General features: G+C 71.4%; 95 protein-coding genes, 2 pseudogenes and 1 riboswitch (2 of these 98 cut by a window edge). Of the genes and pseudogenes, 33 read left to right on the top strand and 64 right to left on the bottom strand.

The features are described 5' to 3' along the window. The 4 genes from V4Y03_RS26300 to V4Y03_RS26290 form a co-directional block, all read left to right on the top strand. Window positions 1-685: the 3' portion of an SDR family NAD(P)-dependent oxidoreductase gene (locus tag V4Y03_RS26300; RefSeq protein ID WP_332436477.1), read on the top strand. Its footprint begins 131 nt before the window's first position; the window shows 685 of its 816 coding nt (coding positions 132-816); the start codon falls outside the window, past its left edge; its stop codon occupies window positions 683-685. A 48-nt stretch (window positions 686-733) separates the two neighbouring features. After that, window positions 734-811: a 50S ribosomal protein bL37 gene (locus V4Y03_RS33945; RefSeq protein ID WP_442809455.1), complete on the top strand. Its 78-nt coding sequence runs from the start codon at window positions 734-736 to the stop codon at window positions 809-811. Between the two features lie 202 nt (window positions 812-1,013). Further along, on the top strand, window positions 1,014-1,793 hold the full coding sequence (locus V4Y03_RS26295) for a GNAT family N-acetyltransferase (RefSeq protein ID WP_332436476.1): 780 nt from the start codon (window positions 1,014-1,016) through the stop codon (window positions 1,791-1,793). Window positions 1,794-1,847: 54 nt separating this feature from the next. Continuing rightward, entirely contained in the window at window positions 1,848-2,399 is a 552-nt protein-coding gene (locus V4Y03_RS26290) for a hypothetical protein (protein WP_332436475.1), read from the top strand. Here the strand turns inward: V4Y03_RS26290 and V4Y03_RS26285 are convergent. Together V4Y03_RS26285 and V4Y03_RS26280 are read right to left on the bottom strand one after the other, a co-directional pair. Continuing rightward, complete coding sequence (locus V4Y03_RS26285; RefSeq protein ID WP_332436474.1) at window positions 2,377-3,132, bottom strand: DUF4118 domain-containing protein; 756 nt, start codon at window positions 3,130-3,132, stop codon at window positions 2,377-2,379. The two genes, V4Y03_RS26290 and V4Y03_RS26285, sit on opposite strands and share 23 nt — an antisense overlap. A gap of 241 nt (window positions 3,133-3,373) precedes the next feature. Beyond that, window positions 3,374-5,203, bottom strand: coding sequence for an APC family permease (locus tag V4Y03_RS26280; RefSeq protein ID WP_332436473.1), 1,830 nt, complete (start codon window positions 5,201-5,203; stop codon window positions 3,374-3,376). Window positions 5,204-5,502: 299 nt separating this feature from the next. On the opposite strand from V4Y03_RS26280, the gene V4Y03_RS26275 reads away from it, so the two are divergent. Continuing rightward, complete coding sequence (locus V4Y03_RS26275; protein ID WP_332436472.1) at window positions 5,503-7,458, top strand: amino acid transporter; 1,956 nt, start codon at window positions 5,503-5,505, stop codon at window positions 7,456-7,458. 34 nt (window positions 7,459-7,492) lie between these two features. Here V4Y03_RS26275 and V4Y03_RS26270 read toward each other — a convergent pair whose 3' ends face one another. Then, a complete protein-coding gene (locus V4Y03_RS26270) occupies window positions 7,493-7,999 on the bottom strand; it encodes a hypothetical protein (protein ID WP_332436471.1) in 507 nt (168 codons plus the stop codon). 312 nt (window positions 8,000-8,311) lie between these two features. Here V4Y03_RS26270 and V4Y03_RS26265 point away from each other — a divergent pair, with 312 nt between their 5' ends. The 4 genes from V4Y03_RS26265 to V4Y03_RS26250 all read left to right on the top strand — a co-directional run bounded on the left by V4Y03_RS26265 (window position 8,312) and on the right by V4Y03_RS26250 (window position 12,048). Continuing rightward, window positions 8,312-9,379: an RNA polymerase subunit sigma-70 gene (locus V4Y03_RS26265; RefSeq protein ID WP_332436470.1), complete on the top strand. Its 1,068-nt coding sequence runs from the start codon at window positions 8,312-8,314 to the stop codon at window positions 9,377-9,379. A 204-nt stretch (window positions 9,380-9,583) separates the two neighbouring features. Then, entirely contained in the window at window positions 9,584-10,072 is a 489-nt protein-coding gene (locus tag V4Y03_RS26260; protein WP_332436469.1) for a DUF1269 domain-containing protein, read from the top strand. Between the two features lie 98 nt (window positions 10,073-10,170). Continuing rightward, a complete protein-coding gene (locus V4Y03_RS26255; protein WP_332436468.1) occupies window positions 10,171-11,265 on the top strand; it encodes a baeRF3 domain-containing protein in 1,095 nt (364 codons plus the stop codon). Between the two features lie 282 nt (window positions 11,266-11,547). Continuing rightward, window positions 11,548-12,048 (top strand): DUF1269 domain-containing protein, encoded by a 501-nt coding sequence (locus tag V4Y03_RS26250; protein ID WP_332436467.1) that lies wholly within the window; start codon window positions 11,548-11,550, stop codon window positions 12,046-12,048. A 79-nt stretch (window positions 12,049-12,127) separates the two neighbouring features. Here the strand turns inward: V4Y03_RS26250 and V4Y03_RS26245 are convergent. Both V4Y03_RS26245 and V4Y03_RS26240 read right to left on the bottom strand, forming a co-directional pair. After that, a pseudogene (locus tag V4Y03_RS26245) lies at window positions 12,128-12,361 on the bottom strand (arginine deiminase family protein); the annotation flags it as partial. Further along, window positions 12,338-12,532: pseudogene (locus V4Y03_RS26240) on the bottom strand (arginine-ornithine antiporter); the annotation flags it as partial. The pseudogenes V4Y03_RS26240 and V4Y03_RS26245, both read right to left, overlap by 24 nt. A 466-nt stretch (window positions 12,533-12,998) precedes the next feature. On the opposite strand from V4Y03_RS26240, the gene V4Y03_RS26235 reads away from it, so the two are divergent. After that, window positions 12,999-14,870 (top strand): DUF2075 domain-containing protein, encoded by a 1,872-nt coding sequence (locus tag V4Y03_RS26235; protein WP_332436466.1) that lies wholly within the window; start codon window positions 12,999-13,001, stop codon window positions 14,868-14,870. Window positions 14,871-15,128: 258 nt separating this feature from the next. Continuing rightward, on the top strand, window positions 15,129-15,257 hold the full coding sequence (locus V4Y03_RS26230) for a DUF6408 family protein (RefSeq protein ID WP_332436465.1): 129 nt from the start codon (window positions 15,129-15,131) through the stop codon (window positions 15,255-15,257). A gap of 56 nt (window positions 15,258-15,313) precedes the next feature. On the opposite strand, the gene V4Y03_RS26225 is transcribed toward V4Y03_RS26230, so the two are convergent. The 3 genes from V4Y03_RS26225 to V4Y03_RS26215 form a co-directional block, all read right to left on the bottom strand. Beyond that, on the bottom strand, window positions 15,314-17,443 hold the full coding sequence (locus V4Y03_RS26225) for a DUF2075 domain-containing protein (protein WP_332437267.1): 2,130 nt from the start codon (window positions 17,441-17,443) through the stop codon (window positions 15,314-15,316). Window positions 17,444-17,957: 514 nt separating this feature from the next. After that, a complete protein-coding gene (locus V4Y03_RS26220; protein WP_332436464.1) occupies window positions 17,958-19,112 on the bottom strand; it encodes a hypothetical protein in 1,155 nt (384 codons plus the stop codon). A 93-nt stretch (window positions 19,113-19,205) separates the two neighbouring features. Beyond that, window positions 19,206-19,559: a DUF2399 domain-containing protein gene (locus V4Y03_RS26215; protein WP_332436463.1), complete on the bottom strand. Its 354-nt coding sequence runs from the start codon at window positions 19,557-19,559 to the stop codon at window positions 19,206-19,208. Window positions 19,560-19,989: 430 nt separating this feature from the next. Here V4Y03_RS26215 and V4Y03_RS26210 point away from each other — a divergent pair, with 430 nt between their 5' ends. Then, entirely contained in the window at window positions 19,990-20,874 is an 885-nt protein-coding gene (locus V4Y03_RS26210) for a hypothetical protein (protein ID WP_332436462.1), read from the top strand. Between the two features lie 458 nt (window positions 20,875-21,332). On the opposite strand, the gene V4Y03_RS26205 is transcribed toward V4Y03_RS26210, so the two are convergent. Continuing rightward, complete coding sequence (locus V4Y03_RS26205; protein WP_317872762.1) at window positions 21,333-22,661, bottom strand: class I SAM-dependent RNA methyltransferase; 1,329 nt, start codon at window positions 22,659-22,661, stop codon at window positions 21,333-21,335. A gap of 59 nt (window positions 22,662-22,720) precedes the next feature. Next, window positions 22,721-24,772 carry an APC family permease gene (locus V4Y03_RS26200; protein ID WP_317872763.1) on the bottom strand — a complete coding sequence of 684 codons (2,052 nt, stop codon included), beginning with the start codon at window positions 24,770-24,772 and terminating at the stop codon, window positions 22,721-22,723. 234 nt (window positions 24,773-25,006) lie between these two features. On the opposite strand from V4Y03_RS26200, the gene V4Y03_RS26195 reads away from it, so the two are divergent. Together V4Y03_RS26195 and V4Y03_RS26190 are read left to right on the top strand one after the other, a co-directional pair. Further along, on the top strand, window positions 25,007-25,675 hold the full coding sequence (locus tag V4Y03_RS26195) for a potassium channel family protein (RefSeq protein ID WP_030321520.1): 669 nt from the start codon (window positions 25,007-25,009) through the stop codon (window positions 25,673-25,675). After that, window positions 25,675-26,352 carry a potassium channel family protein gene (locus V4Y03_RS26190; RefSeq protein WP_317872764.1) on the top strand — a complete coding sequence of 226 codons (678 nt, stop codon included), beginning with the start codon at window positions 25,675-25,677 and terminating at the stop codon, window positions 26,350-26,352. The genes V4Y03_RS26195 and V4Y03_RS26190 overlap by 1 nt, the downstream gene beginning before the upstream one ends. Before the next feature lie 73 nt (window positions 26,353-26,425). Here V4Y03_RS26190 and V4Y03_RS26185 read toward each other — a convergent pair whose 3' ends face one another. The 8 genes from V4Y03_RS26185 to V4Y03_RS26150 all read right to left on the bottom strand — a co-directional run bounded on the left by V4Y03_RS26185 (window position 26,426) and on the right by V4Y03_RS26150 (window position 33,934). After that, window positions 26,426-27,175: a DUF3159 domain-containing protein gene (locus V4Y03_RS26185; RefSeq protein WP_317872765.1), complete on the bottom strand. Its 750-nt coding sequence runs from the start codon at window positions 27,173-27,175 to the stop codon at window positions 26,426-26,428. A gap of 3 nt (window positions 27,176-27,178) precedes the next feature. Beyond that, window positions 27,179-27,577 carry an OB-fold nucleic acid binding domain-containing protein gene (locus V4Y03_RS26180; RefSeq protein ID WP_073906407.1) on the bottom strand — a complete coding sequence of 133 codons (399 nt, stop codon included), beginning with the start codon at window positions 27,575-27,577 and terminating at the stop codon, window positions 27,179-27,181. Between the two features lie 56 nt (window positions 27,578-27,633). Next, window positions 27,634-28,320, bottom strand: a complete 687-nt coding sequence (locus tag V4Y03_RS26175) for a response regulator (protein ID WP_056557590.1) — start codon at window positions 28,318-28,320, stop codon at window positions 27,634-27,636. Between the two features lie 187 nt (window positions 28,321-28,507). After that, window positions 28,508-31,054, bottom strand: a complete 2,547-nt coding sequence (locus V4Y03_RS26170) for a sensor histidine kinase KdpD (RefSeq protein WP_332436461.1) — start codon at window positions 31,052-31,054, stop codon at window positions 28,508-28,510. Window positions 31,055-31,160: 106 nt separating this feature from the next. Further along, on the bottom strand, window positions 31,161-31,829 hold the full coding sequence (locus V4Y03_RS26165) for an ABC transporter ATP-binding protein (protein WP_442809456.1): 669 nt from the start codon (window positions 31,827-31,829) through the stop codon (window positions 31,161-31,163). A 245-nt stretch (window positions 31,830-32,074) separates the two neighbouring features. Beyond that, window positions 32,075-32,836 (bottom strand): DUF3710 domain-containing protein, encoded by a 762-nt coding sequence (locus tag V4Y03_RS26160; RefSeq protein ID WP_317872768.1) that lies wholly within the window; start codon window positions 32,834-32,836, stop codon window positions 32,075-32,077. Window position 32,837: 1 nt separating this feature from the next. Continuing rightward, window positions 32,838-33,350 carry a dUTP diphosphatase gene (gene dut, locus V4Y03_RS26155; protein WP_056557596.1) on the bottom strand — a complete coding sequence of 171 codons (513 nt, stop codon included), beginning with the start codon at window positions 33,348-33,350 and terminating at the stop codon, window positions 32,838-32,840. Continuing rightward, window positions 33,350-33,934: a PaaI family thioesterase gene (locus V4Y03_RS26150; RefSeq protein ID WP_317872769.1), complete on the bottom strand. Its 585-nt coding sequence runs from the start codon at window positions 33,932-33,934 to the stop codon at window positions 33,350-33,352. Before V4Y03_RS26150 ends, dut begins: the two co-directional genes overlap by 1 nt. A gap of 58 nt (window positions 33,935-33,992) precedes the next feature. Here V4Y03_RS26150 and V4Y03_RS26145 point away from each other — a divergent pair, with 58 nt between their 5' ends. Next, entirely contained in the window at window positions 33,993-34,496 is a 504-nt protein-coding gene (locus V4Y03_RS26145) for a DUF3093 domain-containing protein (protein WP_317872770.1), read from the top strand. Between the two features lie 54 nt (window positions 34,497-34,550). Here the strand turns inward: V4Y03_RS26145 and V4Y03_RS26140 are convergent, their stop codons facing one another. From V4Y03_RS26140 to V4Y03_RS26125, 4 genes are all read right to left on the bottom strand, one after another. Next, window positions 34,551-35,612 carry a hypothetical protein gene (locus V4Y03_RS26140; protein WP_332436460.1) on the bottom strand — a complete coding sequence of 354 codons (1,062 nt, stop codon included), beginning with the start codon at window positions 35,610-35,612 and terminating at the stop codon, window positions 34,551-34,553. Window positions 35,613-35,624: 12 nt separating this feature from the next. Further along, complete coding sequence (locus V4Y03_RS26135; RefSeq protein WP_003955561.1) at window positions 35,625-35,921, bottom strand: DUF4193 domain-containing protein; 297 nt, start codon at window positions 35,919-35,921, stop codon at window positions 35,625-35,627. 395 nt (window positions 35,922-36,316) lie between these two features. Next, the gene (locus V4Y03_RS26130) at window positions 36,317-37,555 is read right to left on the bottom strand and encodes a sensor histidine kinase (protein WP_317872772.1); all 1,239 of its coding nucleotides are present in this window, start codon (window positions 37,553-37,555) and stop codon (window positions 36,317-36,319) included. Window positions 37,556-37,559: 4 nt separating this feature from the next. Then, the gene (locus tag V4Y03_RS26125) at window positions 37,560-38,213 is read right to left on the bottom strand and encodes a response regulator transcription factor (protein WP_030146958.1); all 654 of its coding nucleotides are present in this window, start codon (window positions 38,211-38,213) and stop codon (window positions 37,560-37,562) included. A gap of 374 nt (window positions 38,214-38,587) precedes the next feature. On the opposite strand from V4Y03_RS26125, the gene V4Y03_RS26120 reads away from it, so the two are divergent. Further along, window positions 38,588-38,761 (top strand): hypothetical protein, encoded by a 174-nt coding sequence (locus V4Y03_RS26120; protein ID WP_317872773.1) that lies wholly within the window; start codon window positions 38,588-38,590, stop codon window positions 38,759-38,761. 203 nt (window positions 38,762-38,964) lie between these two features. Here the strand turns inward: V4Y03_RS26120 and V4Y03_RS26115 are convergent, their stop codons facing one another. Then, complete coding sequence (locus tag V4Y03_RS26115; protein WP_317872775.1) at window positions 38,965-39,753, bottom strand: inositol monophosphatase family protein; 789 nt, start codon at window positions 39,751-39,753, stop codon at window positions 38,965-38,967. Between the two features lie 81 nt (window positions 39,754-39,834). Beyond that, window positions 39,835-40,962, bottom strand: coding sequence for a ferrochelatase (locus V4Y03_RS26110; protein WP_332436459.1), 1,128 nt, complete (start codon window positions 40,960-40,962; stop codon window positions 39,835-39,837). A gap of 184 nt (window positions 40,963-41,146) precedes the next feature. Here V4Y03_RS26110 and V4Y03_RS26105 point away from each other — a divergent pair, with 184 nt between their 5' ends. Next, window positions 41,147-42,409, top strand: coding sequence for an MFS transporter (locus V4Y03_RS26105; RefSeq protein ID WP_317878564.1), 1,263 nt, complete (start codon window positions 41,147-41,149; stop codon window positions 42,407-42,409). Then, the gene (locus V4Y03_RS26100) at window positions 42,348-43,688 is read left to right on the top strand and encodes a D-arabinono-1,4-lactone oxidase (protein WP_317878563.1); all 1,341 of its coding nucleotides are present in this window, start codon (window positions 42,348-42,350) and stop codon (window positions 43,686-43,688) included. The genes V4Y03_RS26105 and V4Y03_RS26100 overlap by 62 nt, the downstream gene beginning before the upstream one ends. Window positions 43,689-43,701: 13 nt before the next feature. Here V4Y03_RS26100 and V4Y03_RS26095 read toward each other — a convergent pair whose 3' ends face one another. Next, window positions 43,702-44,649: a hypothetical protein gene (locus V4Y03_RS26095; RefSeq protein WP_443079890.1), complete on the bottom strand. Its 948-nt coding sequence runs from the start codon at window positions 44,647-44,649 to the stop codon at window positions 43,702-43,704. A gap of 447 nt (window positions 44,650-45,096) precedes the next feature. Here V4Y03_RS26095 and sepH point away from each other — a divergent pair, with 447 nt between their 5' ends. After that, on the top strand, window positions 45,097-46,170 hold the full coding sequence (gene sepH, locus V4Y03_RS26090) for a septation protein SepH (protein WP_317874262.1): 1,074 nt from the start codon (window positions 45,097-45,099) through the stop codon (window positions 46,168-46,170). A gap of 87 nt (window positions 46,171-46,257) precedes the next feature. Here the strand turns inward: sepH and V4Y03_RS26085 are convergent, their stop codons facing one another. After that, entirely contained in the window at window positions 46,258-47,085 is an 828-nt protein-coding gene (locus tag V4Y03_RS26085; RefSeq protein ID WP_332436457.1) for a sulfurtransferase, read from the bottom strand. A gap of 173 nt (window positions 47,086-47,258) precedes the next feature. Here V4Y03_RS26085 and V4Y03_RS26080 point away from each other — a divergent pair, with 173 nt between their 5' ends. Then, window positions 47,259-48,032 (top strand): VOC family protein, encoded by a 774-nt coding sequence (locus V4Y03_RS26080; protein WP_332436456.1) that lies wholly within the window; start codon window positions 47,259-47,261, stop codon window positions 48,030-48,032. A 123-nt stretch (window positions 48,033-48,155) separates the two neighbouring features. Here V4Y03_RS26080 and V4Y03_RS26075 read toward each other — a convergent pair whose 3' ends face one another. The 4 genes from V4Y03_RS26075 to V4Y03_RS26060 all read right to left on the bottom strand — a co-directional run bounded on the left by V4Y03_RS26075 (window position 48,156) and on the right by V4Y03_RS26060 (window position 54,138). Beyond that, window positions 48,156-49,577, bottom strand: a complete 1,422-nt coding sequence (locus V4Y03_RS26075; RefSeq protein WP_317874265.1) for a polysialyltransferase family glycosyltransferase — start codon at window positions 49,575-49,577, stop codon at window positions 48,156-48,158. A gap of 3 nt (window positions 49,578-49,580) precedes the next feature. Continuing rightward, a complete protein-coding gene (locus V4Y03_RS26070; RefSeq protein WP_332436455.1) occupies window positions 49,581-50,546 on the bottom strand; it encodes a glycosyltransferase family 2 protein in 966 nt (321 codons plus the stop codon). Window positions 50,547-50,723: 177 nt separating this feature from the next. Further along, the gene (locus tag V4Y03_RS26065; RefSeq protein WP_332436454.1) at window positions 50,724-53,360 is read right to left on the bottom strand and encodes a YfhO family protein; all 2,637 of its coding nucleotides are present in this window, start codon (window positions 53,358-53,360) and stop codon (window positions 50,724-50,726) included. 160 nt (window positions 53,361-53,520) lie between these two features. Beyond that, the gene (locus V4Y03_RS26060; protein ID WP_332436453.1) at window positions 53,521-54,138 is read right to left on the bottom strand and encodes an isochorismatase family protein; all 618 of its coding nucleotides are present in this window, start codon (window positions 54,136-54,138) and stop codon (window positions 53,521-53,523) included. 148 nt (window positions 54,139-54,286) lie between these two features. On the opposite strand from V4Y03_RS26060, the gene V4Y03_RS26055 reads away from it, so the two are divergent. After that, a complete protein-coding gene (locus tag V4Y03_RS26055; RefSeq protein ID WP_332436452.1) occupies window positions 54,287-54,976 on the top strand; it encodes a TetR/AcrR family transcriptional regulator in 690 nt (229 codons plus the stop codon). 49 nt (window positions 54,977-55,025) lie between these two features. Here V4Y03_RS26055 and V4Y03_RS26050 read toward each other — a convergent pair whose 3' ends face one another. Then, window positions 55,026-56,177, bottom strand: a complete 1,152-nt coding sequence (locus V4Y03_RS26050) for a hypothetical protein (RefSeq protein WP_332436451.1) — start codon at window positions 56,175-56,177, stop codon at window positions 55,026-55,028. A gap of 161 nt (window positions 56,178-56,338) precedes the next feature. After that, window positions 56,339-57,748, bottom strand: a complete 1,410-nt coding sequence (locus V4Y03_RS26045) for an MFS transporter (protein ID WP_332436450.1) — start codon at window positions 57,746-57,748, stop codon at window positions 56,339-56,341. A gap of 225 nt (window positions 57,749-57,973) precedes the next feature. Here V4Y03_RS26045 and V4Y03_RS26040 point away from each other — a divergent pair, with 225 nt between their 5' ends. Next, a complete protein-coding gene (locus V4Y03_RS26040) occupies window positions 57,974-58,849 on the top strand; it encodes a LysR family transcriptional regulator (RefSeq protein ID WP_332436449.1) in 876 nt (291 codons plus the stop codon). A 213-nt stretch (window positions 58,850-59,062) separates the two neighbouring features. On the opposite strand, the gene V4Y03_RS26035 is transcribed toward V4Y03_RS26040, so the two are convergent. The 4 genes from V4Y03_RS26035 to V4Y03_RS26020 form a co-directional block, all read right to left on the bottom strand. After that, the gene (locus V4Y03_RS26035) at window positions 59,063-59,710 is read right to left on the bottom strand and encodes a thymidine kinase (protein ID WP_317877857.1); all 648 of its coding nucleotides are present in this window, start codon (window positions 59,708-59,710) and stop codon (window positions 59,063-59,065) included. Window positions 59,711-59,766: 56 nt separating this feature from the next. After that, window positions 59,767-60,972, bottom strand: coding sequence for an alkaline phosphatase family protein (locus V4Y03_RS26030; RefSeq protein ID WP_317877856.1), 1,206 nt, complete (start codon window positions 60,970-60,972; stop codon window positions 59,767-59,769). Further along, window positions 60,972-61,568 (bottom strand): DUF5998 family protein, encoded by a 597-nt coding sequence (locus tag V4Y03_RS26025; RefSeq protein ID WP_317877855.1) that lies wholly within the window; start codon window positions 61,566-61,568, stop codon window positions 60,972-60,974. Before V4Y03_RS26025 ends, V4Y03_RS26030 begins: the two co-directional genes overlap by 1 nt. A 238-nt stretch (window positions 61,569-61,806) precedes the next feature. Continuing rightward, a complete protein-coding gene (locus tag V4Y03_RS26020; RefSeq protein WP_332436448.1) occupies window positions 61,807-64,863 on the bottom strand; it encodes a GNAT family N-acetyltransferase in 3,057 nt (1,018 codons plus the stop codon). A 266-nt stretch (window positions 64,864-65,129) separates the two neighbouring features. Here V4Y03_RS26020 and V4Y03_RS26015 point away from each other — a divergent pair, with 266 nt between their 5' ends. Continuing rightward, window positions 65,130-65,411, top strand: coding sequence for an HPr family phosphocarrier protein (locus V4Y03_RS26015; protein WP_024754966.1), 282 nt, complete (start codon window positions 65,130-65,132; stop codon window positions 65,409-65,411). A gap of 219 nt (window positions 65,412-65,630) precedes the next feature. Here V4Y03_RS26015 and V4Y03_RS26010 read toward each other — a convergent pair whose 3' ends face one another. The 4 genes from V4Y03_RS26010 to V4Y03_RS25995 all read right to left on the bottom strand — a co-directional run bounded on the left by V4Y03_RS26010 (window position 65,631) and on the right by V4Y03_RS25995 (window position 70,389). Beyond that, window positions 65,631-66,314 (bottom strand): GntR family transcriptional regulator, encoded by a 684-nt coding sequence (locus V4Y03_RS26010; protein WP_332436447.1) that lies wholly within the window; start codon window positions 66,312-66,314, stop codon window positions 65,631-65,633. Window positions 66,315-66,493: 179 nt separating this feature from the next. Further along, window positions 66,494-67,264 carry a M23 family metallopeptidase gene (locus V4Y03_RS26005; protein ID WP_317876643.1) on the bottom strand — a complete coding sequence of 257 codons (771 nt, stop codon included), beginning with the start codon at window positions 67,262-67,264 and terminating at the stop codon, window positions 66,494-66,496. Window positions 67,265-67,276: 12 nt separating this feature from the next. After that, a riboswitch (cyclic di-AMP (ydaO/yuaA leader) is annotated at window positions 67,277-67,442 on the bottom strand. Between the two features lie 200 nt (window positions 67,443-67,642). Then, window positions 67,643-69,010 (bottom strand): M16 family metallopeptidase, encoded by a 1,368-nt coding sequence (locus tag V4Y03_RS26000; RefSeq protein WP_317876646.1) that lies wholly within the window; start codon window positions 69,008-69,010, stop codon window positions 67,643-67,645. Between the two features lie 26 nt (window positions 69,011-69,036). Continuing rightward, window positions 69,037-70,389, bottom strand: coding sequence for a M16 family metallopeptidase (locus V4Y03_RS25995; RefSeq protein WP_317876642.1), 1,353 nt, complete (start codon window positions 70,387-70,389; stop codon window positions 69,037-69,039). Between the two features lie 182 nt (window positions 70,390-70,571). On the opposite strand from V4Y03_RS25995, the gene V4Y03_RS25990 reads away from it, so the two are divergent. Continuing rightward, window positions 70,572-73,031 carry a DNA gyrase/topoisomerase IV subunit A gene (locus V4Y03_RS25990; protein WP_332436446.1) on the top strand — a complete coding sequence of 820 codons (2,460 nt, stop codon included), beginning with the start codon at window positions 70,572-70,574 and terminating at the stop codon, window positions 73,029-73,031. A 31-nt stretch (window positions 73,032-73,062) separates the two neighbouring features. On the opposite strand, the gene V4Y03_RS25985 is transcribed toward V4Y03_RS25990, so the two are convergent. Continuing rightward, window positions 73,063-74,115, bottom strand: a complete 1,053-nt coding sequence (locus V4Y03_RS25985) for a CobW family GTP-binding protein (RefSeq protein WP_317876640.1) — start codon at window positions 74,113-74,115, stop codon at window positions 73,063-73,065. Window positions 74,116-74,456: 341 nt separating this feature from the next. Between V4Y03_RS25985 and V4Y03_RS25980 the strand changes: the two genes are divergently transcribed. Then, window positions 74,457-76,172: a sensor histidine kinase gene (locus V4Y03_RS25980; protein WP_317875833.1), complete on the top strand. Its 1,716-nt coding sequence runs from the start codon at window positions 74,457-74,459 to the stop codon at window positions 76,170-76,172. After that, on the top strand, window positions 76,169-76,861 hold the full coding sequence (locus V4Y03_RS25975; RefSeq protein WP_317875832.1) for a DUF7342 family protein: 693 nt from the start codon (window positions 76,169-76,171) through the stop codon (window positions 76,859-76,861). Before V4Y03_RS25980 ends, V4Y03_RS25975 begins: the two co-directional genes overlap by 4 nt. Window positions 76,862-76,898: 37 nt before the next feature. On the opposite strand, the gene V4Y03_RS25970 is transcribed toward V4Y03_RS25975, so the two are convergent. The 5 genes from V4Y03_RS25970 to V4Y03_RS25950 all read right to left on the bottom strand — a co-directional run bounded on the left by V4Y03_RS25970 (window position 76,899) and on the right by V4Y03_RS25950 (window position 83,475). Then, a complete protein-coding gene (locus V4Y03_RS25970; protein WP_332436445.1) occupies window positions 76,899-78,491 on the bottom strand; it encodes a solute symporter family protein in 1,593 nt (530 codons plus the stop codon). Further along, window positions 78,488-78,958, bottom strand: coding sequence for a DUF485 domain-containing protein (locus V4Y03_RS25965; protein ID WP_443079889.1), 471 nt, complete (start codon window positions 78,956-78,958; stop codon window positions 78,488-78,490). The genes V4Y03_RS25970 and V4Y03_RS25965 overlap by 4 nt, the downstream gene beginning before the upstream one ends. 140 nt (window positions 78,959-79,098) lie before the next feature. Further along, window positions 79,099-79,938, bottom strand: a complete 840-nt coding sequence (locus V4Y03_RS25960) for a response regulator transcription factor (RefSeq protein WP_332437266.1) — start codon at window positions 79,936-79,938, stop codon at window positions 79,099-79,101. Window positions 79,939-80,045: 107 nt separating this feature from the next. Next, a complete protein-coding gene (locus V4Y03_RS25955; protein ID WP_443079825.1) occupies window positions 80,046-81,260 on the bottom strand; it encodes a sensor histidine kinase in 1,215 nt (404 codons plus the stop codon). A gap of 97 nt (window positions 81,261-81,357) precedes the next feature. After that, on the bottom strand, window positions 81,358-83,475 hold the full coding sequence (locus V4Y03_RS25950) for a DNA gyrase/topoisomerase IV subunit B (RefSeq protein WP_332436442.1): 2,118 nt from the start codon (window positions 83,473-83,475) through the stop codon (window positions 81,358-81,360). A 432-nt stretch (window positions 83,476-83,907) separates the two neighbouring features. On the opposite strand from V4Y03_RS25950, the gene V4Y03_RS25945 reads away from it, so the two are divergent. Then, window positions 83,908-84,138: a DUF7455 domain-containing protein gene (locus V4Y03_RS25945; protein WP_030211728.1), complete on the top strand. Its 231-nt coding sequence runs from the start codon at window positions 83,908-83,910 to the stop codon at window positions 84,136-84,138. A gap of 126 nt (window positions 84,139-84,264) precedes the next feature. Here V4Y03_RS25945 and V4Y03_RS25940 read toward each other — a convergent pair whose 3' ends face one another. The 7 genes from V4Y03_RS25940 to V4Y03_RS25910 all read right to left on the bottom strand — a co-directional run bounded on the left by V4Y03_RS25940 (window position 84,265) and on the right by V4Y03_RS25910 (window position 94,734). Continuing rightward, entirely contained in the window at window positions 84,265-85,083 is an 819-nt protein-coding gene (locus tag V4Y03_RS25940; RefSeq protein WP_332436441.1) for a S1 family serine peptidase, read from the bottom strand. A gap of 155 nt (window positions 85,084-85,238) precedes the next feature. Next, window positions 85,239-86,786: an RNA polymerase sigma factor gene (locus tag V4Y03_RS25935; RefSeq protein ID WP_332436440.1), complete on the bottom strand. Its 1,548-nt coding sequence runs from the start codon at window positions 86,784-86,786 to the stop codon at window positions 85,239-85,241. Between the two features lie 377 nt (window positions 86,787-87,163). Further along, window positions 87,164-88,051 (bottom strand): FadR/GntR family transcriptional regulator, encoded by an 888-nt coding sequence (locus V4Y03_RS25930; protein WP_317875825.1) that lies wholly within the window; start codon window positions 88,049-88,051, stop codon window positions 87,164-87,166. A 160-nt stretch (window positions 88,052-88,211) separates the two neighbouring features. Next, window positions 88,212-90,038, bottom strand: a complete 1,827-nt coding sequence (locus V4Y03_RS25925) for an ATP-binding cassette domain-containing protein (protein WP_332436439.1) — start codon at window positions 90,036-90,038, stop codon at window positions 88,212-88,214. 122 nt (window positions 90,039-90,160) lie between these two features. Then, window positions 90,161-91,012 carry an NUDIX hydrolase gene (locus tag V4Y03_RS25920; protein WP_332436438.1) on the bottom strand — a complete coding sequence of 284 codons (852 nt, stop codon included), beginning with the start codon at window positions 91,010-91,012 and terminating at the stop codon, window positions 90,161-90,163. A 109-nt stretch (window positions 91,013-91,121) separates the two neighbouring features. After that, a complete protein-coding gene (locus V4Y03_RS25915) occupies window positions 91,122-93,194 on the bottom strand; it encodes a glycogen debranching N-terminal domain-containing protein (protein ID WP_332436437.1) in 2,073 nt (690 codons plus the stop codon). A gap of 115 nt (window positions 93,195-93,309) precedes the next feature. Then, window positions 93,310-94,734 carry a DUF4192 domain-containing protein gene (locus V4Y03_RS25910; RefSeq protein ID WP_332436436.1) on the bottom strand — a complete coding sequence of 475 codons (1,425 nt, stop codon included), beginning with the start codon at window positions 94,732-94,734 and terminating at the stop codon, window positions 93,310-93,312. A 142-nt stretch (window positions 94,735-94,876) separates the two neighbouring features. Here V4Y03_RS25910 and V4Y03_RS25905 point away from each other — a divergent pair, with 142 nt between their 5' ends. Both V4Y03_RS25905 and V4Y03_RS25900 read left to right on the top strand, forming a co-directional pair. Next, window positions 94,877-97,060, top strand: coding sequence for a RecQ family ATP-dependent DNA helicase (locus tag V4Y03_RS25905; protein ID WP_332436435.1), 2,184 nt, complete (start codon window positions 94,877-94,879; stop codon window positions 97,058-97,060). Window positions 97,061-97,288: 228 nt separating this feature from the next. Then, window positions 97,289-97,918 (top strand): hypothetical protein, encoded by a 630-nt coding sequence (locus tag V4Y03_RS25900; protein ID WP_317873558.1) that lies wholly within the window; start codon window positions 97,289-97,291, stop codon window positions 97,916-97,918. A 60-nt stretch (window positions 97,919-97,978) separates the two neighbouring features. On the opposite strand, the gene V4Y03_RS25895 is transcribed toward V4Y03_RS25900, so the two are convergent. From V4Y03_RS25895 to V4Y03_RS25885, 3 genes are all read right to left on the bottom strand, one after another. Further along, a complete protein-coding gene (locus V4Y03_RS25895) occupies window positions 97,979-98,599 on the bottom strand; it encodes a hypothetical protein (RefSeq protein WP_332436434.1) in 621 nt (206 codons plus the stop codon). A 107-nt stretch (window positions 98,600-98,706) separates the two neighbouring features. Beyond that, window positions 98,707-99,417: a ribonuclease HII gene (locus V4Y03_RS25890; protein ID WP_317873556.1), complete on the bottom strand. Its 711-nt coding sequence runs from the start codon at window positions 99,415-99,417 to the stop codon at window positions 98,707-98,709. A 127-nt stretch (window positions 99,418-99,544) separates the two neighbouring features. After that, window positions 99,545-100,162, bottom strand: coding sequence for a TetR/AcrR family transcriptional regulator (locus tag V4Y03_RS25885; protein WP_332436433.1), 618 nt, complete (start codon window positions 100,160-100,162; stop codon window positions 99,545-99,547). Between the two features lie 132 nt (window positions 100,163-100,294). On the opposite strand from V4Y03_RS25885, the gene V4Y03_RS25880 reads away from it, so the two are divergent. Beyond that, entirely contained in the window at window positions 100,295-101,848 is a 1,554-nt protein-coding gene (locus tag V4Y03_RS25880) for an MFS transporter (RefSeq protein ID WP_332436432.1), read from the top strand. A 119-nt stretch (window positions 101,849-101,967) separates the two neighbouring features. On the opposite strand, the gene V4Y03_RS25875 is transcribed toward V4Y03_RS25880, so the two are convergent. The 3 genes from V4Y03_RS25875 to abc-f are packed head-to-tail and all read right to left on the bottom strand — an operon-like array spanning window position 101,968 to window position 105,192. Beyond that, window positions 101,968-102,876, bottom strand: coding sequence for an ADP-ribosylglycohydrolase family protein (locus V4Y03_RS25875; RefSeq protein WP_332436431.1), 909 nt, complete (start codon window positions 102,874-102,876; stop codon window positions 101,968-101,970). A 12-nt stretch (window positions 102,877-102,888) separates the two neighbouring features. Beyond that, window positions 102,889-103,548, bottom strand: coding sequence for a histidine phosphatase family protein (locus V4Y03_RS25870; RefSeq protein WP_317873552.1), 660 nt, complete (start codon window positions 103,546-103,548; stop codon window positions 102,889-102,891). A 33-nt stretch (window positions 103,549-103,581) separates the two neighbouring features. Then, window positions 103,582-105,192, bottom strand: coding sequence for a ribosomal protection-like ABC-F family protein (gene abc-f / locus V4Y03_RS25865; protein WP_443079824.1), 1,611 nt, complete (start codon window positions 105,190-105,192; stop codon window positions 103,582-103,584). A 96-nt stretch (window positions 105,193-105,288) separates the two neighbouring features. Between abc-f and V4Y03_RS25860 the strand changes: the two genes are divergently transcribed. Beyond that, window positions 105,289-105,918 (top strand): TetR/AcrR family transcriptional regulator, encoded by a 630-nt coding sequence (locus V4Y03_RS25860; protein ID WP_332436429.1) that lies wholly within the window; start codon window positions 105,289-105,291, stop codon window positions 105,916-105,918. 6 nt (window positions 105,919-105,924) lie between these two features. On the opposite strand, the gene V4Y03_RS25855 is transcribed toward V4Y03_RS25860, so the two are convergent. Both V4Y03_RS25855 and V4Y03_RS25850 read right to left on the bottom strand, forming a co-directional pair. Further along, the gene (locus V4Y03_RS25855) at window positions 105,925-106,530 is read right to left on the bottom strand and encodes a YdbC family protein (RefSeq protein ID WP_332436428.1); all 606 of its coding nucleotides are present in this window, start codon (window positions 106,528-106,530) and stop codon (window positions 105,925-105,927) included. Between the two features lie 52 nt (window positions 106,531-106,582). Beyond that, window positions 106,583-107,317: an arylamine N-acetyltransferase family protein gene (locus V4Y03_RS25850; protein WP_332436427.1), complete on the bottom strand. Its 735-nt coding sequence runs from the start codon at window positions 107,315-107,317 to the stop codon at window positions 106,583-106,585. Between the two features lie 238 nt (window positions 107,318-107,555). Here V4Y03_RS25850 and V4Y03_RS25845 point away from each other — a divergent pair, with 238 nt between their 5' ends. Then, on the top strand, window positions 107,556-108,086 hold the full coding sequence (locus V4Y03_RS25845) for a TerD family protein (RefSeq protein ID WP_317873547.1): 531 nt from the start codon (window positions 107,556-107,558) through the stop codon (window positions 108,084-108,086). A gap of 146 nt (window positions 108,087-108,232) precedes the next feature. On the opposite strand, the gene V4Y03_RS25840 is transcribed toward V4Y03_RS25845, so the two are convergent. Together V4Y03_RS25840 and nrdR are read right to left on the bottom strand one after the other, a co-directional pair. Then, window positions 108,233-111,127, bottom strand: coding sequence for a vitamin B12-dependent ribonucleotide reductase (locus V4Y03_RS25840; RefSeq protein ID WP_317873546.1), 2,895 nt, complete (start codon window positions 111,125-111,127; stop codon window positions 108,233-108,235). A gap of 173 nt (window positions 111,128-111,300) precedes the next feature. Further along, window positions 111,301-111,810: a transcriptional regulator NrdR gene (gene nrdR / locus V4Y03_RS25835; protein WP_317873545.1), complete on the bottom strand. Its 510-nt coding sequence runs from the start codon at window positions 111,808-111,810 to the stop codon at window positions 111,301-111,303. 437 nt (window positions 111,811-112,247) lie between these two features. Between nrdR and lexA the strand changes: the two genes are divergently transcribed. Beyond that, window positions 112,248-113,036 (top strand): transcriptional repressor LexA, encoded by a 789-nt coding sequence (gene lexA / locus V4Y03_RS25830; RefSeq protein ID WP_317873544.1) that lies wholly within the window; start codon window positions 112,248-112,250, stop codon window positions 113,034-113,036. A gap of 153 nt (window positions 113,037-113,189) precedes the next feature. On the opposite strand, the gene V4Y03_RS25825 is transcribed toward lexA, so the two are convergent. Beyond that, window positions 113,190-114,308: the 3' portion of an ATP-dependent DNA helicase gene (locus V4Y03_RS25825; protein WP_332436426.1), read on the bottom strand. It continues 846 nt past the right edge of the window; 1,119 of the gene's 1,965 nt are visible here — the last part of the coding sequence; its start codon lies off the right edge, out of view; it ends in the stop codon at window positions 113,190-113,192.

Below are 114,308 nucleotides of genomic sequence, written 5' to 3'. Positions count from 1 at the left end.
CGAGGAGGCGCTCGCCGCCACCGACCGGCTCGTCACCCTCGCCGGGGTCGACGCCGCCCGGCTGTGCGCGTTCGGCGCGGACTTCACCCGCCTGGAGGAGGTCGAACACCTCGCCGCCCGGGTCCTGGCCGAGCACCCGCTGCTCGACGTGCTCGTCAACAACGCCGGCATGGCCGCCCCGGAGCGTCACACGGTCACGACCGACGGCAACGAGATCGCCTTCCAGGTCAACTTCCTCGCCCACTACCTGCTCACGCACCTGCTCGAACCCGCGCTGACCAGCGACCCCGGCGGCCGGGTCGTCAACGTCTCCTCGGCGCTCCACCGCACCGGCTCCATCCAGTGGAACGACCCGAACCGGGTCCGCCGTTACTCCCGTCTCGCCGCCTACGCCCAGTCGCAGCTGGCCCTGACCGTCTTCGCCGCCGATCCGCGCGTGACGGCCGTCTCCGTCCACCCCGGCATCTGCACCACCAGCCTCCTCCCCCTCTACGCACACGAGGGGGTCGCCCCGGCCGAGGGCGCCGCCCACGTCGTACGGCTCTGCGACCCGGCCGTCGAGATCGTCAACGGCGCCTACTACGACCGCGATCGGCGCGTCGCCCCTGCGGCCGTCGCCTCCGAGACGCGCACGGTCAAGCGCCTCAGCAAGCTCGCCGACCTCCTCGTCGGACAGAGCTCCTGAGGCACCGGACCGCCTGAAGAACCGGAACGCCCGCAGGAGGCACCCGACATGTCCAAGCGCGCACGCAAGAAAAGGGCCCGCCGCAAGAAGGCGGCGAACCACGGCCGCAGGGCCGGCCAGCACTGACCCACGGGGCGGCCCGCTCCACGGCGGGCCGCCCCGTCCCCCTCCGCCCGTCCCCACCTTCCCGCCCGTCCCCACCTTCCCGCCCGTCCCCACCTTCCCGCCCGGCCCGTCTTCCCCGCCCGGCCCCGCCCGTCCCATGCCCCCCAACCACCTCCCCCGTCCGCCTCGATCCACCGCCGTCCTTCCGCGCCAGGAGGCCCCCGTGATCCCCCACGCGTCCCACCAACCCCCCGCCCCCGCCCGCGTGTTCCTCTCCGGCGCGCCCGGCACCGGGGCCCTCGCCGAGCACGTCCTCACCACCGGCCACGGCCGGTGGTGGACCGACCGCGTCAAGGAGCCGCGCGTGGTGGCCGTGACGTGCGGCGGACACGCCCTCCTGGCCGGCGACCCCAGCGCCGTGTCACCGGACCAGCTCGCCCCGCTCGCCGGGCACCACGTCGAATCCCCGGGCCGCTTCGTGCCCGTGCTCGGCGCGGCCTTCGACCACCTCCACCCGTGGGAGCGGATGCTCTACGTCCACAGCGCCGCCGCGGTCACTCCCCGCGTACCCCGTGGGGTGACCGTGCGCCGTCTCTCCCTCGCGGACGCCCCCGCGCTCGCCGCGCTCGACCCGTCCACGGCCCGGATCCACGACACCTGGGGCGGCCCCGCCGCCCTCTCGGCGTCCGGACTGGCCTGGGCCGCCTTCCGCCGGAACCGTGTGCTCGCCGTGGCCTGCACCCGCTTCCTCGGCAACCGCTACGAGGACGTCGCCTGCGTCACCGCCCCCGACGAGCGCCGCGACCACCTCGCCCTGGCCTGCCTCACCGGACTGACCTCGGACATCGCGACACGCGGACACCGCGCCAGCTGGACCTGTTCCCGCGACGACCGCCCCAGCCGGCTCCTCGCCTGGACGGCGGGCTTCCGGCTTGCCCACGAGTACGTCCATCATGTGGCCGGACCCGTCAGCCAGGCGTCAAAGTTGGCCGAGGCCGCATAGGGACCCCGTCAAGGCGGACCGGCACCGGCCGCCCGCGGTTCTAGCGTCCGTGCCATGGACCCACGAGCCTCGGAGCCGCGCTCCGTCCCGCCGTCCGACCCCGCGCACCGCGCCGTCCACGACGCCCGGTGGGCCGGCGAGGCGCGGACCGCCGCCGGTTGCGCCGGGCTGCTGCTCGTCCTGTCGCTGACCGTGGACGCCGGGGGCGACGGCCTGACGCTGCCGAGCACACTGCGCTGGATCGCCCTGTCCGTCACGCTCTTCGTGGTCCTGCTGCCCGCCAGGGTCTCCGCCGCACCGGGCCTGATCACCGTCCGGACCTTGTGGGCCCGGCGGACCGTACGTACCGACCGGCTCGCCGCCCTCCGCTGGCCCACCGGGATCGAACAGTGCGTCGACCTGGTCGACATGGCCGGCGGCCGGGCCCGGGTCGAACTCCGGGTCCTCCTCGCGAACCCGTCCCTCTGGCTCCTTCTGGAAGCCGACGCGCGGTTCTCCGCCGCCAACAGCACCCTGCCGACCGGGTCCGACGACCTCGACCGGCTCGCCCGTCGGATCGAAGGGGACACGGCCCGCTCGGTGTTCACGGTCTCCGGTCTGCGCTGACCACGTCGTCGTCCAGCGCGGCGGCGGCCTGCGCCGCCAGATCGACGGCGACGAGGCGCGACTCCAGCGGCGGCGGTACGGCGCCCGCCGCGGGCGTCAGCATGAAGCGGCCCTGATACCGCCCGTGGACGACGGCGCGCAGCTCGATCTCGCCGTCCGGCCAGCCCTGCCGCTCCAGGTCCCAGATCCAGCCGGGCACCGTCACGCTCCCGTCCGCCTCCAGCCGCGGCGGACGCCCGGTGAGCACGCCGTACTCGAAACGACACGCCCGCAGTTCCAGCGCCTCGGTCAGCTCCTGCCGGACCTGCTGGACCACGTCGTCGGAGGACGTACTGGCCCGGGCCACGCGGGTCGTGCCGTGCAGGCGCTCCAGGTGGGAGGCGTCCATGACCGCGACCCGCTTCAGGGTCCGGCCGCGAGCGGCCAGCTGGGACACGATCAGGCCGACGACCAGGAGCAGGACGGCGGTCTCGGCATCGGCCCGGTCCTGGATGTGGAAGCTCTGGTAGGGCTCGGTGTGGAAGAAGTCGAACCACACGGCCGCCGAGACGGCGGCGAGGGCTCCGGCAAGCCGGTTGCCGAGCGCCGACACGGCCACGACGACGACCACGAGCAGCAGCGCGAGGTTCGTGTGCGTGACGCTCGCGCGCAGGGGCAACAGGGCCGCGGCCGTCGCGAACGGGACGAGGGCACCGGCGACGATCGCAACCGTGTCGCGGACGGAGAACCTCATGACCCACCTCACAGGACCGGGCGGCAACCCTCCTTGACTCCAGCCTCCGTCCGGTACGACACGGGAGGCACCGGACGGAGGCCTCTTTGACGAATCCCTGATGAGCCCCACCGGGAAGAGGGATCCGACGAGCCCGGCCAGTCAGCAGCAGCCGTACCCGTACCAGCACCAGCACCAGCACCAGCACCAGCACCAGCACCAGCACCAGCACCAGCACCAGCGGACCCCACCACCCCGACCATCAGCACCGAAAGCGAAGCCTGCACACCACCGCGTTCGTGTCGCGCCGGACCGCATGGGCGACCACCGCGCCCCGCTGGTTCTGCAGCGCACGCTGCCACAGGCGCTCCGGTTCGGCCTCCGGGACGAGGACCGTGACCCGGAGATCCGGACGGGCGGCGGCCAGCTCCCGTACGTACGCGCTGATCGGCCGGCCGAGGGAGCGGCGCTCGGAGGTGAGCCGGACGAGGGGGACGCCCGGGTTCCACAGGGCCCAGTCGCGTTCCAGGGCCTCGGTCCGGTCGCGGTCCTCCGGGTCGTGGTGGCAGACGGTGACCGCGCGGACCTCGTCGCCGAGGGAGACGGCGGCGGTCAGGGCCTCGCTGGTGACCCGGGTCAGGGAGGAGACGGGAACGAGGACGAGGGAGTGCTCGCGGTGCGGGGGCTCCGGAATCCTGCCGACGCCGAGGCGCTCTCCGATCCTCCCGTACGCCCGGTGCACGGTCTCGAAGAGGACGACGAGAAGCGGCAGGGCGACGACGATCAGCCAGGCCCCGTCGTGGAACTTGGTCGCGGTGACGACGACCGCGGAGACGCCGGTGAGCAGCGCGCCGAGGCCGTTGAGGACGGCCTTGCCCCACTGCCGGGTGGCCCGCCAGTGGAGGACCATGCCGGTCTGGGCGAGAGTGAAGCCGACGAAGACGCCGATCGCGAAGAGCGGGACGAGGGTGTTGGTGTCGCCGCCGGAGAGGACGAGCAGTCCTGCCGAGACGACGGCCAGCCACATGACGCCGTGCCGGTGCACCTGGCGGTCGGCCTTGAGGCCGAAGACGTGCGGCACGTAGTTGTCGCGGGCCAGCAGCTTCAGCAGCACGGGCAGACCGCCGAAGGAGGTGTTCGCGGAGAGCGCGAGCAGCACCATGGTGGCGAACTGGACGACGTAGAAGATCGCGTTGTGCCCGAAGGAGGCGTCGGCGAGCTGGGCGAGGACGGTGACGCCCTCGACCGGCTGGAGCCCGAAGCGGGAGATCAGGACGGAGAGTCCGATCAGCATCACGCCGAGCAGCGCGCCGAGCGCGACCTCCGCCCGCATCGCCCGGCGGGCGGCCGGGGCGCGGAAGGACGGGACGGCGTTGGCGATGGCCTCCACGCCGGTGAGGGCGGAGCAGCCTGAGGCGAAGGCCTTGAGGAGGAGGAGCGCGCCGACGGTGGTGGCGTTGTCGGCGAGTACGGAGGCGTGCCCGGCGGAGGTCTCGGTGGAGACGGGCGCGTCGCGGAAGAGGCCGACGGCCACCATGGCGAGGATCGCTCCGACGAACACGGCGGTCGGGACGATGAAGACGCGGGCCGATTCGACGATGCCCCGCAGGTTCACCCCGGTGATCAGGACGAGGACGGCGAGGCAGATCCAGAGCCGGTCCCCGTAGAGGCCGGGGAAGGCGGAGGTGAGGGCGGCGACTCCGGCGGTGACGGCGACGGCCACGTTCAGGAGGTAGTCCAGGACCAGGGAGCCGGCGGCCACCAGGCTGGTCCGGCGCCCGAGGTACGCCTTGGCGACGGCGTACGAACCGCCGCCGTCCGGGAAGGCCGCGATGACCTGGCGGTACGAGGCGACGAGGACCGCGAGCAGCCCGGCGATGGCGAGCGTGACCGGCAGGGTGAAGCCGAGCCCGTGGGCGCCGGCCGCCGTGAGGACCAGGACGATGGCCTCGGGGCCGTACGCCACAGAGGCCATGGCGTCGAGCGAGAGCGCGGCGAGCCCGGTGACGGCGGTCAGTTTGTGGCGCGCGCCGGTATCCGGAGGCTCCTCTGCGGTCGCGGTGGTGCTGTTCTCAGTGGTCGGAGCGGACATGCTGGTGAACTCCCTCGCGGTCAGGTCCGCCCAGAGTGGGCCCGACCGGGCCGGCCGTCGGCGGTCTCTGGCGGGTTCTTGTCGCCGGACGCCGCCGTCTTCACTCGTCCTTGACGCGGGCCGCACGGCTCGGTGCCTGAACACAGGCGTGTACGCATGTGAGGCACACAACGCCCAAGCGAGGGATCTTGACGCTTCCCATACGCCCATGGCCGGATCCGGGCGTCCCTGGCTGCTTAGGCTGACTCGGCTGTCCCTCCGATGGCCGAATCCCTCTCCCCACGCCCAGGAGCAGCCCGATGGCCGGCACGAACGAGACGCGCACCAGCAGGCTGCGGGCGTGGATGCTGGAAGGGCTGTCCGACATGGGCAAGGGCAAGCCCTCCCGCCCCAAGGAACCGGCCCCGGACGCCGGGCACAGGGGTCAGCGCTGGTGGCGGGTGATGTGTCTGACGGGTGTCGACTACTTCTCCACCCTCGGCTACCAGCCGGGCATCGCGGCCCTTGCCGCCGGGCTGCTCTCCCCCGTGGCCACGATCGTGCTGGTGATCGTCACCCTGGCCGGCGCCCTGCCGGTCTACCGTCGGGTGGCCGAGGAGAGCCCTCACGGCGAGGGCTCGATCTCGATGCTGTCGCGGCTGCTGTCCTTCTGGAAGGGCAAGCTCTTCGTCCTCACCCTGCTGGGCTTCGCGGCGACCGACTTCCTCATCACCATCACCCTGTCGGCCGCCGACGCCTCCACCCACCTCGTCGAGAACCCCCACCTCGCGGAAGCTCTCCACAACAAGCAGATGATCATCACTCTGGTGCTGATCGCCCTGCTCGGCGCGGTGTTCCTCAAGGGCTTCCTGGAAGCCATCGGTGTCGCCGTCGCACTCGTCGGCCTGTATCTGACGCTCAACGTGGTCGTCGTGATCACCGGCCTCTGGCACGTCCTCACCGAGGGCCATGTCGTCACGGACTGGGCCTCGGCCCTGACCGCCGAGCACGGCAACGTCTTCGCGATGGTCGGCGTCGCCCTGCTCGTCTTCCCCAAGCTCGCGCTCGGTCTGTCCGGCTTCGAGACCGGCGTCGCCGTCATGCCGCACGTCAAGGGCGACCCCGACGACACCGAGGAACGGCCCACCGGCCGTATCCGGGACACGAAGAAGCTCCTCACCACGGCCGCTGTGATCATGAGCGTCTTCCTGATCTGCACCAGCTTCATCACCACCGTGCTCATCCCGGCGAAGGAGTTCGAGTCCGGCGGCAAGGCCAACGGCCGCGCGCTCGCCTACCTGGCCCACGAGTACCTGGGCAACACCTTCGGCACGGTCTACGACGTCTCGACCATCGCCATCCTGTGGTTCGCGGGCGCGTCGGCGATGGCCGGCCTGCTCAACCTGATGCCGCGCTACCTGCCCAAGTACGGCATGGCCCCGCACTGGGCGCGCGCCGTGCGCCCGATGGTCATCGTCTTCACCCTGGTCGCCTTCCTGGTGACGTGGATCTTCGACGCCGACGTCGACGCCCAGGGCGGCGCGTACGCCACCGGTGTCCTCGTCCTGATCTCCTCGGCGGCCATCGCGGTGACGATCGCGGCGCGCAAGGCCGGCCAGCGCGGCTGGACGATCGGCTTCGGCATCATCTCGGCCGTCTTCCTCTACACGACGGTCGTCAACGTCATCGAGCGTCCGGACGGCGTGAAGATCGGTGCCTGCTTCATCGCCGGCATCATCCTGATCTCCCTTCTCTCCCGCCTGGGCCGCGCCTTCGAACTACGCGTCACCCATGTCGAGCTCGATGAGATGGCGGAACGCTTCATCCAGGACATCTCGCGCCGGACGGCCCGGTTCATCGCCAACGAACCCGGCAGCCGTGACATCGCCGAGTACCGCGAGAAGATCGAGCAGATCCGCTCCGACAACGACATCCCCGGCACCGAGGACTTCGTCTTCGTCGAGGTGACGATCACCGACCCCTCCGAGTTCGAAGCCGGACTCACGGTGAAGGGCGAGGTCCTCCACGACCGCTACCGCGTCCTCACCGTCGAGGGCTCCTCCGTCCCCAACGCCCTCGCGGCCCTGCTCCTCCACGCCCGCGACCTCACCGGCACCCGCCCGCACATCTACTTCGAGTGGACCGAGGGCAACCCCTTCGCCAACTTCCTCCGCTTCTTCCTCCTGGGCCAGGGCGAGGTCGCGCCGGTCACCCGGGAGGTGCTGCGCGAGGCGGAACCCGACCGCGCCCGCCGCCCCCGCGTCCACGTCGGCTGAGGGGCGGCGAAGCCCGGTCGCGGTACCGGCGGGATCAGCGAGCGGTCTCGTCCCGGGTGCCGGCCGGCATCAGGGCCAGCAGCTGCCGGGTGTGGCCGGGCAGCTCCCCCTCGGCGAGGCCGGAGATCAGGTCCCCGAGCGGTACGAGCTGATCGACGAGGGCCGTGTCGTGGGAGAGGAGCAGGGTGGGAACCCGTGTGTCGAGTTCGGTCTTGCTCAGCGTCGCCCCGGCGAGGGCGCACAGGGCGTCCGCCTGGACGTGGACACGTTCCCGGAGGCCCGCGCCTCCGCCGGCGAGCCGGATGACACGATCGATGGTCCAGGTGTCCAGCGCGACGCGGTTGTCGTAGGTGGTGTTCGCGCCGGCGGTGATCGCCGACACGGCGGCAAGCGTGGTGGCGGTGACGAGGGAGACGTGCCCCAGGATCTGGTCCGCGTCCCATTCGCCGGGCGGCGGTTCGACGGGGACGGGCGACTCGGCCACGGTCACGGCGGCGTCGAGCAGGGTGCGGTAGGCGTCTCGCAGTTGTGCGGTGTCCATCGGTTCGTCCATTCCTGGTGTCGGGCACGGCAGGTCAGACCCACGAGCAGGGCGGCTCCGGCGGTGAGCCGGAGCACCCGGGCGGGTCTCGCCCTGTCGGGCGGCATGCGGGGACCCTCAGGTCGGGGATGTGCTGTCATCCGTTACGACACCGGTGGCGCACGGATCGGAACGCGGCTCGGGATCGGCCTGTTCGGGGACCGCGTTCCGATCCGGGTCCGGGCGGTGTCGTAACGGAAGGTGGCGGAACGCAAAGCCCCCCGATGCCCGCAGACGCACAGCCCCGAAGACCTCAGTCCCAAGGAGCCGAGCATGACGACCGATCCCGACCTGCAGCAGGCACTGGCGGGGGACGCCGAGGCGTTCCGCCGCCTCACCGAGCCCTACCGCAGGGAGCTCCAGCTGCACTGCTACCGCATCACCGGCTCGGTGGCCGACGCGGAGGACCTGGTGCAGGAGACCCTGCTGGCGGCGTGGCTCGGCCTGGCCGGCTTCGAGGGACGTTCGTCGGTGCGCGGCTGGCTCTACCGGATCGCGACCAACCGCAGCCTCAACGCGCTGCGTGCCACGTCGCGCCGCCCGCGATCGGCCGCTGCTGTCAGCACCGCGTCGACTCTGCCGGAACCGACCCGGTTCGGCGAGCCGGTCTGGCTCCAGCCCTACCCCGACCATCTCCTGGACGACCTGCTCGACGCCCTCCCGGACCGGCAGCCGGGCCCCGAGGCCCGGTACGAGCTGCGCGAGTCGGTGAGCCTGGCCTTCGTCACGGCGCTCCAGCACCTGACACCACCGCAGCGCGCGGCCGTCGCCCTCTGCGACGCCCTCGGCTTCTCCGTGGCGGAGGCCGCGGGAATCCTCGGCAGCGGTGCGACGGCGGTCAAGGGCATGCTCCAGCGCGGCCGGGCAGTGCTGCGCGAACACCGGGCGGAGCCCGGCCACCGGCCCGCCGCGGCCGCGGGCTCGGCCCGCGAGCGGGAGCTGGCCGGCCTGTTCGCCAGGGCCCTGGAGGCGGGCGACACCGACGCCGTGGTCGCCCTGCTCGCGGAGGACTCGTGGCTGACCATGCCGCCCGAGCCGCAGCAGTACCACGGCCGCGAGTCGGTCCGCGTCTTCCTGGCCGACCGCGAGCAGGCCCGAGGAGTACCGCTGCGCGCCATTCCCGTACGGGCCAACGGCCAGCACGCGCTGGGCTGTTACCTGCCCACTCCGCCCGCCGCCATCGCCCGCCCGTACGGACTGGTCGTCCTCACCACGGACCGGGACGCGATCACCGCGATCACCTGGTTCCGCGACACGAGCGTCTACCCGGCCTTCGGCCTCCCCCACTCCCTCCCCGACGACCGCCCCGGCAAGCGCGTGCACGACACGACGGCCTCCTGAGGAGGACCTCGCGTGCCTGCCGGTCGGGCCTGTCCCTCCAATGGAGCACGGGGGCCGGAGGCGAGGGTCCTGCGTGCGCGAGGTCCTCACCGGATCGAGTAGCGCCCTCCCGAATATCGGGTCAAGCTCATCCTTGCGTGTCTTTTCAGGCGGAATCGCTCAGTAGCGGACCGCCAGGAGGGGCGTCGGACCGAGGAGGCGGAAGTGGGCGAGCTCATCGTCATCGGCTACGACGACACCGACGTGGCAGACATGGCGTTCGACACCGTGCGGGAACTCCAACGGGACTACGTCGTACACCTCAACGGTCTGGCGGTCGTCGAGGTCGACGAGGACGGACAGACCCACGTCGACTCGGACAGCCGCGTCGTGGGCTCCACCACGGCCACCGGAGCCGTGTGGGGCGCGATCTTCGGCATGCTGTTCCTCGTCCCCGGGCTCGGTCTCCTGACCGGGGCCGCGCTCGGTGGCCTCGTGGGCAGGCTGAGCAGGTCCGGCATCGACGATCAGTTCCGTCAGCAGGTGGGGAATCTGCTGAAACCCGGATCCGCCGCGGTCGTGATCATGGCTTCCAAGGTCACCGACGACAAGTTCACGGCGGCGATGCGACAGCACGGCGGCACCCTCCTCAAGACCTCACTCAGCGACGAGGACGAGAGGGAACTCTCCGAACAGCTCGCCGGGCCGCAATAGCGCGGCCCGACCGCGACGGGCCCCCGCCTGCTCCACGGATGCCCCCCGAATCCGTCTCGCACTCGCCCCGCGCACCCCCACCACCAGAAAGGCATCCGATGGACCCCCTGCTCACCTCGGACCAGCTCGCCGAGCTGCGCCGGCCCCGGCCATATCCCGCCCTCTCCTTGCTGATGCCGACCCACCGACGCGAGCCGGGGAACGCGCAGGATCCCGTGCGTCTGCGCAACCTCGTGGCCCAGGCGGAGAAGGCACTGGAGAACGATCCCGACGTCCCGCGCGAGCGGCGCGGGGAGATCGTCGACCGGCTGAGGCGAGCCGTCGCAGAGATCGATCCGGCCCACGCGCAGGACGGTCTGGTGATCTTCGTGGCCCAGGGCGAGCACCACGTGTGGTCGGTCGCTCGCGCCGTACCCGAACGCCTGGTGTTCGCCGACACCTTCCTCACCCGCAACCTCGTAGCGGCGCAGGCAGCCGAGCAGCCGTACTGGGCGCTCGCGGTGGCCGCCGACCGGGTCTCCCTGTGGGACGGCAGCCCCGAGCGGGCCACCGAGCGTTCCGGGGACGGATTCCCGCTCGCGCGGAGTCTTGAGGACCCGGACGCGGAGCGCAAGCAACGCATCGGGGACCTGCCCAGCACGTTCCAGGACGAGGCCACCCGCCAGTTCCTGCGCGAGGCGCACGACAAGCTGCGTGCCGTCCTCGCCCGCACGCCCCGCCCGCTGTACGTGATCGGCTCGGCCGCCGCACTCGCACTCCTGGAGGAGCTCGGCCCGCTGGGCGCGGGCGCGGTCGCGATCCAGCACGGAGGGCTCGCCGACGGGCCGGCCGGTGCTGTCGCCAAGGCTGTGGAGCCGGTTCGCACCGCGCGGGAGGCGGCGTCGACGGCCACGATCGCCGCTGAGCTGGAAGCCGCACGCGGCCGAAGGGAGTTCGCGGGCGGACTCGACGAGGTGTGGCGGGCCGTGCAGGAGGGGCGAGTGCGGTTGCTGGCCGTCGAGGAGCACTACCGGACAGTCGTACGGGAGGAGGGGGGCCATCTGGAACCCGCGGACGCCGACCAGCCCGGAGCGCGGGACGACATGGTCGACGAGATCGTCGAGCAGGCCTTGGAGAGGGGGGCCGAGATCCGCTTCGTACCCGACGACGCGCTGGCCGGCCAAGGGCACATCGCCGGAGTGCTGCGGTACTGACCGACCGCTGGAGAACAGCGCAGCCGTCCCGAGACGACCGGACCGGGCGCGGCTGCCCGTGACACCCCTCACCGAGAAGGCACGGCCGTGAATCCCTCACCCGAGCGGCTCAGCCACCCGGTGCGTTCGCGCCGCGACGGCGACGGCGATACGAGCGGACCGGGCGTCAGCGAACGACCGACCCTCGTACGCCGTCCAGCCGGCAGCTACCCGATCCCGTCCTCACAGCGAGGCCGGCCAGGCCCAGCGATACCGACAAGCCCCCTCACAAGGAGATTGCGCATGTCCGAACTCATCGTCCTCGGCTACGAGGACCGTGCCGTCGCCGACAAGGCGTTCGCCGAGGTACAACGGCTGGCCAAGGATCACGTGGTCGAACTGTCCGGACTCGCCGTCGTATCGGTCGACGAGGACGGCAAGACCCATGTGGACACACCGGCCAGAACCGAGGAGATCGCCAAGTCGGCGACCGCAGGCGCTCTGTGGGGCATGGTCTTCGGCATCCTCATCCTCACCCCGGCGATCGGCGTCGTGGGCGCGGCCGCCGGAGGCCTGATCGGCAAGCTCCAGCAGATGGGGGTCGACAACAAGTTCCGTGAGAACGTCCAGGAGTTGCTCGGCCCTGGCTCGGCCGCCGTCGTCATCATGGCCACGAAGGTCACGGAGGACCGGTTCGCCGCCGCCATGGGCTCCTTCGGCGGAGAGGTACTCAAGACCTCGCTCTCCGAGCAGGCCGAGCGGGAGCTCGCGGAGCAGCTGGCCGGCCCCGAAACCACTGCCTGACGCGCACGAAGCGGCCGGATCCCGTCGGCCGGATCCACTCGGAGCCGGCAGCCGACGGGACCCGGCCGCTTCGTGCGCGTCAGAACGCGACCGGGTCGCGGACCAGGGGGCAGGTCATGCAGTGGCCGCCGCCACGGCCGCGCCCCAGCTCGGCACCGACGATCGTGATGACCTCGACGCCCGCCGCACGCAGCAGTGTGTTCGTCTGGGTGTCGCGGTCGCAGGTAAAGACGACGCCAGGCTCCAGGGCGACGGCTTTGTTGCCGCTGTCCCACTGCTGCCGCTCCGAGGCGTAGAAGAAGCCCACGCACTCCCCGAAGCCGGCCTTGGCGTACGCGTAGGCGCCCGCGTCCAGGTCCGGCCGGCGCACGGCAAGGGTCTGGAAGACGAAGGCGAGCATCAGCATGCCCAGACCCGCCACCGACCAGGCGATCAGCGCGCCGGCAACGCCGGTCTCCTGCGCGAAGCGCCGTGGGGACACTCCGAAGCCCGCCTCGACCCGCCGGGTACACCGCCCCCGGCAGCCCGACCTTCCCGAGCCACAAGCGCCAAACGTGAGTCACGCGCGTCGGATACCGCACCCGGCACACGCGACACCCTTCACGCACACCCGAAGAAACCCCAGCTCAGGCGTCCTTCTTCACCGGCTCCAGAATCGCCACGCACTCCACGTGGTGCGTCCCTGAGAAAACATTGCGAAACAAGCGGCGGGGCAGAGCCACAGGTCAGAGTCTCCGTTTCGTCGACGCAAGGAGCTGTGTGCGTCAGAGGAGCGTCACCAGCTCCCCCACATACGAGGTTGTCGACCAACTCAGGCGCCTGATTCACAGCCTGTTCTAGGATGGCTAAGACCATCTCAGCGGCCCGACGGGCTTCCGCTCCACTTCCGTGGAACCGAAGGACATGCCCCCACCCGCACGAGCTAATTCGTGCTGCCTGGGGGCACTTCCTTGCTGTTCCGTGAGTCCGCGGCGTCGCTGGCCAACCGCACCCACCTTGAAGGACGGCTGGCCGAGCTCCTGACCGAGAACTTCCTGCACAAACACCGCCATCGGCCCCAGCCGTCGGAGGTGCGCTCCTGGGAGCGAAGCATCCCGGCGCTCACCAACGCACTCGTCGAAGCCGGGCTCGGTGAAGTCGAGATGATGTTGGAGTACGCGCTGCCCCTGACCAGCAAGCGCGCGGACGTGATACTTGCCGGTGTTCATCCGAGTACCGGAGAGCCCTCGTACGTGGTGGTCGAGCTGAAGCAGTGGAGCGAGGCCTACCCGGAGGAGGACGATCCGCTGCTGTGCCGCATCGACGCCTACCCGGATCCGGTCCTCAACCCGATCGAGCAGGTGCGCGGCTACTGCGACTACCTCATCTCGTTCAACGGAGCGTTGGAGCGGACCCCCGACTCGGTCGCGGGGGTCGCCTACCTGCACAACGCGACGGACTTCGGGGTGGCGGGGCTCCGCGCCGTCACCGAGGACGATCGGGGCCGGATGTTCACCGGCGACCAGCGTGGTGCCTTCCTCGGCTACCTCCGCTCCAGGCTGGCGGCGAAGCCGGGTGCCGAGGCCGCCGACGCCCTGCTGCAGGGCAAGGTGCGGCCGTCGAGGCAGCTGATGGCCGTTGCCGCCGAAGAGGTGCGCAACCGGGAGCAGTTCGTGTTGCTGGACGAACAGCGGCTCGCCTACGAAACGGTCATGTCAGCAGTCCGACAGGCCCGGCGGTCCAACCGCAAGCAGGTCGTCGTCGTGGCCGGCGGGCCAGGCTCCGGCAAGAGCGTGATCGCCCTCTCCCTGTTGGGCGACCTCTACCGGCGCGGGGTACCGGCCCTGCACGCCACCGGTTCGCAGTCCTTCACGAAGACGATGCGCAAGGTCGCCGGTGCCCGCAAGCCTGAGGTCCAACGACTCTTCCGCTACTTCAACAGCTTCATGGAGGCTGAGCCGAACGACCTCGACGTGCTGGTCTGCGACGAGGCGCACCGGCTGCGCAAGACCTCCGCCAACCGCTACACAAAGGCGACTCTGCGGACCGGCCGACCGCAGGTGGCGGAGCTGATGGACGCCGCGCGGGTTCCGGTGTTCCTGCTGGACCAGCACCAAGTGGTGCGTCCGGGCGAGATGGGAACCGTGGAACAGATCCAGGAAGCCGCGGCCGAACAGGGGCTGGACTGCACGGTGGTGAAACTCGACAGCCAGTTCCGGTGCGGTGGCAGCGACGCCTACCTGCGCTGGGTGGTCGACCTGCTGGGGCTCGAAGGAAACGCGCCCACCGTGTGGGAGTCGGACGACAAGGTACAGCTCCTGACCGCGGACACCCCCCAGGAGCTGGAGGACTTCCTGGCTGCCCGACGGGCCCGGGACTACGGTGCGCGCATGTCCGCGGGCTACTGCTGGAAGTGGACGACAAAGATCACTTCCAGCATGCACACCCTGCCCACCGACGTGGTCATTGGCAACTGGGCCAGGCCGTGGAACCTCTTTGGCGACCGCGCCCTGCTCGGCGCCCCGCCAGCACCCCTCTGGGCCACCGACCCGGCAGGGTTCGGACAGGTCGGGTGCGTCTACACCGCGCAGGGCTTCGAGTACGACTGGTCCGGCGTGATCATGGGTCCGGACCTCGTCTGGCGTACGGACCGATGGGTGGTGGACCGAAGCACCTCCAAGGACCCGTCCTTCACCAAGGCCACCGCAGACGAGGACGTCGACCGTCTCGTCCGCAACACGTACAAAGTGTTGCTGACCCGGGGCATGATCGGCACGATCATTTACTCGACGGACCCGGAAACCCGTGAAAAGCTCCGCTCACTGATCCCCCCGACGCTCTGACCGTCGCAAGCACCCGGGTCGTGCCTAGTCCGCGCATGCGACTGCGACTGCCGAATCCACACCCCCACATCGACTCACGAGATAGCATGATCGCGCTGCGCACCTTCCCGGAGGGTACGAGGCTGCGGTTCCAGAGCCCACCCCAATGAGCTGCGGGTGAGGAATGGTTGTGCCCGTCGTGTGGTGACATGCGACGCGAGCGTGGATGCCCGGTAGGGCGTCCCCCTGCCATTCCGATCTCACTGCTTTGGAGTGGCCATGACCTCAGTCGAGTGCAAGCCTGCGCGTCGTGAACGGATCCGCGAGATCCTGATCGAGATTGCCGCCGCAGTCGTCTCCAATCTTGTGGTGACGACCCTGGTGGCGATTGCAGGTCTGCTCTTCTAGTGCAGGCCGGTGGCGGGCCCGGTGAGTCCGCCACCTCACTCATGCGACAGCTCTTGTCAGAACAGCCTCATCTCAGAGGCCTGCGACCCCCCACTCTTCTGACGTTTCCCTTTGCTCTTGCCCCGCCCCCGCCCTCGGCCAGGCCTGGGCAGATGCGGTGTACGCGCCTCCACCGGCAGGTTCTCCCAAGTGGGACGCAGCCCGTGAATCTCGACTTTACCGACGAGATTCTTGAGATAGTCCCGGGTCTCCTGGTCCGTGGAATAGAGCACCGTGGCACGACTGGCCCGGGTCATCAACACGTGGTATGCGTGCCGGACGAGACGCGCGAACCCGTCGTCATCGACACTGCCGGCCTTCACCTTGGGATCGAACGAACCGGGTTCTGCGACCCGCTTGATGCCCGGCTCCGCTGTCTTGAGTTCCTTGCCCCGCCGGAAGACCCACCGGTCACCGCGGCGCACCATGTCGTCACCCATGATCACCCCGCACCAGTCCCATTCGAGTCCCTGCGCGGTGTAGACACAGCCGATCTGGCCCAGGCCGTTCTCGTGCACGGACCAGATTCTCGACGGCGGCGCCTCGTCCTCGCAGAAGCTTTCGCTGTCCGCGTTCCACGGCCGGTGCCACTCACCGATACGGACGTCAGCCTCCAGTCGTCGCTCCTTGCCGAGCGGCTTCGTCCACGGCCAGCAGTAGCCGGCGACCATGCGCCCGGACGCACCGGCCAGTGCTTCTGCCCGAATGATCTGCTCAAGTTCTTCCGGGGTGTCCGCCACCTCGATGTGCATCAGTCCGTCGGGGCGCCACTTGCCGGGCTCCTCACCCGTAACGCCGAGCAACGCCTTCACCCAACGGACGTAGGCGTCGCTGCCCCCGCATCGGAACTGTTCCCTCAACTTGTAAGGAATGACGAGAGCGTTGTGCCGTTCGGCTGCGTCCTTGATCAGACCGACGGTTCCGACCTCGTTCGGTCTCACGGACTGTCCCTCGTCCAGAAAGAACACCGTCAAGCGGGACGCAGCCAGGAGCTCATCGACCTGCGGACCCGTGCCCTGCTCTTCGGGTTTCCAGAATCGGCTGGTCGACCGATCCCGGAGCCGGTGTGCCTCGTCGCAGATCATTACGTCCAGGAGCGGGTCGGGTGGAGTGACGAAGCTGCTGAAGTAGGTGAACGTCTCCCTGAACTGCCGATCCCCGTAGCCGACGTGTTCTTGAAGGGCCCCGTTGAAAGCCCGGCTGCCGCTGGCGTATTTGACCGTACGGCCCTGAGCCTCCAGCTCTGCCTTGATCTGCAGGCCGATCGCGCTCTTCCCGGTTCCCGCCCCACCCGTCACGAGGAAGACCACACGCCGCTCGTCAGGTACCAAAGCGGGACGCCGAGGATCCGGTAGGACCCTCGAAGCAGTCTCGAAGACTTGATCCGCGACCTCCTTCTGTCGTCCTCGCAGAGTGAAGACAGTGTCGGCTCCGCGGGACCAGATCATGGCATCGAGCAGCGGAGTATTACGCAGGCCCATGCTCTGCAGCATCCTCTCCGCCGTGGAGGCCGCGCCGTCCTCGGCGAAGTTCATCCTGAGGTCGGACAACAACTGCTCGCGTCGGTCACTCGTGTAGACGCGGGCATAGGCCCCTGTCGGCGCGTCCACGTCGATCAGGGTTCTTACGGATTCGTCGGTGGCGTTGTGCAGGTAGGCGAAACCGCCGCATTCGAAGTCGGCGCCCTGAAATGGACCTCGAGGGCTCGTGAACGCCTCATAGTTCGCGCCCAGTTGCAGCGCCGGATGCTTCTTCTTCTCTTTGATTCCCGGCACATGCAACAGGTCCGCGGTCGCCCGTTCTACCCGGCTCACCGTCGACCAACGTTTCAACTCGACCAGCTGTACGGAGGGCACGTGGCGCTCTGGATGGCGCCCCACCAGAACGACGTCGATAAGGCGGGGATCGCCGGGGCAGACCGCCTCGTCGAGGGTGGCCGCACACTCGACGATCATCTCCACGTTCCCCCGTCCCGCCGCGACCAGGTCGCTCGCGAGGCTCACGAGGCTCTCCGCCCAGGCGGAACGCTCCGACTCCGAGGCGTCCGCTCCCCGGAAATACCGCCACCGGGCGGCAAGATGCGGCACCATCCGGTCGCGCGAGTCGAGAGTGAGCAGATCCTGAGCCGACAGTCTCAGAAGGAGCATGGACACGAGGTGGTTCCCCCAGGGCACGAGTGACTCGTGCGGGTGGGGGCATGTCCTGGCCAGGAAGCCCGTCGGGCCGCAATTCGGTTGTGGTGATCTTAGGTAAGGCCTGGCCTGCCGAAGACATCACCATGGCTGTCGTCCGGAACTGTGGCGATCGTGGCTGAATCACGCGGTGCGGGTCACTGGGTACCCCTTGAGGCCCGGCAACACGGAAATTGACGTCCCGTCCCAGGCGCTCTCAGTACCCAGCGATCGAGACGAATCGCACAGGTTCGGACAACACGGCAACCGCAGACCCCAAGCCGGCCAGACGCGCGGAAAGCGTCGCTTCCGCCAGTCTCGGCGGCAGCGCCTCTGCGAACTTCAGACCGCGTACGGCCCGCTCATCGACTGCGGGAAGACAAAGCCGGTCGGCCGCACCGGCGGTGTGACTCTTCCAGGACGTCGGCGTCACATCCTCACGCAGCCGGATCCAGTGACGGTGTGCATGGTCATGCGCAGATCGCTGCGATCAGGTGCTGTCATCGCTCATCAGCTGCTCGATGGCCGCCAGCACCTGGCCCAGCGCCTCCGGCTGAGTGGACAGTGCCGCAATCGAAACCGACGGCCAGCCCTTGAAGCCCTTCGCCCGTTGCGCCGCGAGCTTCTGCTCAAGTCCGTCCACGGCGGGCAGGGCGTCCGCGAAGGCCGAAGTCGCGTCGCTTCCCAGGTGGTGGGTGATCGACCCGAAGCTGAAGGCGAGATCGTCCTTGTCCGGATCCTCGCGCAGTGACAGCGTCCAGACGGGGACCTCCCTGCCCGAGGCCGGAAAGTAGACGGAGAAACTGGGGTACCCCGCTCTATTGCCGACGAGACGCCCTGCCGACTCCGCGTGCTCAAGTAGCGCGAAGGCGACCTGCCGTTTCTCCGGGCTACGGCTCTCCAGTGCCACGTCCATGTCGGCCAGCGTCCACTTCCGGCCCGCCTGGCCGGACCTCGATTGTGTCTTGTTGGCTGTGGCCACCTCGCCGTGGACCCTCGGGACGAGCACACGGTGATCACCGCTGCCCCGGTACTGGGTCAGCTCGACGGCATAGACATCCGTCTGGCGCAGCTGACGGTTCAGAAACTCGACGATGGCCCTCAGTTCCAGAGGTATCCGGTCCGCCACGAAGAGCAGCCGCATCCGTCCGGCCGCGAGCCGCTCCTCGACCGTCGCCCAGAACTCCTCGGGCGACTGGCCGCCCAACAGCTCCTGGTAGGCGTCCTCGAGAGGCCGCCCGTCCACCGCACAGGTTTCCTCGAAGGTCCGCCGGAGCAGCGCGGCAGGCCAGTAACGCGCCCCGTTGGCGGCGTAGTCGAGCATCTGGCCCACGACTTCCCGTCGTATGCGGGTGTCGGCCGCCCGCTTGACCTCCACCAGGGTCGGCACACCGTCCGCGTCCACGAACAGGTGGTCCAGCCAGTACGCAGAGCCGCTCTCGTTACTGGTGGGGACTCTCATCTCGCGCGCCACGAGAACGAGCCGAAGGGGTCGGCCGTCAGCGAGCGAACCGAAGTCCAGGATCCGCGGATGGCGTGCGAGCAGCGCCTGGAACTCGGCCTCGGTATCGAAAGGGGCAGGCTCCAAAGCGTTCAGTCCCTCGCCCAGCAGAAACACCGGTTGTTCGGCCACTTCCATCCCCATCCCCCTGAACGTCGATCACCACTGCCGACAGGCTTATCAAACTGCACTGACAACCGAGCAGGGATCGGTCGTGGCCGCAGGTCGGTACCGTCGTCACGCAAGGTCGGACAGCAGCACGTCGAGAACCGTCTCTTCCTCGACTCGGACAGCGAGTTCCAAGAGAGCCTGCTGTAGATCCGGGTCCCAGAGAGCCTCGGCCGGCTGCCCTGCGAGTGGCGGGCCGTCAGGCCTCGCGAGCGCCGCAGCGCGGTAGTGGGCTGCCGCGTAGCGCCAGGGCCGCCAGGGAACGCGGCGCAGCAGTGCGGATGCGATGCGGAGCCCGCCCCAGTCGAAGTCTCCGTGGTAGAGCAGTGCTGCCCCACGCTCGTGCAGATGGCGTAGGAGGCAGCGCCGACCAGCCGGGCCGCGAAGGCGGGAAGCGAGACGAGCGGCTCTGCGGAGAGGCATCCCAGCCGTCTCGTTCGAGCAAATACATGTGGAAGTACCCGCCATCGACGGCCGAAGCTGACAGCTTCTAGGCGCCGAACGTCCAAGGTGAGTTGGAGGCGGGCCATTGGAGCGGCAGCTCAATGAGCGTCAGCTTGCGGTACTGGAGTGGGTGGGAACCGGGTGCCATGCTGGTGTTTGGGAGACCACCTCCTACAAGACCACGTGCCAGGCACTGCAGAACCGGGGCTTGGTCACGGTCTCCCGGAAGGGTGGGCAGTGGAGCGTCGTCCTGACGAGCGCCGGCCGACACTATCTGGCGCACGGCACATACCCTCCCCGTGGGTCGCGCCCGCGAAACGCCCAAGCCGCAGCTCCGTAACCCCAGGCCCCCGAGCACAAGAAGCCCCGGCCTCCGCGCGAAAGGCCACGTCCTTCCCCACAGCCTCGCATGACGTTCTCGAAGCAGCTGCGGCAAGAGCTCACGGAGGCGGGCGGCCGGATCGTTAAGAGTGGCAGCGGTCCGGAGTTGGAGAAGTGGCCCTCCCGCGTCGCCGCGGTGCGCAGGTCCGGAAGGGTCCCGGAGACGAAGGAGCTGTACGGGGGCTGGTGCCGTGGCGGCTACGAGATCGAGCTCGTCGACATCGCCGCCTGGCGTCTGGCCGCCCTCGAACCCGTCCCTGTGCCCTCGCGGTTCGCGTGGCCGCACAGCGTGGTCCGAGCCATGCAGAACGAACCCCAGCCGCTGGGCCTCACCAAGTCCGTCCAAGGACGCGCCCTCAGGCTTATCCAGGCGCTGATCATCGCCACCGAGAACGCAGGACACTCCAGTGCGGCAGGGCAGACCGGCTTCGCGCCCCCGTCCCATCGCCGCCGCAGGGCGTCTCCCCACTTCACCATCACCGCGCAGGGCCAGACCCTGGGGTTCCTCGTCCTCCAGGAACAGGACCGGACTGAGCACGTCGCCACCGAGAAGGAACTCGACGAAGCCAAAAAGAACTCCTGGATCAGGATCCCCCGTTTCGACTGCACCCCGCCCGAACGGCTCCGCTTCGTCCTCAGCGGCGGCCAGGTGCACCGGGCAAGCGAATGGGCCGACACCCCGAACCATCCCCTCGAAGACCAGCTCGCCGAGATCGCGCAGGAGGTCACGCTTCGGGGCGAAGCCGCCGAACCCAGACGTCTCGGCGAGATCGAAGCGGCCCGCCAGAAGCGCATCCTCTGGGAAGCCGCCATGGAAGAAGCCGTATCCAGTACGCCGAGGCGTATCGCGTCAGGCGCTTCGAGGCGCAGGAAGCCGCATGGCACCACGCCACCCGACTCGCGGAGTACGTGAGCGCCGTACGCACGCGGGTCGAGACCATGCCGCCGGGGCGAACCCGAACCGATCCGAGGCATGGATCGACTGGGCGGCAGCCGCCGTCGAGCGCCTCGATCCGCTGAGCACGCCACCCCGACTGCCCGACATCCCCGAACCGCGAGCCGACGACCTGAAGCCCTTCCTCGGGCACTGGAGCCGCTACGCTCCGTGAGACGACATCCGCCCGACACCCGACTCAGCATCACGGAACGTCACGACCGAGAAGCGAAAGGGCGGGACCGGCCAACCGCACAGCAGTTGGCCTCACCACCCCACCGCGGGGACCACTCCACACGGGCGAGTGCCCCGACCAGCAGCCTCGAACCGCACATGACGACCCATCAGACAATGCGCCGTTCGTGCGTCGAATATGCGTCGAGATATCGCGTCTAACGCATGTAACGCCCATAACGCACACTCAGAGAAACCCCAGCTCAAGCGTCCTTCTTCACCGGCTCCAGAATCGCCACGCACTCCACATGATGCGTCATCGGGAAAAGGTCGAACGCCCTCAGCGTCCTGACCTTGTAGCCGCCCTCCGCGAAGTACGCGATGTCTCGGGCCAGGGCTGCCGGGTCGCAGGCCACGTAGGCGATTCGGCGGGCGCCCAGGCCTGCGAGGTGGGCGACCGTCTGCTTGCCCGCGCCCGCGCGCGGGGGGTCCAGGACGATGAGGTCGACGTCCGTGATGCCCGTGCGCGGGAGGACCGATTCGACCTTGCCCTGTTCGATGCGGACGCGCGGGAAGGCGGCCAGGTTGTGGCGGGCGTCCTCCACCGCGCGCTTGCCGGACTCGATGCCGAGGACCGCGCCCTGCTCGCCGACGCGGTCGGCGAGGGCGCCGGCGAAGAGGCCGACGCCGCAGTAGAGGTCGAGGGCCGTCTCGCCCTTGCGGGGGGTCAGGCCCTGCATCACGGCGAGCATCAGGGTCTGCGCGGCCTTCGGGTGGACCTGCCAGAAGCCGCCGCTGCCGACGCGGTAGGTGCGCTCGTCGGCGCGCTCGCGGACGAAGGCGCGGCCGTGGACGCGGTGGACCCCGCCGTCCTTCTCGTCGACGCGCATGACCGAGACCGGCTTGTCCAGCTCCACCAGCGGGAGGCGGGCGCCGGGGCGCGGGGTCAGGATGACCTGGCGGTCGTTCGAGCCGGAGGCGGCGATGGCCTCGACCGAGGCCATGCCCTCCCAGGTGCGCTTCTCGATGCCCAGCTCCGAGACGCCCGCGGCGGCGATCATGCAGTGGTCGACGACCTCGACCTCGTGCGAGCGGTGCTTGCGCAGGCCCGCGTGGCCCTCGGCGTCGATCGTGTACTGGACGCGGGTGCGCCACTGCGGGACCTCGCCCGAGGGGAGCTTGTCGCCCTCGGCCGGCATGACGGTGCCGTCCCAGCCGGCGTCCTCCGGGGTGAGCCCGGCCAGCCGCTGGAGCTGTTCCGCGATGACCTCGCCCTTGAGGCGGCGCTGGGCGCCGGGCTTGGCGTGCTGCCAGTCGCAGCCGCCGCACTTGCCGGGGCCCGCGAAGGGGCAGGGGGCCTCGACCCGGTCCTTGGAGGCGTCCAGGATCTCGATCGCGTCGGCGCGCAGGAAGCGCGAGGTCTCCTCGCCCTCGGTGACCCGCACCCGGACCCGCTCGCCGGGCAACGCGTGCCGGACGAAGAGCACCCGCCCCGCCTCCGTACGGGCGATGCAGTGGCCGCCGTGGGCGACCGGACCGACCTCGACCTCGTACTCCGCCCCGACCAGCGACGTAACAGGGGTGTTCTGCATGACCGGGGACTCCAGAGGAAGAAGAGAGTGGGCTGCCGTTTGCACGGCAGCCCACCAGTCTAGTTGCTCTTTCCGGCCGGTTCCTTCTGACCCTTCTCGACCGGGCCGCGGCGGACCGAGCCCGGCGCGTTCCACTCCTGGCGCTTCCTGGCCCGCTTCTTGGCGACCTCGGAGGACTGGAGCTGGTACGGCACCGAGGTCACCATGACGCCCGGTGTGAAGAGGAGGCGGCCCTTGAGCCGCAGGGCGCTCTGGTTGTGGAGCAGGTGCTCGTACCAGTGGCCGACGACGTACTCCGGGATGTAGACGGAGACGGCGTCGCGGGGGCTCTCGCGGCGGATGCTCTTCACGTACTCGATCACCGGGCGGGTGATCTCGCGGTACGGCGAGTCGAGGATCTTGAGGGGCACGTTGATGCCGCGCCGCTCCCACTCCTCCTTGAGCGCCTTCGTCTCGGCCGGGTCGACGTTGACGGTGAGCGCCTCCAGCTCGTTCGCGTGCATGAGCTTGGCGTAGGCCAGGGCGCGGAGGGTGGGCTTGTGGAGCTTGGAGACGAGGACTATGGAGCGGACCCGGGAGGGGCGTACGTACTCGTCGGGGCGTTCCTCGGCGGCGGCGATCTCGGCGGCCACCGAGTCGTAGTGCCGGCGGATCGCGGTCATCGTGCCGTAGAAGATCACCATGCCGAGCAGGGCGACCCAGGCGCCGTGGGTGAACTTGGTGGCGAGGACGACGACGAGGACCAGGCCGGTGAAGAAGGCGCCGAAGGCGTTGATCGCGCGGGAGCGGATCATGTGGCGGCGCTTGGCCGGGTCCCGCTCGGCCCTCAGGTGCCGGTTCCAGTGCCGGACCATGCCGATCTGGCTGAGCGTGAAGGAGACGAAGACGCCGACGATGTACAGCTGGATCAGCCGGGTCGAGTCGGCTCCGTAGATCCAGACGAGGAGGGCGGCGGCGCCGGCCAGGAGCACGATGCCGTTGGAGAAGGTGAGGCGGTCGCCGCGGGTGTGCAGCTGGCGCGGCAGGTAGCGGTCCTGGGCGAGGATCGAGCCGAGGAGCGGGAAGCCGTTGTACGCGGTGTTGGCGGCCAGGAAGAGGACGAGCGCGGTGGCGGCGGCGAGGATGACGAAGAAGAACGTTCCGTCGCCGAAGACGGCGGCCGCGACCTGGGAGATGACCGGGTCCTGGACGTAGCTCTCGCCGAGCGGGACGCCGTTGTGCAGCAGGTCCTCGGCGGGCTTCTCGGCCATCCGGACGTCGGTGGCCATGGCCAGGAAGATGATGCCGCAGAACATGGTGACGGCCAGGCCGCCCATGAGGGCGAGCGTGGTGGCGGCGTTCTTCGACTTCGGCTTGCGGAAGGCGGGGACGCCGTTGGAGATGGCCTCGACGCCGGTGAGGGCGGCGCAGCCGGAGGAGAAGGCGCGCAGCAGCAGGAAGACCAGCGCGAAGCCGGCCAGACCCTCGTGCTCGGCCTTGATCTCGAAGCCCGCGGTGGGCGCCTTCATGGTCTCGTCGAGGACGATCCCCCGGTACGCGCCCCAGATGATCATGATGAAGACGCCGACGACGAAGACATACGTCGGGATCGCGAAGAGCGAGCCCGACTCCTTCACTCCGCGCAGGTTCATCACGGTGAGCAGCACGATCACACCGACCGCGCAGGCCACCTTGTGCTCGACGACGAAGGGGATCGCCGAGCCGAGGTTCTCGATGCCCGAGGAGATCGACACCGCGACGGTCAGGACGTAGTCGACGAGCAGGGCGCTCGCGACGGTGAGTCCGGCCTTCGGCCCGAGGTTGGTGGTGGCGACCTCGTAGTCGCCGCCGCCGCTCGGGTACGCGTGGACGTTCTGCCGGTAGGACGCGACCACCGTGAACATCAGGACGACGACCGCGAGGGCGATCCACGGGCTGAAGTGGTAGGCCGACAGACCGGCGACGGAGAGGACGAGCAGCACCTCGCCGGGTGCGTACGCCACCGAGGACAGCGGGTCGGAGGCGAAGACGGGGAGGGCGATGCGCTTGGAGAGAAGGGTCTCTCCGAGCTTGTCGCTGCGCAGGGCCCGCCCGATCAGGATCCGTTTGGGCACGTCGGTCAGTTTGGACACGGAGAGGATCGTAAGCGTTCGAAAAGAGCCACGTGTACCAGCACCCCCGATCGGCACGGAATCTCCCTGAGTACCACCTCGGATGCTGTCCCGGCCAGCGTTGCCGCTTAAGCTCGGACCGGGTGACCCGGCAGGGTGTTGCCCGCCGCGACCCGGGCGGATCGGGTGAGGAAAGTTGTGAGCAGGGTGTTTTCGCAGGTCAGCAGGGCGATCAGGAGTGCGGGGTAAGGGGACGTGCACATCGTCATCATGGGCTGCGGGCGAGTGGGAGCCGCTCTCGCGCAGACCCTGGAGCAGCAGGGGCACACCGTCGCGGTCGTCGACCAGGACCCGACGGCCTTCCGTCGTCTGGGGTCGGGTTTCGGCGGTCGGCGCGTCACGGGCGTGGGCTTCGACCAGGACACGCTGCGCGAGGCCGGCATCGAGGACGCCGGTGCCTTCGCCGCGGTGAGCAGCGGCGACAACTCGAACATCATCGCGGCGCGGGTCGCGCGCGAGATGTTCGGCATCGAGAACGTGGCGGCGCGGATCTACGACCCGCGGCGCGCCGAGGTGTACCAGCGCCTCGGCATCCCGACGGTCGCGACGGTCCGCTGGACCGCCGACCAGATGCTGCGCCGGCTGCTGCCCTCCGGCGCCGAGCCGCTGTGGCGTGACCCGAGCGGCGGCGTGCAGCTCGCCGAGGTGCACACCTCCCCCGCGTGGATCGGCCACAAGGTGAGCCGGCTCCAGGAGGAGACCGGCGTCCGCGTCGCCTTCCTCACCCGGCTGGGCGAAGCGATTCTGCCGACCTCGCAGACGGTGCTCCAGGAAGGCGATCTGGTGCACGTGATGATGCGTACGGACGAGATCGCGAAGGTCGAGGAGGCCTTCGCCGAGGGTCCCGAGGAGGGTGGTCACTGATGCGTGTCGCTATTGCGGGCGCGGGCGCGGTGGGCCGTTCCATCGCGGGCGAGCTGCTGGAGAACGGGCACGAGGTCCTGCTCATCGACAAGGCGCCGACCGCCATCTCGGTGGAGCGGGTGCCGCAGGCGGAGTGGCTGCTGGCCGACGCCTGTGAGATCACCTCGCTCGACGAGGCGGCGCTCCAGCGCTGCAACGTGGTGATCGCGGCGACCGGTGACGACAAGGTCAACCTGGTCGTCTCGCTGCTCGCCAAGACCGAGTACGGCGTGCCGCGGGTCGTCGCCCGGGTGAACAACCCGAAGAACGAGTGGCTGTTCAACGAGGCCTGGGGCGTGGACGTGGCCGTCTCGACGCCGCGCCTCATGTCGGCGCTCGTGGAGGAGGCGGTGAGCGTCGGCGACCTCGTCCGGCTGCTCCGCTTCAGCCACGGCGACGCGAACCTGGTCGAGCTGACGCTGCCGCCGGAGTCGGCGCTCGCCGGCACCTCGGTCGGGGACGTGGACTGGCCGCAGGACACCTCGCTGGTGACGATCATCCGCGGTTCGCGGGTGCTGACGCCGAGCACCGAGGAGACCCTGGAGGCCGGCGACGAGCTGCTGTTCGTGGCCGCGCAGGCCCGCGAGGAGCAGCTGGAGGACCTGCTCCAGGTCCGCCGCGAGCCGACGGAGTCCTGAGGCTCCGCAAGCGGGTGTACGGGGAAGGGCCCGGACCTGTTCGTCAGGTCCGGGCCCTTTCGCGTGGCGCGGCTCAGGCCTCCGGGGGCGTCTGCGCGGCGGCGGCCGCCTTGCGCTCCTTCTCGGCGAGCTCCTCGGCCTCCATCTCGGCGAAGACGTCGATCGGCGGCGGAGCCTTCGCGAGGAAGACCCAGGTGAGGTAGACCGCGAGCAGGAACGGCGGGATCTTGAGGGCGACCGACACCCAGCCGAACTTGGTCGGGTCGGCCCACCAGTACAGCGGGAAGAGGACCGCGCACTTGCCGAGCAGGATCAGGCCCCAGGCCCAGCTGGCCTTCGCGTACGCCTTCTTGCGGCCGGGGTTGCGGGTCCGCCAGGAGAGGTTCTCCTTGAAGACCGGGCCGAGGATCAGGCCGATCAGCGGGACCCCGGCGAGCGCCGTGATGATGTACGCGAGGGCGAGGCCCAGGGTGTACAGCATGCCCGGCAGGTAGAAGTCCTTGGCGTTGCCCGTCATCATCGCGAAGACCACGCCGAAGGCGACGCCGAAGACCCCGCTGAACGCGTGCTTGACGGTGTCCCGGCGGATCAGCCGGACGGCGACCAGCACCAGCGAGACCGCGAGCGCGGCGATCGCCGAGACGTGCAGGTTCTTGTTGATCGTGAAGATCGTGACGAACAGCAGGCCGGGCAGGACGGTCTCGATCATGCCGCGCAGGCCGCCGAAGGCCTCGAAGAGCGCCGCCTCGGTCACCGCCCTGTCGGCCTGGGCGTCCTGGTCCGGGGTCGGCGGGGCGGTGGTCGGCTTGTCGAGGGACGTCACCGGCTACTCCTGTCCGAGCGGTCGGAGCTCGTATTTGGGGTTGAAGAGGACCCGCCGGCCGTGGCTCATGGAGATCCGGCCGGAGGCGATCAGCTTGCGGCCCGGCTCGATGCCCACGATGGAGCGACGTCCGAGCCACACGACGTCGAGCGGTGCCGTGCCGTCGAACAGTTCGGCCTCCAGCGCGGGTACACCGGCCCGAGGACGCAGCGTGACCGTGCGCAAGGTACCAGTCACCTTGACTATCTGGCGGTCGGAGCAGTCGCAGATACGGGTGCACCCCGACGCCTCGGCGTCCTCCTGGAGCTCCTCCGACTCCAGGTCCTCCGGGGAGGAGGAGAGCCGGTCGAGCATCCGGCGGAACCTACCGGCCGGCTTCTCTGTACGCGGTGCAGCACTCATACAGAAAGCGTACCGGCCGCCACCGTCACCGAGGGCGGCCCGGGGCGTCCGTCCGTTCAGCGTTCGAAGCGGTAACCCATGCCCGGTTCGGTGACGAAGTGGCGGGGGTGCGAGGGGTCGGTCTCCAGCTTGCGCCGCAGCTGCGCCATGTACACCCGGAGGTAGTTGGTCTCCGTGCCGTACGAGGGTCCCCAGACCTCCTGGAGCAGCTGCTTCTGGCTGACCAGGCGACCGCTGTTGCGGACCAGGACTTCGAGGAGGTGCCACTCGGTGGGGGTGAGCCGGACGTCCCGGCCGTCGCGGTGGACCTTCTTCGCCGCGAGGTCGACGGTGAAGCCCGCCGTCTCGACGACCACCACCCCGTCCTCGGCGCCGCCGACCGGTTCGGCACGGCGGACGGCCGCGCGCAGCCGGGCGAGCAGCTCGTCCATGCCGAAGGGCTTGGTGACGTAGTCGTCGGCGCCGGCGTCGAGCGCCTCGACCTTCTCGTCGGAGGTCTGCCGGGCGGAGAGCACCAGGATCGGCACGCGGGTCCAGCCGCGCAGGCCCCTGATGACCTCGACACCGTCCATGTCGGGCAGTCCGAGGTCGAGCACGACGACGTCGGGGTGGCGTTCGGCGGCGAGCCGGAGGGCGGTGGCACCGTCGGGCGCGGCGTCGACCTCGTACTTCCGCGCCTTGAGGTTGATCACCAGGGCGCGGACGATCTGCGGCTCGTCGTCGACCACGAGAACCCGGGTCATGGAGGGGGGCCTTCCTTCTTCGGTCGCCCGTTCGGGCGGGGAGCAAGAGAGTACGGGAGGGTGTGAGGGCCGGGCGGTGGGCCCGGTCGTACGGGGACGGCGGGCCATTGCGGTACGTCCACGGGGGCGGCGGGCTCGGTTCGTGCGGCCGGGCAGTGGCTCGCGTTCGTGCGCCCGCGCCCCTCGGTCAGGTCACCGCATGGGCCGGGAGGTCGGCGGCCGGGGCCGGGGGGCCGCCCGGCGCGGCCCGGAGCGTGAGCACCATCGTCAGACCGCCGCCCGGGGTGTCCTCGGCGCCCAGCGTCCCGCCCATGGCCTCCACGAAACCACGGGCGACCGCGAGGCCCAGGCCGACCCCGGACCCCCTGGGGGCGTCGCCGAAGCGCTGGAAGGGTTCGAAGATGCCGTCCTTGGCCTCGTCGGGCACCCCGGGACCGCGGTCCACCACCCGGAGCTCGACACGGTCCCCCAGGGTGCTGGCGGCGACGGCGACGGGCACGCCCTCGGGGCTGTACTTGACGGCGTTCTCCACGATGTTGGCGACGGCCCGTTCCAGGAGGCCCTTGTCGACCTCGACCATCGGCAGCGTCTCGGGGACGTCCAGCTCGGCGCTGCCGTCCGGTACTCCCCCCAGCGCCATGGGGACGACCTCGTCGAGGTCCACCGTACGGATCAAGGGGGTGACGGTGCCGGTCTGGAGGCGGGACATGTCGAGGAGGTTGCCGACGAGGTGGTCGAGGCGGTCGGCGCCCGCCTCGATGCCCTCCAGGAATTCGGCACGGTCCTGTTCGGACCACTCGATGTCGTCGGAACGGAGAGAGGAGACGGAGGCCTTGATGCTCGCCAGCGGGGTCCGCAGGTCGTGGCTGACGGCGGCGAGCAGCGAGGTGCGGATCTTGTTCCCCTCGGCCAGCTTGCGGGCCTCCTCCGCCTCTCCGACGAGCCGCTGCCGGTCGAGGACGACCGCCGCCTGGGCGGCGAAGGCGCCCAGCACCCGCCGGTCCTCGGCGGGCAGCACCCGGCCGGAGAGGGCGAGCGCCAGATGGTCACCGACCGGCATGTCCACGTCCGCCTCCTCGGGCCGGGCCGCCGGGTGCGGGCCGACGCTCCCGGCCGGGGTCCACGGTTCGACCTCGTCCACCCGTTCCAGCAGGGCGACGGACTCCATGGAGAAGGTCTCCCTGACCCGCTCGAGGAGGGCGTCGAGGCTGGTCTCGCCGCGCAGCACGCTGCCCGCGAGGTAGGAGAGCACCTCGGACTCGGCGCGCAGCCGGGCGGCCTGCTGGGTGCGCCGGGCGGCCAGGTCCACCACCGAGGCGACGGACATCGCGACGCCGAAGAACACGGCGATGGCGACGATGTTCGCGGGGTCGGCGATGGTGAGCCGGTGGACGGGCGGGGTGAAGAACCAGTTGAGGAGGAAGGATCCGACGGCGGCCGAGCCGAGCGCCGGCAGGAAGCCGCCGAGCAGCGCCGAGGCGACCGTCAGGGCCAGGAAGAGCAGCATGTCGTTGGCGAGGCCGAGGTCGGCGTCGACATGGGTGAGGAGCAGGGAAAGGGCGACCGGTCCCGCCACACCGACCAGCCAGCCCGCCAGGATGCGCGAGCGGCCGAGCCGGGCGCCGCGGGCGCCGGGCAGGCCGCGTCCCTTGGCGACCTCGCCGTGCGTGACGATGTGGACGTCGAGGTCGGGCCCCGAATCGCGGGCCACGGTCTGGCCGACGCCGGGGCCGAGGATGTACTGCCAGGTGCGGCGGCGGCTGGAGCCGAGGACGATCTGCGTGGCGTTGACCCCGCGGGCGAATTCCAGCAGGGCGGAGGGGATGTCGTCGCCGATGACGTGGTGGAACGTTCCGCCGAGGTCCTCGACCAGGGTCCGCTGGACGGCCAGCTCCTTCGGGGAGGCCGCGGTGAGCCCGTCGCTGCGGGCGATGTAGACGGCGAGGACCTCACCTCCCGCGCCCTTCTCGGCGAGGCGGGTGGCGCGCCGTATGAGGGTGCGGCCCTCGGGACCGCCGGTCAGACCGACGACGATGCGCTCCCTGGCCTGCCAGGTGGAGCGGATGTTGTGCTCGCCCCGGTACTGCTGGAGGTACTCGTCGACCCGGTCGGCGGTCCAGAGCAGGGCCAGCTCGCGCAGGGCCGTGAGGTTGCCGGGGCGGAAGTAGTTCGACAGGGAGGCGTCGATCCGGTCCGGCTGGTAGATGTTCCCGTGGGCCATCCGGCGCCGCAGGGCCTCCGGGGACATGTCGACCAGCTCGATCTGGTCGGCCCGGCGCACCACCTCGTCGGGGACGGTCTCCCGCTGCCGTACGCCCGTGATCGCCTCGACCACGTCACCGAGGGACTCCAGGTGCTGGATGTTGACCGTCGATATGACGTCGATGCCGGCCGCGAGCAGTTCGGCGACGTCCTGCCAGCGCTTGGGGTTGCGGGAACCCGGCACGTTGGTGTGGGCGAGCTCGTCGACGAGGGCGACGGCGGGGCGGCGGGCCAGGACGGCGTCGATGTCCATCTCGGTGAAGGCGGCGCCCCGGTACTCCAGGGTGCGGCGCGACACCTGCTCCAGGCCGTGCAGCATCACCTCGGTGCGCGGGCGCCCGTGGTGCTCCACGAAGGCGACCACGCAGTCCGTGCCGCGCTCCACCCGGCGGTGCCCCTCGGAGAGCATCGCGTAGGTCTTGCCGACGCCCGGCGCAGCGCCGAGGTAGATCCGAAGCTTGCCGCGTCCCATGGGATGACCATACGTCCAGCCAATCGGACATTCCGTACGCGGGGAGCGGGCCCGGGGCGGTATTGACGTGATCCTGATGTCACCCCGCGGCCCCTCCGCGTGCGGTTCAGTGCTCGATGATCTCGCCGTCGCTGAGTTCCAGGACGCGGTCGGCCAGGCCCAGCAGCTGGGGGTCGTGGGTGGCGACCAGGGCCGTGCAGCCCTCGCTGCGCACCACCGCGCGCAGCAGCTGCATGACGGCGAGGCCGGTCTCCTGGTCCAGCTGGCCCGTCGGCTCGTCGGCTATCAGCAGCGCCGGCTTGTTGGCGAGGGCGCGGGCGATGGCCACCCGCTGCTGCTGGCCACCGGAGAGCTCGCCGGGCCGCTGGGCCGCGTGGTCGGCGAGTCCGACCAGACCGAGCAGCAGGGACACCCGCTCCTCGCGCTCCTTCGGGTCCGCCTTCCGCAGGCGCATGGGCACGCCCACGTTCTCCGCGGCGGAGAGGATGGGGAGCAGTCCGAAGGACTGGAAGATGAAGCCGATCCGGTCGCGGCGCAGCTCCAGGAGTCCGCTCTCGCCGAGCGTGGAGAGGTCGATGCCGTCGATGACGATCGAACCGCCGTCGGCGCTGTCGAGGCCGCCGACGAGGTTCAGCAGCGTCGTCTTGCCGGAACCCGAGCGGCCCTTGAGGGCGACGAGCTCACCGCGCGGGATGTCGAAGGAGACCCCCCGCAGGGCGTGGACGGCGGCTTCGCCCGTGCCGTACGAACGGCGCAGGTTCTCCACTCGGACCATCGGCGGTCCCGCCGGGTCCTCGATGACGGCCGTCGCGGACCTCGTGCTGCTCTCGCTCACGCTGTGCTCCCCCTCCTCGAACATGTGCCCGCCAGTATGGTCCGCGGCCCGGCCCGAGGGCCAGAGCCGGAGGGCGGAACCTGTGGAAAAGGGCCGGTGGGCCGCTTTCCGACCTGTGGAAAACGGCGGTGGGCCGCTTCCCGTACGTGTCGTACGGGAAGCGGCCCACCAGCCGAAGCGTGCGCTCAGCGGATCTCGGAGATCTCCGGACCGCGCTGGAGCTGGCCCATGCCGCCGGAGAAGCGGGAGTTCTCCTGCTCCTCCTGCTGCACACCGTCCGGCACCATCTGCGCGTCGTCCGGCAGCTTGAGGACGATCGGGTCGCGCGGGGCCATCGGGCCCTCGCCGCGGACGACCACGGTGTCCCGGACGATCTGCTCCAGCAGACCGGCCGCCTCGGGCTGGACCGCGCCCTGCCCGGAGATCACTCCGCGCAGGAACCAGCGGGGTCCGTCGACGCCCACGAAGCGGACCAGCTGGACGCCGCGGTTGCCGTCCGGCAGCTGGACGGGGACCTGGGCCCGCAGCTCCCAGCCGAGGGGGCCCTCGACCTCGTCGATGACACCGCCCTGCTGGACGATCCCGGTGGCGATCTCGTCGCGGACCTCGCCCCAGATGCCCTCGTTCTTGGGGGCGGCGAAGGCCTGCAGCTGCACCGCGCTGTCCCGCAGGACGACGGTGGCCGCGACGATCGCGTCGCCCGCCACCTCCACCCGCAGTTCCATACCCTCGACACCGGGCACGAAGACCCCGCCGAGGTCCACACGGCCCTCGTCGGGCTTGGCGACCTCGGTGATGTCCCAGGGTCCGTCGGGCCGGGGCGCCGGCGGAAGGTTCACCCGGCGCGGAGTCGCGTCCGCGTCCTCGCCGTCCACCGCGTCGACGACCTGCTCGGCCTCGCTCGCCGCGTCCTCGGCGGCACCGCTCTTCTTGCGACGTCCGAACACGTCACTGTCCTTCCCGGTCGGATACGACCGAAGCGTATCGATTCCCACCCGTTGTGCCGTCCACGGCGGCATGACCGCCGGTGGACCCGAAGCCCCCCTCGGCCCGCGCCGAGCCGGGAAGCTCCGCCACCTCGTGGAAGCGCACCTTCTCGACCTGTTGGACGACAAGCTGGGCAATCCGGTCGAATCTTTCGAACCGCACGCTCTCGCGCGGGTCGAGATTGACCACGATCACCTTGATCTCTCCACGGTACCCGGCATCCACCGTCCCCGGGGCATTCACGAGCGCCACTCCGCAGCGGGCCGCGAGTCCCGACCTGGGGTGCACGAAGGCCGCGTACCCGTCGGGCAGCGCGATGGAGACCCCGGTGGGCAGCACGGCGCGCTCCCCGGGGGCCAGCTCGACGGCCTCGGTGGTCACCAGGTCCGCCCCGGCGTCACCGGGGTGCCCGTAGGCCGGGATCGGCACCTCAGGGTCCACACGCCGGATCAGTACGTCGACAGGGTTGCGCATCAGGGGTTCACCTCGAAGGCGCGGGCGCGCCGGACCTGGTCGGGGTCGGACATGGCGGCCCGGATCTCCTCCGGGCGGCCGTTGTCGATGAAGTGGTCGACCTTGACCTCGATGAAGAGGGCGTCCGCGCGGACGGCGACGGGCCCCTCGGGCCCGCCGATCCGGCCGACGGCGGTCGAGAAGATCTTGCGGCCGTCCACGGCGGTGACCTCGGCCGCCAGGTGGAGCACGGTGCCCACCGGGACGGGCCGCACGAAGTCGGTCTCCAGGCGGCCGGTCACGGCGATGACCCGCAGCAGCCAGTTCAGGGAGCCGAGGGTCTCGTCGAGCGCGGTGGCGAGCACGCCGCCGTGCGCGAGGCCGGGGGCGCCCTGGTGGTCGGGGGTCACCGTGAACTCGGCGGTGACGGTCACGCCCTCGCCCGCGCGCGCTTCCAGGTGGAGGCCGTGCGATTGCCCGCCGCCGCACCCGAAGCAGTACTCGTAGTGCGCACCGAGCAGCTCGCCGGGGGCCGGCGCGTCGGGGTGGCGTACCGGCGGTATGGCGTCGGCCGGCGGGGTGAGGGGGGCTGATTGTGCAGTCACAGGCGCAGACCTTACCCGCGCGGATGGGCGCTGGTCGCGCCGTGCCAAGCTTGGACGCATGCAGCCTTCCGCACCGTCCCCGGCCCCCTCCCCCGTGCCGTCCGCCGCGCCGCGGTTCGACGAGCGGCTGACGGCGCCCCGCTCGTGGTGGTTCATCGCCGGCCTGCTCGGTCTGTCCGGCGGCCTGATCATGTTCCCGCTGGGCACGGTCCCGATGCTGGGCGGTCTGATCGTGGCGGCGGTGCTCGCGGGGGCGGCGGTCTCCTCGTACGGCTCCGCACGCGTGCGCGTGGTGGCCGGTTCGCTCGTGGCGGGCGACGCGCGGATCCCGGTCTCGGCGCTGGGGGCGGCCGAGGTGCTGGACCCGGAGGAGGCGCGCGCGTGGCGCACCCACAAGGCCGACCCGCGCGCGTTCATGCTGATGCGCAGCTATGTGCCGCGGGCGGTGCGGGTCGAGGTGACGGACCCGGCGGACCCGACTCCTTACGTGTACCTGTCCAGCCGTGAGCCGGAGGCCCTGGTGGCGGCGCTGGACGCCGTACGCGCGGGTTCCGGCGACTGAGGCCCAGCGGATCCGTCCGGGGCCACCGGCCCCGGACGCACGCGTCGCGAGCGCCTAGAAGCCGATTTCCTTCGGGTTCTCGGGCTGTTCCAGCGGGGGCAGCTCCCGGAGGGCGTCCCAGGGGACCTGGCGGCGGCGCAGGTCCTTGCGGATGTGCCCGGCGAGCTTCTTGGTGTCGCGGCGGTTCATGACCGCGCCGACGGCCGCGCCCACCATGAACGGCATGAGGTTCGGCAGGTTGCGCACCATGCGCTTCATGATCTGCTGGCGCAGTTCGCGCTTGAGCTGTCCGCCGAGCGCCGCGTTGACGGTGGTGGGCCGAGTGGGGTCGATGCCCCGCTCCTCGGCCCAGGAGGTCAGATAGGCCGCCGAACGCTGGGGGAGCCGGCCGGGCGGCCGCAGTCCGTAGACCTCGTGCAGTTCGGCGATGAGTTTGAGTTCCACGGCGGCGACGCCGGTGATCTCGGCCGCGAGCTCCGCCGGCATGGCCGGGGGTACGGGGAGCATGGCGGCGGCGCCGACACTCGCACCCACGGTCGAACTCGCGTTCGCCGCGCCGGTGACGAGTTTGTCGGCGAGTTCCTCCGGGCCGAGGCCGGGAAACTGCTTGCGAAGGGTCGCCAGATCGCGGACCGGGATCCGCGGGGCGAGGTCGATCAGCCGGTCGGCGAGATGCCCGAGGCCGGCCTTGGCGCTGTCGCCGCCGCGCTTCACGCCCTGTCGGACGCCCTGCGCGACGCCGCGCCGGACGGCGTCGATCCGGCCGGAGTCGATCTTCATCTTGTCGAGCTGGGCCCGCGCGGGATTGGCGAGGCGACCGACGGCGCCGAAGCGTCCGCCCTGCCGCGCCTCGTCGCGCCGTGCCTCGTCCGGCACGTCGCTCCGCCCCGCTCCGCGCTCCGCCGGCAGCCGGACCGGGTCCGGCCCGGCGGGTGCCTCGAGCGAGGCCGGGAGGCCTCGCTCGTCGTCACGTACGCCGAGGGAGTGCGGGGCGGCGGTGTGCTCGGCTTCGGGGGCCTCCTGGGCACCCTCTGCCGGGCCTGAGCCGCCCTTGTACGTCTTCCGGCTCCCGGGGAGCCGTGGACGCCGCTTCCGGGACGGTGTGTCGCCTGCCACGGCCGTGCGACCTCAGTCGCAGTCGCGGCAGATCGGCTGACCGTTCTTCTCCCTGGCCAGCTGGCTGCGGTGGTGCACGAGGAAGCAGCTCATGCAGGTGAACTCGTCGGCCTGCTTGGGCAGGACCCGGACGGCCAGCTCCTCGTTCGAGAGGTCGGCGCCGGGAAGCTCCAGGCCTTCGGCGGCCTCGAACTCGTCGACGTCGACGGTCGAGGTCGACTTGTCGTTCCGGCGGGCCTTCAGTTCTTCAAGGCTGTCCGAGTCGACGTCGTCGTCGGTCTTGCGTGGGGTGTCGTAATCCGTTGCCATGTCGCTCTCCCCCTCTGGGTGGTTGCGGGTGTCTCAGCGCACGTAACGCGTGAGAGGTCGGACTTGTGCCCGACCTGAGGCGGAGATTTTGCCTCACATCAAGGTCTGTTACTCAATCGACACCCGTCCCGTCCTCTCGCGAGTGATCGGCTTCGGGTGGCGAACCGGACCGTACACGGTCCTGCGGGCGCCGCTCGCAGGCGCCACCCCGTGTACTTCCCGTCAATCCAGGCCCGGGAAACCCGGACTTTTCCTGGTTTTCCGAGGGATTTCTCGGTCACGGAGAGTGGAGATCCGGACACCCTCTCCTGTGATCGATCACACATGAGCGTCTCAGAATCGGGGCCCCGGAATTCCGCGCAAAGCGAACGGAACCGGTCGGCTCATGCAGTCTGTCAGATCGGCAGAGTGACGCGCATCACGAGGCCGCCCCCCTCGCGGGGCTCCGCGATGATACGGCCGCCATGGGCGCGGGCCACGGATCTGGCGATCGACAGGCCGAGACCGACGCCCTTGTCACTGCCGGTCCGCTCCTGCCGGAGCCGCCGGAAGGGCTCGAAGAGGTTGTCGATCTCGTACGCCGGGATCACGGGCCCCGTGTTCGAGACGACCAGGACCGCCTGGCCCTGCTCGGTCCCGGTGGTGACCTCCACCCAGCCTCCCTCCGGCACGTTGTACCGGACAGCGTTCTGGAGCAGGTTCAGCGCGATCCGCTCCAGCAGGACGCCGTTGCCCTGGACGACCGCGGGCTCGCGCTCGCCCCGGATCTCGACCCCCTTGGCCTCCGCCTCGGCGTGGACCTGGTCCACGCCCCGCGAGGCGACCTCGGCGAGGTCGACGGGCTTGCGCTCGACGATCTGGTTGTCGCTCCGGGCGAGCAGCAGCAGGCCCTCGACGAGCTGCTCGCTGCGCTCGTTGGTGGCGAGCAGGGTCTTGCCGAGCTGCTGGAGCTCCATCGGCGCCCCGGGGTCCGAGAGGTGGACCTCCAGGAGGGTGCGGTTGATCGCGAGCGGGGTCCGCAGCTCGTGCGAGGCGTTCGCGACGAACCGCTGCTGGGCGGTGAAGGCCCGCTCCAGGCGCTCCAGCATCTCGTCGAAGGTGTCGGCGAGCTCCTTCAGCTCGTCGTCGGGGCCGTCCAGCTCGATCCGCCGGGACAGGTCGGAGCCGGCCACCTGGCGGGCGGTCCGGGTGATCCGGCCCAGCGGGGAGAGCACCCGTCCCGCCATGGCGTAGCCGAAGGCGAAGGCGATGATGCTCATGCCGAGCAGGGCGAAGAGGGAGCGGCGCAGGAGGTCGTCCAGGGCACGGTCGCTCTGGTGCCGGAGGCAGACGGACACGGCGTCGTTGAGCTGCTCCCCGGTGCCCTGGACGGGCAGCTCGCACCAGGAGGTGGTCGGCTGGACCTTGCCCTGGACGACCTTGAAGGGCAGCTCGGAGACGCTGTCGGTGAGGGCCTGCGCGGTGAACAGGTAGATGATCGAGAGCAGCAGGATGCCCGCGATCAGGAACATCCCGCCGTACAGCAGCGTGAGCCGTATCCGGATGGTCGGGCGCAGCAGCGGGCGGACCGGGTCCCTGGGGTCCCAGGTCGGTTTCGGGGGCGCCTGGGGATGAGGCGCGGGGGTGGTGGCCATCGGGTCAGATCCGGTACCCGGAGCCGGGGACCGTGACGATGACCGGCGGCTCGCCCAGCTTGCGGCGCAGGGTCATCACGGTGACCCGTACGACGTTGGTGAACGGGTCGGTGTTCTCGTCCCAGGCCTTCTCCAGGAGCTGCTCGGCGGAGACGACGGCGCCCTCGCTGCGCATGAGGACCTCAAGGACGGCGAACTCCTTCGGCGCGAGCTGGACCTCCTTGCCCTCGCGGAAGACCTCGCGGCGGTTCGGGTCGAGCTTGATGCCTGCGCGCTCCAGGACGGGCGGCAGCGGCACGCTCGTACGGCGGCCGAGGGCCCGCACGCGCGCGGTGAGCTCGGTGAAGGCGAAGGGCTTGGGGAGGTAGTCGTCCGCGCCGAGCTCCAGGCCCTCGACGCGGTCGCTGACGTCGCCGGAGGCGGTGAGCATCAGGACGCGGGTGGGCATGCCCAGCTCCACGATCTTGCGGCAGACGTCGTCACCGTGGACGAGGGGAAGGTCGCGGTCGAGGACGACCACGTCGTAGTCGTTCACCCCGACCCGCTCCAGGGCCGCGGCGCCGTCGTACACGACGTCGACGGCCATGGCCTCCCGGCGCAGTCCGGTGGCCACCGCATCGGCGAGCAGCTGCTCGTCCTCGACGACGAGTACGCGCACGTCGTACATCCTTCCCATTGAGCTGCGGTCCCGAGGGGGACCGGCTGAAACCTGAGCACTGACTGTGCGTGTCCATCCTGCCCCGTACGCGCGTAAACCGGCTGTAAGGCGGCGGTGCGGGGCCCGCCGGCGGGCGGTGGACGACAAGGGCACGCACGGGGGGCGCGTGGCCGGTCCCGAAGAATTCACCGGATTTCCGGGCCAGTTGAGGTTTCTCTGAGGAAGGGCTTGGGGAGGACGACTGCACACCCCGTGATCACGCCCTGTATGTGGCGCGCCACATACCGCTCTCTGTCCCCCAGAGACCGCAGCGTGTGATCCACCCACCCTCGGCACACCACCGTGCCACCGGACCCATGACGAGGGGGCGCACGATGGACGCTTTCACCGCAGGACTGCTGCACCGCATCAGGACCACGCAGACGGACCTCACGCGGGCTCGTGAGACGGGCGACGACTACTTGGCGGAGGTCGAGCAGGCGGAGCTGGAGGACCTGCACCGGCTGGCCGCCGAGCACGGCGTGGAGGTAGCCGCGCCGGGTCTCTGACCCCGAACCCGTTTCCCGAACCCGATCCCGCACGCGTGCGAGGGCCCCGGCGCCGTCTCCCGGCTCCGGGGCCCTCGCGCGTCCGTCACCGGGCCGCTAGGGGTGCCGTCAGGCTCCCGCCTGCCCGGCGCGCCGAGAGCACGCACCGGACGCCGCGGGGCCGCCCTTCGGGCAGGGCGACGACGGGAGTTCGACGACAGGCTCTAGTCGTGCCAGGCGCCCAGTTCCTCCAGGAGGCCCTGGAGGGGTGCGAAGAGGCCCGGCGAGGCCGCCAGGGTCAGTTCTCCCGACTCCGGCTCCCCCGGGCGGCCTCCGGTCAGGGCGCCCGCCTCGCGGGCGATCAGGGCGCCTGCGGCGAGGTCCCAGGGGTTGAGGCCGCGCTCGTAGTAGGCGTCGAGCCGCCCCGCCGCGACGTCGCAGAGGTCGATGGCGGCCGAGCCGCCCCGGCGGATGTCGCGGACGCGCGGGATCACCCGCTGGACGATGTCCGCCTGGTGGGCACGCCGGGCCCGGAGGTATCCGAAGCCCGTGCCGAGGAGGGCCTCGTCGAGGACGGGCGAGGGCCGGACGGCGAGGCGCCGGTCCCCCGCGTACGCGCCGCCGCCGAGGACCGCCCGGTACGTCTCGCCGCGCATCGGGGCCTCCACGACGCCGACGACGGTCTCGCCGTCGCGTTCGGCGGCGATCGAGACGGCCCAGGTGGGCAGGCCGTACAGGTAGTTCACGGTGCCGTCGAGCGGGTCGATGACCCAGCGGACACCGCTGGTGCCGGGGCTCGAAGCGCCCTCCTCCCCGAGGAAGCCGTCCGCCGGGCGGTGCTCGGCGAGGAAGCCGGTGATCAGCTCCTCGGCGGCGATGTCCATCTCGGTGACCACGTCGACGGCGCTCGACTTGGTCCTGGCCACGGCGAGGTCCTCGGGCCTGCCGTCGCGCAGCAGCGCTCCGGCGCGGCGCGCGGCCTCCAGGGCGAGGCCGAGCAGTTCGGCGAGCAGCGGATCGGCGGAACTCGGGGCGGTGGAGCTCGGGTCGGTGGGACGCGGGTCCGTCGGGAGCGGGTCGGTCACAAGGTCTCCTCAGGCGTACGGGCTGTCGGCGCCGGCCGCGGCGGGGCGCTCCGCCCTGGCCGGGCAGCAGCCGATCGGGCACAGGTCGTGGGAGGGGCCGAGGGCGCCGAGCGCGCACCGCTCGGCCCGGGTCCCGCGCTCGGCCGAGGCCCGCTCCAGGACGAGTTCGCGGACGGCGGCGGCGAAGCGCGGGTCGGCGCCGACGGTCGCGGAACGGCGGACGGGCAGCCCCAGTTCGGCGGCCTTGGCCGTGGCCTCGGTGTCGAGGTCGTAGAGGACCTCCATGTGGTCGGAGACGAAGCCGATCGGGACCATGACGGCCGCGGGGACGCCCGCGCCGTGCAGCTCCTCCAGGTGCTCGCAGATGTCGGGCTCCAGCCACGGGATGTGGGGGGCGCCGCTGCGGGACTGGTAGACGAGCTTCCAGGGGTGGTCGGTCCCGGTGGCCTCGGTGACCGCCTGGGCGATCACCCGTGCCACGTCGAGGTGCTGGCGGACGTAGGCCCCGCCCTCGCCGTGCTCGGTGACCGGTCCGGAGGTGTCGGCGGCGGATTCGGGGATGGAGTGGGTGGTGAAGGCGAGGTGGGCCCCGTCGCGGACGGACGGGTCGAGCTCGTCGAGGGCGGCGAGGACGCCCTCGATCATGGGCTCGACGAAGCCGGGGTGGTTGAAGTAGTGCCGGAGCTTGTCGACCCGGGGCAGCGGGAGGCCCTCCGCCTCCAGGGTGGCGAGCGCGTCGGCGAGGTTCTCGCGGTACTGGCGGCAGCCGGAGTAGGAGGCGTACGCGCTGGTGGCGAGGACGGCGATGTGGCGCCGGCCGTCGGTGATCATCTCGCGGAGGGTGTCGGTGAGGTACGGGGCCCAGTTCCGGTTCCCCCAGTAGACCGGCAGACCGAGGCCGGACTCCGCGAAGTCCGTGCGGAGCGTTCCGAGGAGCGCGCGGTTCTGGTCGTTGATCGGGGAGACGCCGCCGAAGAGGAAGTAGTGCTGCCCCACTTCCTTGAGCCGTTCCTTCGGGATGCCGCGGCCGCGGGTCACGTTCTCCAGGAACGGGACCACGTCGTCCGGGCCCTCGGGGCCGCCGAAGGAGAGCAGCAGCAGGGCGTCGTACGGGGCGGGATCGTGCTGATCGGACATGGCACCGATCCTGCCACCCGCCGCTGACGGCGAACGGCGCGGCCCGTCCGGCCGCGCGTCCGAAAATGGGGATGACCCATCCAGTTCAAACCCGTAGGCTTTAGCTGTTAATTACACGTGCGGACGCCCGCTCCGGGCGCCCGCACGGAAGCCGCGCCCCCCACGCGGAGATCCGGAGACCCCCTTGCCCAGTCCCTACCGCGCGATCTTCGAGGCGCCCGGCACCACCCTGTTCTCCGTCGCCGGACTCCTCGGCCGGATGCCCCTGTCCATGATGGGCATCGGCATCGTGACGATGATCTCCCAGGTCACCGGCCGGTACGGGCTGGCCGGCGCCCTCTCCGCGACGCTCGCGGCGTCCGCGGCGGTGCTCGGCCCGATGGTCTCCCGGCTGGTCGACCAGTACGGGCAGCGCAGGGTCCTCCGGCCGTTCACCCTGGTCTCGCTCGCGGCGGCGGCCGGACTCCTGCTCTGCGTACAGCAGGACGCCCCCGACTGGACGTTCTTCGTCTTCACGGCCCTCATCGGCTGTGTCCCGAGCGTCGGGGCGATGACCCGCTCCCGCTGGGCCGCGATCTACCGGGGCGACGGGCGACGGCTGCACACCGCGTACTCCTGGGAGTCGATCGTCGACGAGGTCTGCTTCGTCTTCGGCCCGATCCTCTCGATCGGCCTGTCCACGACCTGGTTCCCCGAGGCCGGCCCGCTGTTCGCCGGGATGTTCCTGGCCGTCGGCGTCTTCTGGCTGACCTCGCAGCGCGCCACCGAACCGGCCCCCCATCCCCGGGACGGCGGGCCGCGCACTTCCGCGCTCCGCTCCCCCGGACTCCAGGTGCTGGCCCTGGCCTTCGTCGCCACCGGAGCCATCTTCGGCTCGATCGACGTGGTGACCGTGGCGTTCGCCGAGGAGCAGGGAACGAAGGCCGCCGCCAGTCTCGTTCTGGCCGTCTACGCGCTGGGTTCCGGCCTGGCCGGCGCCGTGTTCGGGCTCCTCCACCTCAAGGGCGAGCCGTCGCGCAGGTGGCTCCTGGGCATCTGCGCGATGGCCGTGAGTATGATCCCCCTCCTACTGGCCGGGAACTTGCCGTTGCTGGCCGTGGCGCTCTTTGTCGCGGGCCTGTCCATCGCACCGACGATGGTGACCACCATGGCCCTCGTCGAAGCGCATGTACCGCGCACCAAGCTGACCGAGGGCATGACCTGGACGGGTACCGGGCTCGCGGTCGGCGTGGCGCTCGGCTCCTCGGCCGCCGGCATGGTGGTCGACGCGTCGGGGGCCGAGGCGGGGTACGTGGTGCCCGTCGTCTCGGGTGCGCTCGCGGTCGCGGTGGGGCTTCTCGGACACCGCCGGCTGCGCAGGCCGGCACCGAACCGGGAGGGGCAGCGTGAGCGGGACGACAACAGCGGGGTCGGGCAGCACCAGGACGGCGGACAGCACGTGGCGTAACTGGGCGGGGAACGTCACCTCCCGCCCCGTGCGGGAGGTGAGTCCGGCCTCGGCCGAGGAGCTCGCCGAGGCGGTACGCCGGGCGGCCCGGGACGGTCTGCGGGTGAAGACGGTCGGCACCGGCCACTCCTTCACCTCGATCGCGGCCACCGACGGCGTCCTGATCCGGCCGGGCCTGCTGACCGGCATCCGGCGGATCGACCGCGAGGCGATGACCGTCACGGTCGAGTCGGGCACCCCGCTCAAGCGGCTCAACGTGGCACTGGCCCGCGAGGGCCTGTCGCTCACGAACATGGGCGACATCATGGAGCAGACCGTCGCCGGGGCCACCTCCACGGGCACCCACGGCACGGGCCGGGAGTCGGCCTCCATAGCCGCGCAGATCCGCGAACTGGAGCTGGTGACGGCCTCGGGCGAGCTGATGACCTGTTCGGAGAAGGAGAATCCGGAGGTCTTCGCGGCCGCCCGGATCGGGCTCGGCGCCCTCGGCGTGGTCACCGCCATCACCTTCGCGGTGGAGCCGGTCTTCCTGCTCACCGCGCGCGAGGAGCCGATGACCTTCGACCGGGTCACCTCGGAGTTCGACGCGCTGCACGCGGAGAACGAGCACTTCGAGTTCTACTGGTTCCCCCACACGGACAACTGCAACACCAAGCGCAACAACCGCAGCGCGGGCCCCGCCGCGCCCCCCGGCCGGATCGGCGGCTGGATCGACGACGAACTCCTCTCCAACGGCCTCTTCCAGGTGGCCTGCTCGCTCGGCCGGGCCGTGCCGCCCGTCATCCCCTCGATCGCCAAGGTCTCCAGCCGGGCCCTGTCGGCCCGTACGTACACCGACATCCCGTACAAGGTCTTCACCTCGCCGCGCCGCGTCCGCTTCCTGGAGATGGAGTACGCGCTTCCGCGTGAGGCGGCGGTCGCCGCGCTGCGCGAGCTCAAGGCGATGGTCGACGGCTCGCCGCTCAAGGTGAGCTTCCCGGTGGAGGTACGGACCGCCCCGGCGGACGACATCGCGCTGTCCACGGCCTCGGGCCGGGAGACCGCGTACATCGCCGTCCACCTCTACAAGGGAACGCCCCACCACGCGTACTTCACCGCGGTGGAGCGCATCATGACGGCGCACGGGGGCCGCCCCCACTGGGGCAAGGTGCACACCCGCGACGCCGCCTACTTCTCCGAGGTCTACCCGCGCTTCGCCGAGTTCACGGCGCTGCGCGACCGGCTCGACCCGGACCGGCTCTTCGCCAACGACTACCTGCGGCGCGTCCTCGGCGACTGACGGCCGCGCGCGGTCACTCGGCCACCGGGTCGGCTCCGGCTCCGGCTCCCGCCGGGGCCGGGTTCGCCGGGTCCGCCGGGGCCTCCGGCGCACCGGTGGCCGGTCCCCCGGTCGGGGCGGTCGGCTCCGTCGTGGGGCCGGTCGTCGGGCCGGTCGGCGTCGGTGCCGGCGCGGTCGTCGACCCGCCGTCGGCCGAGCCGGAGGGGGTCGGCTCCGGCGGGGGCGTGGCGGTGCCGTCCCGGCCGGCACCCGGGTCGCCCGGGGTCCGGGTGCTCCCGGTCCGCGGCGCGTCGGTGCCGGAGCCGTCGGCCGATCCGGTCGGCGCGGGCGTGGGGTCCTCGTCCCCGCCGGGGGCGTTCTGTCCGGTGCTCCCGCCGCCCCGGACGACGGACCCGAAGGTGGTCGTCCCCTGGGTCCCGCTGAAGTCCTGGCCGGAGACCAGTTCGTACGCGGTGATGCCGCCCATGGTCACGCCGAAGACGAGCGCGGCGGCGATCGCCGGGCGCTTCCAGCCCCGGACCCGGGTGCCGTGGGTGGTCGCCGTGCCGAACTCCTCGTCCGCCGGGACCGGCGCCGGGACCGTACCGAGCATCAGGGTGCGGTCGGCCGGCGGCCCCGGTGCGAGCGGCACCTGGCGGGCCTTCGGCTTGGCGGCTGCGGTCGCGTCGCGCATCTGCTCGCCGGTGCGGCGGAAGAGGTGCTGGAAGAGCGGGCCGCCGCAGGTGGCGATGACACTGATCACACCGGCGCCCAGGATCGTGCCGTACACACCGAGGGTGGAGGCCAGCTTGGCGGCGATGACGGCGGCCAGGGCGCTGCCGGAGACCTGGGCGATGCTCAGGTCGATCCGCCGCCTGCCGCCCTCCTTCTCCTCGCGCGCCTCAGGCGCGTCTCGTGGCTGCCATGCACCTTGCCTCTCCGGCTCGTCCGTGTCGGTATTCGGCCTGTGACGCATCTCCAGCCCCTGACGGTTCATCCGTTCGCCTTGCACCCAGAAGGGACAAATGGGCGAAGAGAATAGTTCCGTTTCTGCTGTTTCTGTGAAGAGCGACACGTACGGGGGGAGATCGCGGACACTCAACTCCCGTACCGCCCGAGAAGTTGGGCGGCGCGCCGGTCCACCCCGGTGGCCCGAATGGAGTACATTGACGAACCCTGGGTCCGGACGCCTTCACGGGTGCCCCGGATCGAGGGGCGGGAGCCGGAGACGGCACTCGAACCGGCGGCGCCGAGGCACCGCACGGAAGTCGGACGCACAGAGTGACCGCCTGTCACTCCGCGTAGCCGTCCGGTAACCGTGCCATAACGGCGTTCCAGGGTCCACGCCCGACACGCCGGGCAACTCGGCAAGGTAGTGGCAGGCTGCACCCGGGCAGGCCACACTCGACTAGCGGAAGCAGCGACGCACGTGACGTCGGCAGGCACCACCCGGGAGGTCCCCATGCCCGAACTGCGTGTCGTGGCCGTCTCCAACGACGGCACACGACTGGTGCTGAAGGCTGCTGACAGCACGGAGTACACACTTCCGATCGACGAGCGGCTGCGCGCCGCCGTGCGCAACGACCGCGCGCGCCTCGGCCAGATCGAGATCGAGGTGGAGAGCCACCTCCGCCCCCGTGACATCCAGGCGCGGATACGAGCCGGTGCCTCCGCCGAGGAGGTCGCCCAGCTCGCCGGCATCCCCGTCGACCGCGTACGCCGCTTCGAGGGCCCCGTGCTCGCGGAGCGCGCCTTCATGGCCGAGCGGGCCCGCAAGACCCCGGTCCGCAGGCCCGGCGAGAACAGCGGCCCCCAGCTCGGCGAGGCGGTGCAGGAGCGCCTGCTGCTGCGCGGCGCCGAGAAGGACACCGTCCAGTGGGACTCCTGGCGGCGGGACGACGGCACCTGGGAGGTGCTGCTCGTCTACCGCGTCGCGGGCGAGGTCCACACCGCCAGCTGGACGTACGACCCGCCCCGGCGGCTCGTCCAGGCCGTGGACGACGAGGCCCGTGCGCTGATCGGCGAGACCGACGACACGATCGCCGCCCCGCCGGAGCCGAGCTTTCCGTTCGTGCCGCGCATCGCCCGGCTGCCCCGGGACAGGCCGCTCGACCGCGCCCTGGACCGCCAGCTCGACCACCGGCAGCTGGAGCGGGCCTCCGCTTCCGCCTCGGTCGAGCCCGAGGAGGAGCGGGACTCGCTCACCAGCCTGCTGGAGGCCGTACCGAGCTTCCGCGGCGACATGATCGTGCCCGAACCCACGGATACGGAGCCGGGCGAGGAGGCCGAGGCGGAGGAACCGCCGGCGACGGCCGCTTCGGCGGGTGCCGGATCCGCGTACGCCGATGTCCTGATGCCGCGCGCCGTCTCGGGGCACCGGGACCGGCTCACCGGCACCACGGACCGCCAGGCCGAGGCGGACGGCGTCCGTCCGGGCCGCCGGGCGGCGGTCCCCAGCTGGGACGAGATCGTCTTCGGCACGCGCAGGAAGAAGCAGGACTGACGGAACGGAGCACGGCTACGGCCGTGGCCGTACGGGAACGGGGCCCGCGCCGAACCGGTGCGGGCCCCGTTCCCGTACGTAAGTCCGCTACTGCGGGTCCGGGCCCGTGGCCACCGGGCGGGCGGGGTCGGCCGACCACTCCGACCAGGATCCGGCGTAGAGGGCGGCCGGGATGCCGGCGACCTCCAGGGCCAGGACCTCATGGGCGCCGGAGACTCCCGAGCCGCAGTAGACCGCGACCGGGGTCCCCTCGGCCGCGCCGAGGGCCCTGAAACGGTCCCGCAGGGTGCCGGCGCCCAGGAGACGTCCCTCCGCGTCGACGTTCTCGGTCGTCGGCGCCGAGACCGCGCCCGGGATGTGCCCGCCGACCCGGTCGATGGGCTCCACGTCCCCCCGGTAGCGCTCGGCCGCCCGCGCGTCGAGCAGCAGCCCCGAACGGGCGAACGCCGCCGCGCCGTCCGCGTCCAGCAGGCCCAGGGCGCCAGGCTCCGGCCGGAAGTCGCCGGGCTCCGGCGTCGGGACCTTCTCCGTGAGCTCCCCGGTCCAGGCCGCGAGGCCCCCGTCGAGCACCCGGACGTCCCGGTGGCCCGCCCAGCGCAGCAGCCACCAGGCACGGGCCGCGGCCCAGCCGAGGCCACCGTCGTAGACGACGACCGGGGTGTCCGCCGACACCCCGGCACGGCGCATCACGGCACCGAAGGCCGTCGGGTCGGGCAGCGGGTGGCGCCCACCGCCGCCGGGCGGCCCCGCGAGGTCCGTGTCCAGGTCGACGTAGACCGCTCCGGGCAGGTGCCCGGCCTCGTACGCCGGTCGTCCGGGCGGGCCGCCCAGCGTCCAGCGGACGTCCAGGAGGACCGGCGGCCGGGCCCCGGCCGACTCGCTCAGCAGTTCGCTTGCGGAGATGATGGGCTTCATGGGTGCCATCCTCGCGCAGCCGCACGGCCGCGGACGAGGAACCCGGCGTCCGCCCCGCGTCAGCACGACGCGATCGCGCCACTCTTTGGTGCGACCGGGGCGCGCCGCGGCCCCGTCGGTGACACCATGCGGACGGGACACGGCCACGACGATGGTCCGAGGAGAGAGTCACGATGACCGAGGCGACTCGGCGCACACCCGGCACACCCTGTTGGGTGAGCCTGATGGTGCACGGGCTTGACGCCACCCAGGAGTTCTACAACGCGCTCTTCGACTGGGAGTTCGTTCCCGGTCCACAGCACCTGGGGCCGTATGTGCGCGCGCTGCTCGACGGCCGGGAGGTGGCGGGCATCGGCCAGCTGCCGCCCGACAGGCACCTGCGGATCGCCTGGACGCCGTACCTGGCCACCGCCGACGCCGACGAGACCGCCGAGAGCATCCGCTGCTGCGGCGGCACCGTGGCGGTGGGCCCGCTCGACGCGGGCGAGGCCGGCCGGATGGCGATCTGCTCCGACCCCGTCGGCGCGGTCTTCGGCATCTGGGAGGCGGACGCGCACCACGGCACGGCGGCGGCCGGACCGCCGGGAACCCCGGTGTGGAACGAGCTGCTGACGTACGAGGCGTCCTCGGTCGGCAAGTTCTACCGGACGGTCTTCGGCTACGAGGTGGAGCCGGTCGACTCCGCCGACGACGACTACGCGACGCTGCGGGTGGGCGGGGACCCGGTGGCCTCGCTGCACGGCCTCGGCAACGAGCTGCCGCGCGACCGGGGCCCGCACTGGATGACGTACTTCGAGGTCGCGGACGTGGACGCGGCGGCGGGGCTCGCCGCGGAACTCGGCGGCCAGGTGCTGCGCCCGCCGCACGACGCCAGGGCGGGACGGCTGGCCCTGGTGGCCGACCCGGAGGGCGCGGTCTTCAGCCTGGTCCGGTCGGCCGGGCCGTGATGCACAGGCCGTGATGGGTAGGCCTGATGCGTAGGGCCGTGATGCGTAGGGCCGTGATGCGTAGTACGGGCTGACGCGGCCGGTTGCGCCGACCGCGGCGGCCCGTACTCCGTCCCGGTCCGCTCAGCCCCGCCGTGACCGTACGAGCGTCCTGCGGAGGCGGGCTGCCGTGCCGCCCCGGGCCGGGGCCGGCGATCCGCCCGGCAGACCCAGCTCGGCGAGCCGTTCGGCGGTGAAGTGGTGCGCCGTGCCCGGCTCCGCGTGGTGCGCGGCGAGGAAGCGGGCGGCCTCCTCGCGCAGGCCCGGGTGGATCTTGTGCCGCATGCAGTAGCCGACGGCGCGGACCAGGGGCGTGAGCGAGTCCGGCGCGGGTCCGGGGAGCCTCGGCGCCTCGCCCCGCTCCAGGTCGGGGAGGAGGTGGTCGACGACGGTGAGCGGGATGCGGTTGCTGTTCTCGAAGGGGGTGAGCCGTTCGAGGACCTCGGCCGTGCCCACGCGCGCGACGGGGATGCCGTAGTAGACGGCGGCGGTGAGCATCGCCGTGGAGAAGCAGCCGACTACGAGCCGGGGCGCGCACCGCTCGTAGAAGGTCTCGGCGAGCAGCGGCCCGTCGAGGACGGTGAGCCGTACGCCGGACCGCTCCGCCTCCTCCTGGAGGGCCTGGGAGTAGCTGGGGGGCGCGGTCGGGTGGGGCTTGAAGACCACCGAGCGGTGTCCGTCGGCGGCTGCCCCGCGCAGCATCCGCACGTGCAGGTCCTCCTCCTCCTCGGCGGTGAGGAGGCCGAGGGCGGCGAGGTACTGGCCGAGCAGGAGGGCGGTGGGTCCGGCGGCGGCCACGCGCGCGATGTCCGGGTCGTCGGCCGCCGCCTCGGCGATCTCGGTGAGGACCGCGCGGAAGGCGTCGTCGGGGACGAGCTCGGGCTCCACCCCGTACTCGCTCAGGAGGAGGGGCCGGAGCCCCGGCACCAGGTCGAGGTGGAGGACGCGCCGGACGCGGCAGGCGATCGACTGCGCCAGGTCGTTGCGGGTCGGGCCGTAGCTCATGAGGCCGTCCGCGTAGACGTGGAGGGCGCTCTCGGGGAAGGTGCCGGCCAGGGCCTTGGCCGGGTTCACCTGGATGGATTCGACGACCAGCTCCACCGGGGCGCCGCCCAGGTCCCAGGCGGTGCGCAGGACGCGCTGCCAGAGCGGTGCCTCCTCGGGGCGGGGGGCCCAGGCGCCGGGGTGGTACGGGTGGATCGTCTCGTTCCAGTCGAGGGTGCCGTCGAAGCGGGCGGCGATCCGCTCGTAGCCGGTCATGGTCTCCAGGCGCAGCGCGGTCTCCGGGATCTCGGCGTTGTGCGAGATCAGCAGGAGCCGGCGGGCGTCCTCGCGGGGGCCGAACTGTCCGGCGTCGAGGGCTGCCGCGAGGGTGGCCGCGCCGTACAGGGTGGAGACCTGGAAGATCTGGACCGGCCGCTGGTCGGGGACGGGGGCGGGCGCCGGGGCCTCGTCGGAGGCGGAGGAGGACGCGGGGCCGGCGGAGGCGGCGGGGGCGGAGGCCATGGGTCAGGCGGTCCTTCCGGTGTCGCGCAGGCTCCGGAGGAGGGTGCTGCGGGGGGTGTCCATGGTGGCCAGGGTCTCGTCGAGGACCTGCTGCGGCATCCGGTGCAGCGCGTCGCCGACATCGGCGCGGAGCCGCTTGGCGACGGCGGGCTCGTACTTCTCGACCTTGCCCAGGTGGAAGGCGATCATCGCGCAGTACGTGCGGACCGCCTTCGGGAGGAACCGGTCCGCCTCCGCGTCCCGGGAGACCTCGTCGAGCAGGAGGTCGTACGACGGAATGAAGTCGAGCTGCCGGTTGTCGGTGATCTGGGTGAGCGAGGTCGTGACCCCGCGCCGGTAGAAGACACCGTGCAGGGAGAGCGCCGCGAAGGTACGGGCCTTGAGGTGGAGCCGCCAGATCCAGAGGCGGTCCTCGGCCGTTCTGAGGGAGGTCTCGAAACGCGAGGCGCCGTTCTCGAAGAGCCGGGCACTGTAAATACCGAAGGGGACGAACGGATAGTCCACCATCGTCACCATGCTGGCGGGTGAGATTCCGTCTCTGGGGTCCATGACGGTGTCGCGGCGCTTGGCGGGGGCGTAGCGGATCTGCCGCTTCCGGCCCTCCGAGAGGACGTGGTCGGTCCGGGCGAAATCGCAGCCCAGACGGTCGATTCCGGCGACGGTGGCGCTCAGGTGGCCGGGTGCGTACCAGTCGTCGCCGTCGAGGAAGGTGACGTAGTCCCCGCGTGCGGCATCGATTCCGGTGTTACGCGCCTGGGCGACGCCGCTGTTCGTCTCGTGCCGGATGACGGTGGAATTCGGCAGACGGTCGCGCCAGCGGTCGAGGATTTCCGGGGTGTCGTCCGTCGAGCAGTCGTCGATCAGCAGGAACTCGAATTCCGGATCCGCGTTGTTCGCGAGACTGCGCAGGGTGTCGGGAGCGTATGCCCCGACATTGTGGAACGGTACGACGACGGACAGTTTCGGCACTCGAAATCCCCAACTGAATCGAACAATTAAACGCCGCTACGGCGGGCAGAGTAACGCTCCACTTTTCCGGGCGAACGATCCGTGCGTGCACTCCGGGTGAACTCTTGTCGTCCCCTGCGGAAAGTCCGTGCGGAAGCCTGTGCGGAAGCCCGCGCGGAAGCCCGTCCGGAAGTCGCCTCATCGGCGGGCCCGCCGCCGGTGCAGGATCCCGGTCGCCAGCAGGGCAAGCAGGGCTGCCGCGCCGACGGCGCCGCCGAGGCGGAGGCCCGGGGGCCGGAAGGAGCAGGTGACCGTGGTCTCGCGCCCGTCGAGCGGGACGGCGACGAGACCGCCGTACGCGCGCGCGGGACGGGGTTCCGCGTCACCGGCGGCGCAGCTCCAGCCGGAGATGCGGGGCACGGCGAGCACGGCGGTGCCGGTGCTGCCCGGGGGCAGTTCGGCGGTGACGGTGTGTCCGGTGGCCCGCACCCGGGTGGCACCGGTGTCGGTCAGCCGTCGTACGGCGGTGTCGAGCCGGTCCGGCACCAGACAGCCGACCGACTGGCGCGGCAGCCGCGGCCTGCCCTCGGGCCCCAGGGCGATCCGCACTTCTCCGGACGCCGGGACGGCGCCGAGGGCCCGCATCGGGGCGCGGACGGAGGGCGGCTTGCCCTCGAAGTCCACGGGCGGCTCCCCCGCGAGGGCCGCCGAGCCCTTGTACTCGGGTGCCCAGAACCAGGCCTGGGAGCCCGCCGGGCACCGGGCGGTGAGGGTCCGTCCGGTGCGGGCGACGGGCGGCAGCTCGTACACGGAAGCACCGAGCAGGCGTTCCTGGACGGCGAAGGCCGAGTCGCCGGAGGCGGCGGGCGGGTGCGCCGAGGGACGTACGGTGACGAGCGGCGGTCCGGGGGTGGTGGCGGCGGACACCGTGGCGCGCGGCGCCCGGTCCTGGCGGAGCGGGCCCTTCGGTGTCGAGCGGACCCGGGTGCCGATGGAGAAGAGCGCGTCCGTCACCGGGTTGTCGAGGGTGACGGGGTGCCGGCCCTTGGCGTAGTAGCCGAAGCCCAGGGAGGCCAGGGTGCGGGAGGTCACGTCGGCGGTGAGGCTGCTGTAGTAGTCGGGGCCCTGTCCGCCGACGAGCAGGACGTCGTTGCCGCCGGGGACCTCACCGGGGTCGGTCCGGTAGCGGGGCCAGCCGTCCGCTCGGGCCACCTCGTCGGCGACGGCCGTGTGCCAGGGGCCGATCCTGGGCGACCAGGAGACCTTGTCGCGCTGCTGCTCCTCGATCCGCTTGCCGGTGACGACGGCCTCGCCGGCCTGGGCGGCGACGAGCAACGCGACGGCGAGAACGGGCAGTACGCGCGCGGCGCGCCACCGTACGGGGGTGCTCCCGGCGGGCGGTACGCGCGCGGGGTCCGGCGTATGCCCGGGATCGCTCGGGCGGTCGGGGTCCGTCGGGCGGGTCGTGTTCCGGCGGACGCCCAGCAGGGCAAGCAGCACGGCGGCGAGGGCCAGGGCGGCGGACGCACCGAAGGCGGGGAAGGTCCACCGGTCGATGTCGATGCTCCCCCGGGCCGCCCACGCCAGGATCCCGAGCAGCGCGCCGCCCCCGAGGAGCGCGACCGGTCGCGGCACGCCCCCGGCGCCCGAGAACCAGGCGGCGATGAGCAGCAGCCCGCACAGCACGAAGGTCTGACGGTACGGAATGCCGTTGGGCGAGGCTCCGGCGTGCCAGACGAAGTGCGTCGGCTCCCACTGGAGGGAGAGCGTCACCAGGACGACCGCCGCCGTCCAGCCGGCCCGGACGCGCGGGGCGACGGACCGGTTGAAGGGCAGGGTGAGGGCGAGCGCCAACGCGGGGGTGCCGATGAAGAGGGCGGGGCTGGCCACGCTCGCGGTGGCCGGCAGGAACCGGGCGAGGACGTCCGTCCAGGCGGCCGGCGCGAAGGTGGTCTCGGGGGTGGGGTCGGCGACCTTCGTCGCGAGGAAGATCACCACGACGAGCGGCGCGGCGAGCCCGATGCCGATGAGGACTCCGCGCGCGGCGCGCAGCGCGCCGGCGAGGCGCTGCCGGGCGGTGGCGGTCTCCTCGGCCGTGAGGAGCCGGACGACGAGGAAGACGGCGGCGCCGAGCGTCGCCATGTACGCCGTGTAGAAGTTGGCGATCCAGGCGAGGGCGACGACCAGCGGACCGAGGACGGGGCGGCGCCCGGTGCGGGCCCACTCCCCGACCAGGCAGAGCAGCGGGAAGGCGACGAGTCCGTCGAGCCACATCGGGACGGTGGCGCCGTAGTTGAAGGTCCAGCCGGAGAGCGCGTACGCGGTGCCGAGCACGGCGGCGACCGGCCAGGGACCGGGGCGCAACCGCAGGAGCAGCAGCGCCATCGCGGCCCCGGCGGCGGTGATCTTGGCGGCGGTGACGACGTACAGGGCGAGTTCGATCCGGTCCGCCGGGAAGAGCACGACGAGCAGGTCGAACGGGCTGCTCAGGTAGGTGCCGATGTCCCCGAGGAAGTTGGAGCCGAAGCCGGAGTTCCAGTTGAGGAAGGCGTCGCCGTGGGTCTCGCCGAGGAGGAAGGAGCGCCAGTACGCGTGGAACGGCAGGTACTGCTGGCCGAGGTCGACGATGTTCCTGGTCACCGGCCCGAAGGGGTACGTACGGGAGAGCCGGGTGGCGAGGCAGAGCAGGACGGCGGTCAGCAGGGCGGCGGCGAGCGGCCCGGCGACGGCCGGGGAGCGCGGCCCGCGCCGGGGGCCTCCGGCGCGGGCCGGTGGGCCGCCGGTGCCCTCCTCGCCGTCGACCTCGTCGAGCAGGGTCTCGGCGGCGGGGGGCACACGTCCTCCAGGGGGCGCACGGAACGGGAACGCCCGGGGGTGGAACCGACACGGGCCGACCGCCATTACCGCCGAGTCGGGCGACCCGCAACCGATCACCAGGCGGTCTTCCGGTACACCTCGGGTGAACTCCCGGGGTGTACCGGCCCGTGGTCGGTGATCAGCCGGCCGGTGTGACGGCCACCAGTTCGTCGACCGTACGGGCCACCATGCCGAACAGGTCGGCGACGGTCGTCAGTCCGGCCGCCTGGAGCGCGTCCGAGGTGACGACGGTGCCGTCCGGGGCCTCCAGGGTGCGGGTCGCGGTGGCCTCGGCGACCACGGTCGGGCGGTAGCCGAGGTTGAAGGCGCCCTGCGCGGTGAAGAGGACGCACATGTGCGTCATGAACCCGGCGATGACGAGGTCGCCGCTCGCGCCGAGGTCCTTGAGGGTCTCTTCGAGGCCGGTGGCGTGGAAGGCGTTGGGGAACTGCTTGACGACGACCTTCTCGCCCTCGATCGGGGCGACCTCGTCGCTGATCGCGCCGGTCTCGGCCCGGATGTCGTACGGGGTGCCCTCACCGCCGTCGTTGACGACATGGACGACCGGTGCGCCGGCGGCGCGGGCGGCGGCGAGCAGTCGCGCGCCGGCGGCGAGGGCCCGCTCGGCGTCGTCGAGCCGCATGACGCCGGAGCGGTAGGTGTTCTGGAAGTCGATCAGGATCAGGGTCGCGTCGGCGAGGCGCGGCAGCTCCTGGGGCAGGCCGATCACATCGCGGAGGGTGGCGGAGGCGGTCATGGCTGTTCCTTTCGTGGCGGGCAGCTGTTTTCAACGCTAACACAGCTCGTTATCGTCGATAACAACGGCGAGGGGCGGCACCTCGGTCCGCCGGCCCTCGGGGTGGATTCGCCCAGGTCCGGACTGTTAGCGCTGATATCGTGAAGGCATGTCGACGGCACGAGAGCGCATCCTGGAAGCCACCGAGGAACTTCTCGCCACCAAGGACGCGCCGGCGATCTCGACCCGCGCCATCTGCGACCGGGCGAAGGTCGGCATGCCCGAGATCTACCGCCAGTTCGGGGACAAGCAGGGGCTGTTGACCGCCGTCGCCGACATCGGCTTCGAGCGCTTCCTCGCCGACAAGCGACGGAACCCCCTCACCGACGACCCGGTGGCGGACCTGCGGACGGCGTGGAACAGCCATGTCGCGTTCGCGCTCCGCAACCCGCACCTCTACCGGCTGATGTTCACGCCGACGAGCGACGCCAAGCCGGAGGCCGTCAAGGAGGCCCAGGCGCTCCTGCTCAAGGCCCTGGAGCGCTGCCGCGACGCCGGGCGGCTGCGGATGGCCCCGGAACTCGCCGGACAGGCGATCCTCTCCGCCAACGTGGGCGTGTGCATGATGGCGCTGTCGTACCCCGACCTGTTCGGCGGCTCCGGCATCTCCCCCGCCGTACGCGACGCGCTGATCGACAAGGTCACCGGCGACGAGCGGGAGGACGCCCGGATCGGCACGGCGACCGTCCTCGCCCAGGCGCTGGTCGGCACCCTCACGGGGGCGGCGCCCCTGAGCACCCCGGACCTCGACCTGCTGACGCGCGGGCCGAGTCGGCAGGACGCGGCCCCGGAGGCGTAACGGCCGGCCCGGAGGCGTAACGGCCCCGGGGCGGAAGCGACATCGACGGTCAGCCCCGCGTCCCGTCCCGCCGGGCGACGGGGCAGGCGTCACCGGCTCCCGCAGGGGCGGAGTACGCCGTCCCGTCGGCGGTCGACGCGCCGAGCCGGCGCAGGATCTCGTCGGCGAGCAGGTCCTGCGGGCCCTTGAGCGCGTCAGCCGCCGCCGGGTCCGAGGGGAAGACCAGCTCGGCGGCGATGTTGTCCTGCACGATCCGGGCGAGGTTGTCCAGGGCCACGAAGACCGGGTCAGCGGGCGGTTCGGCGGCCGGCAGGTCGATCAGATGGGTGGCCACCTCGGCCGGATTCATACATCGCCTGATGATGATCGAGTTCTGGTTCAGTACGGACGTGGCCCACTGGGACAGCACGACGGTGTACAGGTTCCGCCACGCCTCCTCGCCGATCTCGGCCCGCCATCTCCGCATGACGCCCTCCACGCCCGCGATCTGCGCCTCGGCCGCGTACGCCATGTTGGTGCGGATGCCCTCGTACACGCTGCCGGAGAAGTCCTCGAAGGCCGCGATGTCGACGGAGCCGGATGCCAGGGACTCCGCGATGAACCGGAGCGCCCCGTCCAGCACGCGTGCGGACGCGCCGGCCATCTCCGGCGGGAGGCCCGCCTCGTCGAGCCGCCGACGGGCGGCGGTCAGCGTGCCCGCGTACTCCTGGAGCGAGGCGATCCAGCCATCGGCCGCGGTTCCCCCGGACGCGACCATGGCGAGGTCGTGCGGATCGATGCGGCAGCCGTTGGGCAGGTGGGGGACCCGGTCGCCCAGATGGGGCGCGACGATCGCGAAGACACCGAGCGGCACATGGCTGACGGACTTCGCCAGCTCGAACACCTCCGCGACGGGATGCAGCGACTCCCGCGAGCCGTCGTGGATGAGGGTGAACCGTCCCCCCTTGGCGTCGTTCTGCACGACGAGGACGGGGCTCAAACGGCCGATCAGGTCGGACTTGAGCGCGGCGTAGTGCGCGCGCGTGCCGTCGTTGACCGCGACGATCGCTTCGCGGGCCCCGCTCCGCCCCACCGCCGCCGCCGCCGGGGCACCGCCACCCACGGCCTCCGCCGCTGCCGCCGCCGCTGCCGGGGCGCCACCGAGGGCGGCCATGGCGCCGGTCGCTGCGGCACCGCCGAGCAGTCTTCTGCGTGTCGTCATCTTCTGCCTTCCGTAGAGGAGTCGCCTGGCAGACGTGACAACGACCGCACCCGTCGACGCGAAGCGGGTGGGCACTCCCCCCTGACGGCCGCCTCGTGTCCGGGTCGCCGCACGACGGGGTCGACGCGCGGCGGGGCGACGTCGGCGGGCGCGACGTCGGGTCAGCTCGCGGTACGCCCTTTGAGTCCCGCACCCGCGATCAGCGCGCCGAGCAGCAGCGTCAGACCGGTGACGACGAGCGCCCGCCGGGTGCCGTCGGCGTTGGTCGAGGACAGGTCGAGGAGCACGCCGAGGACGGCGACACCGAGGGAAGCTCCCACCTGGCGGGCGGAGTTGAGCGCACCCGCGCCGATGCCTGCCAGATCGGCCGGTACGGAACCCGCCATGCCCGCGACCAGCGCGGGCAGCGCGAAGGAGACACCGAAACCGAAGGCGAGCAGGCCCACCACGGTGGCCCCCGGCGCGAGCGCCGAGTCCTCGGTGAACGGCGCCTGGAGCAGCGCGCCGAAGCCCATCAGCAGGAACCCGGTGATGGCGGGGCCGCGCGGGCCGATCCGGCCGACGAGGCGCCCGGCGAAGAGGGGGTTGAAGGCGGTGGGCAGGGTGAGCGGCAGGAAGGCCAGGCCGGCCGCGAGGGAGGAGTAGCCGCGGCTCTCCTGGAAGTACAGCGACAGCGTGAACAGCAGCCCGGACAGACCGAAGTTGGCGAGCAGACCCGAGCCGAGGGCGGCGGAGAAGCCACGGCCGCGGAACATCCGCGGCGGCAGCATCGCCGCGTCCCCGGCCCGCTTCTCCGCGGTGACGAACACGACCGCCGCGACCACCGCCAGCACCAGGGCGAGCAGCACCGGACCGGTCCCCCAGCCCTTGCCCGGCCCCTCGATCAGCGCGTACGACAGGGCGCCGAGGGCGATCACGGCGCTGAGCTGACCGGTGACGTCGAGACCGCCGCGCTGCTTGCGGGCCGTCTCGGGGGCGAGGCGCACGGTGATGACGTAACTCACCGCGGCCAGCGGCACGTTGATGAGGAAGACGGCGCGCCAGCCGACGGTGTCGGTGAGCAGACCGCCGACGAGCGGACCGGCGGCGAGGGCCGCGCCGGTGATCGCCGCCCAGTTGCCGACGGCACGGGCGCGGTCGGCGGCCTCCGTATGGGCGTTGGTGATGACGGCGAGGGAGGACGGCAGTAGCAGCGCTCCGGCGCCGCCGAGGGCGAGCCGCAGGGCGACCATGACGCCCAGGCTGCTCGCGGCGGCGGTGACACCGGAGAGCAGCCCGAAGGCGACGAGGCCCCACAGGAAGACCCGGCGACCGCCGTACCGGTCGGACAGCCGGCCCGCGGTGAGCAGTAACGCGGCGAACGTGATCGTGTAGCCGTTGACGACCCACTGCAGACCGGTCGATCCGATGCGGAGGTCAGCGGAGATGGCGGGAAGCGCCACCGAGACGATCGTCATGTCCAGCAGAACCATGAAGTAGCCGAGCGAGAGGCCGATCAGCAGGGTCCGCGAGGGCCTTCCGGTTCGCTCCGGGGCGAGGGGAGCCCGCTGGGATTCTGCCTGCGTCGACATGCCTTCTCCTTTTTCAGGATTTGTTTCAGGATTTGTTTCGGAAATCTCTTCGGGAATTGCTCCGGGAATCGCTTGGCGCTTTGTCGGACTTCGTTCCGGGCGGAGTCCGGAGGGTGCCACGAGCATTCAACCGGACCAGAAAGGCGAATTGGTGCTGGTGACGACGGGAATGAGCTATGGGTAGCATCGGCGCAGCCGATCAGTCATCGAGGGGGGCTCGAAATCATGGAGTTACGCCATCTCCGGACGTTCGAAGCGGTTGCCAGGACGCTCAGCGTCACCCAGGCGGCCAAGGAACTTCATTACGCCCAGTCCAGCGTCAGCGACCAGATTCAGGCGCTGGAGCGTGAACTGGGAGTCGCACTGCTCGACCGCTCACGCCGGCGGGTGCGTCTGACGCCGCAGGGCGTGGCCCTGTCGGAGTACACCGATCGCATCCTCGGGCTGCTGGAGGAGGCGCGCTGGGCGGTGGCCCGGCCCGGTTCCGACGTGTCGGTCGGGGCGCTGGAGACGGTCTGTCTGCACGTACTGCCCGAGGTGCTCTCGCGCCACCGCGCGCTGTATCCGGAGGCCCGGGTCCGGATCGCCCAGGACAACCGGGGCGAGCTGTACAAGGCGGTGCGCCGGGGCGACCTGGACGTCTGTCTGACCTTCGGTGATCCGCCGGTGGACGCGGGGCTGCGCGCCGAGACACTGGCCCGGGAGCCGCTGGTGGTCATCGCACCACCCGACCATCCGCTGGCCGCGCACGGTCGCTCCCACCTCGCGGAGCTCGCTGCGGAGCCCTTCCTGGCCACCGGACACGGCTGCGGGTTCCGGGAGATGTACGACAAGGCCTTCACGGGCCGGGTCGCCAAGGAACCCGTCGCGGAGGTGGCGAGCATCGGCGCGCTGAGCGCGTGCGTGGCCGCCGGGATGGGCTGCGCGCTGCTGCCGCACCTCGCGGTGCGCGCCCAGGCCGACCGGGGCGAGATCGCGATCGTCGAGGTCGACGACGCGGATCTGCACACCTCGGTCACGATGACGTGGCTGGACCGGAATTCGGCCAATCCGAATCTGACGGGGCTGCAGGCGGTTATACGGGATCATCTGGCGGGCTGAGGGCGACCCGGCGACCAATAGGCGCGGTTCGCAGCACAGCCGATTTCTTCGGTGCCTTATCGGGGTGCCCGGCTGGGCAGGCGCTCTCGTGACGGGCGTCCCCATTGCGCGGGCATGCCGGTGCGCGGGCGTCCCCATTGCGCGGGTGTCCCCATTGCGCGGGCGGCCCAGTACGCAGGCGTCCCGGCGCGCGGGCGTCCCCGCCGGCAGGCGTCAGCCGTTGACCGGCAGGACGTCCGGGGAGAGGGCGCCCGCGTGCGCGGAGGCCGAGGTCATGTGGCGGCGGTGGTGCCGCCGGCAGAGCACCTCGTAGCCGATCTCCTCCGCCGGGCGGTTCACGTCGCCGACGACGACCTGCTCGCCCTCGACGACCATCACGCCGCCGACCGTACGGGCGTTGTGGGTGGCGCGGGCGCCGCACCAGCACAGGGCCTCGACCTGGAGCTGCTCGATGCGGTCCGCCAGCTCGATCAGCCGCTGCGAGCCGGGGAAGAGCTTGGTCCGGAAGTCCGTCGTGATGCCGAAGGCGAAGACGTCGAGGCCGAGGTCGTCGACGATCCGCGCGAGCTGGTCGATCTGCTCGGGGGCGAGGAACTGCGCCTCGTCCACGATCACATAGTCGGCCTTGCCGCCCTGGGAGAGCTGCGCGACGAGGTACGCGTACACGTCCATGTCCCGCGGGGCCTCGATCGCCTCCGTCACCAGGCCGAGCCGGGAGGACAGCTTGCCCTCGCCCGCCCGGTCGTCACGGGTGAAGATCACGCCCTGGAGCCCCCGCGCGTCGCGGTTGTGGGCGATCTGGAGCGCCAGGGTGCTCTTCCCGCAGTCCATGGTTCCGGAGAAGAAGACCAGCTCGGGCATGACGGGTCGGGGACCTTTCAGGGTCGTGGGAGGGGAGGGTGTCCGGCGCGGGCGGGTCAGGAACGGACTTCGAGCAGCGGGACGAGCTGCTCGGCGGGGGTCATGGACCCGTGCATGCCGACCATCGCGGACTCGTGGGGCTCGTTGACGGAGGCGGTGATCGCCACGTCGTCGTGGGCCGCGGCGACGACGTCGCCGATCCGCCCGTACACCCGCTCGTCGATCTCGTCGCCGAACCAGCCGAGCGAGATGGCCTCGTCGCGGCTCGCCACCCAGAACTGCTCGCCGATCACCTCGCGCCAGCAGGTGAGGACGTCCGCCTCGGCGCCAGGCACGGCGTAGACGTGCCGGGCGCGTCCCTCGCCGCCGAGGAGGGCGACGCCGGCGCGCAGCTCCCAGTCCTCGTCGAAGTCGATGCGGTGCTGCTCGTCGAAGGGGATGTCGACCATGCCGTGGTCCGCCGTGACGTACAGCGCGGCGCGGGGCGGCAGCTGCTCCGCGAGCCGCTGCACGAGCCGGTCGACGAACATCAGCTGGCCGCGCCAGGCGTCGGAGTCGATGCCGAAGCGGTGTCCGGCGCCGTCGAGTTCGCTGTAGTACGTGTAGACCAGCGAACGGTCTCCGGCGGCGAGCTGCTCGGCGGCGAAGTCCATGCGCTCCTCGCCGGAGAGCCGCCCGTGAAACTTTCCGCCACTAAGCGCGACCTTGGTGAGCGGTGTCTGCTCGAAGATCGGGGACGACACCTGGGCGGTGTGGATCCCGGCCTCGTGCGCGAGCCGGAAGACGGTGGGGTACGGCTGCCAGACGTGCGGCGAGGTCCAGGGCTTCCAGCGCAGCTGGTTCATCAACTCGCCGGTGGCCGGGTTGCGCACGGTGTAGCCGGGCAGCCCGTGGGTGCCGGGGTAACGGCCGGTGCCGACGGACGCCAGCGAGGTCGCGGTGGTGGCGGGGAACCCGGCGGTGACCGGACGGCCCGTACCGCCGCGCGAGGAACCGAGGAGCGAGGTCAGATACGGGGCCTCGTCCGGGTGGGCGCGGATCTGCTCCCAGCCGAGGCCGTCGATCAGGAAGACGCAGTTGCGGTCGGCGGGCGACAGCTCGGCTATCCGCGGCGAGAAACCGGGCACGCCCTGCGCGGCGACCAGCGTCGGCAGCACGTCGCCGAGGGAGCCGAAGGTGTACTCGGGGACCGGCGCGGTCTCCGGGGCGAGCGGAACCGGGTCGTCGGGCCAGCCGTGGGTCACGGCGGTCGGCTGCACCATCAGCGGGTCGGGGCGGCGGTGGCCGCGATGGCTTCGGAGAGGGCCTGGGCGAAGGCGAGGGTCTGCCGGACGGTGTCGGGACCGTCCCCGGCGTCGCTCACGCGCAGGCTGAGGTCGTCGGCGGTGGCATTGCCGGTGTAGCCGTGGTCGGCGTCGCAGTTGGGGTCGCCGCAGGCGGCGGGCTCCAGGTCGATCCGGGAGACGGCGCCCCAGCCGATGGTGAGGACGACCTCGCGGGGCAGGGTGCCCGGCGTGTACGACTCCGGATTGGCGACCACCCGGCTGACGACGACCGACGAGATCCGGTCGAGCTTCACGGACTCGGTGGAGGTCGTCGCGTACGGCGTCGGGGAGCTGGTGTCGGCGGACTGCTCGTCGGTGTGACTGACGATGAAGCGGTGCGGCGTCAGGACGAGGACGGTGACGTGCCGCCGGACCTCGTTCGCGTCGAAGGTGGTCTCCTGGTGCACCACGTACGACGCGACGGCCTCACCGCCGACAGCGGCCTCCACCGCCTCGGCCACGAGGGCCGGGTAGTAGCCGCTGCGCTCGATCGCCGCGCGCAGCCCCTGGGTCGTCGTACCGCTCTTTGCCATGGACTCCATCCTAATCCGTATGCAAGGACGGCTTGGCCGATTGCGAAGGGCACCGGGCGGTTCGGGAGCGCGGGGGCTGTGACATCTGACTCCATCGGGGCGGAACGGCACCGCCCGCAGGGCTCGTCACACCACTCGAACCGGTGGGCGGGCGCCCCGGTCGGCCTGTTCGGCAGCCATGGCCGACGCCGGTGCGCCTCGTCGCCGTGCCCCACGGACATCACCCGTCCGCGGCCCGTCAGTAGTTCGGCAGGCTGCGGGGCCCGAGGTCGGTGCGGGGTGACGGTGGGGCCAGGCGGACGGTGGCGCCGAGGACGGAGAGTCCGCGGGGAGCCACGACCACCGGTTCGAGGGAGACGGCGATCACCTCGGGGTGGTCGTCGACGAGCCGGGAGACCCTGAGGAGGATCTCCTCCAGAGCCGGGGTGTCGACCGGGGCGGAGCCGCGCCAGCCGAAGAGCAGCGGTGCGGTGCGCAGGGAACGGACCAGTTCGGCGGCGTCCCGGTCCGTGGCCGGAACCAGTCGGTGGGCGACGTCACCGAGCAGTTCCGACGCCGCGCCCGAGAGACCGAAGGAGAGGACCGCGCCGACGGCCGGGTCGATCGCCGAGCGCACGACCGTGTCGACGCCCCGGGGCACCATCGCCTGGACGACCGGCTGGAGCTCCTCCGGCTTGCCGAGGACCTCGGTCAGCTCCGCGTACGCCGTGCGGAGCTGTTGCTCCGTCGCCAGGTCCAGCCGTACGCCGCCGAGGTCGGGGCGGTGGCGGAGGTGCGGGGCGGTCGTCTTGAGGGCCACCGGGTAGCCGAGCCGGCCGGCCGCGGCGACCGCCGCGTCGGGGGTCGGCGCGGGCAGCGTCGGCAGGACGGCGATCCCGTACCGCGCGAGCAGTTCCCCGGCCTGTTCGGTGCCGAGGGTCACCCCCCGGACGTCGGCCTCCGCGCCGCCGAGCACCCGCTCGATGAGGGCGGCGGCCCCGGCCTCGTCGATGTCCTCGTACTCGGGCACCCGCCCCGGCTCGGCCGCCTGCCGCCGCCACTGCCCGTATCGCACGGCCTCGGCCAACGCCCGCACGGCCCGCTCGGCGGCGGGGTAGGCGGGGATGGTGGCGGGCGGGGCGGGGTGCGGGACGGCATCGCTCGGTGGCTCGGCCGCGGCCGGGCCGGGGCCGGTGGGGGTACGGCCGGGGCCGGAAGGTGCATGGTCCGGGCCGGAGCGCGCCTGGCCGGGGCCCGACCCCGCCTGGTCCGGGCCGGTGGAGGCCCTGTCCGGGCCCGACCCCGACCCCGCCCGCACCGGCGTCGTCGGCGTCGGCGACGGCGACGGCGACGCGGAGCGCAGCCCCGTCACCGCTCCCACAGCCCGTCCCGGCTGCACCGGCCGCGTGCTCGTCGCGACCGCCAGGGCCTCCGCGAGGCCGCCCATCTCGACGTGGACGACGACGACCGGCTTCGTCGGAGCCGGGGCGGAGGCGACCGCCTCCCTGAGCGCGGCGGCGAGGACCTCCCCGTCGCCGAACTCGGTGGCGCCGTTCTCCCCGACCCACGGGATCGCGTTCACGACGACCGCGTCCGAGGTCTCGTCAGCCAGCGCCGCCGCGAGCGCGTCCCGGAAGTCCGCGGGCTCCGCCGCCGTCGTCAGGTCGAGCGGCCGCAGCGGGCGCAGCCCTTCGGTGAGGCAGGCGTCGTACGTGAGGAGGCCGAGGGACTCGGAGTTGCCGAGGATCGCGACCCGGGGCCCGGCGGGCAGCGGCTGGGCGGCGAGGAGCAGCCCGGCGTCGACCAGCTCCGTGACGGTGTCGACGCGGATGACCCCCGCCTGACGGAGCAGCGCGGAGACCGTGGCGTGCGGGATACGGGTGACCGGGACGCGGTGGCCGGGCGGGGCGCTGCCGCTGTGCCGGGCGCCCTTGACGACGACGACCGGCTTGACGGCGGCGGTACGGCGGGCGAGGCGGGTGAACTTCCGCGGGTTGCCGATGGACTCCAGGTAGAGGAGGACGACATCGGTCCCTGGATCGTCGTACCAGTGCTGGAGGAAGTCGTTGCCGGAGACGTCCGCGCGGTTGCCGGCCGAGATGAAGGAGGAGAGGCCCGCACCCCGCCGGTGGAGCCCGGCGAGGAGGGCGATGCCGATCGCGCCGGACTGGGTGAAGAGCCCGATCCGCCCGGTGGCCGGCATCTGCGGGGCGAGGGAGGCGTTGAGGCGGATGTCGGTGGCGGTGTTGATGATCCCGAAGGCGTTGGGTCCGATGATCCGCATGCCGTACGAGCGTGCCTGGCGTACGAGCTCACGCTGACGCTCGCGTCCGGCCGCCCCGCTCTCGGCGTATCCGGCGGAGAGGACGACGAGACCGCGCACCCCGTGCTCGCCGCAGTCCGCGACGGCCTCCGGCACCCGTTCGGCCGGGACGGCGACGATCGCGAGGTCGACGGGTTCCCCGATGGCGCCGACGGAGGGGTACGCGGGGACGCCGTCGAACTCCGCGGCACCGGCTGCGCTCCCGCCGCCCTCCCCCAGCGCCGCGTTGACCGCGTACACGCGTCCGGTGAATCCCGCGCCGAGGAGGTTGCGGAGTACGGTCCGGCCGACGCCGCCCGGGGCGCGCCCGGCGCCGACGACGGCCACGGACCGGGGGGTGAGGAGCCGTTGTACGGAGCGCGCCTCGGCCCGCTGTTCCCGGGCGCGCTGCACGGCGAGGGAGCGGTCGGTGGGTTCGAGGTCGAGGTGGAGCCGAACGGACCCGTCCTCGAAGCTGCGCTTCTGGGTGTAGCCCGCGTCCGTGAAGACCTTGATCATCTTGGTGTTGGCGGGGAGCACCTCGGCGGCGAAGCGGCGGATGTCCCGCTCGCGCGCGACGGCCGCGATGTGTTCGAGCAGGGCGGAGGCGACTCCGCGCCCCTGGTGGGCGTCCTGGACGAGGAAGGCGACCTCGGCCTCGTCGGCCGGGGCGGAGGCGGGCAGTCCCCGGTCGTTGATGCGGTCGTAGCGCACGGTGGCGATGAACTCGCCGCCGACGGTCGCCGCGAGGCCCACCCGGTCCACGAAGTCATGGTGGGTGAAGCGGTGGACGTCCTTGGCGGAGAGCCGCGGATAGGGGGCGAAGAAGCGGTAGTACTTCGACTCGTCCGAGACCTGCTCGTAGAAGCTGACGAGCCGCTCGGCGTCGTCGGCCGTGATGGGCCTGATGCGCGCGGTGCCTCCGTCGCGCAGCACCACGTCCGCTTCCCAGTGGTCGGGGTAGCTGTGGTCCGGCTGGTCCGCCGCTTCCGACTGCTCCGACGTGCTCTGCATGGGGTCAGCCTAAGGCCGGGACACGGCCACGGCACCGGCCACCGCACCGGTCGCGGCACCGGCCCAGGCACCGGTCACGACACGGTCGCGACACGGCGGCGACATCGGTCGCGCGGCAGGGGTGCGCCGTGCAAGGTAGGAGCACGCCGGGCGCGGCACGGGAGGGCCAAAAGGCGGTCCGATCCGGGTCCAAAGGTCGGCGTGAGCACGGAGCATCCCGTGAGAGACTGGTCTAGACAACCGCTTAAGACTTGAAGGGCAACACCATGGCTGAGCGCCGCGTCAACGTCGGCTGGGCCGAGGGCCTGCACGCCCGCCCCGCGTCCATCTTCGTCCGTGCCGCCACGGCTTCCGGCGTTCCGGTGACGATCGCCAAGTCCGACGGCACGCCCGTGAACGCCGCCTCCATGCTCGCGGTGCTCGGTCTGGGCGCGCAGGGCGGCGAGGAGATCGTCCTCGCTTCGGAGGCCGACGGCGCCGAGGTCGCGCTGGACCGCCTGGCGAAGCTGGTCGCGGAGGGCCTGGACGAGCTCCCCGAGACCGTCTGATCCGGGTCCACCCGACCCACCCGTACGACGAAGGGCCGTGCCCGCCGGAATCCCGGCGGGCACGGCCCTTCGCTTTCCGCCTGGCTTTCACTCGCCCTCTTTCGCCCTCCCGTGCCGCCCGGTTCCCCGGCAGCACAAAAGGACGGACGACAGCAAGAGGCATTACGGGCACCCCGAAATACCCCGCCGAATTCCCATTCCTTGTATACGGCGCCCTCGTTAATTCCGGGCGCTCGCCGTGTTGACGACATGTTGCGAAACCCTCACACGACCCCGGTCCGGCCTCTTGAGCCGGTGCAGCGCCCGCGAGCGTTCCGCGTGCAGCGCCGTCAGCGCCCTCGCCCGCTCGGCGTCACCGCGCGCCACGGCGTCCACGATCGCGCCGTGCTCGGCCCAGGCCTCCACCAGTCGTTCGGGCTGCTCGACCGCGTACATCCAGGCGATCTTGTGCCGTAGCTGGGTCAGCAGCGCCGTCAGGGCGGGGCTCCCGGAGGCCTGCGCGAGCGTCTCGTGGAACCAGCCGCCGAGTGAGCGCAGATCCTCGCCCTGGCCGCGCCTGGCCCGCTCCTGACCTAGCCTGACCAGGCCGCGGAGGACCTTGAGATGCGCCTCCGTACGTCGCTGGGCCGCCCGCGCCGCCCCCAGCGGTTCGAGCAGCGCCCGCATGTCGAGCAGATCGGCCGCCTCCTGCTCGGTGGGCTCGGCGACCTGGGCCCCCGCGTGACGGCGGGTGACGACGAAGCCCTCCGACTCCAGGGTGCGCAGCGCCTCACGGACCGGGACGCGGGACACCCCGTACCGACGGGCGAGCAGGTCCTCGGTCAGCCGGCTCCCCCGCTCGAAGACGCCGGAGACGATGTCGTCCCGGATCGCCGTGCATACCGAGTGCGCGGGAATGCGCATGTCCGACCTCCGCCTTGGTCGCGCGAGACAATTCGATCGGCGCCTTTCCGCGCCCGGTCTCCGACTCTATTGCAGCCCGCCGGTATTTCCGATGGCCGCACGGAATGTGAAGGGTTCTTGACCGACGAAAAGCCCCGGCTCAGCACGAGCCGGGGCTTTTGCGATGCGCGCCGTCGGTGTCAGACGTTGACGCCGCGGGCGCGCAGGTAGGACAGCGGGTTGATGTCCGAGCCGTAGTCGGGGCTCGTGCGCGCCTCGAAGTGGAGGTGCGGGCCGGTCGAGTTGCCGGTCGAGCCGGACACGCCTATGTGCTGGCCGGGCTCGACGCTCTGGCCGACGTGGACGTCGATGGAGGACAGGTGGCCATACTGGGTGTACGTGCCGTCGTGCATCCGGATGACGATGTTGTTGCCGTACGCGCCGCCCCAGCCGGCCTCGACGACGGTGCCGGAGCCGACGGAGACGACGTTGCTGCCGTAAGCGGCGTGGAAGTCGATGCCGGAGTGGCTGCCGGAGGACCAGAGCGAGCCGCCGGTCTTGTAGCCGGTGGACACGTACGAGCCGTCGACGGGGAGCTGGAAGGAGGCCAGACGGCGGCGCTCGGCCTCGCGGGCGGCGCGCTCCTTGGCCTGGCGGATCTCCTTGGCGCGGGCCTCGGCCTTGCGCTTCGCCTCCGCCTGGGCCTTCGCCTTGGCGGCGGCCTCGAAGGCCTCCCGGTCCTGGGCGTCGGCCTGGGCGTTGAGCCGGTCCGCGAGGGAGTCCTCGGTGATGACCCGGGTGAGGCCGGTGTCCTCGACGGAGCGGTTGTCCGTGTCGGCGGCGAGCGCCGGGGAGGCGAGGGTTCCGATGACGCCGGTGGTGGCGAGCGTCGCGACGCCGGCGATACCCGCCGTGCGGCGCGCCGTCCGGCTCGGAGCACGATGCTTCCCGGTGGCACGGGTGAACGCCATGGAGGGGCTGGTCCTTTCCTTCCTTCTCGCCTACCGGGTTAGCTGACGGGTTCGGAGCAGGAAGGTCTCCTACGAGCCCCTCCGTACGAGACGAAGGCGCCCGATTCACCCCAGGGACTACGTGTGGGTCCCCGGCTCCCCAGGCTCGCGCCTGACGGGGACTCGGCGATGACTGTCCGATGCCGCGGATGCGGCGCGTGCAACTGACGAACAGCCGCACCGACGCTATGCGGATCGCCTGTCGATCACCAACCAGACACGCTTTTTGTAAGACATGCCACAGGCCATACGATGAGACTTACCGTCAATACGGACAAAGCGGAGAACCCCGACGAACCATCCCGTCGGGGTTCTCCGTTGCCGGTTCGGCGACCGGAATCAGCCGGTCACGACCGTCACTTCACCGATGCCGAGCGCGCGCACCGGCTCCGCGATCTGGGCCGCGTCGCCCACCAGGACGGTGACGAGCCGGTCCACCGGGAAGGCGCTGACCACGGCCGCGGTCGCCTCGACCGTGCCGGTCTCGGCCAGGCGCGCGTACAACTGCGCCTGGTAGTCGTCCGGGAGGTGCTGCTCGACCTGGTCGGCGAGCGTCCCGGCGACCGAGGCGGCCGTCTCGTACTTGAGCGGCGCGACGCCCACCAGGTTCTGCACGGCCGTCTCGCGCTCCGCGTCCGTGAGCCCCTCGGCGGCCAGGGTGCGCAGCACCTTCCACAGGTCGTCGAGAGCCGGGCCGGTGTTGGGAGTGTCGATGGAACCGCTGATGGCGAGCATCGCGGCGCCGTTCCCCTCGGCGTCGGAGCGGAGCACCTGCCCGAAGGCCCGCACGCCGTAGGTGTAGCCCTTCTCCTCGCGCAGGACCCGGTCGAGTCGCGAGGTGAGGGTGCCACCGAGGCAGTACGAGCCCAGCACCTGGGCCGGCCAGACGCGGGCGTGCCGGTCGGCGCCGATGCGGCCGATCAGCAACTGGGTCTGGACGGCGCCCGGACGGTCCACGATGACGACCCGTCCGGTGTCGTCCGCGGTGATCGGCGGCATCGGGAGCGGCTCGGCCGGCTCGCCGGTCCAGGCGCCCAGGGTCTCCGCGAGGACCTTGTCCAGGTCGACGCCGGTCAGGTCGCCGACGACCACGGCGGTGGCCGTCGCGGGCCGGACGTGCGCCTCGAAGAAGGCGCGGACGGCGGCGGCGTCGATCGCCTCGACGGTCTCCTCCGTGCCCTGGCGCGGCCGGGACATCCGGGACTCGGCCGGGAACAGCTCCTTGGAGAGCTGCTTCGCGGCGCGACGGGCCGGGTTGGCCGTCTCGTGCGGGATCTCGTCCAGCCGGTTGCGCACCAGACGCTCGACCTCGGTGTCCAGGAACGCCGGGGCGATCAGGGCCTCGGAGAGCAGCCCGAGCGCCTTGTGCAGCCGGGAGACCGGGACCTCCAGGGAGACCCGTACGCCCGGGTGGTCCGCGTGCGCGTCGAGCGTGGCGCCGCAGCGCTCCAGCTCCGCCGCGAACTCCTCCGCGCTGTGCTGGTCGGTGCCCTCGGAGAGCGCACGGGCCATGATGGTCGCGACGCCGTCGAGCCCGGCGGGCTCGGCGTCCAGCGGGGCCGGCAGGAAGATCTCCACGGCCACGACCTGCTGGCCGGGACGGTGGCTGGTGAGCAGCGTCAGACCGTTGTCCAGGGCGCCGCGGTCCGGGGCCGGGAAGGCCCAGGGGCGGGCGACACCGGGCGCCGGCTGCGGGTGGAAGTCCATGCTCGTCAAAGACGCGGCAGTGTCGGTCACTGGTCCGCCCCCTCTTCCTCGTCGCTGTCGCTCTCGCTCTGTTCGGTCGCCAGGGGCTCGTAGACCAGCACCGCGCGGTTGTCGGGGCGCAGCTTGGCCGCGGCGGCCGCCTGCACCTCCTCGGCGGTGATGTCCAGGACGCGGTCCACGGCCGTCAGGGCGAGCTGCGGGTCACCGAACAGCACGGCGAAGCGGCACAGTTCGTCGGCGCGGCCCGCGACGGTGCCGAGCCGGTCGAGCCACTCGCGCTCCAACTGCGCCTGGGCGCGCTCCATCTCCTCGGGCGTGGGGCCCTCGGCGGCGAAGCGGGCCAGCTCCTCGTCGACGGCCGCCTCGATCTGCGGGACCTCGACGCCACCGGACGTCTTGACGTCCAGCCAGCCGAGCGACGGCGCCCCGGCGAGCCGCAGCAGGCCGAAGCCGGCGGCGACGGCCGTGCGGTCACGGCGGACCAGCCGGTTGTGAAGGCGGGAGGACTCGCCGCCGCCGAGCACCGTCAGGGCCAGGTCGGCGGCGTCGCACTCGCGCGTGCCGTCGTGCGGCAGCCGGTAGGCGGCCATCAGCGCGCGGGCCGGGACCTCCTCCTCGACGACCTCGCGCAGCTGCTCGCCGATGACCTCGGGGAGGTCGCCGGAGCGCGGTGCGGGCTTGCCGTCGTGGCCAGGGATGGAGCCGAAGTACTTCTCGACCCAGGCGAGGGTCTGCTCCGGGTCGATGTCGCCGACGACGGACAGCACCGCGTTGTTCGGGGCGTAGTACGTGCGGAAGAAGTTCCGCGCGTCCTCCAGGGTGGCCGCGTCCAGGTCGGCCATGGAGCCGATCGGGGTGTGGTGGTACGGGTGGCCCTCCGGGTAGGCGAGGGCGGTCAGCTTCTCGAAGGCCGTGCCGTACGGCACGTTGTCGTAGCGCTGGCGGCGCTCGTTCTTGACGACGTCCCGCTGGTTCTCCATGGACTCGTCGTCCAGGGCGGCGAGCAGCGAGCCCATGCGGTCGGCCTCCAGCCAGAGCGCGAGCTCCAGCTGGTGCGTGGGCATGGTCTCGAAGTAGTTGGTGCGCTCGAAGCTCGTCGTGCCGTTGAGCGAGCCGCCGGCGCCCTGCACCAGCTCGAAGTGCCCGTTCCCGTGGACCTGCTTCGAGCCCTGGAACATCAGGTGCTCGAAGAGGTGCGCGAGGCCGGTGCGGCCCTCGACCTCGTGGCGCGAGCCGACGTCGTACCAGAGGCAGACCGCGGCGACCGGGGTCAGGTGGTCCTCCGAGAGCACCACGCGCAGGCCGTTCGCCAACCGGTGCTCGGTCGCTGTCAGGCCGCCGGAGCCGGCCTCGGCCGTGGCCGTGTGACCCATGGGCATGTACGTCCCTTCGATCGCGATGTGAAAAAGTCCTGCCACTGTATGCAAGCGCGCCGACACCTGGCGAAGTTCCCGCCCCTTCGAGATGTCCCTCTTCCGGGTCGCGGTCGGCGTTGTCGGTGGCACGGTCCACAATGGTCCGCGTCAGATCAACCCTTGTTGGTGAAGGAGCCGCAGCCGCGATGGCCCGCCGCAGCACGAAGACACCGCCGCCGGACGACGCGTTCGAGGAGCGAATCCTCGACATCGACGTCGTCGACGAGATGCAGGGCTCCTTCCTCGAGTACGCGTACTCGGTGATCTATTCGCGTGCCCTGCCCGACGCCCGGGACGGCATGAAGCCCGTCCAACGCCGCATCGTCTACCAGATGGGCGAGATGGGGCTGCGCCCCGACCGCGGCTTCGTCAAGTGCGCCCGTGTCGTCGGCGAGGTGATGGGCAAGCTCCACCCGCACGGCGACGCGTCCATCTACGACGCGATGGTCCGCATGGCGCAGCCCTTCTCCATGCGTCTGCCCCTGGTCGACGGCCACGGGAACTTCGGTTCCCTCGGGAACGACGACCCGCCGGCCGCCATGCGGTACACCGAGTCGCGGATGGCCCCGGCCGCGCTGCTCATGACCGAGTCCATCGACGAGGACACGGTCGACTTCACCCCGAACTACGACGGCCAGGAGCAGGAGCCGGTCGCGCTGCCCGCCGCGTACCCGAACCTGCTGGTCAACGGCGCGTCCGGGATCGCGGTCGGCATGGCGACCAACATGCCCCCGCACAACCTCGGCGAGGTCATCGCCGCCGCCCGCCATCTGATCCGGCACCCGGCCGCCGACCTCGAGACGCTGATGCGTTTCGTGCCCGGCCCCGACCTGCCGACCGGCGGCCGGATCGTCGGCCTGTCCGGCATCAAGGACGCGTACGAGTCGGGCCGCGGCTCGTTCAAGATCCGCGCCACGACGAGCGTGGAGACCGTCACGGCGCGCCGCAAGGGCATCGTCGTGACCGAGCTGCCCTTCACGGTCGGCCCCGAGAAGGTCATCTCCAAGATCAAGGACCTGGTCGGCTCCAAGAAGCTCCAGGGCATCGCGGACGTCAAGGACCTGACCGACCGCAGCCACGGCCTGCGTCTGGTCATCGAGATCAAGAACGGCTTCGTGCCCGAGGCGGTCCTCGAGCAGCTCTACAAGCTGACGCCGATGGAGGAGTCCTTCGGCATCAACAACGTGGCGCTGGTCGACGGACAGCCCCTCACCCTCGGTCTCAAGGAACTCCTCGAGGTCTACCTCGACCACCGCTTCGAGGTGGTCAGGCGCCGCTCCGAGTTCCGCCGTACCAAGAAGAGCGACCGGCTCCACCTGGTCGAGGGCCTGCTCGTCGCACTGCTCGACATCGACGAGGTCATCCGGCTGATCCGGGAGAGCGAGAACTCGGCGCAGGCCAAGGAGCGCCTGATCGAGCGCTTCTCGCTGAGCGAGATCCAGACCCAGTACATCCTGGACACCCCGCTGCGCCGCCTCACCAAGTTCGACCGTATTGAACTGGAGAGCGAGCGCGACCGGCTCAACGGCGAGATCGACGAGCTGACCGGCATCCTCGACTCCGACGCGGAGCTGCGCAAGCTGGTCTCGGCGGAACTGGCCGGGGTCGCCAAGAAGTTCGCCACGGACCGCCGGACGGTCCTCCTGGAGTCGGCGGGCGCGCCCGTCGCGGCCGTCTCCCTGGAGGTCGCGGACGACCCCTGCCGGGTGCTGCTCTCCTCCACCGGACTCCTGGCCCGTACGGCGACGGCGGAGCTGCCCGCGGTCGACCCCGAGGCGCCCCGCGTCAAGCACGACCTGATCCTCTCGGCGGTGGCCGCCACCCAGCGCGGCGACATCGGCGCGGTGACCTCGGCCGGCCGGCTGCTGCGGATCGCGGTGATCGACCTGCCACAGCTCCCGGACACGGCGAGCGCCCCGAACCTGGCGGGCGGCGCACCGCTCTCCGAGTTCCTGTCGCTGGAGACGGACGAGACGGTGATCTGTCTCACGACGCTCGACGAGTCGTCGCCGGGGCTCGCCCTCGGCACGCTCCAGGGCGTGGTGAAGCGGGTGGTCCCGGACTACCCGGCGAACAAGGACGAGCTGGAGGTCATCACCCTCAAGGAGGGCGACCGGATCGTCGGCGCGACCGAGCTGCGGACGGGCGAGGAGGACCTGGTCTTCATCACCTCCGACGCCCAGCTGCTCCGCTATCCGGCCTCCCAGGTACGGCCCCAGGGCCGGCCGGCGGGCGGCATGGCGGGCGTCAAGCTGACGGCCGGCGCCGATGTGCTCTCGTTCTCGGCGGTCGACCCGGCGGCGGACGCCGTCGTCTTCACCGTCGCGGGCTCCACGGGAACCCTGGACTCGTCGGCGGCCACGTCGGCGAAGCTGACGCCCTTCGACCAGTACCCGCGCAAGGGGCGTGCGACCGGCGGTGTCCGCTGCCAGCGCTTCCTGAAGGGCGAGGACGTGCTGATCATGGCCTGGGCGGGCACCACCCCGGCCCGCGCCGCCCAGAAGACCGGCACCCCGGTGTCCCTACCGGACGTGGACCCGCGCCGCGACGGTTCGGGTACGCCGCTGCCGCAGCCGGTCGACGTGGTGGCAGGCCCGGCCAGCTAGCCCGGATCGGAGTCGGAGGCGAGCCGGGGCGTCAGGACGCCTCCGGCTCCTCCTCCGTCCGCCGCACATACCGCAGGACGCCCCACATGCCGTGTTCGTCGGGGGCGTCCTGCGGGCCGTTCAGCTCGCAGGAGGCGAGTTCCTTGCGCAGTCCGGCCGCGTCGACGCCGGAACCGATCAGGACAAGCTGGGTGAGGCGTTCCTCGCCGGCCGGCCAGGGCTCGGGGTAGAAGCGCAGGAAGCGGCCGACCGCGTGCACGGTGTAGCGGTTGTCCGGGTCGGCGGCGCCGAAGTCGAGGAAGCCCTTGATCCGGTAGAGGCCCTCGGGGCGCGAGTCGAGGAAGGTCATCAGGCGGCGCGGGTGCAGCGGCGTCGAGGCCGTCACCGACAGGCTCTCGTAGCCCGCGTGCGGATGGGCCTCGCCGTCGTCCTCGGAGCCGTACAGGATGTCCTCGATCGACATCTGGCCCTCGATCTCCCCTTCTGGTGCGACCCGGTCGAAGAGCAGCTCCGGATCGACCCGCCCATGGGAGGCCTCGACCACGGCGGCCCGCCCGGCGAGCCCGGCGACCGTCTCCCGTACGCTCCGCAGCTCGTCCGCTTCCACCCGGTCGGCCTTGTTGACGACGACGAGGTCGGCGAGGGCGAGGTGCCGGTCGGTCCCGGGGTGTCGCTGCCGGGTGGCGGAGAACTCGGCCGCGTCGACGACCTGGACGAGCCCCCCGTACACGACCCGCTCGTTCTCGCTGGCCAGCACCATGCGGACCAGCTCCTCCGGCTCCGCGAGCCCGCTCGCCTCGATCACGATCACGTCGAGCCGGGACTCGGGACGGGTGAGCACCTCCAGGTACTCGTCCAGCTCGCTCGCGTCGACGGCGCAGCACAGGCAGCCGTTGCCGAGGGACACGGTGGAGCCGACCTGCCCGGCGACGGTCATCGCGTCGATGCCGATGTCGCCGAAGTCGTTGACCATGACGCCGATACGGGTGCCCCGGGCGCTGCGCAGCAGATGGTTGAGGAGCGTGGTCTTCCCGGCCCCGAGGAACCCGGCCAGGACGACGACGGGGATCTGCTGCGTGGTCAAGGGACGTGCCTCCGGTTCCTTCGCACCCACGGCCGTGGGAAACCCCCAGAATAGGCACGGGGGCGAGCGGCTCCGGGCACACGGCAGCCGGCTCGCGGTTCCGGTTCCTTGGCTTGCGGCTTGCGGCTTGCGGCTTGCGGCTTGCGGCTTGCGGCTTGCGGCTTGCGGCTTGCGGCTTGCGGCTTGCGGCTTGCGGCTTGCGGCTTGCGGCTTGCGGCAGCTTGTCACCCCTCCTCCTGGCCGCCGCCCCACCCGGCCGGGCCCTCCCCGCCGCACCCTTCCGCCGCGGGCCGCCCCGCACCATTTCCGGTCACGGGGCGCGGCCCCTTACCGTTTCCGGCATGAGCCCCGCACAGACCAGCCCCTCGCGCCCCCTCGCGCGCCGTCGGCGGTTCGGCTGGCCGCGGCGGGTGTTCTCGCAGGTCCTGCTGATGCAGCTGGCCATCGCCACCGGCGTGACCGTACTCGCGACCGGCCTCTTCCTGGCCCCGCTGAGCGCCCAGCTCGACGACCAGGCCATGCGACGGGCCCTGGCCATCGCCGGCACCACAGCGTCGCCCCGGCTCGCCGCGGACCTCACCGGCACGCCGCCCTCCGCGCGCGGCCCGGTGCAGACGGAGGCCGAGCGAATCCGTACCTCCACGGGCGCCGAGTACGTCGTGGTCATGGACACCCGAGGAGTCCGCTGGTCGCACACCGATCCCCGCGAGATCGGCAGGATCGTCTCCACCGACCCGAGCGACGTCCTCGCCGGTCACGAGGTGATGGAGATCGACAGCGGCACCCTGGGCCGCTCGGCGCGCGGCAAGATGCCGCTGCGCGACGCCGACGGGCGGATCGTCGGCGCGGTCTCGGTCGGCATTGAGTACGACAGCGTCCGGGACCGGCTCCTCGCCGCGATCCCCGGTCTCCTCGCCTACGCGGGCGGCGCGCTCGCCGCAGGTGCCCTGGCCGCGTACCTGATCTCCCGGCGTCTCCAGCGCCAGACCCATGACCTGGCCTTCTCCGACATCTCCGCGCTGCTCACCGAGCGCGAGGCGATGCTGCACGGCATCCGCGAAGGGGTCGTGGCCCTGGACCGCAACGGCTCCGTGCGGCTCATGAACGACGAGGCGCAGCGGCTGCTCGGCCTCGGCCCCGAGGCCGCGGGCCGGCCGCTCGACGAACTCCTCGGGCAGGGTCGCACCGCGGATGTGCTGGCAGGCCGGGTGACCGGCGAGGACCTGCTCACCGTCCAGGGGCAGCGGGTGCTGATCGCCAACCGCATGCCGACGGACGACGGCGGTGCCGTCGCGACCCTCCGCGACCGCACCGAGCTGGAACGCCTCGGGCGCGAGCTGGACTCCACCCGGGGCCTGATCGACGCCCTCCGCGCCCAGGACCACGAACACGCCAACCGGATGCACACCCTCCTCGGTCTCCTCGAACTGGAGATGCACGAGGAGGCCGTCGAGTTCGTCACCGAGGTGGTCGGCGTGCACCGGGCCACCGCCGAGCAGGTGACGGAGAAGGTCCACGACCCGCTGCTCGCCGCGCTCCTGGTCGGCAAGGCCACCGTCGCCGCCGAACGCGGCGTCTCGCTGCGGCTCACCCCCGACTCGCTCCTGCCGGACCGGCTCGTCGACCCCCGCGAGCTGGTCACCGTCGTCGGAAACCTGGTCGACAACGCCCTGGACGCCGCCGCCGGCACCCCCGGTGCCCGTATCGACATCGCCTTCCGCACCGAGAGCCGTACGGTCGTGCTGCGGGTCACGGACAGCGGCCCGGGTGTCCCCGAGGACCGCCGCGAGCTGATCTTCACCGAGGGCTGGTCGACGAAGGCCCTTCCGGCACACGGGAAGCGGGGGCTCGGACTCCCCCTGGTGCGCCGGCTCGCCGAGCGCCGGGGCGGCGGCGCGGGGGTGGCGGACGGACCCGAGGGCGGCGCCGAGTTCACCGTGGTGCTCCCGGACGCCCTGACCGAACCGGAGCCGACCACCGACCCGAGTACGGGGCGGATCACCGCCCCCCTCGACGAGCCGGTCGCGGCTCCCGGGCCCGTCGAGGAGACACGATGATCGACGTGCTCGTGGTGGACGACGACGTGCTGGTCGCCCGGATCAACGCCGCCTACGTCGCCAAGGTCCCCGGCTTCCGGGTCGCCGCCACGGCCCACTCGACCGCCGAGGCACTCGCCGTCCTCGCCGAGCGGCCGGTGGACCTGATCCTCCTCGACCACTACCTGCCGGACGAGAACGGACTCGCCGCCGTACGGGAACTCCGCGCCCGCGGCCACCAGTGCGACGTGATCATGGTGACCGCCGCCCGCGACGTGGCCACCGTGCAGGCCGCGATGCGGCACGGCGCCCTCCAGTACCTGGTCAAGCCGTTCAACTTCGCCGGGCTGCGCTCCAAGCTGGAGGCGTACGCGAAGCTCCGCCACGCCCTGGAGAGCGGCGGCGAGGCGGAACAGGCCGAGGTGGACCGGATCTTCGGCGTCCTGTCGGCCGGCTCCGTCGCCCCCGACCTCCCCAAGGGGCACTCCCCCACCACGGCCGAACTGGTCCGGCAGGTACTCCTCGCCGCCGACGGCCCGCTGTCCGCGCAGGAGATCGCCGAACGCGCGGGCGTCAGCCGCCAGACGGCCCAGCGCTATCTGAAACTCCTCGAACGCACCGGCCGGGTACGCCTCTCCCTCCGCTACGGCGAGACCGGCCGCCCCGAACACCGCTACGCCTGGGCGGCCTCCCCACCCGCCACCGGCTGAGGCACTCCGCCCGGGACCCGGACGGGTGGCGGGTCCGTCAGACGGCTCCCGCCCCGGTCAGCGCCCTCACCTCGGTCTCGGCGTGCCGTGCCTCGTCCGGCGGCTCCGTCGACATGACCGTCCCGATCCAGCCCGCGAGGAACCCGAGCGGAATGGAGACGACTCCCGGGTTCTGGAGCGGGAAGAGGTGGAAGTCGACGCCCGGGAACAGGGCTTCGGGACTGCCGGAGACGACCGGCGAGACCAGCACCAGCAGCACCGCGGGGATCAGACCGCCGTACACCGCCCAGACCGCGCCCCGGGTCGTGAACTTCCGCCAGAACAGCGAGTAGAGCAGCACCGGCAGATTGGCGGAGGCCGCGACGGCGAAGGCCAGACCGACGAGGAAGGCCACGTTGAGGTCGCGGGCGAGCAGCCCGAGGCCGATGGCGGCCGCGCCGATCCCCGCCGCCGCGATCCGCGCCACGGTCACCTCGCTGTACTGCTTCGCGTGCCGGCGGCGCAGCGAGGCGTAGAGGTCATGGGCGACGGAGGCCGAGGAGGCGAGCGTGATCCCCGCGACCACGGCGAGGATCGTGGCGAACGCCACGGCCGCCACGATCGCGAAGAGCACCGTGCCGCCGGTGGAACCCGCACCACCACCGAGGTCGAGGGCGAGCAGCGGAACGGCCGTGTTCCCGGACGCGTTGGACGCGCGGACCTCCTCGGGGCCGATCAGGGCCGCCGCGCCGAAGCCGAGCACGATGGTCATCAGGTAGAAGCTCCCGATGAGCCCGATGGACCAGACGACGGACCGACGCGCGGCCCGCGCGGTCGGCACGGTGTAGAAGCGCGACAGGATGTGCGGCAGGCCGGCCGTTCCCAGGACCAGGGCGAGCCCCAGGCTGATGAAGTCGAGCCGGGCCGTCCAGTCCCCGCCGTACCGGAGTCCCGGCGCGAGGAATCCCATTCCGTGACCGCTGCGTTCGGCCGCGGTGGACAGCAGGTTGTTCACGTCACCGTGGAAGCGGAGCAGGACGAGGACGGTCAGCGCGATCGTGCCCGCCATGAGCAGGACCGCCTTGACGATCTGGATCCAGGTGGTGGCCCGCATGCCGCCGAGCGACACGTAGATCACCATCAGCGCTCCCACTCCGACCACCATCCAGGAACGGGCCGCCTCGCTGGTGCCGCCGAGCAGCAGTGCGACCAGGCTTCCGGCGCCCACCATCTGCGCCACCAGGTACAGCACGGAGACGGCCACCGAGGACGTCCCTGCGGCGATCCGCACCGGGCGCTCGGCCATCCGCGCGGCCACCACGTCCGCCAGGGTGAACCGCCCGCAGTTGCGGACCAGTTCGGCCACCAGCAACAGCACGACCAGCCACGCGACCAGGAATCCGACGGAGTACAGCATGCCGTCGTAGCCGTAGAGCGCGATCAGCCCGGAGATCCCCAGGAACGAGGCCGCGGACATGTAGTCGCCGGCGATGGCGAAACCGTTCTCCAGGGGGGAGAACAGCCTGCCCCCCGCATAGAACTCCTCCGCCGAACCGTGCCGGTTACGGCTCACCCAGGTGGTGATTCCCAGCGTGACGGCGATGAAGACGCTGAACAGAAGGAGCGACAGCGTCTGATGGTCCCGGGTCACGACCGCACCACCCCTCGGGTCATCTCCTGCGTGTCCCAGCGCAGTTCCAGCGCCGCCCGATCCCTGCGCAGCCGCGCGTGCCGCGCATAGGCCCAGGTCAGCAGGAAGGTGCTGAGGAACTGCCCCAGCCCGGCGATCAACGCCACGTTTACCGCCCCGGCCACCGGCCGGGCCATGAGGCCAGGCGCGGCGGTCGCCGCCACCACATAGGCGAGGTACCAGAGCAGGAACGCGAGGGTGGCCGGGAATACGAACCTGCGGTAGCGGCCCCGCACTTCCTGGAAGGCCGGGCTTCGCTGCACCTCCAGATAGATCTCCGCCGCGCTGTGGACCCGCTGCCGCGGCACCGCGTCCGGCCGCCCCGGCCGCCCCGGACGGCCCGGACCGACCTCGCCGGGCACCCCGGCCTCCTGCCCGTCCTCCCGGCCGGAGGCCGTCGCGTCGTACCAGGGGTCGTCGACCCGCATCGCCGAGGCGTCGAGCCCTTCCTGCTTGTCCACCTGCTCCACCGACCAACTCTCCTTGTCAGCGAACCGTTTCGGCCGCGTGCCCAAGGATGGACAGAGCGGGAAGATCCCGGACTCTTCTCCTCCCTCTCTTCACCCCATCAGGTGACTCTTTTCCCAGGTGCCCTGACCAGACCGTGCTGATATGCGTACCGCACCGCCTGCGCCCGGTCACGTACCCCCGTCTTCGCGAAGAGGTTGTTGATATGGGTCTTGACCGTGGCCGTGGAGATCCGCAGCCGGCCAGCGATCTCCTGATTGGAAAGCCCGTCCGCGACCAGCGCGATCACCTCCGTCTCCCGCTCCGTGAGCCCGTCGACCTGCGAAGCGGCAACCCCACCGCCGCCCGCCCGCGTCACCCCTGCGCCCTCCCCGAGCCCCCTCGGCGCCCCTGAGGCTCCCGGTGTCCCTGAATCTCCCAGTGCCCCCTGCCTCGGCCCGTGACCAGCCCCGGGGCCACCGCCCGCCAACTCCCCCGCGGGCCCCGCCCCTCGCTCCAACAACTGCTCCAGCAGCCGCCGCTGCACGCCGGGCGACAACCCCGCCCGCCCGTCGGTCACGTCCCGCAGGGCCCGCACGATCTCCTCCCCGCCCGCGTCCTTCGTCAGGTACCCCCGCGCCCCTGCCCGCAACGCGGGGAACAACGAGTCGTCGTCCGCATACGTGGTGAGCACGACGACCTCCGTCCCGGGGTACTGCTCCCGGATCCGGCACGTGGCCTCGACGCCGTCGCACCGGGGCATCCGCAGATCCATCAGCACCACATCGGGCCCGAGTTCCGCGGTCAGCGCGACCGCCTCCTCCCCGTCCCGGGCCGCCCCCACGACCTCGACCCCGGGAAGCAGCCCCAGCAGCATCACGATCCCCTCCCGCACCACGGCCTGATCGTCGGCCACCACCACCCGCACAACAGGACCAGACACCCCCTCCGCCCCACGCATCCCTTCAGCCCGCAGGCTCTCCTCGGCCGACAGCCCCCTCTCGGCCGGCAGATTCACCTCGGCCGGCCCGCCTTCCCGGTGGTGGCCCTCGCCCCTCCCCGGGGCGCTCATGCCGGCACTCGCAGTAGCACCGCGAACCCCGGGCCCTCGGGTCCCGCGTCCAGGCTGCCACCGAGCAACTCGGCCCGTTCCCTCATGCCACGCAGCCCGTATCCGGAGCCCGAGGAACCGAGCCCGTGCCCGTCCCGGCCGTCCTCGGCCGTCGGCGGCGGCCCGGAGTCGCGTATCTCCAGGGAGACCTGGTCCGTCTCGTAGGCGAGCCGGATCCTCGTCCGGGCCCCCGGGGCGTGCTTGAGGACATTGGTGAGGGCTTCCTGCGCGACGCGTCGTACCGCCTGGGAGGCCTCGGCGGGCAGGTCGCGGCGCCGGCCGGTGACATCGACCTGAGCCCGGCCCTCCCGTGCCAGCTCCCGCAGGTACTCCTCGACGGGCACCATGTCGCCGCGCAGCGCCGACAGCGCGTGCCGGGTCTCGGCCAGGCCCTCCCGCGCCATGGCGCGGGCCGAGGTCACGAGCTTGAGGATCTCCGCGCGCTCCGCCCCCGACTCGATCTGGAGCCGTGCGACCTCCAGGTGCACCATCTGCGCGGAGAGGCTGTGGGCGAGCACGTCATGTATCTCGCGGGCGATCCTGGCCCGCTCGGCGAGCGCCGCCGACTCGGCCTCCGCCTCGCGGGCGAGTCGCTCCTGGGCGAGCAGCTGGAACCCCGCGCCCCGCGCCTGGGCGTCCAGCCGTAGCGAGTAGCCCGCGAGGAGCACGGCCACGGTGGTGATGCCGGCTCCCAGCACCCCGGTCTCGTCGGCCTCCACGAAGCCGGTGACGAGCACCGCCACGGTGGCCAGGCCCATCGGGAGCGGCAGCCGCTCCATGGCCATGACCGAGACGACTATCCACAGCACGGTGGCGGACGTCGGGGCACCGGCCGTGTAGGCCCCCAGGCCGCAGAGGGCTATCACCGAGAGGAGTCCCAGCGACGCTGCTGCCCGATGATCGAGGGTCGTGTGGTGATAGCGCAAGGCGGCCACCACACAGAGTCCGAACCCGACCGGAGGCACGGGGGCGTACCAGCCATGGAACGCCCCCGAGGTGTAACAGCCGGTCAGCACCAGCACACTCAGGCCGGCGATCATGAAGTAGTCGAGGACGATCCGTCCCCGGGGCACTCCCAGGCGGGTCAGCGCCTCTCGTGAGGGCCAGGCGCCCCGGGAACCCCCTAGAGCTGCCCCACTCCCCGCTCGCGCCAGGCCGCGCGTCTCCTCCATGTTCGTCCCCCTCCGTCACCTCAATGCTACGGAGAGTCGGAGACGCTGTGATCGACCCGTGGGTGGAGCGTCCGGCTCCACCCACGGGTGGAGAGCCTCAGGCGTCGATGCGCGAGCGGTCGAGGGTCGCCGCCGAGCCGGTGATGAACTCCTTGCGGGGCGCCACGTCATTGCCCATGAGGAGGTCGAAGACCTGCTCCGCCGCGTCCAGGTCCCCGATGTTGATCCGGCGCAGGGTGCGGTGGCGCGGGTCCATCGTCGTCTCCGCCAGCTGGTCGGCGTCCATCTCGCCCAGACCCTTGTACCGCTGGATGGAGTCCTTGTAGCGGACGCCCTTGCGCTGGAACTCCAGCAGGGTCTGCCGCAGCTCGTTGTCCGAGTAGGTGTAGATGTACTTGTCCTGGCCCTTCTTGGGCTGGACGAGCTCGATCCGGTGCAGCGGGGGCACGGCGGCGAAGACCCGGCCGGCCTCGACCATGGGCCGCATGTAGCGCTGGAAGAGCGTCAGCAGCAGGCAGCGGATGTGCGCGCCGTCGACGTCGGCGTCGACCAGGAGGACGATCTTCCCGTAGCGGGCCGCGTCGATGTCGAAGGTGCGGCCCGAGCCCGCTCCTATGACCTGGATGATCGCGCCGCACTCGGCGTTCTTGAGCATGTCCGAGACGGACGACTTCTGAACGTTGAGGATCTTGCCGCGGATCGGCAGCAGGGCCTGGAACTCGCTGTTCCTGGCCAGCTTGGCCGTACCGAGAGCGGAGTCCCCCTCGACGATGAAGAGCTCGCTGCGCTCCACGTCGTCGCTGCGGCAGTCGGCCAGCTTGGCCGGCAGCGAGGAGGACTCGAGTGCGGTCTTCCGGCGCTGCGCCTCCTTGTGCTGGCGCGCCGCGATCCGGGTGCGGGCGGCGGCGACGGCCTTGTCCAGCACGGCGCGGGCCTGCGCCTTGGCGTCCCGCTTGGTCGAGGTGAGGAAGGCCTTGAGTTCCTTGGCGACCACGTTCGCCACGATCCGCCGGGCGGCGGACGTGCCGAGGACCTCCTTGGTCTGGCCCTCGAACTGGGGCTCGGCGAGGCGGACGGTCACGACCGCCGTGAGCCCCTCCAGGGCGTCGTCCTTGACGATGTCGTCCTCGGCGACGCGCAGCATCTTGGCCGAGCGCAGCACTTCGTTCACCGTCTTGGTGATGGCCTGCTCGAAACCCGAGACGTGGGTGCCGCCCTTGGGGGTGGCGATGATGTTGACGAAGGACTTGACCGTGGCGTCGTAACCGGTGCCCCATCGCAGGGCGACGTCGACGGCGAGCTCACGCGTGACCTCGGTCGGGGTCATGTGACCGCGCTCGTCGAGGACGGGGACGGTCTCCTTGAAGGTGCCCTGCCCGGTGAGCCGCTGGATGTCGCAGACGGCCTTGTCCTGTGCGAGGTACTCACAGAACTCGCTGATGCCGCCGTCGAAGCGGAAGGTCTCCTCGCTCTTGCCGATCTCCGCGAGGTCCCGCTCGTCGCGGACGACGATGGTGAGGCCGGGCACGAGGAAGGCGGTCTGCCGGGCACGCTGGTGCAGCGTCTCCAGCGACAGCTTGGCGTCCTTGAGGAAGATCTGCCGGTCCGCCCAGTAGCGGACGCGCGTGCCGGTACGCGTCTTGGGGACGCGCTTGCCCTTGAGGAGGCCGTTGCCCGGGTCGAAGGGGCTGTCGGGGCCCTGCTCCGTGAAGATGCCCGGGACACCACGGCGGAAGCTGATCGTGTGCGTGGCGCTGTTCCGGTCGACCTCGACGTCGAGGCGGGCCGACAGGGCGTTGACCACCGAGGCGCCGACGCCGTGCAGACCGCCGGAGGCCGCGTACGACCCGCCGCCGAACTTGCCGCCGGCGTGCAGCTTGGTCATGACGACCTCGACGCCGGAGAGTCCGGTCTTCGGCTCGACGTCGACCGGGATGCCCCGGCCGTTGTCCCGGACCTCGACGGAGCCGTCGTCGTGGAGGATGACATCGATGTGGTCGCAGTAGCCACCCAGGGCCTCGTCGACGGAGTTGTCGATGATCTCCCAGATGCAGTGCATCAGACCGCGGCTGTCGGTGGACCCGATGTACATGCCGGGGCGCTTGCGGACCGCTTCGAGCCCTTCGAGTACGAGCAGGTGCCGCGCGGTGTAGTTGGAACCGTCACGGTCTGCGGTCAGCACTGCACTGGACGGCACGGACGTTTCGGCGGTCACGCGGTTCGCTCCTCGCTGAATTTGAAATCGGGCCCGATGGGGTAAGGCCCGGCGTCGGTCACGGGTCAGAGGGTACCGATGCCTGGTAGAGCCGTTGTAACGCCACCCTCCCCGTTTCCTCATGCTAGTCCAGGGTCGCATGGATGTTCGATCCCTCGATGGGGTGACGCGAACATCACGTTCCCTTCCAGGCATGAACCATTTAGGCTCCGGGCACGTCCTCATCAACAACCGGCAACCACGCCGGGAGGGCTAACCGACACAAGCAACGCGAAATCCGTAGAGCGACGCAATACGGCTCATTCGCCGCCAACCGGCAGCAAACAGCCACCTAGGAAGAAGTTTCAAGGAAAAGCCGCGAGCGGGAACGTTTTCGGCCTGGTTGGATGTTGACCCTGGTACGACAGCTCGTCGAGCTAGAGAAGAGGCGACGTGACTACTGTTCTGACCCCCGCGAGCCCCCTGACGGCCGCTGACCGCTGCGACCGCTGCGGCGCCCAGGCATACCTGCGTGTCGTCCTGACCAGCGGAGGTGACTTGCTCTTCTGCGCCCACCACGGCCGCAAGTTCGAGCCGGAACTCAAGAAGATCGCCGTTGAGATACAGGATGAGACGGACCGGCTGACGGACGTGCCGGCGCGCACTGTGGGCGACGAGCACTGACGCCTCGCATCCACGACGAGCCCAGATCCGGCCACTGAGACCGGACGGCGGGCGGCCACCTCCGCATTCCCAGGGGGGTGGCCGCCCGTTCTCGTACCCTCCGCGAGGACCGGGACTCCGGACCCGTCAGAAGCGGGCCGGCAGCACCGCCGATACGCGCGTGTAGACGCCCGGGTTCTCCGCCTGTCCGCAGCCGCTGCCCCAGGACACCAGGCCCACGAGAAGCCCCTTGGCCACCAGCGGGCCTCCGCTGTCCCCCTGGCACGCGTCCTTGCCGCCCTGCGGGTCGCCCGCGCAGACCATCGTGTCGTTCCGGTACGCGACGCCGAGGCCACCCGGGTACGCCCGCTGGCACGCCGTGTCCGGCAGCACCTGCACCCGTGCCGTCCGGAGCGCGGAGGCATAGGCCCCGTTGCCGGTCGTGTCGCCCCAGCCGTAGACGTCCGCCTCGGTCCCCGGCGTCTCCGCCGCGTCTCCCGCACGGGCGACGCCGATCACGTACGACTGCGGCAGCGCGCTCACCAGGGTCAGCACCGCGAGATCCCCCGAGTTGCTCGTCGGGTCGTAGTCGGGGTTCACCCAGGTGTCCGAGATCCGCACCTCCTGCCCGCCCTGCCCACGCAGTGCCGTGCGGCCCGCGATGACGACGAAGTCACGCACCTCCCAGGGCTCACCTCCGAGCGCCTCACGGCCCAGACAGTGGGCCGCCGTGAGCACCTTGGTCGGGGCGACGACCACGCCCCCGCAGAACTGCCCCGCGCGCGTACCACCGAACCGGTCACGACTGGACAGCGCCACGACCCACGGCGCGTCCGAGATCTGGACCTGGCGGCCGCCCACCACGACGCTGTCCGCGGCCACGGGGGCGGCGGTGGCCAGCTGCCCCGCCGCTGCTGCGATCAGACCCAGGGCACCCGTCAATGCTCGGGTGAGGGAACCACGCATGGAGCCTCCTGACTCTCCGGTGATGTCGGTTCACCCAGAGTCCAGCACGCGCCGCCCCCGTGCACCCGCGCACAGCCGGAGGGCCCGGCTCCCCCTCGGGGAACCGGGCCCTTCCGCGTAGCTCTCCCGCGCCTCGCGTCAGTGAGGCGTGCGGATCAGTCGAGGTAGTCGCGCAGCACCTGCGAACGCGACGGGTGACGCAGCTTCGACATCGTCTTCGACTCGATCTGACGGATCCGCTCACGCGTCACGCCGTAGACCTTGCCGATCTCGTCCAGCGTCTTCGGCTGGCCGTCGGTGAGGCCGAAGCGCATCGAGACGACGCCCGCCTCACGCTCCGAGAGCGTGTCGAGGACGGAGTGCAGCTGCTCCTGGAGGAGCGTGAAGCTCACCGCGTCGGCCGGGACGACCGCCTCGGAGTCCTCGATCAGGTCGCCGAACTCGCTGTCGCCGTCCTCACCCAGCGGGGTGTGGAGGGAGATCGGCTCACGGCCGTACTTCTGGACCTCGATGACCTTCTCAGGGGTCATGTCGAGCTCCTTGGCCAGCTCCTCCGGGGTGGGCTCACGGCCCAGGTCCTGGAGCATCTGACGCTGCACGCGCGCGAGCTTGTTGATGACCTCGACCATGTGCACCGGGATACGGATGGTGCGGGCCTGGTCGGCCATGGCGCGGGTGATCGCCTGACGGATCCACCAGGTGGCGTACGTGGAGAACTTGTAGCCCTTGGTGTAGTCGAACTTCTCGACGGCGCGGATCAGACCGAGGTTGCCCTCCTGGATCAGGTCCAGGAAGAGCATGCCGCGGCCGGTGTAGCGCTTGGCCAGGGAGACCACCAGACGGAGGTTGGCCTCCAGGAGGTGGTTCTTGGCGCGGCGGCCGTCCTCGGCGATGATCTCCAGCTCGCGCTTGAGCTTCGGAGCGAGCTTGTCCGAGTTCGCGAGCTTGTCCTCGGCGAACAGGCCGGCCTCGATGCGCTTGGCGAGCTCGACCTCCTGCTCGGCGTTGAGGAGCGGGACCTTGCCGATCTGCTTCAGGTAGTCCTTGACCGGGTCGGCGGTGGCACCGGCGACGGCGACCTGCTGCGCCGGAGCGTCGTCCTCGTCCTCGTCGGACAGGACGAAGCCCTTGCTCTCGCCCTCGGTCTCCTCCTCCTCGCCCTTGCCGGGCGCGACGTCCTCAAGGAGCTCTTCGCCCTCGGCAAGTTCGTCGGCGTCCTTCTTGGACGCGGTCTTCTTGGCCGCCGTCTTCTTGGCGACGGTCTTCTTGGCCGCCGTCTTCTTGGCGACGGTCTTCTTCGCGGCCGCCTTCTTGGCGGGCGAACCGGCCTCGTCGGCCGGGTCTTCGCCCTCGGCCGCGCCGGCCGTTGCGGCCGAGACGGTGGTCTTCGTCACGGTCGTCCTGGCAGTAACGGTCTTGGTGGCGGTGCGCTTGACCGGGCTCTTCGCTGCGACGCTCTTGCGGGCGCGCTTCGGCGACTCCGCTGCACTGACCATCAGCGTCACACCCTCTTCCTCGAGGATCTGATTGAGGCTGCGCAGAACATTCTTCCACTGGGTTGGCGGAATCTGGTCAGCCTCGAAGGCCCGACGCACGTCATCGCCGGCGATCTGCCCATCAGCCTTTCCCCGCTCGATGAGCGCCATCACAGACTCGGACTCGGCGATCTCCGGCGGGAGCGTACGGGATGTGCTGGCCGACACGAACAACCTCTCGGAACGATGGAAACGGCTTCCGGCCCCGCCCTGGATGGGGCTGGAGCCGACGACCGTCGACGGGGAATGTGCCGACGGCGCGGGCTGGACCGGGGAACTGCACAGCGCCTCCATCGGCTGCTGTATTCCTTCCTCGACCATCACCTCTTACGTCATCGCATGGCTCGGAGGAGTGTTACGCCCAATCTTCGTGGCCCGAGTCACACCCCATGTGCGACAAAACGATGCAGAGGAGTAGATCAGCGTACATTCTCGCCGCCGGAATCCTGGCGCCACCCGGGGAAACCCTCAGGGTTCCCCGGGTGCCGCTCGGACCCGGCGGCGCGCGATGCCCCGCCTGCGCACTCCCGGCCACGGTCCGCGCGTCAGTGTTCGCGGGGGGCGGGAACGACGCGCTCCACCTCGGGGTGGACCGTGAGCAGCTGACGCATGGCCGACTCCGCTCCGTGGGCGTCCCCCGCGGCGAGCGCGTCCACGATCCGCGCATGGTGCGAGAGGGAGGCCTCGCTCGGCCGGTCGCAGCCCGTGACGGGACCGCCGGAGACCTGGAGCGCGGCGGCGACGATCCCGGAGAGGTGCTCCAGCATCCGGTTCCCGGCGAGCTGGATGAGCAGGGAGTGGAACTCCGCGTCGGCCCTGGAGAAGGTGATCCCGTCCCCCTGCGCGAAGGCGTGGCCCATGATCTCGACCATGTCGGAGAGGCGCTGCTGGACGTCCTCACGGCCGTGTCCGGCGGCGAGGCGGGCGGCCAGGGGCTCGATCGTCCAGCGCAGCTCGTTGAGCTCGCGGCGCTGGTCGTCGCGCTGCGGGCCGAAGGCGCGCCACTCGATGATGTCCGGGTCGAGCAGGTTCCAGTCGCTGACGGGCCTGACCCGGGTGCCGACGTTCGGACGGGCGCTGACGAGACCCTTGGCCTCCAGGACGCGCAGGGACTCGCGCACGACGGTGCGGGAGACCTCGAACCGCTGACCGATCTCCTCGGGGACGAGCGGGCGGTCGGCGCCGAGGTCCCCGGAGACGATCATCTGGCCGAGCTGCTGGACGAGCTGGCCGTGCAGCCCGCGCCCCCGGTTGCCGTTGCTCCGGCGGCCGACGCGGCCCAGGTCCGTGTCCACCCCCTCCCAGGAGGGCGGGCCCACGCGGCCGGCGGCGGGCGCCTCGGCGTAAGGGTAGCGGTCGAGATCGCCCGGGGCGCCGAGGCCGGAGTCGACGGAGCGGGCGGCGGTCATCATGGTGTGCGCAAGGGTACTCACGCATCCTTTGTCGGCGTTGCCCCCGTGACCCTTGAGGTCTTTGGTGAAAAGCACACGAAAGGGTGATCGGCGCCCCCTACACAATTGACGATTAATCAGACATATTGCGCAACTTCCAAGGGAGTTGGCCTTGAAGCGGAACGTTTCGGTCCACGCTCGATCACCAACGGGCCTTACGCCGGAGGCCCGTGAACACATAGGCACAGAACAACCCCGTCAACGTGAGCGAAAGCGCCACACCCGCGGGCTGCCCGAGCACCCGTAGCACCCCCGCCAGCCAACGGTCCGCGGCCGGGGACCACTGAGGCCCGGCGAACTCGCGCAACCGCGCCGGGAGTCCGGCGGCCGACCGCACCGACGGCCCCGACAGCACCTTCTGCAGCAATGGCACGAAGGCGACCGGCACCGCGAGCACCGCCGCCACTCCGGCCGCCGCGGCACGGAACACCCCCGCACCGAGCACCCCTGCCCAGGCGCAGCCGACGAGGAGTCCCAGCCAACTCGCGCAAAGAGTCGGCCAGTTCTTCGGTACGGAGATCGACTCGGGTCCGTAGACCAACCGCAGCGCCTCCAGATCGACGACCACGACGAGTGTCCCCAGCACCAGCGCGACGGTTGCGGCCACCATGAGTTTGGCCAACAGCAGGCCGGGCCGTCGGGGCACGGCCCCCCGTCCCGTGGTGAGCGCGGGATAGCGGTACTCCTCGCCGAAGGAGAAGGCGCCGAGCAGCCCCGCCCCGAGAGCCGCGGGCGGCAGCGGGGAGATCGCCGGCCAGCCCGCCAGAACGGCGGGCAGCGCGACGCGACCGCCCCGCCCGAGCAGCAGGGCGATCGCCACGGACGCGAGCACGACGACGCCGACGACGAGCGGCGTGGACGGCACGCCCAGGAGCCGGTGCAGCTCGTACCGGAGCGGGCGCAAGGGTGAGCGGGCCGGACGCCGGGCGCGGGGCGTCCCCTCAGAGGCGTCGCGGGCCACGGCGGCAGGGGCCTCCCCGGGCGACCGCCTCGTTTCCGTCACCGGCGGCCCGGCGACCGGGGCGGCGGCGCCCGGATGGGGCGGGTCGAGGGCGAGCGCTCCGGAGCCGGCCGTGGCGGGACCGGGCCGGCCAGGGCCCGTGTCACCCGTCTCGGCGGTGAGCCGGTGGATCGGCACACCGTGGCGGAACGCCGTGTCGCCGACCGCCGCGCAGTCGGTCCCGTAGACGGAGAGCCGGTTGCCCTCCTCCGCGACGACCTCCACGGGGCGCCGGGCCGCCCTGGCCTCCTGGGTCACGGCGGCGGCGAGCCTCGCGGCCTGGGGGGTCCGGACGGCCACACGGGGGCGCAGCCGGGTGCGGGCGAACTCAGTGACGTCCTGGTCGGCGAGGAGCCGGCCGCCGTCGATCGTGACGACCCGGTCGGCGTTGCGGGCCGCGTCCTTGGGGTCCGCCGTGCTGTAGAGCACCGTCCCTCCTCCGGCCGCGTGGGCGCGCAGGCGCTCGTACAGCCACGCGCTCTCGGATACGGAGAGGCCGGCGCCCGGCTCGTCGAGCAGCAGGGTGTGGGGGTCGCCCAACAGGGCGGAGGCGAAGCCGAGTCGACGGTCCGCGCCGATCGGGAGGGTGCCGATCCGTCGGCGCTCCAGGCCGGTGAGGCCCACGGTCCGCACCAGTTCCTCGGCCCGCGAGGCGGGAACTCCCGTGGCGGCGCAGAGCATCCGGAGCTGCCCCCGGAGCGTGCGGGAGGGATGTCCGGGGATGTCACCGAGGAGCACGCCGACCTCGCGCGGGGGGTGGGCGATGCGGTGCAGTGGCCGCCCCCGGAAGTACGTGATCCCACGGCCCGGCTCGAGTTCGAGCATGAGCCGGAGGGCGGTGGTCTTGCCGGAGCCCGCGGAGCCGAGGAGAGCCGTCACGGCACCCGGCCGGGCCTCGAAGGTCAGATCGTCCACGGCGGGCGGGCGATCGCGGCGGGGGGTGCTGGTCAGTCCGATTGCCTGGAGCATCGCTTCTCTCGCGGTAGGGGACACCGCTCCGCGGCAGGGCGGCGCTACCGCAGCAAGATAACGCTACATTTCGGGCTTTCGGTGCAGGGTTGCCACCCGGGGGTGCCGGATGCGATCGCCCGTCAGACTTCGGGGCGCAGCATCGGCGGGTTGAGAAGGGTGGCCCCACCTGCCCGGAAGAGCTGGGCGGGGCGCCCGCCCTGACGGGTCGTGGTGCCACCGGCCGGAACGAGGAAGCCGGGCGTGCCGGTCACCTTCCGGTGGAAGTTGCGCGGGTCCAGGGCCACGCCCCAGACGGCCTCGTAGACGCGTCGCAGTTCTCCGACCGTGAACTCCGGCGGGCAGAAGGCAGTGGCGAGCGAGGAGTACTCGATCTTGGAGCGCGCCCGCTCCACCCCGTCGGCGAGGATCCGGGAGTGGTCGAAGGCCAGCGCGTCCGGACCTTCCCCGCCGACTCCGGCCCCGGCCCCGACTTCACCCCCGGCCTCTGATCCGATGCCGGCTCCGGTGTGGGTGCCTGCGCCGCCTCCGGCCGCCCCCGCGAGCGCGTCTGCGCCGAGCAGTTCCTCCACGGGAGCCCAGCGGGCGCTGTTCGCGTCCCCACCGGCTCTCGGCGCCGGAAGATCTGGTGCGAGGGCGAGGTGCGCGACGCTCACCACCCGCATGCGCGGGTCGCGGTCGGGCGCCCCGTACGTCGCGAGCTGTTCGAGATGCGCGCCGTTGCTCGGTACAGGAGTGGGAGCGGCCGGGTCATGGGCGCGGAGACCGGTCTCCTCGACCAGCTCGCGCGCCGCCGCCGCGCCGAGGTCCTCCTCCTCGCGCACGAAGCCCCCGGGCAGCGCCCAGCGCCCCTGGTACGGCGCTTCCCCTCTACGTACGACCAAGGTGCAGAGCGCATGGCGCCGCACGGTGAGCACGACCAGATCGACGGTGACGGCGAAGGGCGGAAAGGCCGACGGGTCGTAGGGAGGCATGCCGCGATCATAGTCGTCTTCCTGACGATAAACACGCCCCGCGGAAGCATCGGCAACCACTTCCTCACCGCGCCGCGAGGCTTCTCTCGTGTCTGCGCCCGGCATCCCGTCACACCCCCAGTTGAAGGCCCGCTGCGGCCTCCTCGACCATACCGAGACCGAGTCTGCCGACCCGCACGGCGAACGGCTCGCCCGCGACCACGAGACCCGAGAACCTGATCGCTCCCAGCGGGGCCGACCGCATCGGGTGCGTCGATACTGACCGGCCCGGCGCGTCGGGCCGGATTCCGGCGAGGGCGAGCAGGGCGTGCACCGCTCCGGCGGCCGCGACGGCCGCCGGCCTGCACGCGGCCGGGTGCGGCACGGGCCGTCCACCCGCCGTCCGCTGCTCCCCCGCGTACATCTCGGGCAGTCGATGGCCGAAGGTCTGCGCCGCGTCGAGCAACCCGGACAGGAGGGCCGCGGCCTCCTTCTCGTGGCCGGAGGCGGCGAGTCCGGCCACGGCGACCGCCGTCTCGTGCACCCGCACCGCCCCGGCCCGGTGGCCGAAGGGGTTGTAGCCCGGCTCCTTCGTGCCGAGACCGCGCAGGCCCCAGCCGGAGTCGAGGGCAGGGGTGCCCAGCAGTCTCGCCACCTGACCGGTCTCCGCCCCGTCCAGGAGGCCCTGGGCGTGCCGGCCGCCGCCGAGCAGTCCGGTGTCCAGCAGGTGTGCGGCCCAACCGCCCAGCTGGGGCCAGGTCCTGCCGTCGGGTGAGCGGGCGACGGCGGGGCGGCCCCCGGCCGGATCGCCGCGCCAGAACTCGCGGCGGAAGCACTCGCGCAGTCTCCCCGCCGATTCACGCAGCGCGTCTCCGCCGGGTCTGCCGCAGGCGTCGAGCAGGTCTGCGCCAAGGAGGGCCGCACGGTGCCCGTGCGCCTGGGTCTCGGCCCGCCAGGGTCCGGTGGGTCCCGGGTCCGGCACGAGCCCGCTTCCCCCCTCCACTCGGCGCAACCAGCCGAGGCAGCGTTCCGCCACCGGCAGGAGTTCCTCCAGGTCCGCGGACGGCAGCCCCCAGCGGCGGGCCTCGGCGAGCACCGTGGGAAAGGCAAGGGTGGACTCGATGCCCGTACAGCGGGGCGGGAGGAGCGGGCCCGCGTCCCTGAGCGGGCCGGCGATGCGTCCGGACTCGGGTCCGTCACCGGAGAGTTGGGTGCGGCCGAGGGCGCGCAGAGTGGTGGCGGCGAGCCGGGTGCCCAGAGGGAGCGCCATCCGCGCGGCCCAGAGCGCCTCCGCGGTGACCGATCCGCAGCGCCAGGGGACTCCCGCCGCGAGATGGACGTCGGCGGGGTGCCCGGGGTCGCGCTGGAGCAGGGCCCGCAGATCCTCGACGGACGTCCGCAGCAGTTCCCCAGGGCGCGGGTCATCACACTCGGCGCGGGCTTCCGCGAGCAGGTGCCCGCCGGGCCTTCCGGGGCCGGCCCCCGCGGTGGCGGGTCGGCCGGGCGAGTCACCTCGTATCCGCAGCTGGATCGTGAACGTGGCTCCGGGGGCCAGTTCCGCCTCCCAGCGCAGGACTCCGGCTGCCGCCAGGGCGTCCATGGGCGGCGGGTCCGCTGTGACGGCGACGGATCGCCCGTCGGCTCCGGTCCAGCGCAGACCGGTTCCGTGGACGGTCGCGGGCAGTTCTGGTCCGGGGCGGCCCGACGCCACAGCCCCCAGGTCCGCGAGATCCGTCCCCAGAGCGATTTCCACGGGGACCCGGAAGGGACGGACGGCGGCGCTCCGCAGGGTGATCCGCTCGGTTCCGTCGGCGCTCCGGGTGCGCTCGACGGTGATTCCGGGGTCGGGACCCGTTTCTCCTGGGACACGGAGGACTCCGAGGAAGACCGCCCGGTCCGCCGTCGCCATACGCCCCTGAAGGGCGACCGGCTCACGCCCCGCCACCCGCAGGAGGCATCTGGACAGAAGCCTTCTGCCCGCCGCGTACACGCCTTCGGGTCCCTCGCCGGTGAGCTGGCCGTGCTCGGCGCAGACGGCGAGGGCGGGCAGGGCAACGCAGAGGAGCGCGCTGTGCACCGAGGGAAGTTCCGCCGGGGGCGCCGCGCGGGGCGGCGCGGCGCCGGGGCCCGAAGGACGACCGGGCGGGAAACCGAGGAGATGACCGGTGGGGCGGCCGGGGGCCGGGGCGGGGCTGAGGGCCATGGCGGGTACGGGGTGCTCTCTGTGCGAACCGGGCGGCCGGCGGGGTGTCGGCGGGAGGGTTCGGACGACTCCGCCAGAGAGCTGAACGCGTTCGCGGGCGACCTGGTCACGGTCGTCACCGTCCGCTCCTGCTCCCGCCCGGCCCACCGGGCCTCGGGGCCCCGCTTCCCGGCCGCCCCGCGGCGGGCCCGCCGGGCCGCACTCCGGCCGTGGGCCGGCGCTCCCCGCCGGTCTGGCGGCCCGGCTTCCTGAGGGCCTGCCCGGTGCCCTGCGGGCGGTCGGTACGCATCCGGACGCGTCGGGTGGGTGACGGAGCGACCTCTTCCGGGACGGCCCGGGAGTCCCGTTCGGTCCGCAGGCAGGAGCGGAGGGATTCCGGGTCGAGTCCTTCGTTGCACGCCTGGTGGAGCAGCTGGGCGAACACGTACTCGGGGTCGGCGTCGAGGGCGAGTCCGAGGGCGACCCGGGCGGTGGGTTCGTCACCGGTGGACCAGGCGGTCCAGCCGGCCAGGGTGAGCGGGGCGGCGGCGTGCTCCTGGTAGGGGGTGACGCAGCGCCGGGCGAGTACCCGCCAGAGGCGCAGCGCGGCGGTGCCTTCCCAGCCCTCCATCCATTCGGCGGCGCGGTCCCGGGTGACGCGGTCCTGGAGGCCGAGGATCAGCGCGGCCGCCTCGTCGGTGCCGATCAGGGCGTCGTCAGCCCTGTCCCTCTCGGCCGTGCCGCCGGCGGCCTTCCCGGCGGTCACCGGTCCGGCCGGGCTCGGCGCGTCCTTCGCCCCGGTCGGACCCGTCCGGTTCTTCGGGTTGGCGAACCGACGGAGGATCTCGCGGGCGAGGCGGATCGTCGTCTCGCGGATCTCCTCCCGGCCCTTGCCTTCTGCGTCCTCCAGGATCCGGGGGACGATCGCGGCCGCGGTCTCGTCGAGTGCCGTGCGCTGCGGCTCCTCCCCGGGCCCTGGCGACGGCTTGAACCGGTTCTCCATGTCCCGGAGGGAGCCCCTCACCTGGACCCCGGCGTAGGTCGCGGCCGCCGCCATCACCGACGTGCCGCTGAGCGCGAGTGGCGTGCCGTCGGGCGGGCAGCAGCGGGAGTCGGGGCAGCAGTAGGAGAAGTAGAGGCCGTCGGAGATGCAGAGGGCCTCGTAGACGGGGATGTCGAGGGCGCCGCAGGCGGTGCGGAGTCGCTGGGCGAAGGGGCGGAGGCGCTCCATGACCCTGCTGCCCGTCTCGCCGGGTGCGGGGTCCTGGCAGAGGAAGACGACGATGCCGTCCGGTCGGGTGCCGTTCCTTGTGTCTCCCTCGACGAGACATTCGGCGAGGTGGTCGGCGGTGGACTCCCATTCGCCCGGCGAGCGGGGAATGCCGAGCCTGACCCGGCCGCCGAAGCGACCGCGCTCGCCGTGGAGGGCGACCAGGACGACGGAGTCGGTGGGGTGGAAGCCGAGCACGAACGGAAGGGCGTCGGCGAGTTCCGCCGGGCCGCGCAGGGTGATCTGCTGGGTACGGGAAGGTCCGCTGGTTTCGTGGTGATTCGCGTTCATGGTCAGGACGGTCTCGTGATCTCCCGAATTCCGAAACCCCTGTGGATAACTCCCGGAACGAGGCATCCGTCCGACCGTCGAGTTGTCCACAGGTTCGGTGCCTCGTTCGCGCGATGTCCGAGGCATCGGGTTGCATGGAGGCATGACCCACGCAGATCCGCTCGAAGACCGTGCCGCGCTCCGGACCGCCGCCGACGCCGTGCTTGCCCGTCTCGTCTCCGACCCGACGGGCAGGGCGAGACTGCGCGAGGACCAGTGGCGGGCCATCGAGGCTCTGGTCGCCGACCATCGCCGGGCCCTGGTGGTGCAGCGGACCGGCTGGGGCAAGTCGGCGGTCTACTTCGTCGCGACCTCGCTGCTCCGCGAGCGTGGCAGCGGCCCGACCGTGATCGTCTCCCCGCTGCTCGCCCTCATGCGCAACCAGGTGGAGGCGGCGGCCCGGGCGGGCATCCGCGCCCGGACGATCAACTCGTCGAACACGGAGGAGTGGGACACGGTCCAGGAGGAGGTGTCCGCCGGCGAGGTGGACGTGCTGCTGGTGAGCCCGGAGCGGCTCAACAATCCCGACTTCCGCGACCAGGTGCTTCCGCGCCTCGCCGCCGCGACCGGTCTGCTGGTGGTCGACGAGGCGCACTGCATCTCGGACTGGGGGCACGACTTCCGGCCCGACTACCGCAGGTTGCGCACGATGTTGGCCGATCTGCCGTCCGGAGTTCCGGTGCTGGCGACGACGGCGACGGCGAACGCGCGGGTGACGGCCGATGTGGCCGAACAGCTCGGTACGGGGGCGGGCACGGACGCGCTCGTGCTGCGGGGAGCGCTGGACCGGGAGAGCCTGAGTCTGGGCGTGGTCAGGCTGCCGGACGCCGCCCACCGTCTGGCCTGGCTGGCCGATCACCTCGGCGAGCTGCCGGGTTCCGGCATCATCTACACGCTCACGGTCGCCGCGGCGGACGAGGTCACGGCCTATCTGCGCCAGTGCGGGCACACGGTGTCCTCGTACACGGGCCGGACGGAGAACGCCGATCGGCAGCAGGCGGAGGACGACCTGCAGGCCAACCGGGTCAAGGCCCTCGTGGCGACCTCCGCTCTCGGCATGGGCTTCGACAAGCCGGACCTGGGCTTCGTGGTGCATCTCGGATCGCCGTCGTCCCCGATCGCCTACTACCAGCAGGTCGGCCGGGCCGGACGCGGGGTCGAGCACGCCGAGGTGCTGCTCCTGCCCGGTCAGGAGGACGAGGCGATCTGGCGGTACTTCGCCTCGGTCGCCTTCCCGCCGGAGGAGCAGGTGCGCCGCACCATCGACGTGCTCGCGCAGGCCGGGCGACCGTTGTCCCTGCCCGCCCTGGAGCCCTTGGTGGAGCTGCGCAGGACACGGCTGGAGACGATGCTCAAGGTCCTGGACGTGGACGGCGCTGTGCGACGGGTGAAGGGAGGCTGGGAGAGCACCGGCCGGCCCTGGGCGTACGACACCGAGCGGTACGCCTGGGTGGCGCGGCAGCGGGCCGCCGAGCAGCAGGCGATGCGCGACTACGCGGCGGCGACGGGCTGCCGGATGGAATTCCTGCGGCGCCAGCTGGACGACGAGGAGGCCGCTCCGTGCGGTCGCTGTGACAACTGCGCGGGCAGCCGATTCGATCCGAAGGTGTCCGACGCCGCGCTCGACGCCGCGAAGGGCGAGCTGGGCCGGCCGGGTGTGGAGGTCGAGCCCCGGAAGATGTGGCCGACGGGGCTGGCCGCGGTCGGGGTCGATCTGAAGGGCCGTATCCCGGTCGGTGAGCAGGCGTTCGGCGGACGGGCGCTGGGGCGGCTCTCGGACATCGGCTGGGGCAACCGGCTGCGTCCGCTGCTTTCCGACGGCGCGGCGGACGGGCGCGTTCCGGACGATGTCGTGCAGGCGGTCGTGGCAGTGCTCGCCGACTGGGCCAAGGGGCCCGGCGGCTGGGCCTCCGGGGCGCCGGACGCGCCGGCCAGACCCGCCGGTGTGGTCACGGTCGCCTCGCGTCGCAGGCCGCGGCTGGTGGGTTCGCTCGGGGAGCGGATCTCCGAGATCGGCCGGATGCCCCTGCTCGGCGCGGTGGAGTACGCGCCCGAGGCGGAGGAGGTGCGGCTGTCCCGGACCAACAGCGCCCAGCGGGTGATGGGGCTGCAGCGCTCACTGACGGTCTCCGCCGAGCTGGCCGGGCGGTTGACCGAGGCCGGGGGGCCGGTGCTTCTCGTCGACGACCTGTCCGACAGCGGCTGGACCCTGGCGGTGGCCGCACGGCTGCTGCGCCGGGCCGGAGCGGAAGGGGTGTTTCCGCTGGTGCTCGCCGTCCAAGGGTGAAACAGGAGGGGAAACGGGGAGTGAACAATGGGCAACTGGGCAGGGATATGAGAGGCATACCCACGCATTCCCGTCAGCGACCTCAATTGCTCGTTGCCGCCCACGCACGGGCCAGCAAGAATTGGGAAACCGCCCCGTACGGCCCGCCAGCGGTCCGGAAGGACTGTGCCGTGGTGCGCGCTCACCCGACCTTGCCCGCTTCGCGGGCGCGTATCCGAAGGGAGGACCGTGACCCTCGGATTCGCTCCGCCCACAGCCACCTCGCTCAGATCTTCGTCCGAGTCCGCCAGCCGCCTCGCTCGGATGCTCGAACCGGCCGAATGGGCCGCTGCGGGGGTTCCCCTGCTGCGCAATCCGCGTGAGGTCGTCAGCGGCCTCCACTCACGTCACACGCCCACGCCTTCCATGGCGGTCCTCGCGGTCCTCGACCACGAGGAACGACTGACCGCCAGCGCCTCGTTCGTCCGTCGCCCCGCGCCGGCGGACGGCTGGGAGTTCCGCAACGCGCTGCTCGCGCATCTGCGGCGGGTCATACCGCACGACCTCCGCAGACGGGCGCCGGTCAGGACTGCGGTCCTGCTGTACTGCCGTGAGGGGGACGAGCGTTGGACCGAGGAGGACGGAGCCTGGATGTGGGGGCTCCGGGATGCCTGCACTCTGCACGGACTCCGCTGCGGGGCGTACATCACGCTGACCCGAGGGGGCTGGCAGGTGCTCGGAGAGGGCCGAGGTGGCCGGCGTCCGAGCTCCGACTCACTTCCCCTGCCCCTCGGTGACGGGCCCGCGGAGCTCGGTCGGCTCACACCGCGAACCGCGAGCGGCGCGGCCGAGCCGCTGCGCCGGGCCGCCGCACGCTGATCGCGTGGGGCGACGTCGGCCCCCGCCGGACCCGGTCCGGTCCGGCGGAGGGGCGGTCGGTCAGACGCCCGCGCCTGCTCCGAGGAGCGTCGTGACGCGCTGCGGGTCACCGCAGACGACGAGGAGTGCACCCGCGAGGGCCCTCGCCGACGGCAGGGCCTTGGCGGCCGTCTCGTCGTCGCCGCCGTTGAGGGCGACGATCACCACGGGCCGGGCGGCGGCCCGCTCCAGCGCGGTGGCGTGCGCGAAGAACACGTCGTCGCCGGTCTCCTGCTGGGCCCAGTAGGCGGCCTCGCCGAAGGACAGCTCGTGCGTGGTCCAGGGGTGCGGGTCGCCGGTGGTGAGGACCAGGACCTCGCCGGGTGCCCGGCCGCTCTCCAGGAGCAGGTCCAGGGCCTCTTCGGCGGCATCGAGCGCACCGTCGACCGGGGCCGGGATCAGCTGGAGCTGCGGCGTGGACCGCTGGTCGGAACGATTTTCTGGGGTGCTCTCCGGAGTGGGCCCGGCACCGGGATGCGGGCTCTGAGCCGGCGCTGCGGGCCTGGCCGGACCGGGAACGGGGCGTCCGGGACGGGGAGAGGCCGCGGAACGCGGGCCGGGTACGGGACGGGGGGTCGACGCGGTGGCGCGGGGACCCTGGGCGCTCTCGTGAATCTGAGGCTCCTCGGGGATGAGAGGCATGGGTGGGTGTCTATCAAACGCCGCTGCGCGGAGCACCGGCGGGTGGGCACACATGTGCGCCCCGGTCGCGTGGCGGGCCATTCGGTCAGGCCCCGGCGACCGGAAGTTCAAAAGTCGAAGCCGAGTTGGCCCCCGCTCTCCAGCGCGGCCGCCTCCGCGGAGAGGCGGACCTTTTTGAGGTGGCTCCACCTGGGCATCGCGTCCAGGTACGACCAGGAGAGACGGTGGTGAGGGGTGGGCCCCAGCTCTTCCAGCGCCGCTTTGTGGACCGGCGAAGGGTAGCCCGCGTTGGCACCGAACGCGTACGCCGCGTACCCCCCGGACTCGGCCCCGAGCTCCGCCATGACCGCGTCCCTGCGGACCTTCGCGATGACGGAGGCGGCGGCCACGGCGATGCAGGACTGGTCGCCCTTGATCACCGTACGGACCTGCCAGGGGCTGCCGAGGTAGTCGTGCTTGCCGTCGAGGATCACGGCGTCGGGCCGTACGGGGAGGCCTTCGAGAGCCCGGACGGCCGCGAGCCTCAGGGCCGCGGTCATGCCGAGCTCGTCGATCTCCTGGGGAGAGGCGTCGCCGAGCGCGTAGGCCGTGACCCAGCGCTCCAGCTCCACGGCGAGCGCGGTACGGCGCTTGGGGGTGATCAGCTTGGAGTCGGTGAGGCCTTCGGGGGGCCTGCGGAGACCGGTGACGGCCGCGCACACGGTGACCGGGCCGGCCCACGCCCCGCGTCCGACCTCGTCGACTCCGGCGACGATCCTGGCGCCGGTGGTGGCTCGGAGCGATCGCTCGACGGTGTGGGTGGGTGCTTCGTACGGCATGGCGCCTGACAGGTTACGCCGCTCGGCACGGGGTGCGGTACCCGGTTTCCCCTCGGGCGCCCGTGGGGCCTTCGCGGCGCGGTCGCCGAGGGTACGGCGACCGCGTCTCGGGGCGGTCCCGCCGGGGTCAGGCGCGCAGCAGCGGCACCATGATCCGGTCGATCAGATCGGCGATCTCACCGTCCGACCATTCGCTTGCGCACACTTTCGATCGGTACATCATCATGGCGGGGATGACATCGAGGACCAGGTCGTCATTGGCGTCGGCCCGCACCTCACCCCTTGCCACCCCTTGCTTTACAACATCCCTGAAGAGGCGGGCGGAGGGCTCGGTCACCCCGGTGACGATCAGCTCATGGAACCGCTCAGCGGATTCTGCATCGCATTCGTGAAGTACGGCGCGAAGCGCGAAGCCGGGCTTGGAGTACATGACGTCACGGACCCGGCGGCACAGTTCGTACAGGTCCTCGCGCACGCTGCCGAGGTCCGGCGCCTTCCCCAGCGCCGGCAGTCCGGCCCGGAGGGCGTCCGCGACGAGGTCTTCCTTGGACGGCCAGCGACGGTACACCGCGGCTTTACCCGTCTGCGCGCCGACCGCGACACCCTCCATGGTCAGACCGTTCCATCCGACGCTGCTCAGCTGTTCCAGCGCGGCCTCCAGGATGGCCCGCTCGAGTACGGGTCCGCGGCGTCGCAGCGACACCCCCGCCGGCCGGGCGGCGGCCGCGGAGTGCGAAGTAACCATCAGGATCTCTCCGTTGAGGCGAATCGTGTCGTCGGCGGTGCACAGTGAACGGTTGCGTTCACTGTGGGGGACTCACTACCGTGATGGACAGTGAACGGGTGCGTTCACTAATTCTTCCGTGGGGGATCCATAGTGACAACTTCTCCGGTGGACACACAGACCAAGGACGGGCCAGCGCGCGCCGGAGGCCGACCGGGTATCGCCCTGGCCGTCATCGCCACCTGCCAGCTGATGGTCGTTCTCGACGCCACCATCGTGAACATCGCGCTGCCGCACATCCAGGACGCGCTCTCCTTCTCCACCACCGACCTGTCGTGGGTGCTCAGCGCCTACACGCTCACCTTCGGTGGCCTGCTGCTCCTCGGCGGACGTGCGGGGGACATCCTGGGCCGCCGCCGGGTGTTCATGACCGGCATCCTGCTCTTCACCTTCGCCTCGCTCCTCGGAGGCTTCGCCCAGGAGCCCTGGCAGTTGCTCGCGGCGCGGGCCCTCCAGGGGGTGGGCGGCGCCATCGCCTCGCCCACCTCGCTCGCGCTGATCACGACGACGTTCCCCGAAGGACCCGAGCGCAACCGGGCATTCGGTGTGTTCGCCGCCGTATCCGCCGGTGGCGGCGCGGTCGGTCTGCTCGCCGGCGGCATGCTCACGGAGTGGCTCGACTGGCGTTGGGTCTTCTTCGTCAACGTTCCGATCGGCCTGCTGATCGCGTTCCTCACCCCGCGCTACATCACGGAGTCCCAGCGCCACCCGGGCCGGTTCGACATCGTGGGCGCCGCCACCTCGACGCTCGGCATGGCCGCCCTGGTCTACGGGTTCATCCGGGCGTCCGAGAGCGGCTGGAAGGACGAGCTGACCATCGGCTCCTTCGTCGCGGCGGCCCTCCTTCTCGTGGCGTTCGCGCTCGTGGAGTCGCGTGCCAAGGAACCGATCACGCCGCTCCGGATGTTCGCCGACCGCAACCGCTCGGGCACGTACGTGATCATGCTCAGCCTGGCGGCCGCCATGTTCGGCATGTTCTTCTTCATCGTGCTCTGGGTTCAGGGCGTCCTGGGGTACACACCGATCCGCTCCGGGCTCGCGTTCCTGCCCGTCACGCTGGCGATCGGCTCCGGCGCGGCACTCGCGCAAAAGATGCTGCCGGTCCTGGGGCCCAAGCCGTTCATGGTGAGCGGTGCGGCGATCACCGGCACCGGCCTGTTCTGGCTGTCGTTCATCTCGTCAGACAGCTCCTATGCGGGCGGCGTCCTCGGCCCGATGGTCCTGTTCGGCTTCGGCATGGGCCTCAATTTCGTGACGCTCACGCTCACGGCCGTCTCCGGTGTGGCCCAGCACGAGGCGGGCGCCGCGTCGGGCCTGCTCAACGCCACGCAGCAGGTGGGCGGTTCGCTCGGCCTGTCCATCCTGGTCACGGTCTTCGGTACCGCCAGCCGCGAGGAGGGTGAGAAGCAGCTGCCGGACTTCCTGGCGAACTCCACGCCCGAGCAGCAGGCCGAGGCCCTGAAGACCAAGGAACTGCCCGCGCCCTGGAGCCACGAGGTTCTCACCTCCGGCATCTCCTCGGCCTTCACGGCCGGCGTCGCGATGGTAGTGATCGCGCTGCTCACTGCCGCCCTGGTGATCCGGGTCCGCAAGAGCGACCTGGAAGCACTCAGCGGTCGCGCCGAGGCCGGCGGACCGGTGGCCTGAGGACGAAGGGTCCGAGGGCCGGCCGTCCGTCCCGGACCCGGTGGCCCGAGAGCGGGTCGCCCGAGAGGGCGTCGACGGCCCCCGAACCCCTCACCGGGTCCGGGGGCCGCCGCGCCGCCTCAGGCCACCTCGACCGGAACCCACTCGGGAAGGTCCTCGGTCTGCCGCAGCCAGTCCGCCGGCGGCGCGCCGTTCGTCGCGGAGGCCACGACGCCCCCGGCAATGGCACAGGTCGTGTCGACGTCACCGCCGACCTGCGCGGTCGTCCAGAACACCCGCTCGTAGTCGCCGAGGCCACGCGCCGCCGACCAGAGCGCGAAGGGCACCGTGTCGTGTGCGCTGGTCCGGCGGCCACTGCCGAGGACCGCGGCGACCGTGCCCGCGTCGCCGTAGTCGAGCATGTCGCGCGCCCGGCGCAGCCCCGCCCCCACCGCACTGCGGGGCACGAGGGCGATGACCCCGTCGAGCAGCGCCTCGGGCGTGGGCGGTCCTGCGAGGTCGGCGGCCAGAGCCGCGGCGGCTGCCACCGCCATCGCGCCGACCACGGCCTCGCGGTGCTGGTGGGTCGTGTACGCGGAGATCTCGGCCTGGTGCGTCGCCTGCTCCGGGTCGTCCGCGTACCAGGCTCCGAGCGGGGCGATCCGCATGGCGGCGCCGTTGCCCCAGGAACCCTGGCCCTGGAAGAGCGCGGCGGCCAGCTCCCGCCAGTCGCCGCCTTCCCGGATGAGCCGGAGCATGCGGTTGACCGCGGGGCCGTAGCCCCGGTCGAAGTCGTGGTGCCGGGCGAAGGACATGGCCAGGGCGTCCTGGTCGATCCGGTGGTGGGCGGCGAGGACCGCGAGGACGGAGCAGGCCATCTCGGTGTCGTCGGTCCACTGCCAGGGGCCGTCGGGCAGCTCGCGCCGCTTCAGCAGGGGATAGTGGGCGGGGACGAAGAACTGGGAGCCCAGGGCGTCTCCCACGGACAGCCCGCGCAGGCTGGCCAGGGCGCGGTCGAAGCGCCGGTCGAATGCGGAGTCAGCGGTCATCGGTCTGCCACTCTATCCGGTGGGGCCGTACGGTTCCGGGGTACGCCAGCGTTCGAACGGCCTGTCCAGGCGGTATCGCCCGTCCTCACCGAGCAGGAGGACGCGGGTCTCGGCGTTGCCGGGGTTCGAGAGCGACTCGAAGTCCGCGACCGTCCAGTGGAACCAGCGCATGCAGAACAGGCGCATGGTCAGCCCATGGGTGACGAGCAGGACGTTGGGCGGATGGTCGGGCGCCTCGAAACTGCGGTACAGGCTCTCCAGGAACGCCCCGACCCGGTCGTAGACGTCCGCCCCGGACTCGCCCTGGGCGAAGCGATAGAAGAAGTGCCCGTAGGCGTCCCGATAGGCCTTCTGCAGGCGCACGTCCTCCCGCTCCTGCCAGTTGCCCCAGTCCTGCTCCCGCAGTCGCGGTTCCTCGCGTACGCGCACCTGATCGGCGGGCAACCGGAAGGCCCGGAGCGTCTCGTGGGTGCGACGGTACGGCGAGACGTAGACGCTGACCGTCTCGTCCCCGAAGAGTTCGCGCAGCCGCTCCCCCGTCTCCTCCGCCTGCTCCCAGCCGGTCCCGGTGAGCCGCAGCGCGTGGTCGGGCTCCCGTTCGTACACCGTGTCATCGACATTGCCCTCGGACTCTCCGTGCCGTACGAGGACGATGCGCCGCGGTCGTGCCATACCCAGACCCTAGATCGCCGGTCCCGGGCAGGCTCAGCCGAGGAGGCGTCCGGAGTCCATCCGGCGTATCCGCCCGGTGAAGCGGCGGCGCAGGGCACGGTCGTGCGAGACGACCACGAGGGCCCCCTTCCACTGTTCCAGGGCCTCTTCCAGTTCCTCAACGAGCCCCGGCGCCAGGTGGTTGCCCGGCTCGTCGAGCAGCAGGAGATCGGCGGGCCTGGCCAGGATCCGGGCGAGTGCCAGCCGACGGAACTGGCCTGCGGAGAGCCCGCCGACCGGCACGCTCAGGTCGGCCGGCCGGAACAGTCCGTATGAGAGGAGCAGTTCGGCCTGCTCGTCCTCGGGTATGCCGAGCCCCCGCCCGAACGAGGCGAGCAGCCGTTCCTCCGGGCGTCGTACGGTCGTGTCCTGGGCCAGGTACCCGATGCGTCCGGTCCGCCGGACGTCTCCCGCGTCGGGGCGGACGGCCCCGGCGATGACCTTGAGCAGCGTGGACTTCCCTGCGCCGTTGCCTCCGTGGACGAGCAGCCGCTCCCCCGCTCCGACGGTGAGCGTCTCAACGGCGAGTCGGTCGGCGACCCGCACCCCGGCGAGGGTGACGAGCGCCCCCTCGGCGGCGCCGGCGAGGGGCCTGGCGGTGAAGGAGAGGGGTGGCGGCGGCTGGGGAACGGGCTTCTCCCGGAGTCTCCTCAACCGCTCCCCGGCATTGCGGACGCGCCCGGAGACAGAGGCCTGGACGCGCCCGGCGGCCCGGTCGAAGGCCATCTTGTTGTTGTCCTTCATCTCCCTTCCGGGTGCGACACCGCGGGCCATGGTCGCCGCGTACGTCTCCAGGCGCTCCGCCTCCGCGCACCACTCCTCGTACGCCTCGTCCCATCGCCGCCGGGCGGCTTCCCGCGCCGCGCGGTAGCCGGTATACCCGTCGCCGTACCGGACGAGGGCCCGGCGGTCACCGTCCACCTCGACGATCGCGGTGGCGATCCGCTCCAGGAAGGTCCGGTCGTGCGAGACGGCCACCACGGTGCCTCGGTGCGCCAGGAGCGCCCCCTCCAGCCAGTCGAGCGCGGACCCGTCGAGGTGGTTGGTCGGTTCGTCGAGGAGAAGCACCTCGGGGCCCGCCGCTATCGCGCAGGCGATGCCGAGTCGGGCCTGCTCGCCGCCCGAGAGGCTGCCGAGCCGGCGCTCCCGGCCCGCCCTGGCGAGGCCGAGTCCGTACAGCGCTTTGTCGACTCGGGCATCCGCCTCGTACCCGCCCCGCGACTCGTAGGCGGTGAGGAGTTCGCCGTAGGCGGCGAGTTCAGCCTCGCTCGCCCGGTCGAGTCCCGCTTCGAGTGCGCGCAGCCGCCGCTCCATGGAGCGGATGTCGGTGAGCGCGATGTCGACGGCGTCGCCGACGGTGGCCTCGGGCGGCAGCTCCGGGGTCTGCGCGAGCATCCGCACTCCGCCTTCGGCGAGTGCGACGACTCTGCCCTCGTCGGGCTGCTCCGCCCCGGCGAGGAGGCGCAGCAGGGTCGACTTGCCCGCGCCGTTCTCCCCCACGATCCCGATCCGCTCTCCGGGGCGCACGGAGAGCGAGACCTGGTCGAGGAGAAGTCGGTCGCCGCGGGTCACGACGACGTCGTGCAGGGAGATCTGAGTCGGCAAGGGCGCCTCCATGAAGAGAGAAAGGGTTAAACGCAACCTGGATCGCATTAACGCGAGTGTGGCACACTCGATCACCTAACGCAACAGGAGTAGCAGTTGAATGACTCGTCCGAGAATCTCCCCGCCCCGGCCCCCGGCAGCACCCGCCCCGGCGGGCGGACCGCTCGCACCCGGGCCGCCGTGTGCGACGCCGTCCTGACCGGCCTGTCGGAGCACGGCTACCCCGCACTCACCGTGGAATACGTGGCGGAACATTCCGGGGTCCACAAGACGACGCTCTACCGCCGCTGGGGCAGCGTCGAAGGACTTCTCGCCGACGCGCTCGACCTGGCCGGCGAGGACACCTGGACGCCACCGGACACCGGCAGCCTCGCGGGGGATCTGCGCGCCCTCGCGCGCGAGGTCGTCGACGCGTTCGGCGATCCCGCCCGGGCCGCCGCACCGACCGCGTTCGTCGGCGCCGCGTTCCAGTCGCCACGGGCCGCCGAGGCCCTCCGCGCCTTCTACACCGAGCGTTTCCGTCGCTGCGAGAGCGTCGTCAGCCGCGCCGTGGACCGCGGCGAGGCGCCTCGGGGCACCGACCCGGGCGCGGTCGTCCGGGCCGTCTCGGCACCCTTGTTCCTACGGCTGTTCGTCACCCGCGAGCCGATCGACGGCGCGCTCGCGGACCAGTCGGCGCGGGCGGCGTGCGCGGGGATCGACGCGGGCGCCTACATCCCCGCGTAGGAGGGCTCAGACGGTCCAGCCCGATTCGAGCTGCACCACGTCGCCGGCGAGCGCCGCGACGTCCGCCGCGGTACGGGCCCGCAGGCCGAGCCGCTCGATGCGCTCCACCCGGTACTTTCCGTGTTCCGCCGCGGACTTCCACATCGACAGCACCAGGAACTCGCTGCCGGGCGCCTCTCCGAACAGGCCCCGCAGCATGCCCGGGGACCCGGCCATCGCCGGGTTCCACACCTTCTCCTGCATGAGCGCGAAGTGCTCGGCACGGTCCTCGTGGACACGACAGTGCGCCACCCGTGCCACGTCGGCGTCGGTGAACCGCGGCTCGAACCCCGTCTTCACGTCGAAGCGGTGGTCGAACAGCTTGACCTGGGCGTCCTTGAACGTGCCCGCCTGCGTTGCCGCGAGCCGGTCGTGCGAGCGCGCCATGAACGAGTCGTAGAACGCCCGGCTCTCCCAGAACGCGAAGATATGGGCGACGTCCGGACGAGCCCGGCTCCACCCGCCGCCCTGGCCCCGGAATCCCGGCTCACCGAGCAGCCCCGCCCATTTCCGCTGCCCCCGCTCGAACCCTCGACGGTCCGTCACGGTGCAGCGAATCCACTTGACCAGCACCGCGCCATCGTACGGGGCGGACGACCGCCCCGGCAGACCCCGTGAGCCCCCGTCAGGCGTCCGCCGGATACAGTCGCTCCAGCCCCGCGCGCTCCGCTTCGTCCAGTTCAATCCCGAAATCGGCCGCCAGGACGGCGGTCAACTCACCTGCTTTCACGACCCGTTCCTCGGTGGTGCCGTCGTCCCGAACGATCGAGAGGGTCTCGCGCACCAGTGCCCTGCGGGCGTCGGCCCCTGGCTTCTGGGCCACGACCTGGCCGAGGAAGCGCGACCGCGGATGGCTGGAGCTGTAGTGGTTCATGACGGTGAAGTCGCCCGGGTAGAGGCTCTGTGGGGCGAACGCGTACAGATCGATCCACCCCTCCGCCCGTAGGGAACGCAGTACATGAACGCCCTCGCCCTCGACACCGATCCCGAAGGTCCAGCCGCTCTGCTCGACACGGACGCCGTCCCGCAGGGGTACCGGTTCCAGCGGCCCCTGCCAGCCGAACCCGACGTCGGCGAGCCACTGTTCGCCCTCGATCGTGACGACGAGCAGCGCGTGCGTGACGGGCGGCAGCGACGTGCCCCGCGACCGGTTGCGGGCCCCTCGCGCGGACACCGTGAACCCGATCCGTTCGAGGGCGGCCGCGAACAGGGAGTTCTGCTCGTAGCAGTAGCCGCCCCGTCGGCGCTCGACGAGTTTGGCCTGGAGACTCTTCAGGTCCAGGGGAACCGGCCGTCCGAGGGCCACGTCGAGGTTCTCGAACGGAACGGCTCCGACGTGCGCCCGGTGAAGGTCCGTCAACGTCCGGAGATCAGGGGTGAGTTCTCCGTCACGTCCGGGCTCGTATCCGATTCGAGCCAGATATGCGTCGAGATCCAGCTCGTCACCGCTCCACACGCGATTCTCCCCCTCAACCCCCGGGTCCACTGTCGGAGCCCCATGACACCATGAGTGATCAGCCCAGGACCACGGGCTTTCGAGCGGGTCGACGGTACGACGCGAGGCGTGCGCGGGGGCGTACGCGGAGAGGGGAAGCACCATGAGCGGACTCAGCAAAGGGGTCGGACGGGTCGAGGTGGCGCTCAAGTGGGACCCCGCGCCGGCCGGGGCACCCGCCCACGACCTGGACCTCGTCGCCGGCGTCTTCACGGCGGACGACCCGACCGGAGCACCGGACCAGCTGGTGCACTTCGGCAGTCGCTCCCCCGACGGCACCATCACGCTCCACCGGGACAGCCGTACGGGGCAGGGATTCGGCTACGACGAGGCTATGACCCTCGAACTGGACCGGCTGGCACCGCGCTACGCGCGCGTGGTGGTGGGCGTCGCCATACAACAGGGCGGCGGGCGGCGGGCCTTCGGCGACATTGCGAACACGGGCATACGGATCCGCGAGGGCTACGACGACCTGCTGGTCCACGACTTCGCGGACGTCCCTGACGCGCTGTCGGCGACGGTCGTCGAGTTCGTACGCCACGACGCCGACGGGTGGACGTACCACCCTCTCAGTCACGGCTTCGACGCGGACCCTCAAGCCTTCGCCGCACTGCTCGGCTCCGTACGCCCCTGACGCTCCCGGAGACGTCCTGACGCGTCGTGACGTCTCCGGAAACGACGTAGGGGACCGGCCCGAGGCCGGTCCCCTACGTGAGGTGCCGTTTCAGTCACCCGAAGGGACCGCGCCGGAGGTCACCCCCGGCGCCGTCCCGTCCGGTGTCAGCTGCAGCCGCTGGTCGAGCCGCAGCCCTCGCAGATGTAGCAGGAGCCGGCGCGCTGCATCTTGGTGCCGCAGGAGAAGCAGAGCGGGGCGTCGGCGCTGATGCCGAGCTGCATCTCGACGAGCTCCGCCGAGGTGTGCGCCTGCTTCGGGGCCGGAACCTCGGTCTTCGGCGCCGGGGTGGCGACGGCCTTCAACTCCTGGGCGCGGGGCGCCGACTGGGCGAGGGTCTCGATGTCGACCTCGTCCTCCTCGGACTGCTCGTACGAGCCGGTGTCCAGGTGGCGCTGACGCTCCTCGGCCGAGTGGATGCCGAGGGCGGAGCGGGTCTCGAAGGGCAGGAAGTCGAGCGCCAGGCGACGGAAGATGTAGTCGACGATCGACTGCGCCATCCGCACGTCCGGGTCGTCCGTCATGCCGGCCGGCTCGAAGCGCATGTTGGTGAACTTCGAGACGTACGTCTCCAGCGGGACGCCGTACTGCAGACCGACGGAGACGGCGATGGAGAAGGCGTCCATCATGCCGGCGAGCGTCGAACCCTGCTTGGACATCTTGAGGAAGACCTCGCCGAGACCGTCGTCCGGGTAGGAGTTGGCGGTCATGTAGCCCTCGGCGCCACCGACGGTGAAGGAGGTGGTGATCCCCGGACGGCCCTTGGGCAGACGCTTGCGGACCGGGCGGTACTCGACGACCTTCTCGACGGCCTCGCGGATCGTCGCCTCGGACTTCGCGGTGACCTCGGCCTTCTCGTTCTCCTTCTTCTTGGCGGAGAGCGGCTGGCCGACCTTGCAGTTATCGCGGTAGATCGCGAGCGCCTTGACGCCCATCTTCCAGGCCTCGAAGTAGACCTCCTCGACGTCCTCGACCGTGGCCGTCTCCGGCAGGTTCACGGTCTTGGAGAGGGCGCCCGAGATCCACGGCTGGATGGCGGCCATCATGCGGACGTGGCCCATCGCGGAGATGGAGCGCTCGCCCATGGCGCAGTCGAAGACCTCGTAGTGCTCGGTCTTCAGGCCGGGGGCGTCGATCACATTGCCGTTCTCGGCGATGTGGGCGACGATCGCCTCGATCTGCTCCTCCTGGTAACCCAGGCGGCGCAGGGCCTGCGGGACGGTGCCGTTGACGATCTGCATCGAGCCGCCGCCGACCAGCTTCTTGAACTTGACCAGGGCGAGGTCGGGCTCGAGGCCGGTGGTGTCGCAGGACATCGCGAGACCGATGGTGCCGGTCGGGGCGATGACCGAGGCCTGGGCGTTGCGGAAGCCGTTCTTGGCGCCGAGGCGGATCACGTCCTGCCAGGCCTCCGTGGCGGCGGCCCAGATCGGCGAGTCGAGGTCGTCCACGCGGACGGCCTTGGTGTTCTCGTCGGCGTGCTGCTGCATGACGCGCTGGTGCGGCTCGGCGTTGCGGGCGTAGCCGTCGTACGCGCCGACGACCGCGGCGAGCTCGGCGGAGCGCTTGTACGAGGTGCCGGTCATCAGGGAGGAGATGGCGCCGGCGAGGGCGCGGCCGCCGTCGGAGTCGTACGCGTGGCCGGTCGCCATCAGCAGGGCGCCGAGGTTGGCGTAGCCGATGCCGAGCTGGCGGAAGGCGCGGGTGTTCTCGCCGATCTTCTCGGTGGGGAAGTCGGCGAAGCAGATGGAGATGTCCATCGCGGTGATGACGAGCTCGACGACCTTGGCGAAGCGCTCGACGTCGAAGGACTGGGTGCCCTTGCCGTCGTCCTTGAGGAACTTCATCAGGTTCAGCGAGGCGAGGTTGCAGGACGTGTTGTCCAGGTGCATGTACTCGCTGCACGGGTTCGAGCCGTTGATGCGGCCGGACTCGGGGCAGGTGTGCCAGTGGTTGATCGTGTCGTCGTACTGGATGCCCGGGTCGGCGCAGGCCCACGCGGCCTCGGCCATCTTGCGGAAGAGCGACTTGGCGTCGACCTCCTCGATGACCTCGCCGGTCATACGGGAGGTGAGGCCGAACTTCCCGCCGGACTCGACGGCCTTCATGAACGTGTCGTTCACGCGGACCGAGTTGTTGGCGTTCTGGTACTGGACGGACGTGATGTCGTCGCCGCCCAGGTCCATGTCGAAGCCCGCGTCACGGAGGGCGCGGATCTTCTCCTCCTCCTTGACCTTGGTCTCGATGAAGTTCTCGATGTCGGGGTGGTCGACGTCGAGGATGACCATCTTGGCCGCGCGACGGGTCGCACCGCCCGACTTGATCGTTCCCGCGGAGGCGTCGGCACCACGCATGAAGGAGACCGGTCCGGAGGCGTTGCCGCCGGAGGAGAGCAGCTCCTTGGAGGAGCGGATACGGGAGAGGTTCAGGCCGGCGCCGGAGCCGCCCTTGAAGATCATGCCCTCTTCCTTGTACCAGTCGAGGATGGACTCCATGGAGTCGTCGACGGACAGGATGAAGCAGGCGGAGACCTGCTGGGGCTGGGGCGTGCCGACGTTGAACCAGACCGGCGAGTTGAAGCTGAAGATCTGGTGCAGGAGGGCGTAGGCCAGCTCGTGCTCGAAGATCTCGGCGTCGGCGGGCGAGGTGAAGTAGCCGTGCTCCTCGCCGGCCTTCGTGTACGTCTTCACGATCCGGTCGATGAGCTGCTTGAGACCGGTCTCGCGCTGCGGGGTGCCGACCGCCCCGCGGAAGTACTTGCTGGTGACGATGTTGACCGCGTTCACCGACCAGAAGTCGGGGAACTCGACGCCACGCTGCTCGAAGTTGATCGAGCCGTCGCGCCAGTTGGTCATGACGACGTCACGGCGCTCCCAGGCCACCTCGTCGTACGGATGCACGCCGGGGGTGGTGTGGATGCGCTCGATGCGCAGGCCCTTGCCCGCAGCCTTCGTCCCCTTGGAACGAGAACCACGTGCCGGACCGCTCGCCGTCTCTGTCATGCCGCCTCCCATATACGGGCAAAACACACTTTGGCGCCCAGATAGTCCCAGGGCACCGTCTTCTGTACGTCGTTCTGTACTGCTGCCACAAGCGCCACAGAGGTCGCTCGGGGCACGTCTGCCGGGCCGCTTCGGCGGCCGGTCGCCGGAACCTGTCGGCCCGGACCGCCGGATCAGTCGGCGGGGGTGGCGGGAACGGGGACCTCGGGGGTCGCTCCGGTCCCACGGTTCTCAGCGGGAGGCCGCACGCGGAGTTCCACGATGGCGGCCTCGAAATCTTCGAGGCTGTCGAAAGCCTTGTACACGGACGCGAAGCGCAGGTACGCGACGAGATCGAGCTCCTGCAGGGGTCCGAGGATGGCCAGGCCCACGTCGTGGGTGGTCAGCTCGGCGCTGCCGGTGGCGCGCACCGCCTCCTCGACCCGCTGGCCGAGCTTGGCGAGGGCGTCCTCGGTGACCGGTCGCCCCTGGCACGCCTTGCGCACACCGGAGATGACCTTGGTACGACTGAAGGGCTCGGTGACTCCGGACCGCTTCACCACCATGAGCGAGCACGTCTCGACCGTCGTGAAACGACGGGAGCAGTCGGGGCACTGGCGACGACGCCGGATCGACGTCCCGTCGTCGGTGGTGCGACTGTCGACGACGCGGCTGTCGGGGTGCCTGCAGAAGGGGCAGTGCATTGGTTCCGACCCTCCTTCATGGCACGACTGGTGAACCTCACCGGGCCCCCGAGGGCCCTGCGAAGCGACCACCAGCATAGGTGATGCGAGGACCCCCGAGAGACCGGGGACCACTACCCCTGGGTGGCCGAAGACATACAACCACTAGATCTTGGGTTGTGGGCGATTCCGGACCCTGCGCGTGTCGCGGCGCGGCGGCTCCCATGTTTCAGGGCTTCCGGGTGCGACACTGGGCGGGCGCACCGGATCCCGCGACCCAGCGGCGAGGTTACCGTAATGACCGAATTGGGTCGGCGGGGTGAGAGTGCTCATACACCCCCCTAGGTACAGGCGTAAGGCAATCTGCGAATTTTCACTCGAACGTGTGTTTGGCGCAACCTTTCGAAAGCTACTACCGTTGTGCCAGCGAGGGAGACCATTCGAGAGGGGCCGACGACGTGACCACCACCGCAGACAGTGCCACCATCACCGCCCAGGACCGCTCCCAGGGCCGACTCGAGCCGGTGCATGCCATGAATGACATCAGCATGAACGGCGAGGACCCCGGGCGACCCGCCCGCGCCCTTCCCGGACGACCTCCAGGCATCAGGGCGGACAGCTCCGGCCTCACCGACCGCCAGCGCAGGGTCATCGAAGTCATCCGCGACTCGGTCCAGCGGCGGGGATACCCGCCGTCGATGCGCGAGATCGGGCAGGCGGTGGGCCTCTCCAGCACCTCCTCGGTCGCACACCAGCTCATGGCGCTCGAGCGCAAGGGCTTCCTGCGCCGTGACCCGCACCGGCCCCGCGCGTACGAGGTCCGTGGATCCGACCAGCCGAGCACCCAGCCGACCGACACCACGGGCAAGCCCGCCGCGTCGTACGTCCCGCTGGTCGGCCGCATCGCCGCCGGCGGTCCGATCCTCGCCGAGGAATCCGTCGAGGATGTCTTCCCCCTTCCCCGCCAGCTGGTCGGCGACGGCGAGCTGTTCGTCCTCAAGGTCGTCGGCGACTCGATGATCGAAGCCGCCATCTGTGACGGCGACTGGGTCACCGTCCGCCGTCAGCCCGTCGCGGAGAACGGCGACATCGTCGCCGCCATGCTCGACGGCGAGGCCACGGTGAAGCGCTTCAAGCGCGAGGACGGTCACGTGTGGCTGCTCCCGCACAACGCCGCGTACCAGCCGATCCCCGGCGACGAGGCCACCATCCTCGGCAAGGTCGTGGCAGTCCTCCGGCGGGTATGACCCACCTCGCCGGCTCTGACCGGGCCCCTGGACCCACTGCGCCGGTCCAGGGGCCCTGCCGTGTCCGGAGAAGGCGGTCGCGCGAACACGGCCGTACACGAAGGAGCCCCGGGGTGTCCCGGGGCTCCTTCGTTCGCTTACGGCTCAGGTCCCCTACGCCTTCGACGCCGCGTCGATCGCCGCCAGCGACTTCCGTACCTGATTGCGGTCCGTCGTGTACCAGAAGTCGGGCAGCGAGGCCTTGAGGTAGCTGCCGTACCGTGCGGTGGCCAGCCTCGGGTCGAGCACCGCCACGACACCCCGGTCCCCCGTGGCCCGTACGAGCCGGCCGGCGCCCTGGGCCATCAGCAGCGCCGCGTGCGTCGCCGCGACCGCCATGAAGCCGTTGCCTCCGGCCTCCTCCACGGCCTTCTGCCGGGCGCTCATCAGCGGGTCGTCCGGGCGCGGGAACGGGATCTTGTCCATGACGACCAGCTGACAGCTGGGGCCGGGAACGTCCACGCCCTGCCAGAGCGACAGCGTGCCGAAGAGACAGGTCTTCGGGTCGGCGGCGAAGTTCTTGATCAGCTCACCCAGCGTGTCCTCGCCCTGGAGCAGGATCGGCAGCTCCGGAACCCGGGTCCGCAGTTCCTCGGCCGCCAGCTGCGCCGCGCGCATGGAGGAGAAGAGACCGAGCGTCCGTCCGCCGGCCGACTGCATCAGCTCGGTCAGCTCGTCGAGCATGTCGCCGCGGTCCCCGTCCCGCGCGGGGCGGGACAGGTGCTTGGCGACGTACAGGATGCCCTGCTTGGGATAGTCGAACGGGGAGCCGACGTCGATGCCCTTCCAGACGGGCAGGTCGTCGCCCGTGGTGCCCTCCGGGGCCAGCCCGAGCGAGGCACCGACGCCGTTGAAGTCGCCGCCCAGCTTGAGCGTGGCCGAGGCCAGCACCACGGAGCGCTCCGTGAAGAGCTTCTCCCGCAGCAGGCCCGACACGCTGAGCGGCGCGACCCGCAGCGAGGCGCCGAAACGGTCGTGGCGCTCGTACCAGACGACGTCGTACTCGGAGCCCTGGGTGATCCGCTCCGCCACTCCGTGGACTGTCTCCACCGAGGCCATGGCCTGCTTGCGCACGGCGTCCTCGTCCTGCACGGACCGGTCCCGGGTGGAACCCAGGGCCGTGATCACCGCGCGGGCCGCGTCACGCAGCGCCATCAGCGCGTACGCGAGGTCTTCCGGGACCTCCTCAAGGCGCCCCGGAAGGGCCAGCTCCATCACCCGCTCGAAACCCTC

This window comes from Streptomyces sp. P9-A4, assembly GCF_036634195.1.
Classification (GTDB): domain Bacteria; phylum Actinomycetota; class Actinomycetes; order Streptomycetales; family Streptomycetaceae; genus Streptomyces.
This window is presented reverse-complemented; position numbering and strand designations above follow the sequence as displayed.

What these genes read in the sequence shown, in the direction of transcription:
- V4Y03_RS26080 (WP_332436456.1), top strand. Translation starts at nt 47,259, where the DNA reads ATGACCGAGGCGACTCGGCGCACACCCGGCACACCCTGTTGGGTGAGC.
- V4Y03_RS33945 (WP_442809455.1), top strand. Translation starts at nt 734, where the DNA reads ATGTCCAAGCGCGCACGCAAGAAAAGGGCCCGCCGCAAGAAGGCGGCG.
- V4Y03_RS25885 (WP_332436433.1), bottom strand. Translation starts at nt 100,162, where the DNA reads ATGGTTACTTCGCACTCCGCGGCCGCCGCCCGGCCGGCGGGGGTGTCG.
- V4Y03_RS25875 (WP_332436431.1), bottom strand. Translation starts at nt 102,876, where the DNA reads ATGACCGCTGACTCCGCATTCGACCGGCGCTTCGACCGCGCCCTGGCC.
- V4Y03_RS26000 (WP_317876646.1), bottom strand. Translation starts at nt 69,010, where the DNA reads ATGGACTTCCACCCGCAGCCGGCGCCCGGTGTCGCCCGCCCCTGGGCC.
- dut (WP_056557596.1), bottom strand. Translation starts at nt 33,350, where the DNA reads ATGCGCAACCCTGTCGACGTACTGATCCGGCGTGTGGACCCTGAGGTG.
- V4Y03_RS25965 (WP_443079889.1), bottom strand. Translation starts at nt 78,958, where the DNA reads ATGCGGGTCGACGACCCCTGGTACGACGCGACGGCCTCCGGCCGGGAG.
- V4Y03_RS25995 (WP_317876642.1), bottom strand. Translation starts at nt 70,389, where the DNA reads ATGCCCATGGGTCACACGGCCACGGCCGAGGCCGGCTCCGGCGGCCTG.
- V4Y03_RS26130 (WP_317872772.1), bottom strand. Translation starts at nt 37,555, where the DNA reads ATGGCCACCACCCCCGCGCCTCATCCCCAGGCGCCCCCGAAACCGACC.
- V4Y03_RS26285 (WP_332436474.1), bottom strand. Translation starts at nt 3,132, where the DNA reads ATGAGGTTCTCCGTCCGCGACACGGTTGCGATCGTCGCCGGTGCCCTC.
- V4Y03_RS26030 (WP_317877856.1), bottom strand. Translation starts at nt 60,972, where the DNA reads ATGGTGCAGCCGACCGCCGTGACCCACGGCTGGCCCGACGACCCGGTT.
- V4Y03_RS26010 (WP_332436447.1), bottom strand. Translation starts at nt 66,314, where the DNA reads ATGCGCATTCCCGCGCACTCGGTATGCACGGCGATCCGGGACGACATC.
- V4Y03_RS25975 (WP_317875832.1), top strand. Translation starts at nt 76,169, where the DNA reads ATGATCGACGTGCTCGTGGTGGACGACGACGTGCTGGTCGCCCGGATC.
- V4Y03_RS26225 (WP_332437267.1), bottom strand. Translation starts at nt 17,443, where the DNA reads ATGCTCCTTCTGAGACTGTCGGCTCAGGATCTGCTCACTCTCGACTCG.
- V4Y03_RS26170 (WP_332436461.1), bottom strand. Translation starts at nt 31,054, where the DNA reads ATGGGACGCGGCAAGCTTCGGATCTACCTCGGCGCTGCGCCGGGCGTC.
- V4Y03_RS25845 (WP_317873547.1), top strand. Translation starts at nt 107,556, where the DNA reads ATGAGCGGACTCAGCAAAGGGGTCGGACGGGTCGAGGTGGCGCTCAAG.
- V4Y03_RS25910 (WP_332436436.1), bottom strand. Translation starts at nt 94,734, where the DNA reads ATGAACGCGAATCACCACGAAACCAGCGGACCTTCCCGTACCCAGCAG.
- V4Y03_RS26255 (WP_332436468.1), top strand. Translation starts at nt 10,171, where the DNA reads ATGGACCCCCTGCTCACCTCGGACCAGCTCGCCGAGCTGCGCCGGCCC.
- V4Y03_RS25890 (WP_317873556.1), bottom strand. Translation starts at nt 99,417, where the DNA reads ATGCCGTACGAAGCACCCACCCACACCGTCGAGCGATCGCTCCGAGCC.
- V4Y03_RS25905 (WP_332436435.1), top strand. Translation starts at nt 94,877, where the DNA reads ATGACCCACGCAGATCCGCTCGAAGACCGTGCCGCGCTCCGGACCGCC.
- V4Y03_RS25960 (WP_332437266.1), bottom strand. Translation starts at nt 79,938, where the DNA reads ATGCGTGGGGCGGAGGGGGTGTCTGGTCCTGTTGTGCGGGTGGTGGTG.
- V4Y03_RS26270 (WP_332436471.1), bottom strand. Translation starts at nt 7,999, where the DNA reads ATGGACACCGCACAACTGCGAGACGCCTACCGCACCCTGCTCGACGCC.
- V4Y03_RS26035 (WP_317877857.1), bottom strand. Translation starts at nt 59,710, where the DNA reads ATGCCCGAGCTGGTCTTCTTCTCCGGAACCATGGACTGCGGGAAGAGC.
- V4Y03_RS25925 (WP_332436439.1), bottom strand. Translation starts at nt 90,038, where the DNA reads ATGCTCCAGGCAATCGGACTGACCAGCACCCCCCGCCGCGATCGCCCG.
- V4Y03_RS26085 (WP_332436457.1), bottom strand. Translation starts at nt 47,085, where the DNA reads ATGAAGCCCATCATCTCCGCAAGCGAACTGCTGAGCGAGTCGGCCGGG.
- V4Y03_RS25940 (WP_332436441.1), bottom strand. Translation starts at nt 85,083, where the DNA reads ATGCGTGGTTCCCTCACCCGAGCATTGACGGGTGCCCTGGGTCTGATC.
- V4Y03_RS25980 (WP_317875833.1), top strand. Translation starts at nt 74,457, where the DNA reads ATGAGCCCCGCACAGACCAGCCCCTCGCGCCCCCTCGCGCGCCGTCGG.
- V4Y03_RS26190 (WP_317872764.1), top strand. Translation starts at nt 25,675, where the DNA reads ATGCGTGTCGCTATTGCGGGCGCGGGCGCGGTGGGCCGTTCCATCGCG.
- V4Y03_RS26005 (WP_317876643.1), bottom strand. Translation starts at nt 67,264, where the DNA reads ATGGCGTTCACCCGTGCCACCGGGAAGCATCGTGCTCCGAGCCGGACG.
- V4Y03_RS26210 (WP_332436462.1), top strand. Translation starts at nt 19,990, where the DNA reads ATGACGTTCTCGAAGCAGCTGCGGCAAGAGCTCACGGAGGCGGGCGGC.
- V4Y03_RS25990 (WP_332436446.1), top strand. Translation starts at nt 70,572, where the DNA reads ATGGCCCGCCGCAGCACGAAGACACCGCCGCCGGACGACGCGTTCGAG.
- V4Y03_RS26265 (WP_332436470.1), top strand. Translation starts at nt 8,312, where the DNA reads ATGACGACCGATCCCGACCTGCAGCAGGCACTGGCGGGGGACGCCGAG.
- V4Y03_RS26055 (WP_332436452.1), top strand. Translation starts at nt 54,287, where the DNA reads ATGTCGACGGCACGAGAGCGCATCCTGGAAGCCACCGAGGAACTTCTC.
- V4Y03_RS25840 (WP_317873546.1), bottom strand. Translation starts at nt 111,127, where the DNA reads ATGACAGAGACGGCGAGCGGTCCGGCACGTGGTTCTCGTTCCAAGGGG.
- V4Y03_RS25920 (WP_332436438.1), bottom strand. Translation starts at nt 91,012, where the DNA reads ATGCCTCCCTACGACCCGTCGGCCTTTCCGCCCTTCGCCGTCACCGTC.
- V4Y03_RS26290 (WP_332436475.1), top strand. Translation starts at nt 1,848, where the DNA reads ATGGACCCACGAGCCTCGGAGCCGCGCTCCGTCCCGCCGTCCGACCCC.
- nrdR (WP_317873545.1), bottom strand. Translation starts at nt 111,810, where the DNA reads ATGCACTGCCCCTTCTGCAGGCACCCCGACAGCCGCGTCGTCGACAGT.
- V4Y03_RS26180 (WP_073906407.1), bottom strand. Translation starts at nt 27,577, where the DNA reads ATGAGTGCTGCACCGCGTACAGAGAAGCCGGCCGGTAGGTTCCGCCGG.
- V4Y03_RS26250 (WP_332436467.1), top strand. Translation starts at nt 11,548, where the DNA reads ATGTCCGAACTCATCGTCCTCGGCTACGAGGACCGTGCCGTCGCCGAC.
- V4Y03_RS26045 (WP_332436450.1), bottom strand. Translation starts at nt 57,748, where the DNA reads ATGTCGACGCAGGCAGAATCCCAGCGGGCTCCCCTCGCCCCGGAGCGA.
- V4Y03_RS25870 (WP_317873552.1), bottom strand. Translation starts at nt 103,548, where the DNA reads ATGGCACGACCGCGGCGCATCGTCCTCGTACGGCACGGAGAGTCCGAG.
- V4Y03_RS26025 (WP_317877855.1), bottom strand. Translation starts at nt 61,568, where the DNA reads ATGGCAAAGAGCGGTACGACGACCCAGGGGCTGCGCGCGGCGATCGAG.
- V4Y03_RS26145 (WP_317872770.1), top strand. Translation starts at nt 33,993, where the DNA reads ATGCAGCCTTCCGCACCGTCCCCGGCCCCCTCCCCCGTGCCGTCCGCC.
- V4Y03_RS26135 (WP_003955561.1), bottom strand. Translation starts at nt 35,921, where the DNA reads ATGGCAACGGATTACGACACCCCACGCAAGACCGACGACGACGTCGAC.
- V4Y03_RS26015 (WP_024754966.1), top strand. Translation starts at nt 65,130, where the DNA reads ATGGCTGAGCGCCGCGTCAACGTCGGCTGGGCCGAGGGCCTGCACGCC.
- V4Y03_RS26280 (WP_332436473.1), bottom strand. Translation starts at nt 5,203, where the DNA reads ATGTCCGCTCCGACCACTGAGAACAGCACCACCGCGACCGCAGAGGAG.
- V4Y03_RS25895 (WP_332436434.1), bottom strand. Translation starts at nt 98,599, where the DNA reads ATGCCTCTCATCCCCGAGGAGCCTCAGATTCACGAGAGCGCCCAGGGT.
- V4Y03_RS26120 (WP_317872773.1), top strand. Translation starts at nt 38,588, where the DNA reads ATGGACGCTTTCACCGCAGGACTGCTGCACCGCATCAGGACCACGCAG.
- V4Y03_RS26215 (WP_332436463.1), bottom strand. Translation starts at nt 19,559, where the DNA reads ATGCCTCTCCGCAGAGCCGCTCGTCTCGCTTCCCGCCTTCGCGGCCCG.
- V4Y03_RS26060 (WP_332436453.1), bottom strand. Translation starts at nt 54,138, where the DNA reads ATGACCGCCTCCGCCACCCTCCGCGATGTGATCGGCCTGCCCCAGGAG.
- V4Y03_RS26050 (WP_332436451.1), bottom strand. Translation starts at nt 56,177, where the DNA reads ATGACGACACGCAGAAGACTGCTCGGCGGTGCCGCAGCGACCGGCGCC.
- V4Y03_RS26040 (WP_332436449.1), top strand. Translation starts at nt 57,974, where the DNA reads ATGGAGTTACGCCATCTCCGGACGTTCGAAGCGGTTGCCAGGACGCTC.
- V4Y03_RS26275 (WP_332436472.1), top strand. Translation starts at nt 5,503, where the DNA reads ATGGCCGGCACGAACGAGACGCGCACCAGCAGGCTGCGGGCGTGGATG.
- V4Y03_RS26175 (WP_056557590.1), bottom strand. Translation starts at nt 28,320, where the DNA reads ATGACCCGGGTTCTCGTGGTCGACGACGAGCCGCAGATCGTCCGCGCC.
- V4Y03_RS26165 (WP_442809456.1), bottom strand. Translation starts at nt 31,829, where the DNA reads ATGGTCCGAGTGGAGAACCTGCGCCGTTCGTACGGCACGGGCGAAGCC.
- V4Y03_RS25915 (WP_332436437.1), bottom strand. Translation starts at nt 93,194, where the DNA reads ATGGCCCTCAGCCCCGCCCCGGCCCCCGGCCGCCCCACCGGTCATCTC.
- V4Y03_RS26205 (WP_317872762.1), bottom strand. Translation starts at nt 22,661, where the DNA reads ATGCAGAACACCCCTGTTACGTCGCTGGTCGGGGCGGAGTACGAGGTC.
- V4Y03_RS26075 (WP_317874265.1), bottom strand. Translation starts at nt 49,577, where the DNA reads ATGGCCTCCGCCCCCGCCGCCTCCGCCGGCCCCGCGTCCTCCTCCGCC.
- V4Y03_RS26110 (WP_332436459.1), bottom strand. Translation starts at nt 40,962, where the DNA reads ATGTCCGATCAGCACGATCCCGCCCCGTACGACGCCCTGCTGCTGCTC.
- V4Y03_RS26230 (WP_332436465.1), top strand. Translation starts at nt 15,129, where the DNA reads ATGACCTCAGTCGAGTGCAAGCCTGCGCGTCGTGAACGGATCCGCGAG.
- V4Y03_RS26220 (WP_332436464.1), bottom strand. Translation starts at nt 19,112, where the DNA reads ATGGGGATGGAAGTGGCCGAACAACCGGTGTTTCTGCTGGGCGAGGGA.
- V4Y03_RS25955 (WP_443079825.1), bottom strand. Translation starts at nt 81,260, where the DNA reads ATGGAGGAGACGCGCGGCCTGGCGCGAGCGGGGAGTGGGGCAGCTCTA.
- V4Y03_RS26020 (WP_332436448.1), bottom strand. Translation starts at nt 64,863, where the DNA reads ATGCAGAGCACGTCGGAGCAGTCGGAAGCGGCGGACCAGCCGGACCAC.